This window comes from Paenibacillus sp. y28 (assembly GCF_037137075.1).
Taxonomy (GTDB): Bacteria; Bacillota; Bacilli; order Paenibacillales; family NBRC-103111; genus JBBBNV01.
Genome location: NZ_JBBBNV010000022.1, coordinates 1 through 86,744 on the forward strand (window position 1 = coordinate 1; position 86,744 = coordinate 86,744).

Sequence of the window (86,744 nt, forward strand, 5' to 3'; positions counted from 1 at the left end):
GCACCCTGGCTCGTTTTTTTATTCATTCCCTATTTATGGGTTTTATTCTTGTTATTTGCTTCATGATTTCGCCGTGTCCGGGCCCTACAGCGCGGGTCCTTCACATTGATGTTTCCCAGAGGCTGCAACAGAACAGGACAAGCCGTAATACAATTTAAAATAAGGACAACTGATTCGACTCCGACATTCCCCGGAAGCATCCCATTCCGCCAAGCAGTTCGATGACCGTCTTACTTGCTTTGGAACGCTGCTGGAAATCTTCAATAGACAAGTAGTCTCCGTCTTCTCTGGCCGCGGCGATATTCCGGGCGGCATTGTCCCCAATACCTTGCAGGGCAGAGAATGGCGGCACCAGCGCATCTCCGTCCACTTTGAACCGAACGGCGTCAGACCGGTACAAATCAATCGGCTTGAACCGGAATCCCCTCGCCGTCATTTCCAGCGCCATTTCCAGAATGGAAATCATCGCCTTTTCCTTCGGCAGCGCTTGGAAGCCCTTCTCTTCAATTTCCTTAAGCTTGCGCAAAATCGCGTCATAGCCCTGGCACATCAGCTCGATATCGAAATCCTCAGCCCGCACGGAAAAGTACGTCGCGTAATATTCAATCGGATAATAGAGCTTGAAATACGCCGTACGTACAGCTGAAATAACGTACGCCGCCGCATGCGCCTTGGGGAACATGTACTGGATTTTCAAGCAAGAATCGATATACCACTTCGGTACGCCATGCTTGCTCATGTCTTGAATCCATTCTTCCGTCAGCCCTTTTCCTTTGCGGACGCTTTCGGTGATCTTGAACGCAAGGCCGGCGTCCATTTTGGCTTTGTAAATCAAATACAGCATGATGTCGTCCCGGCAGCCGATAACGGTCTTAATCGTGCAGGTGTTGTTTTTGATCAGCTCCTGCGCATTGCCGAGCCAAACGCCGGTACCGTGAGACAAGCCGGAAATTTGCAGCAAATCCGCAAAGGTCGAAGGCTGTGTTTCTTCCAGCATCTGACGCACGAACTTCGTACCCATCTCCGGTACACCGTAGGTCGCCACCGGGGTTCGGATTTGCTCCGGCGTGACATTCAAGGCCTGCGTGGAATTAAACAAACTCATAACCTTCTGATCGTTCATCGGAATTGTGGTCGGGTCCACGCCCGTCAAGTCCTGAAGCATCCGCATCATCGTCGGATCATCGTGCCCCAGAATATCGAGCTTCAACAAATTTTCGTCAAAGGCGTGGTAGTCAAAATGCGTCGTTTTCCAATCGGCCTTCGTATCATCAGCCGGAAACTGAACCGGGGTTACATCCTCGACCTCAATATAATCCGGCACAACGACGATGCCGCCCGGATGCTGTCCGGTGCTTCGCTTCACCCCGGTGCATCCTGCCGCAAGACGCGACAGCTCGGCATTCCGCCATTTCTTTCCATACTCCTCTTCATACTTCTTGACGAAGCCGAATGCGGTCTTCTCAGCCACCGTACCGATGGTACCCGCCCGAAACACGTTCTTTTCACCAAACAGAACCTTTGTATAGTTGTGGGCTTCCGGCTGATATTCCCCGGAAAAGTTCAAGTCGATATCGGGAACCTTATCCCCTTTAAAGCCAAGGAACGTTTCAAACGGAATATCCTGCCCTTCCCCCTTCAGCTTGGCTCCGCAATGCGGGCAATCCTTATTCGGCAAGTCGAAGCCGCTAGGAATGCTTCCGTCCAGAAACCACTCACTGTGCTTGCAGCCATAACAGATATAATGCGGCGGAAGCGGGTTAACCTCGGAAATTCCCAGCATCATTGCAACGACAGAGGAACCGACCGAGCCCCTTGAACCGACCAGATAGCCGTCTGCATTGGATTTCTTAACCAGACGCTCCGAGATAAGGTACAAGGCCGAGAAGCCTGCTTTAATAATCGGAACCAGCTCCCGCTCCAGCCGTTCAGTAATGACCTCAGGCAGCGGATCTCCGTATATGCTCTTGGCCGTCTCATAGCAGGTTGTCCGTATTTCGTCATCGGCCCCTTCAATAATAGGAAAGAACGCCTTTTTGGGAAAAATATCGAATTCCCCGATTTCATCGGCAACCTTGTTCGTATTGGTGACCACAACCTCATAGGCCAGCTCTTCACCCAAATATTCAAACTCGCGAAGCATCTCTTTTGTCGTCCGGAAGTGAACATCCGGCTTGCGCTGATCCTTGAGCGGACTGAAGCCGGTAATGCCAAAAATCGTAATTTCCCGGTTCAGCTTGTCCCGCGGATGTAAATAATGGACATTGCCTGTAGCAACAATCAGCTTGTTTTGCTTTCGCCCGATTTCACAAATGCGGCGGTTTGCGTCCTCCAGCTGACTCCGTGAGCCGACAAGGCCTTTTTCCACCAAATGCATATTTACATCGATCGGCTGGATTTCCAAAATATCATAGAACTCCGCAACCTGTTCGGCTTCTTCCTGCGATTTGTTCAGCACCGTTTCATAGAACTCGCCCTTCTCGCAGCCGGAAGCCAAAATGAGGCCTTCCCGGTGCTCAATAAGCTTGGTGCGGGGAATACAAGGGACCTTGTTGTAATACTCGGTATGGGATAAGGAAATTAATTTGAATAAGTTCTTTTTGCCTGTCGCATCCTTAGCATAAATCGTGCAGTGAAACGGACGTGTATTAATCAAGCTCTTGCCGACGTTCTCATTCAACTGATCCAAGACAGTCCAATTCCGATCCTTGGCATCCTTGAGCATATGAAACAGAACAAATCCGAGCGCCTTGGAGTCATCTACAGCCCGGTGATGGCTTTCCAGGCTCACCTTGAACCTGTCGGTCAACGTATTCAAGCGGTGATTTTTAAGTGTCGGATACAGCGTGCGCGCCAGTTCAAGCGTATCCAGCACGGGATTCTCCAGCTCGGGATGTCCGAGCCGCCTGCAGCTTGCCTGGATGAAGCCCATATCAAAATTCGCGTTATGCGCTACAAGAATGCTGCCTTTGACGAATTCCAAAAATTGAGGCAGCACCTCTTCCAGCTGGGGCGCACCCTGGACCATTTCATCGGTAATATTCGTTAATTGTGTAATATGATAAGGAATTTTCTCATTCGGATCGACGAAGGTGCCGAACTCTTCAATAATTTTCCCGTCCTGCATTTTGACGCCCGCCAGCTCAATGATCTTGTTGCTGGTTACGGAGAGCCCCGTGGTCTCAATGTCGAACACGACATACACGGCGTCCGCAAGGTCAATCGGCTGTGGACGATACACGACCTGCACCGCATCATTTACGACTGCCGCCTCTACGCCGTAGATAACCTTAATGCCGTGCTTCTTGGCTGCCTTAGCCGCCTCCGGGTAGGCTTGTACATTATAATGATCGGTAATGGCAATGGCCTTGTGCCCCCATTTGGCCGCCATCTTAATGTATTCGTCCACCGGGGTAATCCCGTCCATCGTGCTCATGGTTGTATGAAGATGCAGCTCGACCCGCTTCTCCTCAGCATCATCCTTGCGTTCCGAAGGAGGCAGCACCTCGCACAGATCGGAAGGAATCATCACCAGCTCCGGCACCTGCATAAACCGGTCATACTCGACCCGGCCGCGCACCTTCACCCATTTGCCATTAGCAAGCAGCTGCAAAATTCTCAAGTCCTCTTTCGTCTTCGCGAACATTTTGAGCGACAAGGAGTCGGAGAAATCCGTCAGATTGTAAGTAAAGAGCGTGCTGCCATTACGCAGCTCCTTGCTCTCCAAATTGAAGATGGTCCCTTGAATTGTGACCTTCTTCTCCTCGTCCGTGACAGAGCTGATCGGAACAGGCTGATCCTTAATATCATAGCCGACCACCAGCTTCGTTTCCGCCTCCGGTAAAATCTCCTCTTTCTCCACAGATGCCATCATTTCCTGAATGACAACCCGCTCCTGCTCCGCGACCTGACGGGCAAACTTTTCAAACTCCTCGGTTCTTGCCGCTCCCGCCGTCAGCTTAACATCATACGTCCGCATGAAGCGGTCGGAGAAAAACTGTCTCACCCAGCGGTCAATGCTGCGCTTCTTGGCCAATTCAAGGCCGATGTCATCCAATAGGGAAACCGTAATATTATGCTTCTCAATCGTCATCTGAGATTTGGAGAGCCAGCCGTTCACGGACACTGCTTCCCGCTGTACCCATTCGACGAGCAGGTTCCAGTATTCCTGTACCAGATCTTCATCCGTTACAGAAAGGGGGTACTGAATGACAAAGCTGGTGCTCGCGATATGACTAAACTTCGTTGTAATTTGCTGCGTAACGGAACGGTACAAGTCAGCTGGCAGCAGCCTGTCCAGCACGAAATAAAACGTCCACTGCTTATTCGTGCGGCTGCATTCTACCTTATCTATATAACCGCCTGAAAAAAAAGAACCGACTACGTCGGCCGGAATGTCAGCCTGCTGCAGCAGCAGCATGAAGCGGTCCTTTTTTTCCGCTAAGTTGCTCATGAAGTTTCCTCCTTGAGTGGCTCGTAGCGTATTTTATTCATCTGCATCCTGCTAGTACGATTTCCCGAATACGACTGTGTGCTCGGCTTTCTCCCCGCATACAAGGCACGTATGCTTCGTTTCCTTCGGCTCAAACGGAATGTTACGGCTGGTTGCGCCTGTTTCGTCCTTAACCTGCTTCTCGCACGCGGCGGAACCGCACCATCCTGCGAGAACAAAACCGCGTTCTGCTTCAAGCCGGGCTTTCATTTCATCCAGTGTATCGACAACGGACAAGTGGGATTCCAGGAACGCCTTGGCATTGTCATACATGCGCTGGTGAACCTCCACCAGAAGCTTCTCGATTTCTTCCACAATATTGTCTGCCGCTACGATGCGCTTCTGTCCGTCTACACGGGCTACAAGCACGACCTGACCATTTTCAAGGTCACGAGGCCCAAGCTCGACCCGAATCGGAACGCCGCGCATCTCGTATTCATTGAATTTCCAGCCCGGACTTTGGTCGCGGTCATCCACCTTCACGCGAATGCCGGCTTTTTTAAGCTGACTGAACAGTTCGTCAACCTTGGCAATAACCTGCTCCCGTGTTTTCGGCGGCCCGATTGGAATCATGACCACTTGAGTCGGAGCGACCTTCGGCGGCAAAATAAGTCCGCGATCATCGCCATGGGTCATAATCAGCGCACCGATAAGACGGGTGCTGACGCCCCATGAGGTTGTGTGAACGTATTGCTGCGTATTCTCACGATCCAGGAACTTGATGTCGAAGGCTTGTGCAAAATTCGTCCCCAAATAGTGAGAGGTGCCCGCTTGTACCGCTTTGCCGTCTTTCATCATCGCTTCAATGGAATACGTGTCCACCGCGCCGGCGAATTTCTCGGAAGGGGTCTTCTGACCGACAATGACCGGCAGCGCCAGCACATTCTCTGCGAATTCACGGTACGTTTCCAGCATCAGCATCGTTTCCTTGCGCGCATCCGCTTCGTCCTCGTGGGCTGTGTGGCCCTCCTGCCATAAAAACTCTGTTGTACGCAGGAACGGCATCGTCCGTTTCTCCCAGCGAACTACGTTCGCCCATTGGTTAATCAGTAGCGGCAAATCCCGATAGGATTGAATCCAGTTTTCGTACATGTACCCGATCATGGTTTCGGAGGTCGGACGAATCGCCAGGCGCTCCTCCAGCTTTTCACCAGCCGCTTCGGTTACCCATGGCAGCTCCGGATTAAAGCCCTCCACATGCTCTTTTTCCTTTTGGAAAAAGCTCTCCGGAATAAACAAAGGGAAATAAGCATTCCGATGTCCCGTTTCTTTAAAGCGCGCATCGAGCTGGCGTTGAATCAGCTCCCAAATCTCATAGCCGTCCGGACGAAATACGATGCAGCCCCGGACCGGGGAATAGCTCATCAGCTCGGCCTTGCTAATTACATCGATATACCAACGGGAGAAATCCTCCTGCTGGGGGGTAATTTCCTTAACAAACTGTTTCTCCTTCGACATCTCGGCGAGTTCCTCCTACCCTTACCCTCGAATTAACTGCAATATATCATTATAAGTTACAGCAATCATCAACAGCATCAGCATCGCAAAGCCGATAAAATGAACCATGCTTTCCCGGTTCGGATCAACCGGCTTGCCCCGTATTGCTTCAAAAATCAAAAAGAGTATACGGCTTCCGTCCAGCGCCGGAAACGGCAGCAGGTTAAACATCCCCAGATACAAGCTCATAATAGCCGCCCAGAAAATATATTGCGGCAATCCTGCACTGGCATGCTCGCCGGTGACTTGAATAATCTTAACCGGCCCGCCTAAATCCTCCATCTTGAATTGACCAAGAACAAGCATTTTGAAGCCCTGCAAAATATTTCGAGCGGCGTCCGACATCGTGCTCCAGCCAATGCTGATTGCATCGCCAAACGATGCGCTGCGCTTGTCTGATATCAGTCTGACCCCGACCAGTATCGTACCATTATTGTTGGTCGGTGTAACCTCCAATTTAACTTCCTTACCGGCGCGGTCCACCACCCACTGCATTTTTTTATCCGGCGAAGCTTGAATTAGATTGATCAGCGGTCTGCTGCTCGAGCCTATCGTTGTGTTATCCACCTGCTTGATAATATCTCCTGCAAGCAAGCCGGCTTTCTGTGCAGGTGAATCGGCTTCCACTCCATCGATTTTGACATTCTGAGCCACACCTGTCAAAAAAACGACCGTAACAAACAGCACAAAAGCCAGCACAAAGTTCATAAACGGTCCGGCGAAAATCGCCAGCGCACGCTGTCCTACCGTCTTGCTGCCGAACTGGCGGTCCAACGGGGCAATCTGGTTTTCCTTCTCTCTGGCAACCATCATGGCCTGCGGATGAACAGAATAGTGCTCTACTGCACCGTCATGTTCAATTTCCAGACGCAGCGCTTCTTCAATATCAATAAATTGAACCGTACCGATTACCAGATCCGTCCGGTTTTCCAGCCGATCTAGCACTAAATGCGTCACCGTCCGGCCGTCCAGCCGAATACCGATCGTTTGGCCTGGCTGAATTTGTACGATTTCCGGGTCCTCTCCCGCCATCCGGACAAAGCCGCCTATCGGGAGAAGCCGCAGGGTATAGCGTGTTTCGCCGCGTTTAAACGAGAAGAGCTTGGGACCAAAGCCAATCGCAAATTCCCTTACGAGAATGCCTGCCCGTTTGGCAAAGTAAAAATGCCCCCACTCATGTATCGTCACCAGCACAAAGAAAAACAAGATGATTTGAAAAATCACTTGGGGTGTAAACAAGGTCGGTTCCTCCTAACTGGCTCCGAAAAAGGTTGTGTCCTTAGATTATCACTTTTCATTATTCATTTACAAGCTCGAAAGACACCTCGTTCGTTCGGAAAGCAACCCTGTCTTTTCTATTTCAGCGAAAAAATGCCGAGCGGATTTCACAACGTTCCGCAAGGCATTCAAGCGTTTCTTCCTTACAATGACCAGCTCTGAGCTGCAGCCCGCGCCCATTGGTCCGCTTCGAGAATCGTATGCAGATCTGGATTCGACAGCACCTCATGCCGCTCCAATACCGCTGCTATAACATCCTCGATCTCCAAAAAAGCAATCTCTCCTTTTAAAAAGCGTGCCACAGCAACTTCATTGGCAGCATTGAAAACAGCCGGGGCGGTTCCGCCGAGACGCCCGCTTTCATAGGCCATTCGTATACACGGATAACGCATTTCGTCCATTTCCCTAAATTGTAGTGTTCCGATCCGGGCCAAATTCAGCTTTTCCGCTTCAAACGAAGCACGCCTCGGATACGTAAGCGCATATTGAATAGGAACTCTCATATCCGGCGTGCCCAATTGGGCCATTACACTGCCATCCACGAATTCAACCATGGAATGAACGATGCTCTGCGGATGTATCAGCACTTCGATTTGATCGTAGGAAACATCGAACAGCCAATGGGCTTCAATAACCTCCAGCCCTTTATTGGCCATTGTAGCCGAATCAATGGTGATTTTGGCGCCCATCGCCCAGTTCGGATGCTGCAGCGCTTGCTCAACCGTAACGCAGGCCAACTCCTCCCGGCTGCGATCACGAAATGATCCGCCTGAAGCAGTCAAAATAATTTTGCTCAGTTCGGCACGGTTTTCCCCGTTCAGGCATTGAAATATGGCCGAATGCTCGCTATCAATCGGAAGCAGGCTCACTCCGAATTTTTTGGCTTGCTCCGACACTAGATGCCCTGCACTAACCAAGGTCTCCTTATTCGCAAGACCAATGTGCTTTCCGGCTTCAATCGCCGCAAGCGTCGGTTTAAGCCCTTGACTGCCGACAAGCGCCGTAACGACAAGCTCCGCTTCATTCCCGGCGGCCACAGCAAGCAGCCCTTCCTGTCCATAAAGCACCTTGACGGAATCGGGGGCCTCCGCCTTCACCTTCTCCGCCAGCTCTTTGGTAGCCACGGAAACCAGCTTCGGCCGAAACTGCCGGATCTGCTCCAGCAGCAGTGAAATATTCGTCCCTGCAGAGAGGGCTTCAACTGTGTACTGTTCCGGACAACGGGACAGCACATCAAGTGTTTGTGTACCAATAGAACCGGTCGATCCCAAAATCGAAATCCGTTTCACCCAAACCCTCCTCATGCTTGTAAAGCGACTGGCTTTCTCATCATTTCCTATCCGGCTTATGATCCGGGCAGTAAAAATAACAAATGAAGAAATGGAAATACGACCATCCAGCTGTCACACCGATCCAGTACTCCTCCGTGCCCTGGAAGAAGGGTTCCTGTATCCTTAACATCCCGAATACGTTTGTAGGCCGATTGGATCAAATCTCCAAACTGTCCGACTACCGCAATCACGATGCCTAAAACAACTGCTTTTCCATAAGAAACGATCTCCGGGAAAAAATACGCGAAAAGAAGTGCTGCTACGACGGACCAAACTACGCCGCCGAGAGAGCCTTCGATTGTTTTGTTGGGGCTAATCTCCGGCCAAAGCTTCGTTCTGCCAATCGCTTTACCACTGAAATACGCGCCGGAATCCGAGCTCCATACGCAGACGAACACGAACAGCGTCCAGAACAGCCCGTGCTCCATAGTCCGGGTTGTAATCATGTAGGAAAACCCGAGCCCTATGTAAACGACCCCGGCAAATAACAGCGCTGCGTGATCCAGCGTCGTGCGGTTTTTGGAAATTACAGTCCATCCGAGCAGCAAAAACAAAAGCAGCCATACAAAAGAAAGAAACTGGACCTCGCCAAGTCCCATCAAGGACCACGGAATAACCATCAGCAGCAGTACAACGGCGCCAATCCATACGACAGGATTTTTACGGGACATCCGATTTAATTTGACATATTCCAAGTATCCGATGAAGGCCAGTATGCTCATCATGAACGCAAACGTCCAATTACTAATATACAGTAAAGCTAGAAACACCGCGCCGGCGATCACGCCCGTTATAATTCGTTGTTTCAACGGTCACTCCTCCATGCCACGCAGCCTGCAGACTACACACCGCCATATCGCCGTGCGCGGCGCTGGTACTCCGCAATGGCTTCATAGAAATCATCTGTCGTGAAATCGGGCCAAAACTTGTCCGTAAACCACAGCTCGGAATAGGCCATTTGCCACAGCAAGAAATTACTGATTCGAATCTCACCGCTTGTGCGAATCATCAAATCCGGATCGGGAAGCCCCTTGGTTAGCAAATAGCCGCTGTATACATCCTCATCTATCATATCCGGCGCCAGTGTTCCGTTTTGAACATCGGCGACCAGATTTCGAATACCATCAAGCATTTCGGCCCTGCTCCCATAGTTCAGAGCGAAATTTAGAATCAGGCCAGTATTATTCTCTGTGCGCTTCATCGCAGCTTTAACCGGTTCCAGCGTATGCTCCGGCAAGCCCCGCTCCCAGCCAATCATCCGGATTTGCACATTATTCGCCATTAACTCATCGATTTCCAAGGGAAAAAATTCTTGAGGCAGCTTCATTAGAAACTCAACCTCATCCTTAGGGCGCTTCCAATTTTCAGTGGAAAAAGCATAAAGAGTCAGGACTTCAACACCAAGCTTACTCGCAGCCACAGCAATTTTTCTGACATTCTTCATTCCGCTGTGATGCCCGGCTACCCGGGGAAGCCCCCGCTGCTTGGCCCATCTTCCGTTTCCGTCCATAATGACAGCCACATGCCGCGGAACGTTGACTTTATCCAATTCTGAAGCATTGGTTTTGCTTCCCTTGCTTTGAAACCAATTCAGCATCCGACTTCCCCCATCTAGGTGATTAACTCCGGCCCATAGAAAAAATCCCCCTCCGAACAGGGGGGTGGAATGCCAGCGAGCTTCGCTTACACTTCCATAATTTCTTTTTCTTTTGCGGCCAGTGCCTTGTCAACCTCTTGAATAAACTTGTCGGTGGACTTTTGAATGTCATCCTGATGACGGCGCGACTCATCTTCCGATACGCCGTTTTTCTCAAGCTTTTTGATTTCTTCATTAGCATCGCGGCGGATGTTGCGAACAGCAACCTTCGCTTCTTCGCCATATTTTTTGGTCAGCTTTACCAGCTCTGCACGGCGTTCCTCCGTCAAAGCCGGAATGACAAGGCGAATGATGGTGCCATCGTTGCTTGGAGTTAATCCCAGCTCTGACTTCATGATTGCCTTCTCAATCGCAGCCAAAGAAGATTTGTCCCAAGGCTGGATAATCAGCGTGCGGGAATCGGGCGTATTAATGTTGGCAAGCTGATTTACAGGTGTCATCGACCCGTAGTATTCGACTTGAACCCGATCCAGCAATGCAGGTGTAGCGCGTCCGGCGCGCAGCGAGCCGAGTTCTCTTTTCAAAGAAGCAATTGCTTTATCCATACGATCTTCCGCATTTTTTTTGATGGATTGAGGCATTCCTCATACACTCCCTTTTACAATCGTGCCTATTTTTTCACCAAGAACAACCCGCTTGATGTTCCCTTGTTCCGTAATGGAGAAAACAATAAGCGGAATGTTGTTATCCATACAAAGCGAGGATGCAGTGGAATCCATTACACCTAACCCTTTGTTGAGAACTTCGAGGTAAGTCAAGGTTTCATACTTCTCTGCGGTTTCATCCTTAAACGGATCTGCGCTGTAAACGCCATCCACTTTATTTTTTGCCATCAGGATAACTTCCGCTTCGATTTCGGCCGCACGCAGCGCTGCAGTCGTATCGGTCGAGAAGTACGGATTCCCGGTGCCCGAAGCAAAAATAACAACTCGTCCTTTTTCCAAGTGGCGAATAGCCCGGCGGCGGATATATGGCTCAGCGATTTGCTGCATGGCGATCGATGTTTGTACTCGTGTCGGCACTCCGATTTGCTCTAATGCATCCTGAAGAGCAAGCGAGTTCATGACGGTAGCGAGCATGCCCATATAGTCGGCTGTCGCCCGGTCCATTCCCTTGGAGCTGCCGGAAATGCCGCGCCAAATGTTGCCGCCGCCTACTACAACAGCAACCTCTACCCCCAAATCAACGACATCCTTCACTTGCTCGGCAATGGATGAAATCATGTGCGAATCGATGCCAAAACCGACCTGACCAGCCAGAGCTTCTCCGCTCAGCTTCAAAATTACCCGTTTAAAAACCGGTTGTCCCAACCTCGTTCGCCTCCGTTCCTTAAGTAAAACCACTTCTGTCTAAAAAAGAAGGAACACGGCGGTGTTCCATTCAGGCGTGCTGCATATGAATATTATTGTTGTACTTGTGCCATAACTTCTTCAACGAAGTTGTCTTGTTTTTTCTCCAGGCCTTCACCCAGCTCGTAACGAACAAAACGGCGGATGGAGATGTTCTCACCGATAGAAGCAATTTTCTCATTCAGCAACGTTTCAATCGTTTTGTCTTGGTCTTTAATGAAGGATTGCTCCAGCAAGCAGAATTCTTCATAGTATTTGCTCAAACGGCCTTCAACCATTTTCTCAACGATGTTTGCCGGTTTGCCTTCGTTCAATGCTTGAGCTTTCAGGATTTCACGCTCTTTATCCAGCTCTTCCTGGGAAACTTCTTCGCGACGAATGAATTTCGGATTTGCAGCTGCGATTTGCAGTGCAATGTCCCGTACAAATTCACGGAACGCTTCGTTTTTAGCAACGAAATCCGTTTCACAGTTTACTTCCACCAGAACACCGATACGGCCGTTAGCGTGGATGTAGGATTCAACCAAGCCTTCGGATGCAACGCGGCCCGCTTTTTTTGCGGCAGCAGCCAGACCTTTTTCACGAAGAACTTCAGCAGCGCGAGTGATATCGCCATTTGCTTCTTCCAGTGCTTTTTTGCAATCCAGCATCCCCGCACCTGTTTTTTCACGCAATTCTTTAACCATAGCAGCAGTAACAGCCATTCTCAAAAACCTCCCGATTTTATTTATGTACCCTTGTATTCACTCAAAAAAAGGGCGGTGAGAGGTTATGTAACCTATCAACCACCCTTGCCGTTTTATTTATTAAGCTGTTGTTTGCTCACCTTGATGAGCTTCAATAACTGCATCAGCGATTTTAGCTGTGAGCAGTTTAACAGCGCGGATTGCATCGTCGTTACCAGGGATAACATAGTCGATTTCATCCGGATCGCAGTTTGTATCAACGATACCAACGATTGGAATACCAAGCTTGCGAGCTTCTGCAACAGCAATACGCTCTTTACGCGGGTCGATGATGAACAGCGCGCTTGGCAAGCCTTTCATATTTTTAATGCCGCCGAGGAATTTCTCAAGGCGCTCTTTCTCTTTGCGGAGAATGATAACTTCTTTCTTAGGAAGAACTTCGAAAGTACCGTCTTCTTCCCAACGCTCCAGCAATTTCAAACGGTCGATCCGTTTTTGAATCGTTTGGAAGTTGGTCAATGTACCACCGAGCCAACGTTGGTTGATGTAGTACATGCCGCAGCGCTCAGCTTCTTCTTTAACAGAATCCTGAGCTTGCTTTTTAGTGCCTACGAACAGGATTGTGCCGTTTTCTTCGGACACGGATTTTACAAAGTTGTAAGCTTCCTCAACTTTTTTGACCGTTTTTTGCAGGTCGATGATGTAAATTCCGTTTCTTTCAGTGAAGATGTATCGATCCATTTTTGGATTCCAACGACGGGTTTGATGACCGAAGTGAACCCCTGCTTCAAGCAGCTGTTTCATGGAGATAACTGCCATCTTCACACACCTCCTCTAGTTTTGGTTTTGTAGTGGTCCTCCGCGAAGTTCATCCCCGGCCAAAACTTCCATCCGGAAGCACCCTTGACCGAATTCGTCCGCGTGTGGTTTTTAACACCGTCAATAACTATAACATAAGTAAAAATCGGATGCAACTTCAATTCTTACTGTATTTCATCTTGTAATTTCATCTTGTATTTTCATCTTGTCATCATGTAAGCCCCTTAACGGGTTGTAAGCCTTTTGACTACCTCAGCGACATCCGGCGTTCCTTCAAATGTGTATGTGGTGGCGATAATCTTATCGTTCAGCTGCTGTTGAATAATCAGATTCAAGAAGGACTGCTGGTCCGTAATAATGCCCGCATTCGCCAGAAGCGCGGCCGTGCCTGCCGCAGTGCTTCCGGGGGGCACGGTCACCGATTTCTTCGGCAAAGACACCACAGGCGCCTCTGCCTGAGCAACAGGTGCCGCCGCGGCTGGAGGCAGCGCTTCTTGAGCTGCAGCCGCCGCGGCTGGCACTGCCTCCTTGGGAGGCTGCACCTCCGGAGCCTTGGCGACCGCGGCTGCCTTCTCTGCATCCGGCTGCGCAGGTGTATCAGCCTGATCGGCAGCGGATACTAATTTATATCCCTGTTTGCGAGCAAATTGTTCCAGCGCCTCCTTAGTCAGCTCGGCGGGCTGCTCCTTCGTACGCTGCTCAATTGACTGTGCGGAATGGACAAGCTGAAGCATAATGGTAGCGGCGATAATTCCGATTCCAAGACCGCTAAGAAACGATTTGTTACGAATCACGCGCCTCTTCCTCCTGCTTGGACAGCTGCATAATGAGCATAACTTCACCTTTATTCATATTCAGCGTCTTGGCGATAAGATCAATGGATTTGCCTTCCTGATGTAGTTGAAACAGTTCCGAGTAACGGTCTCTCATTGTATTTCCAAGCGCCGGCTGATCCTCCTGACCGGCTGCTGAGTTGTCCATAGCAAGTTCAGCCTGCTCCTCAGGCCTAGTATCAAACTCCAAAGCAGAGGCGGCCGCTTCCGGCTCGCTTGGAAGCGGTGTAAGCAATTGCTGCTTGCTTCGCTCCTCCACTTGCTGAAGCTGCTGCGCAAATTGCTGGTTCGATTGCTCCAGCATTTGAATTTTATGAAGCAGTTGTTGGGTCTGCTCGCGTTGTTCCTTCTTCATATCCGTTACTAGTTCAACAAGCTGTTTATTTTCTTCTTCCAAATCGGAAGAAAATTGTTCAATCGTTTGTTCAATCTCTTTTATGACATCCTGCTGAGCAGATGCATCCTTTTTCTTCGGAAGCATCCATGCCACAACAAGAACGCCTGCTCCAAGAAGCACTAAATACATCCAAGCGGATTCCAATAGACTCACCTTTTTTTCATCGAAAATAAAATAACTGCCGAATCTGGTTGTACTACGATGAATGCTACACGGTTAGATCAACATGCTTTCCTTTATAAGGATGCACAGAAGGAACGTGAACATTGGTTTCCTCTACAGCGTCAAGATTTGCCGCTGTTTGCTTATTTCTTCCCTTCCGCTGCTTATCCTGCTCGGACTGCTGCTTGCTTTGAATATTCGCCTCCGGCGAAGCGTTCACTTCCATTGGCTTACTTCGCTGCTCTTCACTCGTCTTCATGGAAGCCGATGCCATTGCCGCTTGGTCGTGAATCAGCTTATTGGACTGGTTTTGCTGGATCGTGCCGATCTCCTGCGTTTTAGGTATCGCTATTTGCAGCTCCACAAGTTTTAAACTCACAAACAATCCCTCCCGGCAAGCATTCGCTTCATTTAATTCGAAGACATGGCGATATCCCCGTCCATAAATTTAAAAGTAACCCGTGAAACCGGGTCATTGACGAATCGCGTATAGCGGCCGATTACAATTTTGGTCCCGCCATAAACAACCGACATCGCTTCTACAGCAGCCCGTTCCGTATCTTCCAGCGTCCTTTCGATTTCGAGGATACGGTTTTTAATCAAGCTGATTTCATCCGCTGTTTGCTTTTTGGTATGGCTCAGCTTGATTCGCATGGCAAGCCGGTCTGGATTCAATTGGCCAAGAGCAGCCATTTGGTCCAGAATGACGAGCGCTTTTTCGGTTTTATCCAAATTTTCGGCGAGCGGGCGCAATTGACCGCGCATCTCCGATAGCTCGTTTCGAAGCTCGGGCGAGACGCCGACCTCAATTGTGGTTGGGGTTGACATCGTGTTGCCGATTGTGCGCGCTTTCACTCTTTCTCCCGCCTGCACGGACCCGCCAACAATTAACCCCTTCGGCCCCTGGCAAATTACACTTTGTCCGGCGCGGATTTGGGAGTGCATGATGCTCTGCATGACAACGATATCACCCTGCGCTTCCACATTCCCCTCCTGAATAAAGGATATTTTGATATCCTTTCCAGCCTTGACCAGACCCTTGTGATGGCCAAGTATGCCCGCACTGATCTCAATAGAGCCGCCCGCTTCGAGTTCAGCGCCTTCGACTCCTCCGATGACGCGTATGTCTCCATCTGCCTTCACCTTAAAGCCCGTCAACACGTTGCCTCGAATCACAACTGTACCTGTAAAATCAATGTTCCCCACCCGATAATCGACATCACCGTTCACCTCATATACCGGGAAGACATTAATTTTATTCCGTTCTGTTTTTACAATCAGACCGTCTATCGTGGAATAAACAAAATTTTGCTCCGGATCGGTGACTACATTTTTTCCAAGCTTGAACCGCGCTTCCTTACCTAGTAGAGCAGGGACGGCTTCACCGGTGACCGTCCTGCCCGGCCTGCCCTCCTTGGGTGCGATTCGCTCCGCAATGGGCTGGCCTTTGCGCACATTATCAAGACGGGTTACCTGCTTGTAATCCACCGTGCCGTCATCAAGCTCAACTGGCCCCTTGACTTCGGTTGACGTGTCATTTAAAAATTGGATGTATCCGTCATCACCCGGAGCAGGTTCATCCCCCTGGGCCACAATCGCCGGTTGGGCTACAAATTGCAGCGGGTTTTGGGTAAGCTTAAACAGCATGTCATAGTCAATACCGTAAAGAACCTGATTTTTATTCAGCAATTCCTCCAACTGACCCACTGTACAAGTGAAGTCTTCTGGCACATTGCTGAACTGCATATAAGCCTGAAGCTTGTGCTCCGACAATGAAACGGTAACACAAAGGTCTAAAGGCATGGAAGAGTCTGACATCGATCAACCCTCTTTTCAACGTATTATGCATCTTGGAACAATTGATTTTTATTCCGTGCCAATGAGCCACGCAAACGCAAAATCGCTTTCGAATGCAGCTGAGAAATCCGGGATGGAGACAGTGACATCACTTCTGCAATTTCGCTCAAGGATAACTCCTCATAATAAAACAAAGCGACGACTGTCTTTTCTTTTTCTGTCAAACGCTCAATGGCTTTAGTCAAGCATTCCTTAAGGTAAAATTCATTGACCTTGGATTCGGGATTTTTCGCCTTCTCGTCAACGAGCAAAGAAAGTCTCGTTTCAGCTTCTTCTTCCTTAATCGGATCATCGAATGAGAAAATCGTCGTGATCGAGATATCCTGCAGCATCTGTTGAAAGTCCTTCTCACTAACCTCTAAATAATCACTAATTTCCTTGTCCGTCACGGAACGCAAGTACTTTTGTTCCAAATGCTGATAAGCTTCCTCTACCTTTTTGGCTTTTTCACGAACTGATCGCGGAACCCAATCCCCTTGACGAAGCCCGTCGATGACAGCTCCCCGGATGCGCCATGATGCGTAGGTTTCGAATTGAAGCCCCCGCCGGTAATCGAATTTGTCTATTGCATCAATGAGCCCCATGACACCGTAGCTTGCCAGATCGTCCCTGGAAACATTTTTGGGCAGACCGATGGCAAGACGGTTAGAAACATAATCAACGAGCGGAAGGTATGTTTCAATTAATGTCTTCTTGGCCTCGGCGACACCTTCCTCCCTCCACTGAATCCACAGTTCAACATGCGGCAAGTGGGACTGCTTCTGTTCAATCATAGGTTCACCCTTCCTTCTCATTCAGACATACGGCGGAGAGCATGGGCCATGTTCTCCGGACTATCCGGGAGCTTCGTCGACAGCTTGGTCGGCGCGAGCGGCAGAAACCCCTCTTCTTCTTGCTGGTTCGGCTTAGATTTGAGCAAGTCGTGCAAATCCTCACTCTCCTGAGGCGTTACTGCGTCAAAACGAGTGCCTTTGCCAGCGTCCGAGTCGGTAACGGGCTCACCGGTATTCAGACTCAGTGTCACTTTGAGTGCAAACCGCAAAGCAAACCCCAGTACAAACAAAATGACAAAAGCATACAAGCTATGCAGCAAAGCAGACAGCAGCAAATTGTTGGCAACAGAAAGCAGGAAGGTAACCACTCCGCCAATCGCACCGAGAATGAAATTCCACCGTAAGCTGCCTATCATGATTTATATCTCCTTCATACCGTGTTGTACGCTTCGAATGGTTAGCATTCCTGTCGCTGAATTAAATTCAATGGTTCTTCCGTAATTGGCTCCCGTATCTTCGGCCGCAATCGGAATCCGAAACCGCAGCAAAATTTCTTTGCAGGAGTCAACATTACGCGGACCAATCCGCATCGTATCATTATTACCGCCAAAAGCGAACATTTGTGCTCCGCCTGCCATTTTGGCTTCCATTCTATGTAAAACTGCGCCTAGACGCTGCATTTGCTCAATCATTTCGGGGATAGCGGTATCTGCATATTTGGCAATATTCAGTTTACCTTCACGCGCAATATCCGACGAGGGAAGCATGACATGTGCCATACCCGCAACCCTGCTGACTTTGTCATAGAGCGTTAAGCCAACGCAAGAGCCAAGTCCTGTCGTTTTTAAAATATTGTCCCCGGAAATAACCGCCAAATCGGCCATTCCGACTTTCACCATTTGTTCCTGGGTCATTCTAACGGCACTCCCAAAGCGTGGAATATGATCGGAAAAGACTCAGGATCCGGTATAAAGAAGAAATTCCCCTCCACTGCGTCATTGCCTTCTAAAAACGTAGTATCGATAAAAAGTGCATGATCTCCCATTTGGCCGTACTGGATTAACCCAAACGAGAGGATCGCGCCGGCCATATCCATCGCGAGCGATGGGACCGAAGGCGATAGGCTCAATTTTGTAAAATCAGCCAGCGAGCTTAAGTATGATCCCGCCAGAATATTGCCGATTTCATTTAGAGCGGAGAGCTCGAGCTCTGAAAATTGCTCTTCATCCTGAACGTCGAGCCCGACTAATTTCCGAAGCAGGCTTTTGGCCGATTCGATTTGCACTACAAAAAACATATTGCCCGGCGCATCTCCATCCACCCGCAAAAAGACGGCCATGACGATTTGCTCCGCGCCGCCGACTAAATCCGCGACCTCTTCCAGAGGAAGCAGATTTACTTTGGGCACTTTCATATCCACGGGCTTGTCCAAAAGACGGGAAAGCGCGGTTGCGGCATGGCCCGCGCCGATATTCCCCACTTCTTTCAAGACATCCATTTGAAACTCGGGAAACTTCTCGATAGTCGCCACCGTATTAGTCCTCTAACTGTTCCAATTGAATAATTTCACTCTTGTTCAGTACTTCTTCCAGGTTCAATAAGACAAGCAGCCGATCATCGCCAATCTTGGCAATGCCGCGTAAATATTTTGCCCGGATACCTCCTACCACTTCAGGCGGAATATCAATACCATCGCTATCGACGTCGATCACATCATTGGCGGAGTCAACAATCAGACCCACCTCCAAATCGTTCACTGCGACAATAATGATTCTGGAGTTATCGGTATATTCGCTTTCTTCCAGATTGAAACGGCCTCTTAAATCAATGACCGGAACAACCACGCCTCTTAAATTAATGACGCCTTTAATGAAAGCCGGTGTCTTGGGAACCCGGGTAAGCGGCTGCATTCTCTCAATCGTACGAACCTTGTCCACCTCAACGCCATATTCCTCCTGGCCAAGTGCGAACACGATAACTTTTACTTCTTCACCCATGGATAATCCCTCCTCATAGTAGGTGGTACTGTTATTTAATTAGTGCATTGGTATCAATGATGAGTGCGACTTGTCCGTCGCCCAGAATGGTCGCGCCGGAAACCGCAAATGTTTTGTTCAGGTATCCGCCAAGCGATTTCAGTACAATTTCCTGCTGGCCGATAAAATCATCCACCTGCAGCGCGGCGATTTTGTCGCCTTTGCGGATAACAACAATTTCCTGCTCGTTTTTGTCGGCCTGCTCGTACCCCGGCACGTCCAGCAGCTTGCCCAACGAGATAATAGGGATAACCCCGCCCCGATATTCCACGACCCGCGTTCCGTGCAAGGAGCGAATCGCCGATGTTTTGACAGCCGCCGTCTCCACAATCGAGGAAAGCGGAATCGCATACTTCTCTTGACCGACACGGATTAGCATTGCAGCAATAATCGAAAGCGTGAGCGGAAGCTGAACGGAGAAGTTACTGCCCTTGCCGAGCGTTGAGGTCACCGACACGCTTCCCCCGAGCGACTCTATCTTGGTTCGGACGACATCCAGACCTACGCCCCGTCCGGAAATATCGGAGATTTTCTCCGCTGTGCTGAAACCGGAAGCAAACAGGAGCATATACACTTCTTCATCCGTCATCGTCCTGGCTTGATCCGCCGTTACAATGCCATTCTTCATGGCTTTGTTTAAAATATTGTCGCGATTGATGCCGTTTCCGTCGTCCTGTACCTCAATAAATACATGATTTCCGCTGTGGAAAGCGCGTAAATTAACTGTTCCGACCTCCGGCTTGCCGATTTCAAGCCGTTTTTCGGTAGTTTCAAGCCCATGGTCGACCGAGTTGCGGAGAAGATGGACGAGCGGGTCCCCGATTTCGTCGATAACAGTCCGATCCAGCTCGGTATCCGCTCCGGTAATAACCAGGTCCACTTTTTTATTTAAGCTTTTTGCTACGTCCCGAACCATGCGCGGGAACCGATTGAATACCGTGTCCACAGGAACCATCCGCAGCTTTAGAACAATATTTTGCAAATCGCTGCTGACACGCGCCATATGCTCTACAGTTTCCGTCAGGTCCGTACGTCGCACCTCACTGGCTAGCTGCTCCAGGCGAACCCTGTCTATAAGCAGCTCACTAAACAGATTCATGAGTGTATCCAAACGCTCGATATCGACCCGGATTGTTTTGTTCGCTACAGGAGCGCCGCCGGTGGCCGCTTTTGCGGGAGCGGCTGCAGGAGTGTTTGCAGCAGGCGCTGCCGGTGTTAAAGCAGGTGCCGCTGCCGCTGCTGCTGTTTGAGCAGATGAAGCTTGAACCTCGATTTGGGCATGCCTCATTTGCTCCAGCAATTCAGGTGTAAATAAAGTCGCCTTCGCACTTTCAATTTCACTAATGTTGCCGACTTCTTTTTCGAGTACAGCCTGTTCAACCGTGGTGACAAAGTAAACCGTAAAGGATTTATCAAACTTCTCTTGTTCAATATCCTGAACCGAAGGGCTGGACTTAATAACTTCCCCTTGATTCTCCAGGTAGTTGAATACCATATACGCTCGGGCGGCTTTTAACACACAAGTATCTTCAACGGAGACCTCGAGCTTGTACACAGCCAAACCGGCCTGAATGGATTGTTCAATAATGGAAACTTGAAATTCGTCAAGCTCCCCGGAGCCTCCGCTTTTTGCTGCCGAGGCTGTCGGAGCGGCCGCAGCCTCTCCCTTCAAATAGTCCCCGCTAACAATCGACTTCAAGGAAGCGACAATGCTTGAAACATCCGCTTTTCCTGTGCCGCCTTGAATAATGTCCTCCACCATGCTTTCCAGGGAATCGAGGCTTTTGAAAATGCAGTCAAAAATAAACGCATCCATATCCAGCTTGTGATTCCGTACCAAGTCCAGCACGTTTTCCATTTCGTGAGTGAGGGAAGCCAAGTCCTCAAATCCCATCGTCGCAGACATACCCTTGAGTGTGTGTGCGGAACGAAAAATGACCTGTACGATACTAATGTCCTTCGGACTTGCTTCGAGCTGGAGCAAGCTATCATTCATCGCCTGCAAATGGTCTCGGGATTCATCAATAAACATGCTTAAATATTGACTCATATCCATGTTCCAACACCTCCTTTATGAAGTAGCTCCCAGCATACAGCCAGATGACACATACATCCTGGCAAGACAGTTCTAGATGCACAGCCGGCACTCCGGACGCGTAATCAGCCCTGACTCTTTTACTAGGTTAGCAATTGAACCAGCTTGGCTGGAATTTGATGCAAAGGCTCGACATACATGGCGCCGCCAAGCTCAACCGCGGAACGGGGCATGCCATATACAACACATGTCTCTTCCGCCTCTGCAAGGGTCGAAACCGCTCCCGCCTGACGAAGTCCAAGCATCCCCCGGGCTCCATCGCTTCCCATACCTGTCATTAATACAGCATGCCGTTTCAATCCGGCAACCGGAATCAACGATTCAAAAAGAATATCGACCGAAGGCCTATGGCCGCCTCTCGGATCTTCTTTATTCAGACGAATCCGGTACTGCGACGGACCATGACTTACGATTTTCATATGATATCCGCCAGGCGCAATATAAGCTGTGGATGCGTACAAAATCATATCATCCTCAGCCTCGACAACACGTATCTCACTCAGCATATCCAGCCGCTCTGCCAACGATTTGGTAAATCCCGGCGGCATATGCTGAACGATAACAACCGGCGCAGGAAATGAAGCCGGCAAACGAGTTAGAACCTGCTGAAGTGCCTTCGGTCCGCCAGTAGAGGTCCCGATCGCAACAATTTGGTCAAAGATGGGCGAGGTCATTTTGACCTTCGGCTTGTCCCTTAGTGGGAACGCTATGGCCGCTGCCGGTTTCGTTTCCTTCGGCGGGAGTACGGGTGCTGGCGGAGGCGAAGCCGGCACATACTTAATGCGCGTCTTTGAAGCCGTTCTCAATTTTTCTAGCAATTGGATTTTGACCTTGTACAAGTCCAGCGAAACCGACCCTGAGGGCTTCCGCACAAAATCTACAGCTCCCCATTCCAAAGCAAGAATCGTTTCCTTTGCTCCCGCTTCCGTCAAGCTGCTCAGCATAATGACGGGTGTCGGATTTTGCTGCATAATGAGCTTTAGCGCATCCAACCCGTTCATTTCCGGCATTTCCACGTCCATTGTCACAATGTCGGGCTTCAGACTCGCAACCTTTTCAACGGCTTCCTTACCGTTCTTGGCCGTTGCAATAACTTCAAACTCAGGTGCCTCAGAAATAAGGTCTGATATGATTTTTCTCATAAAAACGGAATCATCGACTACCAGCACTTTAGACCGCGTCATTGGCATCCACCTTTCTATGCTGTCAAAGCTACTTCAAGAGCTTCATCATCTTGTTTAGGAAACTTTTGACCCCTCCGGCTTGCTCACCGGATTCCAATTGTCCCGATAGAAACCGCTCCATAATTCCATGAACCGCTCTGGTAGCAGCACAGCTCGGATACAGGACGGTAAACGGAATTTGTTTCTTTACTGCCTTGGAAACATGAATATCCTCATCGATATAGCCCAAAAGCGGCAGCTCCAGCCCTAGAAACTGACGGGCTACCATGCTGATTTTATCCGCAGTCTGCCTGCCTTCCTTCAAATCGGTTACCCGGTTGACAACAAGCTTAAAAGGGGTTTGCCCATTCATCGAATGAACCATTTTGATCAGAGCATAAGCATCCGTAATCGATGTTGGCTCCGGTGTTGTAACAACAACTGTTTCTTGCGCCGCAACAATAAAACGAAATGCTTCCTTCGATAAGCCCGCGCCTGTATCAAATAAAATAAAGTCCACATGCCCGTTTAATTGGCCGACCTGCTCAACGAAGTAATCAATTTCGGTATCGTCCAGATTCAGAAGGTCATTAAATCCCGACCCCCCGGCAATAAACTGGAGATTGTTATAGCCTGTATGTATAATATCCCAGATGCTCTGCTCCCGCTTCAACAAATGATATAAGCTGTATTTAGGCGATGATCCCATTAACACATCAATGTTGGCCATCCCCACATCTGCGTCAAACAGCAGCACCTTGTACCCTTTGGATTGCAGCATCAAGGCGAAATTAAGGGAAAAATTCGACTTGCCGACGCCGCCTTTTCCGCTCGTTACTGTAATAACACGTGTTTGCTTCTCCTGCCTGGAAGCTTGTGATTGAACTAGATTACGCAGCATTTGGGCTTGATCACTCATACTGATCATCCCCTAAAATGGATTGAATCAGCTTGAGCTCGTTAACCTCCGCAATATCGTCCGGAACGTTTTGTCCCGTTGCAACATAAGAAAGCTGCAGCGGAAAATCATACAGCAGGTTAACCATTGCTCCGTATGAGCTAGTCTCATCCATCTTCGTAAACAAAACTTTGCTCAGGTTAAATCTGGAGAAGTTTTCTGTGATTTCTTTCATATCCCGATACTTGGCCGTTAAGCTGAGTACGAGAAATGTTTCTGTATGTCCTTTGTTTTGCAGCAGGCTGTTTAACTCCGAAACATACATCTGGTTGCGGAAGTTTCGGCCGGCCGTGTCCATAAAGATAATATCGCAGTCAGCAAGCTCCTGAAACGCCTTCGTCAGCTCCTGAGGAGAAAAAACAACCTCCAGAGGCACATTAAGTATTGTCGCATACGTCTTTAATTGCTCTACAGCTGCAATCCGGTATGTATCCGATGTAATAAAACCAACCCGGCGGTGATGCTTGAGCACCTGTTCAGCGGCAAGCTTGGCAATGGTTGTCGTCTTCCCGACACCGGTTGGCCCCACGAAATGGGCCACCTTCGTTTGTGGCGACAGCGTCTTTGCTCCCATTGGTTTTACAATATCGAGCAAATGGCTCCGCAGCGCCTCCATGGCCTGCTCATCCGTCCAAGCCTGCTCTGCGTCCTCACGGCTTTGGAGCGCTTTTTGACATAGCTTCTCGGCTATATCCGGAGCAATATCGTGGTCTAGCATGCGCTGCCGCAGCTTCTCGATCGGTTCCGGATACAAGGAGAAGTCCTTGCTCATTAGCGTCAGCTGCTTAATCATCTGCTTCATCATCCGAATTTCATCCGATAACGAATCTTCCTGTCTCATACTTACCGCCGACGACGAGGAGCTGAAAACCGGCTCCGGTCTAGGCTGAGCTGCCGCAGCTTGTGATTGTATCACCGGCGGCTGCTCAACAGCGACAGTTGCTGCTTGAGCAGGAATATTGGAAGCTGCAGGCTGGTAGCTTCTTGCTGCTGCTTCTCTGCTTGTGAACAATGAGGGTGAGGATACCGCCGCTGCCGATGATTCGATTTTGGGCTGTACCGGTGCTTTTGCAGCCGGCGCCGCACTTGCTCCCCCGGCCGCATCGATAGCTGCAATAACCTCGATTTTTTTCTTTGCGAACATGCCCATAAAGCCGCCGACCCGAATTTCTTTTGTATTAATAATGACTGCATCCTTTCCGAGCTCAGAACGGATTTTGTTCATGGCCTCCGGCATCGAATCAACCACATAGCGCTTCACTCTCATAGATTCACCACCCCTACACTTTGAATTTCAACGTTCGGCTCCAGCTCACTGTAAGACAAAATAGCCACATCCTGCATGCTGCGCTCAAGCAGCTGTCTCAAATACATTCGAATGGTAGGAGATACCAGAATAACCGGCTGTCCTCCTGTTTGCAGCAGTCTGTTGATTTGCTCGCTAACCTTTTGGAAAATCTGCTGGGATGATACCGGATCAAGCGCAACATAAGAGCCTTGATCGGATTGCTGCACATTCTCCGCGATTTTCTTTTCCAGCGCAGGCCCTACAGTAATGACCTTTAACGAATCAATGCCGCCAACATATTGCTGCGTGATTTGCCGTGATAAAGCCTGCCGTACATATTCGGTTAAAATTTCGGGATCTTTCGTAAAGGTTCCGTAATCGGCCAAGGTTTCAAGAATCGTAACCAAATCGCGAACTGAAATTTTCTCCTTCAACAGCTTGGCAAGCACCTTTTGAATATCACCAATGGACAATACCGAAGGAATCAGATCGTCGACCAGCGCCGGGTACGATTCCCGAATGTTATCAATAAGCGCCTTCGTCTCTTGACGCCCAAGCAGTTCATGGGCATAACGCTTAATGATCTCGGTCAAATGTGTGGCAACGACCGAAGGCGGGTCCACGACCGTATAGCCGGACATTTCCGCACGTTCCTTCATGGAGTCATCGATCCAGAGTGCCGGTAGCCCGAACGCCGGCTCCGTCGTCTCTATCCCAAGAACTGAATCGTCATCAATACCTGGACTCATGGCCAAATAGTGATTTAGAAGTAATTCGCCATGAGCCACCATATTTCCTTTTATTTTGATAACATACTCATTCGGTTTTAGTTGAATATTGTCGCGAATCCGGATAACCGGAACGACGAGTCCCAACTCAAGCGCACACTGGCGTCGAATCATGATAATCCGGTCCAGCAAATCCCCGCCCTGCTGCGTGTCCGCCAGCGGAATCAAGCCGTAACCAAACTCAAATTCAATCGGGTCCACCTGCAGCAGGCTGATAACACTTTCAGGACTGCGGACCTCCTCAATCTCCTGCTGCTCCACGAGCTGCTCGTCCTGCTCCTCGCGCTTCATAATGTTCTTTTGCATCTTCCATGCGCCAAAAGCAATAATTGCGGCAATCGGCAGGGTCGCAATAGGACCGATTGGAGTAAAGATCCCGAGCAGGGCAATAGTCACTGCTACTACGTACAGCAATTTAGGATGCTGCAAAATCTGGGATGTCAAATCGTGAGCCAAATTTCCTTCCGATGCTGCACGGGTGACAATAATACCCGCCGCAGTGGAGATGAGCAAAGCCGGGATTTGGCTGACCAGACCGTCACCGATTGTCAGCATGGAGAACGTTTTTGCAGCTTCGGCGATAGGCATATCATGAAACAGCATTCCGATAATAAGCCCGCCGAGCATATTAATAATCAGGATAATAATGGATGCAATCGCGTCCCCTTTGACGAACTTGCTTGCACCGTCCATTGCCCCGTAGAAATCAGCTTCACGCTCGATTTTTGAACGGCGATCTTTAGCCTGCTGCTCGTTAATGAGGCCTGCATTCAGATCGGCATCGATACTCATCTGCTTCCCCGGCATCGCATCGAGTGTAAACCGCGCTGCAACCTCTGCAACACGCTCCGAGCCCTTCGTAATAACAATGAATTGCACGACAACGAGAATCAGGAACACAACAAAACCGACAACGACATTATCTCCGGCCACAAAGGAACCGAACGCAGCAACGACACGTCCGGCCTCCGCTTCCGCCAAAATATTCCTTGTTGTAGATACGTTCAATGCCAGCCGGAACAAGGTTGTAATGAGCAGCAGGGACGGGAAAATCGAGAACTCCAGCGCATCCTGCGTGTTCATAGCCACCAAAATAATCATCAAAGCCAGTGAAATATTAATTACCAAGAGGATGTCAAGTATATGGATGTTGACAGGTACCACCATCATTAACACAATGCCGATAATACCAATAAGAATTGCTAAATCACGCGGCTTCATCAGACATCCTCCTTTCCTCAAATCTATTTGACCTTGCCTTTAAGCTTGTAGACATAAGCGAGTACTTCCGCAACGGCTTGAAACATATCCCCTGGGATCGCTTCGCCGATTTCCACCTGATCGTACAGAGCCCGGGCAAGTGGCTTATTTTCCATTGTAATGATTCCATGCTCCTTAGCCACACTCCTAATTTTGAGAGCAATGTAATCCATTCCTTTTGCAATAACCGTTGGAGCTTCCATCTTGGAAGCATCGTATTGTATAGCTATTGCGAAGTGGGTCGGGTTCGTAATGATGACATCCGCTTTCGGTATTTCCTGCATCATCCGCTGAATAGCCATCCTTCTCTGCTTTTCCCGGATTTTCCCTTTAATTAAAGGATCGCCTTCCGTCTTTTTATATTCGTCCTTAATGTCCTGCTTGGACATACGCAAGTTTTTCTCATATTCGTAGCGCTGGTATAAATAATCGAAAAAAGCCAGGATAAGCATAATAAAGCCAAATTGCAAGCCCAATTTAACAGTCAGGCTGGCTGTAAAGGATAAAATATCAGGAAGCGGAACGTGCCCCAGCTTCATCAGCTGCTCTTTTTCTTTCCACAAGCTTGTGAACGTAAAAATACCGATAATCGACATTTTCAGACACGACTTCAGAAATTCCACAAGAGACCGCATGCCAAAAATTTTCTTGAACCCTTCAATGGGATTCAATTTGGAAAACTTCATTATGAGCGGCTCGCCTGTCAGCAGAAAACCGATTTGAACATAATTGCCCAGGACAGCAAACACCATCCCGACAAGCATCAAAGGAGCCAGCACGATCATGGCGTGATAGGCCATATTCATAAAAATAACTCTTACATTCTCTGGTGTTACGGGCATAAGAATGTAATCCTGAAATGTAACAGTAAATAGACGATAAACATTCTCTTTATAAAAACCGGAAAACAGATTTAAAAACATAAAGGAAAACAAAAGAATCAATGCACTCGGTATTTCTTGGCTTTTGGCAACCTGTCCTTTTTTACGTGATTCCTGTTTTTTCTTTGGTGTAGCGGGCTCTGTCTTCTCCCCGGAGAACAGCTGTAAATTTAGACGGTGCCGGAAACGCTGCACAAGATGTAACCCCCAACTCAAACGTATTCACAACATGCTATGGCTGATTTCCAAATATCGTTGTCAGCTGGTGCATTGACTCGATTGCTGAAGTAAATACCGTTTGAAATAAACTTAAATACTCCGGCATCAGAAATGCCAAAACAATGAGACCGACAAGAATTTTTAACGGAATCCCAATGACAAAAACGTTAAATTGCGGTGCCGTCCTGGCTAGCAGTCCCAGACCGATATCGACCAGAAACAAGGTAACCACCATCGGCGCAGCAATTTGAAAAGCAAGCGAAAACATCGATGCAAAGGAGCGTGATATAAAGGTTGAAACACTCCCGTTGTAAATCTGCGAGAACGCTTCGTTCGTAACAGGAACCCATTGGTAGCTGTCAATTAGTGCCCTGAGCAAATAATGATGGCCGTTCATGGCTAAAAACAAAAGCGTCGACACGATCATTTTCAGGTTACCCAGCAACGGGCTTTGCGTGCCTGTCATGGGATCGATTACATTGGCCATACCAAACCCGATTTGCGTATCGACAAATACCCCTGCGACCTGTACCGCCTGAAAAAACATATACACGACAAACCCAAGCGCCAGTCCGACAATGACTTCACGCAGAACAGACAGAAAAAAGATGCCGTCGATCGGAACAGGATTGGTTACTGGTAAGGTGCTAAATGCGATAAAGCTTACAAATACCGCAAGCCCGATACGAAACTGTGCCGGTGCGTGAGCGTAAGAGAAGATAGGCGATACGACAAAAAAAGCGGTAATTCGACAAAAAACAAGCATAAATGTAGGAAGGTATTGCAGAATAAGGTCCATTTCTTCCACCTAGCCTACGTATTTATATAAGTTGTTCAAAATGTTGTACGTAAAGTCTATCAGTGTCGTCAAAATCCATGGACCGAAAATAAGTACGGATAGCAGTACCGCAACAATTTTGGGAACGAAAGCAAGCGTCTGCTCCTGTATTTGTGTCGTTGCCTGAAAAATACTTACCAGCAGGCCAACCACAAGAGCCAGTACAAGCATAGGGCTGCTCGCTTTCAGCACAGTGTAGACAGCTTCACCTGCAATCTTAATTACAAATTCCGTACTCACCTTTATCCTCCCTACCCAACAACGGCAATTCACAAAGTTGTCATCATGTATTGAAGCTGAGCAGTAATGATCTGACAACCAAATACCAGCCATCGACCAAAATAAACAATAATATTTTGAATGGCAGTGAAATCATGACTGGGGGAAGCATCATCATCCCCATCCCCATCAGCGTGCTGGCGATTACCATATCAATAACCAGGAAAGGGATAAAAATCATGAAGCCAATTTGCATCGCCGTCTTAAGCTCGCTAATCGCATAAGCCGGTACCAGTGTAGTTAATGGAATATCCTCATAACTGGTCGGCTTTGGAGCCTGCGTGTACTCCAGAAACAACAATAAATCCTTCTCGCGTGTATGGCTGGCCATAAACTTCTTCATCGGTATTGCTGCTTTGTTCAAGGCTTCGGTTTGAGTAAGCTCACCCTTTATATATGGCTGAAACGCAGTTTGATTCACTTCACTCAGCGTCGGAGCCATAATGAAGAAGGTCAGAAACAAGGCCAAGCCAATCAATACTTGGTTGGGCGGCATTTGCTGTGTACCAAGAGACGTACGTACAAAGCCAAGCACCACAACAATACGTGTAAAGCTGGTCATTAACACCATGATGGCAGGAGCAATACTGAGCACAGTAAGCAGCAAAATAATCGTGACTGTATTGGCTCCGCTGCCCGCAGCGCCGGATGAACCGATATCGATATTAATTCCCGGTATCGGGTCGGCTGCCAGAAGCTCCGTCTGTCCGGCAAACAAAAGCACAACACTCGCCAAAAAACCAAACAACCATTTATTTATCGTCATGAAGCATTTCCTCAACCATCTTTTTACGACTGCTGACTTTTTTCATTTTTTCATGGAACACTTCATGAAAAGATGAAATCTCTTCATCAGATGGAGTCGTTGTTTGTTTGTCCCGTTTTAAAAGGCGGTTTAATACAGTCATTCCGTTCAACCATTCCCCGCCAAGTCCGATTTCAAAGCGTTCCTGCAAATCGCTAACTTCCTCTTCGTCTTGAACCACACGAAGAAGCCGGATATCGTCTCCGACTCCGAGAATGTAAATGCTTGAACCGATTTCTACAACCTGCACTGATTTGTTTTGTCCGAGCGGCAACCCGCCTAAAGAGCGTATCGCCGAGCTCCTCATCCATTTTTTGTTTTTTTGCGCCAAAATCCGAATCAGCACGACAAAAATACCAATGATGAACAACAGGGAGAATAAAACTTTAGTCAAGGTCCAGCCGAAGGATTCGGTTTGCAGACCGGCCGTTTCCGGGGAACTTTTTAACCCCGGAATCGTGTCACCTTCGGCAGCGGCATGGGGAAGATAAAGCACACATAGAACAAAAATACAGCACAGAAAGATGGAAAACCATGACTTATGTGAGAGCTTCATCTTCCACCCATCCTCCTTGCGTTATCAAAAAAGAAATTAGCCAAGTGTTTTCTTGATTGCTTCAATAACCCGGTCAGCCTGGAACGGTTTAACAATAAAATCTTTTGCACCGGCTTGAATAGCATCAATAACCATGGCTTGTTGCCCCATCGCCGAACACATAATAACTTTTGCGTTGCCATCAAGCTTTTTAATTTCTTTCAATGCAGAAATACCGTCCATTTCCGGCATGGTGATATCCATTGTAATCAGATCCGGTTTGAGCTCTTTGTATTTCTCGATAGCTACAGCGCCGTCTTGCGCTTCTCCAACAACCTCGTATCCGTTTTTCGTCAAAATGTCCTTGATCATCATACGCATAAATGCAGCATCGTCAACAACAAGAATTCGGTTAGCCATGTTAGTATCCTCCTAATTTAAAAAACAGTAATTATTGTAATTTTTGAATACGATCCCACTGATTCACGATATCGGTAACCCGGACCCCAAAGTTTTCATCAATGACCACGACTTCGCCTTTAGCAATCAGCTTGTTGTTGACTAGAATGTCAACGGGCTCGCCGGCAAGCTTGTCCAATTCAATAATAGAGTTTTGGGAAAGCTCTAATATTTCTTTGATTTGTTTCTGTGTTCTGCCTAGCTCCACAGTTACCTTCAGCGGAATATCAAGCAGCAGATTCAAGTTCGTATCATCCGTATTCATCGATGGACCGGAAGACAGGCTGGCAAATTGTGCAGACTGTACATTCACGTTCCGATTATTCAATGCACTTGGACCTCCCATATGAGGGGCTGGCTGCTGATAGTACATTGGCGGTTGAGCATATTGCTGCTGCGGCATCATCGGCGGCTGTGCATACTCCTGGTATGGAGGCTGCATCATCGGCGGCTGCTGCGGCTGCGCTGGCGGCATTTGATGTTGAACCGGAGCCTGGTGCTGTACAGCAGGAGCTGGCTCAGTAAAGGTTTGGCTGACCGGCGGCTCTTCAGCGGCCGCTCCTCCGCCCATCAATGTAGATACCATCTCGCGGGCAAACGAGACCGGGAGCAGCTGCATAATCGACGAATCGATTAAATCTGCAATCAATAACCGGAAGGAAACCTTGATAAACACGTCTTCTGCAGGCAAATTGCTTTCGCCGTCACCGTTGGACAGGTCAAGGATATCAATTCCTGGAGGCGAAATATTCACAAACCGGTTAAAGATGGTTGACATCGAAGTCGCTGACGAACCCATCATCTGGTTCATCGCCTCTTGAACAGCGCTAATATGTATTTCCGTCAATTCTGTTTCCGGTGTAGTACCGTCTCCACCCATCATTAAATCAGCGATGACCTGTGCATCTTTCGTTTTAATAACAAGCAAATTGATTCCATGAAAACCGTCTACATAATTGACATGAACGGCAACATGCGGCTTTGGAAATTCACTTTCCAAATCTTCCTTCGCAATAACCGACACCTTGGGGGTTGTGATGTCTACTTTCTTACCCAGCAATGTCGATAACGCTGTTGCTGCACTCCCAAAAGTAATGTTTCCGATTTCACCCAGAGCATCCTGCTCCAAGGACGATAAATAGCTGTCCACGTGGAGGCCGCCACCCGAGTCGTCTGTATCATCGGAAGATTGCTTGAGCAGCGCGTCAATTTCCTCTTGAGACAAATAATCTTTACTCGTCATGCTCTTCTTCTCCTTCAGAAACAATATCTGTTATTTGGACAGCCATTTTGCCCTTAGATGTTCCCGGACTTCCAATATACTTGAGCTTTTCTCCGATTTTGATTTGAATTCCCTCATCAACCGGCTTCTCAAGCGTAATCACATCGCCTGCAGTGAGACTCAAAAATTCACGAATCGTGATTTGGGATGTTCCCAGTTCAGCAATGATTGGAAGCTTCGCCTTATTTACGCGCGTCTTCAGAATATCCACTTCTTCCGGAGCACGGTTTTTCTTCTGTGTCAGGAACTGGTGGTGTACGGACAGCCGCTGCATAATGGGCTCAATAACCACGTGCGGGATACAAAGGTTAATCATCCCCGTCGTATCGCCAATCTTGGTAGTCAAGGATATCAGAGCGATCGTTTCATTAGGTGAAACTATCTGCATAAACTGCGGATTTGTTTCCAGAGCTTCCATCCGAGGAGTAAGCTCAATGACCGTTCTCCACGCTTCTTGAAGACTGTCAAACGCTTTGCTGAAAATTCGCTCCATCACAATGGTTTCAATTTCAGTTAAGGCGCTGATTTTGGTCGGTGTCGAGCCTGTTCCTCCAAGCATCCGGTCCAGCATGGCATAAGCGACGTTCGGGTGTACCTCTAGAACCATCCTTCCCTCCAAGGGCTCCGCTTCAAAAATGTTCAAAATCGTCATTTTCGGAATGGAGCGAATGAATTCATCGTAAGGAAGCTGTTCTACCTGTACCACATTTATTTGTACGAACGTTCTTAACTGAGCCGAAAAGTATGTAGTTAAGTACCTGGCGAAATTCTCATGAATTCGTGTCAAGCTGCGAATATGATCTTTAGAAAAGCGAACGGCACGCTTGAAATCGTAAGATCGTACCTTCTTCTGTGTGTCTTCCTTTTTAAGCTCCTCTGCATCCATCTCGCCTGAAGATAGGGCGGCTAACAAGGCGTCTATTTCATTCTGAGAAAGTACATCTACCATTTACGTCACCCCCTTCAAGCATCATTGATACACTATTGATGAGTTTTAAAGAAGAAGCCTTAGTTAATGACAATGTTGGTAATATCAATTTGTGCGATTTTACCAGCAGAGAAAATACCGTTCAAATTGTTAATCAGCACCGCTTTTAAATTATCCTGGCCTTTTTTACCGCTGACCTGTTCAGCCGTCATATCAGCTAACGTCTGGATAATAATTGATTTCACCCGGAAATCCAGGTTTTCAAACTCTTCTTTTGCCTTTTTGTTTTCCAGCTCAAAAGCAAAGCTTACTTTTACAAACTGCTTGTTTGACAAATTGGTTAATATTTCCGGCATTTGCACCGTCAATTCCTTAACCTCAGCCGCGCTTTTCTTTGCCGGCGCTTTTACATTTGTCACCGAGCTGGCTGCCTCTGTAGCCGGATCCGCTGATTTGCGGTCCATGTAATCCCACAAGACAAAGCCCGCCAGGACGATAAGTGTAATTGCGATTAAGATCATGATTAACCATTGCAACATTTTGTTTTGCAGCACTTTAAGATTCCTCCGTCACAGTATACTTGGTCGCGACCCTGATGGCACTGATTTGCTGCATATATTTTTGAGTCAAGCTTACCACGTCAGAAACCTTTTCGCGAACAATTATTTTTTTTCCGGTGGTCAGTGTCAATAGTGTATCCGGTGTTGATTCGACCGTCTCAATCAAAAAAGCATTGAGAACGATCGTTTGGCCATTGAGCCGGGTTAGAGGAATCATAACCAGCCTCCCTGTGTGAAGCATGTCATGAAGCATATCGTAAGGGGGAGCTTCTATACTCCCGCCTTACGAAGCAATGAAATTCGCTTAACGTTTTAAGTTGACAACTTCCTCAAGAATCGAGTCAGAGGTCGTAATGATGCGAGAGTTTGCTTGGAAACCGCGCTGGGCAACAATCATCTCCGTAAATTCGTTAGTCAAATCTACGTTGGACATCTCCAATTGTCCGGAAATGATTGCGCCTGTGCCGAGAGTGGTATCATTCGCCTCAGTAATCTCATCCAGCGCCCCGTCAGGGTTCGCGTTTGGCGTTACCCGGTACAGATTGCCGCCAACCTTCTCCAACCCGGAAGGGTTCGCGACCTTGGTAACACCGATATTAACACCGAGTCCGGCTGAAGTGCCGTCGGTGTTGACCGCAATGATCTCCCCGTCTTTGGCAATGGTAAATGCAGTAACCTCTGTAGGATCAATCGTAATGGTTCCACCTCCGGACGCCAAAACAAACATACCGTCCGCATTAACCAGCTGATTTTCCGCATCAAGGTAGAAGTTTCCTGAGCGGGTCAAGTAGGTTTGCTCCCCATCCGGGCTTACTGCAAAAAATCCGTCTCCGTCCACGCGAAGGTCAAGAACACGGTTTGTCGTTTGCGCGCTGCCTTGAGTCTGAAGCGTATCAATGGCCGCCATTGAAACCCCAAGTCCGACCTGCATTGCGTTTGAACCGCCTGACGTTCCTGCTTCAGGTGCAGTTACACCCGAAATAGTCTGGCTCATAATGTCTTTAAACATAACACGTCCTGCTTTGAAGCCTGCAGTGTTGACGTTAGCAATGTTATTACCGATAACATCAAGCTTAGTTTGGAAACCTCTCATACCGGAAACGCCGGAGTAGAGTGAACGCAGCATGGATAAATGCCTCCTCAACATGATTCGTATGGATTGCAAGCGGAGCTGCTTCAATCGTTCCGCAACACTCCAGGGCTTCTTCCTCAGGCCGGCCCGTTTGCTTGCAAATTCAAGACACAATAACAGCACTGTCAATTTGCGTAAATACATTATCCTTCATAGCTGTGCTATCCATGGCCGTAACGATCGTCTTATTTTTCACGCTCACAATCAAAGCCATCCCGTTCATAATGACTAGTGAGTCCTTGGCTCCTTTGGAGGCTGCTTTTTCTACAGCGTTTTGAATTTTCGCCATTTGCTCAGGCTTTATTTCAATTCCACGCTGCTGAAGGCGCTGCTCCGCATGATGACTCAGCTTAAGGACCTGCTCATTGAGAACTTGCTTAAACGATTTGGCATCGTTTCCCGGCGCAACCTGATCATGTGTGGTTCTATGACCTGCTGCAATTGCTGCGGGAAACAGGCGAGCTGCGGTCAGGCGGTCCGTCATTCGGATTCCTCTGCGGCCGAAATTTTCTTAATTTGGTCGAGAGGAACTTCAACTCCTTCCGCTACAGCATATTGGATTCCTTCCTTATAGACGATGGATTCAACAATTCCGGTTTCCGCTGTAATGTTCCCATCATCATCCTTCAATTCCCAATCGATGGATTTTCCGATGAGGTCGGAGGCCATACCGAGACTTTGGCGAAGCGACTTCATTTCGCTGGCCATATTGCTTAGCTGTTCTACGGATGTGAACTGGGCCATCTGGGCGATAAATTCCTTATCCTGCAGCGGCTGGGTCGGATCCTGATTTTGCAGCTGGACCATCAATATCTTAAGGAATTGGTCCTTCCCCATCGTATCGTTGGAATTGGAGTATGGCTTTGTTTTGTCATAGTACGTGCCATGAAATAGTCCTGTCGTCGGTGAAGACAACGGTGAGGATGAAGTCGACATGTTTTCACCTCCATACAATAAAATGGGCAGTTACCGCAAACACACTATGCAGAAACATCAATAGTTCCGCCGGACAGCTCTTTTTTCATTTGAGCAGCCTGTTCGTTCGAGATGGCTTCCATCTCATCCTGAATGCTTCCATCACTCTTCTTGGCCGTTTTGGAGCCCGATTGGTTACCAAATTGCTGCTGGCGCTGCTCTTGGAACATTCCTGAAGACATTCCGCCTTGAGTGACTTCCAACTTGTCGACTTGAAGTCCTAGGTTTTGCAGGTTTGCGCGCAGCTGAGCAAGCTGGCTCTCAATCATTTCCTTGCCATGCACAGTATCTGCGGCAAAGTGTGCGATAAGCTGTCCGTTCTGAAGCGTCAGCTTGATATCGACCTGTCCGAGGGTCTCAGGATGAAGCGTGATTTTGGCTTGTGTCCAGTCGCCTTCCTTAGCAATACGAATATTGCGAAGCATAAGCTCGCTCATTTCCTCTGCAAAGGCTTGTGCATGAACCAAATGAGGCATAGCACGGACCTGCTCGTTTTGGCTGCGCAAGCTGTCAACGGTCTGGCTCGTTATCCCGGTGGCCGTCCCTGAATCCAGAGCGGAATCAACGGCAATCTCATGGTTTGGCATAGACGAAGAGTCCTTCGGGCCATTCAGTAAATCAAGCTGGAACGGCATAACCGATCTCGATGCTAGATGATTGAGACTGGATTTGGCTTGTAACGCCGAGTTCATTTGTGACACAAAAGCTGCGGAGCCGGCAAGCTTCGAATCTGTCTGACTGCTTGAAGCTTGTTCCACTGCAGGCACATGCAGTTCCAGCTTTTTCTCCATGATCGGCTGCATCATTTCCTTAAAGGCTTGTGCAAGCTGCTGTAAACCAGGATGGTTCGGCTGCTGCTGTACAGTCTGCACAAACTGACCCAGCAATTGCTTCCATTGTCCGGCACGGTCTGATGCCGCCTCAAGCGTATCGTTTTCACTCCATCCGCTGATTTGGTTCATTGCTGTCAGCTGTTCCTCTGTCAGTTGTGTATCATCCGACATAATAAACAACAGCTGTTGAAGCTGTGCAAACCAATCTTGAAGCTCCGGCTGGTTCAACAAGTCATTTAATTCATCCTGATCGCCTTCCAGCCACTTCGCCAGCTGATCTGCAATTTGCTCCAGGCCAGCCTCCTGGCCTTGCGGCGCATTTCCGCTTAACTGCAAGGTAAGCAGCTGCAGTGTCGCGGATAGTCCGGCTGCTTGTTCTTCAGCAGATGCTCCGGTTAGCCGCTGGTCCAGTACGTTGGAAAATAGAGCCGTTCCGCCTTCCTTCGCTTGCTTTGTGGAAGCTACCTGTCCGCCGGTCCCTGCAACTGTTGCTGAACTAACCATTACGTCCATATTTTTCACCTCCTTTCAGTTGCGAATCACCTGCCTGCTATTCTCCCAGCTTGGTTGCCAAAACGGCGGCAACATCTTTGTTCGCATCAGCGATAGCGGCCAAAAGCTGTCCTCGTGCGGTATTATCCATGGCATGTAAAATACTCAGGACTTTAGGCTGGTTTGCCGTATTCATTGCAATGAGAATGGCGGCTGCACTTTTGGCATTCATGCCGGAAAAGGTTTGTCCCAAATCGGTTGCAGACATTTTGTCCGCCGTCTTCGTATCGATACCGTTAATAGCCAATCGCTCCTGAAGAGCAGCGATTTCCCGATCCTTGACCGGAACGATGTCCTTCATCAGGATGGAAGCTTCAGCCGCTTTCTTGGCATCCATCTTCTCCAAAATTTTAACCCGTTCATCCGGCTTCATCTCACTGAGAACAAGCACCTGCTCTTTCAAGGTCAGGTTCTCTATGATTGGAGCTGATTTACTTGGAGTCATCTTGGCATAAACCGATGCAAGCGCCTGAACCTGCTTGGTATACTCTTCTTCCGTTTGGATTTTCGTCTTGAGACGCTCCTCCAAATCAGCCACTTGCTTCATCAAATCTGCAATCGTCTGATCCTTTTGCTTCACTTGAACGTCCAGGTCAGCCAGACTTGATTCCTGCTCCGCCGTCTTGGCCTTCAAATCAGCCATTTCCTGGGCAGAGCTCGCGGCTTTTCCCATACTCCCTTTATCTGTAGTGACCGCCGGTGTTTCAGAAACCGGATCCGGAACGATTTTCTCCAGAAAAGGAATTTGATTTCCAATCTTCAGCATGCTTCCCTTGATGTCATAATCAAACAAGGACAGCAGGACGCCAAGTAAAATCGTAACAAAAACCAGGGGGATGAGAAATAAATAAAGCAATCTCTCAAACGTACCGTAGCCTGTTCGCTCGACATCAGATCCAGCCATGACGCCCCCTCCTTTCCAAGCTACTACATAATGTGTGAGTGACGAACCGTAGCGATTTCATCAAGTTCTTCCTGTTCTTGTTTGCGAATTTTGCCAACAAAGCTTTCGTAAGCCCGTTCCTTGGCTTTATTCCATACCTTTTCCTGCAGCATCTTTTCCGACAAAAATACTTGCTTCTGTGAGACTTCGTTTTGTGCGCGATGTACCTCCTGACGCTTTTGTTGAATGCGATGGTCCAAATGCTGCATGTAATGCTGCGCTGCTATCATTTCGGAGATGGTTGCCTTGCGCTCCGCCGTCCCCAGCATACGTTCGTGCGTGCTGGTTTTCTCGGCCTGCAATCCTTGAAGTGAACTTTCTTCCTCATTTAGCTTGCCGATCGCTTTGGAAAGCATCCACTCGGCCTGGCTTTTCTCGTTAGCCTTCAAATCCACCAGCTTTTGAAAGGAATACTTGAATTTCATTCACTCAGCTCCTGTAAAATTGATGCATTAATTGGTCCATCGCCTCTGAATGAGATACCTTCTCGTGCACTGCTTGCCTTGTAAAATCATTAATTGTGTGGATGTAATCCATCGCCAAATCAATTTCATTGTTAGAACCGCGCTGGTACGCCCCAATATTAATTAAGTCTTCCGAATCTTTATAAATGGACAACAACCGTTTTAAATTATTGGCTGCCGTCATTTGCTCCGGCGAAGTAATCTCTTTCATGACCCGGCTTACACTCGCCAGCACGTTAATCGCCGGAAAATGGCCTTTATTGGCGATACTGCGGTCAAGCACAATGTGCCCGTCAAGTATCCCCCGCACCGCATCGGCAATGGGCTCATTCATATCATCACCGTCCACAAGCACCGTGTAGAATGCGGTAATCGAGCCTTTGGGACCCGTCCCTGAGCGCTCCAGCAGCTTAGGAAGCATTGCAAAAACCGACGGCGTATAGCCCCGTGTTGCAGGCGGCTCGCCTACAGCTAGTCCAACCTCACGCTGTGCCATGGCGTAACGGGTAACCGAGTCCATCATGAGCATAACGTTTAATCCGCGGTCGCGAAAATATTCTGCGATAGAGGTTGCGATTTGAGCCCCTTTAATACGAATCAGCGCCGGCTGGTCAGAAGTAGCGACAATGACAACCGAGCGGGCAAGTCCTTCAGGACCCAAATCCCGTTCAATGAAGTCTAGCACTTCCCGGCCGCGTTCGCCTATGAGCGCAATCACATTGACATCCGCCGATGTGTTGCGGGCTATCATGCCGAGCAGTGTACTTTTCCCGACACCGGAGCCTGCAAAGATACCGACACGCTGCCCTTTGCCTATTGTCAGCAGTCCGTCAATGCACCGTACGCCAACGCTAATCGGCTCAAGCACGCGCGGTCTCATTAACGGGTTCGCCGGTGTGTTGTGGGTGGAATATTGCGCCATCCGTGCGGGCAGGAACGTCCCGTCCAGCGGTTGTCCCAGACCGTCCAGCACTTTACCCAGAAGCTCGTGTCCGACTTGAATCGTCAGGGGCTTTCCGGTGCCGACAACGTCGCACCCAGGACCAATTGATTGAAGCTCCCCAAGCGGCATCAGAATAACCTTATTGTTGCGAAAGCCCACCACCTCGGCTTTAAGCGGCACATCCGACTTCATCGGATAAATGTAGCAAACATCGCCTATGCTGGCATCAGGACCTTCGGATTCAACGGTTAAACCAATAACCTGCGTCACTTTTCCATTGACCCGCACCGGGTCAATATGCTGTAAATAATCCATGTATCTCGCAAAGTTGAGCGCTTTACTCATTGGTTAGCCTTCCTCACTTTGTGCAGCGATTTGCTGTAGTGCCTTTTTGATTTCATTGAGCTGTGTGTCCACTCTGGCGTCAATGCTGCCAAAAGAAGAACGTACAACGCAGCCGAAATCCCGAACTGTCGCATCCGGAATAATTTGCAGCTCGGCTTGAGAATCAATGGAAAGCTGCAGCTCATCCCTTGCATTTTGAATAAAGCTGTAGTTGGACGGAGCGACACACAAAGTGATGATTCCTTGTTCTCGGCGCCGCTGCAGCGTGCGTTGGACGAGCTCGATGATCCAGCCTTTTTCGATAGAAAGCTGGTGTCCAATCACCTTCTCAGCAATCGAGCAGCTTAGCTCAATCAAGAAGGGCTCGGATTCCTGAATGACTTGCTGCTTGGTCAATGCTGCCTGCTCAACGATTTGCTTGGCCTCATCCAGCATCGTCTGATAACTCGCCAATACCTCCTGCCGGGCCTGCTCTTCGCCTTCCTGGTAGCCTTGCTCGTAGCCTGAGAGACGGGCGTGTTCCTGGGTTTGTTCATCCAGCTCACGCTTTTCATTCCACCAAGCCTCAATCTCTTCCTGGGCTTGCAGCTTCATCTGCTGTGCTTCATCAAAAGCGGAGCGAACGGTTTCCTCTGCTAATGCTTCGGCATCACGGAGCATTTCTTCTTTCGTTTTTTTCGCTTCCTTCAGTTCTTCCTCAATGGCCCTTTTGAGCTCCGAAACATCTTCTTCAACCGCTTCGTTTTTCATTTGAAGCTGCTTGACAAGAATTTCCTTGGAATCCCCCAGAACTTGGTAGTAGTTGGATTTAATGACATTAGACAATAATATCATCTCCTCCGCCACGAGCAATGATGATTTCACCTGACTCTTCTAAGCGGCGTATCGTAGACACAATCCGGGTTTGTGCTTCTTCAACATCACGAAGCCGCACAGGCCCCATGTATTCCATTTCTTCCTTGAACGTTTCGGCCATCCGCTTGGACATGTTCCGGAAAATGGTTTCACGCACTTCCTCGCTGGCCACTTTAAGCGCGAGCTGCAGGTCGGCATTTTCAATATCCCGGATAATCCTCTGAATCGACCGGTTGTCGATATTCACGATATCCTCGAAGACAAACATACGTTTCTTGATTTCTTCCGCCAGCTCCGGATCTTGAATTTCCAAGGAATCCAGAATGGTACGCTCGGTTCCGCGGTCTACCCCGTTCAAAATTTGAACGATAGCTTCAATACCGCCGGCTGTCGTGTAATCTTGTGTAACTGTAGAGGACAGCTTCTGCTCCAACACACGTTCCACCTGATTGATAACTTCCGGAGAAGTGCTGTCCATCAGCGCGATCCGCTTCGCCACATCCGCCTGCTTGTCCTGCGGCAGCGAAGACAGAATAATGGATGATTGATCCGGCTGCAAATAAGATAAAATCAATGCAATGGTTTGCGGATTCTCATTTTGAATAAAGTTCAAAATTTGTGCCGGATCCGCTTTTCTCGCAAAATCGAATGGTCTTACCTGCAGCGTTGCTGTCAGACGGTTAATAATATCGATGGCCTTCTGAGAGCCTAGCGCCTTCTCCAAAATTTCCTTCGCGTATTGAATACCGCCTTGCGAAATAAATTCTTGCGCCAAACAAATTTGATGGAATTCGGATAAAATGGATTCCTTCTCGGACGTATCTACTTTTCGCACACTTGCAATTTCCAGCGTCAGCTGTTCAATTTCTTCCTCACGCAAGTGTTTAAAAATTTGCGCAGAAACCTCAGGACCCAAGCTGATAAGAAGAATCGCTGCTTTTTGTCGGCCAGTCAGACCTTGCTGCATCATTTTCGCCACGCATCACACCTCTATTCATCAACTAACCATGTACGCAATAGATTCACAAACTCTTCAGGTTTCTTCTTGGCCAGCTGTTCAAGCTGCTTGCGAACTTGACTTTCATTGTTGACACTATCCAAATCAATTGTCGGGTACTCGATTTGAGATTGTTCCGCCAGCTCCTCCTCTTCAATCGCCGCTGATTTCCGTTTGCGGAACGCCAGATAACCGAGACCGCCAATCAACAGCAGCGCTAATGCCCCTGCGCCATACAACCAGTAACTCAATCCGCTTGCAGCCGTTTCCGTATTTCCTGCGAACGTTTGTGAGATCACCGTTACCCGTGATGCGAGCTGTTCATTGGTTAAGGTTTGCCCGCTGTCAGCCAATGAGGTAGAAACGATACTTGTAAGCAACTTTTCGACCGCTTGTCTCGTCTCAGGTGTAAGGGAATCCGGATTGTTGCGATCAGGAGGCTCAATTCCCACACTTAAGGACAAATCGCGTACAACATACGGACTGGAAACAACAGCTTCTTTAATCCGGTTAACTTCACGATTAACCGTACGCTGCACTTCTTCCGAGCTGACCTTGCCGGAGCCGGAGCTTCCCGGATATCCCGGAACGTCGGTTCCGCCTGTGCCCGGCACGCCGCCGGTAGATGATCCGCCGTCGCTCTCAAGCGTTTTTTGAATTTCCTGCACGCTGATGTCAATTCCTTGCTGGTCGACAACCGGAGTAACCAGATTGCGTTCCGTGTTCCGCTGGTCAAAGTTCATCGTTGCCGTCGCTACGGCAATGACCTTGTTTTGACCAAGAACGGCGCCCAGCATGGAAGTGATTTTTTTCTGAATGTCTGCTTCAAACTGCTTTTTGATTTGGAACTGCTCCGCCGCCTGGTTTTTGGCGCTGCCAGCAAAGCCCGTACTTTTGGAGTAAGGCATCTGTTCCCCATTGTGGTCCGAGATCGTAATGTTCTCGTACTTCATCTTGGGAATTGATTTCTGAACCAGGCTGTACATCGTATCAATTTGTGTTTGATCGAACTGGAATCCCGGTGCGATGCTCAAAATAACGGCTGCCGACGATTCCTGCAAATTCTCGTTTCTCACAAACACATTTTCTTTGGGCAGTGTGATCATCACTTTAGAGTTCTGCACGCCGTTTATTTTGTTAAACATTTGCTGCAGTTCGCCTTGAACTGCATTGATATATTTGACATTAAACTCATTGTCGGACATCCCGAACGTGCTTTTACCGCTAAAATCGCCGTACCCGAGCGATCCGCTTTTATTGAGGCCCTGAGATTCAACATCAAGACGGACAGAAGCAACCTTGTCTTTCGGAACTCCGATGGAGCGGCCGTCCGGGCTTAGCTGGTATTCGACCTTGTTGCCGTCCAGGTATGCTTTGATAGCTGCAGCGTCATTCGGCTGCAAATCCGTAAATGCCGTGGCGTATTCCGTTTTGGAAAGACTTAAGGATACGATTAGAATGGCTGCGATTAGCATAACTGCTATACCGCCGATTATGTATTTTTGTGTCTTATTAAACTGATTCCAATATTGAGACGCACGCTCTTTATATTGGATTAACGTGTCATTCACAATGTCACCCCGCTAAAGCATTCGCTAAGTCGTCGTATACGATTAGAGCTGCGTTCTCATGATATCTTGATAGGCTTCGATGACTTTATTGCGAATTTGAACCGTCAATTCCAAACCGAGCGAAGCTTTCTCGGAAGCAATCAATAACTGGTGTACATCCGCCAGCTCGCCGCTCACGAACTGCCCGGATAATTTGTCGACTTGTGCCTGCTGCTCGTTCACCTTGCCCAAAGCATCCGATAAATATTCGCCGAATTGTTTAGAAAGCTCTACAGCACCTGGTTGTTGTGCAGCAGCCGGTTTCGCTGCAGCCATAGGACTCAGGCCCGCGACGCTCTTTATATCCATTATTTTCATCCCCCCTCAGAGTAGTCTTATCTGCCGATTTCGAGCGCCTTAGTTAACATGGATTTGGACGCATTTAAAGCTGTGACGTTCGCCTCATAGGAACGGGTGGCCGACATCATATCAACCATTTCTTTCAGCATATCCACGTTCGGCAGCTGAACGAAGCCATTCTCGTCCGCATCCGGATGAGTCGGATTATAGACTTGCTTAAACGGCGCGGTATCTTCCGTAATCCGGGACACCTTAATCCCTTCTCCGGTTGCATCCCGCACACTGCCCTGAAGCACTTGCTGAAACGGTACCTGAGCCTTGGGCTCCATAACAACCAGCTTACGCTGGTAAGGCACCCATTTCCCATCCACCATCCGGCCGCGTGTCGTATCGGCGTTGGCAATATTCGAGGAGATTACATCCATGCGCAGACGCTGCGCAGTCAAAGCTGAAGAACTGATATCAAACCCATTGTTCAGCCTCAAAATCATCTACCCCCTATCGCTGTACGTATTTTTTTGAATTCATTGTTTTCCTGTTGGATTAGAACGTTATAGCGGAGTTGATTTTTGGCCAGAAGCGACATTTCCGAATCAATATCCACGTTGTTCAAATCATTGTTGATTGTGGTACTGTCGTCTCTCTCTATCGTGGCACTTTGGGGTTGCTGTCTGCCAATGTAAAAATGACGGGGATCAGTCCTGTAACCTTCTAATTTCGGGAGTTGCCCAAGCTCTTTTTGCAAGTATTCTTCGAAGCGGACATCGGAACGCTTGAATCGAGGGGTGTCAACATTAGCGATATTGTTGGATATCACATTTTGTCGAAGCACTGCTGCATCAAGTGTACGTTCCATCAGGCTCATGCTTGGCTTATTCAGTAAAAACATGGTTTTTACCTCTTTCACGTCATTATTTTTTGAGTTACTACTTCAACAGGTGCTATTAAATATCCTTCTTCATTCGACAGAATTCTTAAAAATAATTTGGACCATTGTCTAGATTTGTAAACAGAAAACAATGTCTATGATGAAGAAGTCCCGGGCAAAAGACAATGAGAAAAAAGCCCTATCTTTATTCAAGATAGGACTTTTAGGCAACAAAAAATGTCGAATGTTAAAAAGATCACAGAAATTCAATTCTTCATTCGAGACAATTGTTGTACAAGCTTTTCATTTAAAATTTTAATGTAGGTCCCTTTCATTCCCAGGGAGCGCGTTTCAATAACACTGGCGCTTTCCAGCTTGCGAAGGGCATTGACGATGACCGAACGGGTAATGCCGACGCGATCAGCGATTTTACTGGCGACCAGCAGCCCTTCCTTGCCTTTCAGCTCTTCAAAAATGTGCTCAACGGCCTCCATCTCGCTATATGACAGCGAGTTCACAGCAACCTGAACCACCGTCTGGTTCCGGGCTTCCTGCTCCATTTCTTCTGCCCGTTCCCGTAAAATCTCCATGCCCACAATGGTAGAGCCGTATTCCGCCAAAATCAGATCGTCTTCCACAAACGGATCATCCGATCGGCACAGCACAAGTGTACCGAGCCGGTCACCGCCTCCCATGATCGGGATAATGGTCAAATGCCCGCATTGTAGAAATTGCTGAATCGTTTGGGTATATCCGGCATATGGCCCGCTAGTATCCATATCGTCGGACGTTTCTTCGATTCGCTTCAGCGTATTGTTGTATTCCGAAGGAATCCGCCTGTCGTCACAGATCATATCTTGCAGCTCGCTGTTAGCCAGCGGCCGCACCAAGCTGTATCCCAGGATTTTCCCCTTCCTGCTAACGACATATACATTAGCGCGAATCGTTTCCCGCAGCACCTCCGCCATATCCATGAAGCTTAAAGAGCTGCCTGCTGCCCGCTGCAGCAATTTATTCAAGGTGCGCGTTTTGTTGAGTAAATTCATTTCTGTTCCTCCTGATACCCTTCCTGCCTACATCAACAGCTTATAGAATGTACTGACTTAAGTCACGATTTTGAGCAATGTCAGAAATTTTCTCCCTTACATATTCCGGAGTAATTACAATCCGCTCCAGGGTGATTTCCGGGGCTTCAAAAGATAAGTCTTCCAGCAGCTTTTCCAAAATCGTATGCAGACGGCGGGCGCCGATATTTTCTGTGTTTTGATTTACTTCTGCGGCAATGCGGGCCAACTCGACGATAGCATCATCGGAAAAATCAACGCGGATGCCCTCGGTTTCCAGCAGTGCGGTATATTGCTTGGTAAGCGCATTTTGGGGTTCCTTCAAAATAAGAACGAAATCATCCTGTGTCAGATTGCTAAGCTCGACGCGAATAGGGAATCTGCCCTGCAATTCGGGAATCAAATCCGACGGCTTCGAAATATGAAAAGCACCGGCTGCAATAAAGAGCACATAGTCCGTTTTTACCGGTCCATATTTAGTTACGACCGTAGAGCCCTCCACAATGGGTAAAATGTCCCTTTGCACTCCTTCTCTAGACACATCCGGTCCAGAGCCTCTGCTATGACTTGCAATTTTGTCAATCTCATCAATGAAAATAATACCGGATTGCTCTGCACGGCTGATCGCCTCTTGAATAACCTCATCCATATCCATCAGCTTCTGAGCTTCTTCCTGAATCAAGACCTTGCGCGCTTCTTTGACGGGAAGCTTGCGTCTTTTCGTCCGCTTAGGCAGCAGACTTCCGAACATCTCCTGCATATTCATGCCCATCTGTTCATTGCCCTGTCCCGCGAACATGTCCATCATCGAAGGTGAATTGTCTTCCACCTCGATTTCGACAATCTCATTCTCCAGCTCACCCTTCAAGAGCTGCTGGAAAACCTGCTCGCGACGGGAGGAAATCGCCGGGTCCTCCTCTTCCGCCACTGTATTTTGATTGGACGAGCCAAACAGCATTTCCAGCGGATTTTTCTGCGCTTTGCCGCGGTTAGGAGCAGGAACCAGCAGAGCGACCAGACGATCGTTAGCCATTTTCTCCGCCTTGTCCTTCAGCTTCTCCGCTTTCTCCGCCTTTACCATACGAATCGCTGTTTCCACCAAATCCCTGACCATCGACTCCACGTCCCGGCCTACATAGCCTACCTCCGTGAATTTGGTAGCCTCCAGCTTCACAAAAGGTGCGTTGACCAGCTTGGCAAGACGTCTGGCAATTTCCGTTTTGCCAACCCCCGTTGGGCCAATCATAAGAATATTTTTCGGGACAATTTCATCGCGAATGGATTCATCCAGCAGACTGCGCCGGTAACGATTGCGAAGCGCTACGGCCACCGATTTTTTGGCTTTCTTTTGACCTACAACATATTTATCGAGCTCCGCCACGATCTGCTTCGGCGTCAGCGCTTGTTTATTCATGTCGGCGTCCCCTTTCGGTTACTCTATTTCTTCCAAAATAATGTTGTGGTTCGTAAAGACACAAATATCCGCTGCGGTTTCCAGGGCGGCTTTGGCGATTTGTCCTGCGCTCAAATGGCCGGAATGAACTTTCAGTGCCCGCCCGGCCGCAAGAGCGTAGCCCCCTCCTGATCCGATCGCCAGAATGCCGTCATCAGGTTCAATGATTTCGCCGTTCCCCGAAACAAGCAGCAGGCTCTGAGCGTCCATCACGATCATCATCGCTTCCAGTCGGCGAAGCACGCGATCCGAACGCCAATCCTTGGCAAGCTCCACCGCAGCGCGCTGCAAATTTCCGCTGTGCTCCTCAAGCTTGGCCTCAAACTTCTCAAACAACGTGATGGCATCGGCAACGGACCCGGCAAACCCGGCTACAACCTTGCCCCGGTAAAGCCTGCGCACCTTTCTCGCCGTATGCTTCATGACCATCTGATTGCCGAATGTAACCTGGCCGTCTCCCGCAATCGCCCCTTTGCCTTGATGGCGCACTGCAAAAATTGTTGTCGCATGAAATTGGCTGCTCACAGGCATCCCCCGTTTCCGTAAATCTGCTTGAAATAAAACGAACGAAGCGCTGTTTGCTTGCCCGAGCCGCTTCGTTACGCATGAATTGTAAACATAATGTTCACCCGTTTACCTGTTTGCACTGCCTGAACATAAGGAACGGCAGCTGAGCCGGAACCGCGCCGCTGCCACATGGATCAATGTAAAACATGTATATCGTACCATAGTCATGGTTTTACTTACAAGTTGAATTGTGGATATTTTCTGAAAAATTACGTATGCTTGTTAATGCCCGCTGAGCGAGCTGTTCATTCTTTTCCTTTTTCCCGCGAATTCGTTCAGGAAGCGGCGGGAACAGCCCGAAATTGGCATTCATTGGCTGGAAATGCTTGGAGTCCGCTGTTGTAATATAGTTCGCCATGCTGCCAAGCGTTGTTTCATGCGGAAGCACCAGGCAATCCAGGCCCTTTGCCAGCCTAGCTGCATTGAGTCCTGCAATGAGACCGGAAGCCGCTGATTCCACATAGCCTTCCACGCCTGTCATTTGGCCTGCGAAGAAAAGCTTGCTTCTCCCCTTGAACTGATAGGTCGGCTCAAGCAGGGTCGGCGAGTTAATGAAGGTATTGCGATGCATGACCCCGTACCGGACAAACTCCGCATTTTCCAACCCGGGTATTAAGGAGAAAACCCGTTTCTGCTCGCCCCATTTCAGGTGCGTCTGAAAACCGACCAGATTGAACAAGGTTCCCGCTGCATTGTCCTGCCGCAGCTGAACGACTGCATACGGCAGCTTGCCTGTATGCGGATTTATAAGACCAACCGGCTTCATCGGGCCGTAAAGAGCGGTTTGCTTGCCTCGTGAAGCCATTACCTCAATCGGCATACAGCCCTCAAAATAAATTTCTTTCTCAAATTCTTTTACCGGCGCAGTTTCCGCAGTAATCAGAGCATCATGAAACAGGTTAAACTCTTCCTCTGTCATCGGACAGTTCAAATATGCCGCTTCGCCCTTATCATAACGGGAGGCCAGGTACACCTTGCTCATATCAATCGAATCCCGTTCAACAATCGGAGCCGCCGCATCATAAAAGTATAAATACTCCTGACCGGTCAGCGCCTTGAGATGATCGGAGAGCTCCGGTGATGTGAGAGGTCCGGTCGCTACCACGGTAATCCCGTCTACCGGCAGAGAGGTTAATTCCTCATTGCGCACCTCGATAAGCGGGTGATTTCTCAGCCGCGAGGTCACTTCGCCGGAGAAGCCGTCCCGATCTACCGCCAGTGCCCCGCCAGCCGGAACAGCGTGCTTGTCCGCGCAGCTCATAATAAGGGAATTCATGATCCGCATTTCTTCTTTAAGCACGCCCACAGCATTGGTCAAGCCGTTGGCCCGCAGCGAGTTGCTGCATACCAGCTCTGCGAAGTTATCGCTAATGTGAGCCGGGGTTTTACGTACAGGTCTCATTTCATAAAGCGTGACCGGCACGCCCTGACTGGCAATTTGCCATGCGGCTTCACTGCCGGCCAAACCCGCGCCGATCACGGTTACTCGTTCATTTGCGTTCAAAACAGGTTACTCCTCTTCTTTGTAATCACACTGGGTGCATTGAATCGTCTGTCCACTTTTACTGTTTTTCTCAATCATCATACTGCCGCAGCTAGGGCACGGCTTCGCCACCGGCTTATCCCATGATACGAAGTCACAGCCCGGATATTGATCGCAGCCGTAAAACATCCGTCCCTTTTTACTCCGCCGTTCAATGATTTTCCCTTCCTTGCACTTCGGGCACGTAACCCCCGTATCTTTGACAATCGGTTTTGTGTTCCGGCATTCAGGAAATCCGGTGCAGGCCAGGAATTTACCGAACCGGCCCATCTTGATAGCCATGAAGCGTCCGCATTTCTCGCATTGAATATCTGTAATTTCGTCCTGAAGCTCGACTTCCTTCATTTCTTCCTCAGCGACCTCTAGACGTTTCTCGAAGGAGGTATAAAACTCGTCAAGCACCTTGACCCAGTCCATTGCCCCGTCTTCCACATGGTCAAGTCCTTCTTCCATATGGGCGGTAAACTCCACGTTCAGGATTTCCGGGAAAAACTCCTCCATAAGCTGGATGACAAGCCCTCCAAGCTCAGTAGGGAAAAATTTCTTCTCTTCCATGGCAATATACCCGCGCTTCTGGATCGTATCCAGCGTAGGCGCGTACGTACTCGGTCGGCCGATTCCCCGCTCCTCCAGCTCCCTGACAAGTCTAGCTTCCGTATAACGCGGCGGCGGTTGTGTGAAATGCTGCTTCGGTTCAATTGAAGTCTGGTTCAGCGCGTCTCCTTGCTTGAGCGGCGGCAAAAACTTCTCATCCTCTGTTGCCCCGTCATCGCTGCCTTCAACGTACACCTTCATGAACCCCGGGAATTTCACCTTTGAGCCAACAGCTCTGAACAGGACTTCACCTGCACCGATATCAACGGTCATCGTATCCAAAACCGCCGAAGCCATTTGGCTTGCAACAAACCGCTCCCAGATGAGCTTATACAAACGAAGCTGATCCCGGCTGAGACTTTCCTTTACTTCTTCAGGCACACGCAATACGGATGTTGGACGGATGGCCTCATGCGCATCCTGGGCATTTGCCGTTTTCTTGCTGTAATTGCGAGGTGCTTCGGGAACGTAGGACGCTCCGTATTTTCCGGCTATATACTCCTTCGCCTCTTCCTGGGCAACAGGAGAAATCCGGGTTGAATCGGTACGCATATACGTAATTAAACCGACGGTGCCTTCCTTCCCAAGGTCAACCCCTTCATACAGCTGCTGAGCAATTTGCATCGTCTTGGCCGCGCGGAAATTCAGCTTGCGGGCCGCTTCCTGCTGGAGCGTACTTGTAATGAACGGCGCGGACGGATGACGCTGACGCTCCCGCTCCTTGACTTCCTTTACAATATAAGCTGCGCCTTGAATCGCATCCAGAATTTGCTGTACATCCGCTTCGCTGTGAAGCTCCTTCTTCTCCCCATTGGCACCGTAAAACTTTGCTTCAAATTCCTGCTTCGCCCCGGACAGCTGAATCGTAATGGACCAATACTCCTCCGGTTCGAATGCCTTGATTTCGTTCTCCCGGTCGATAATCAGCTTCACGGCGACTGATTGAACCCGCCCGGCGGATAAGCCCTTTTTCACCTTTTTCCACAGCAAGGGGCTAATCTTATAGCCGACTAGCCGGTCAAGAATACGGCGCGCCTGCTGGGCATTCACCAAATCCATATTAATCCGGCGCGGAGTTTTGAAGGCATCCTTTACCGCCTGCTTCGTAATCTCATTAAATACGACCCGGCATGGCTCTGTTTGTTCCAAATCCAAATAATGCGCCAAATGCCACGCAATCGCTTCCCCTTCGCGATCAGGGTCAGCCGCCAGATAAACGCGTTTTACTTTTTTGCTGGCGTCCTTGAGTTCCTTCAATACGCTTCCTTTGCCCCGAATCGTAATGTATTTCGGTTCGAAATTGTTCTCGACTTCAACACCGATTTGGCTCTTTGGAAGGTCTCGAATATGGCCCATCGAGGCTTTGACAATATATTTGCTGCCTAAGTATTTGCCGATCGTTTTGGCTTTTGCCGGTGATTCTACAATGACTAATGAATCTGCCATTCCCGAGCCTACCTCCCTCTGGCAACATTCTATTTATATTACAGTATACGCCGGACCCGGCTTTTGTTCGATTCTCTTTTTCATTAGCAAGGATAACAGAACTGAATGCAAATGTCCAAAAGAGAATCCGCTGCGCTCCAACAATAGGTCAAAAGTTACAGGATTTAGGCCGATCAAATCAAGCACTGCCTGTTCATCCGGCGGCAGCGCTTCCGGCTTATCACCTCCCGCTTTTCCCTTTGGACTGCGGGGAGCATGCCTGATGTACCTTTGGATTTCTACTAATATATCTTCACTGGTGGCGACCAGTTTCGCCCCTTGCTGAATTAAGCTGTTCGTCCCCCGGCTTTTGGGTGACGTGATCGGTCCGGGCACTGCATACACATCCCCGGATTGCTCCAGACACTGCTCAGCCGTGATGAGCGATCCGCTGCGATCCGCCGCCTCTACAACAAGAGTTCCCAGACTGAGCCCTGCAATAATACGATTACGCAGCGGAAACATTCCGGGATGCAGCGGCGTGTCAAGCGGGTATTCCGACAAAATAAGTCCCCGTTCGGCAATTTGCTCCAAAAGCGCGCGGTTCTCTCTAGGGTAAACCTCCCCTGCTGCACATCCCAGAACAGCAATTGTAGATCCGGCATGGGCAAGCGCTGCCCGGTGGGCCTCGCCGTCAATCCCTCTCGCTAAGCCGCTAACGACCGTCACACCGGCAGCCGACAGCTCCCCCGCCAGCTCGCCGGCCGCCTTGCGGCCATAAGCCGTTGGCATTCTTGTGCCCACAACAGCAATAGCCGGGCACTGCATAAGCTCCTGCCGACCCTGAGTGTACAGCACCCAGGGCGGCTGGGCAATGTGCCGGAGCCGTTCGGGATACTCTTCATCAAATACGGTGATTATCCCGATGTTAAGCCGGTTATAACGCTCCAGCTGCTGCTCCACCCACTGCTCCGTCATAGCGTCCGCAATCGTCCGGGCTTTGGCTGCCGGAACGCCGTGACGGGATATATCCTCCGCGCTCATGAATAGAAGCTGCTTCATGTCCACCAACCCGGCCATCAGTAAACGGATGGTTTTCCAGCCGATGCCGGACAGCTGATGAAGAGCAATTAAAATGCTGCGGTTATCCATTAGTATAAGCACTCCTTTACAAAGAAACAACTTTTGGCAAATACAAGAAAACTGATTCTAGCAAAAATAACGCTTCCGCTTCATCAGAAGCGCATAAACAGACAAAAAACACAGACAAAAAAACCTTTCATCCCCTTTAATAAGGGAATGAAAGGTTGCTTACCTTCCGGTATGTGCTTATTTTTTTGTAATGCATTTCTCCAGCAGGCCTTTTTCCTCAAGAACAGCAACGAGAGTCGAGCCCATTTCTGAAGGCGTCGGGGAAACGCGGATACCGCATGCCTCCAGTGTCGCCACCTTCTCAGCAGCTGTACCTTTACCGCCGGAAATGATCGCGCCCGCGTGGCCCATCCGTTTTCCTGGAGGCGCTGTTTGACCGCCGATGAAGCCGACAACCGGCTTCGTCATGTTGGCTTTAATCCACTCTGCAGCTTCTTCTTCTGCAGTGCCGCCGATTTCACCGATCATGATAACTGCATAGGTGTCCGGATCTTCGTTGAACAGCTTCAGAATATCGATGAACTCCGAGCCCTTAACCGGGTCTCCGCCAATACCTACTGCCGAGGATTGTCCGATACCGCGGGTGGTCAGCTGGTGTACAGCCTCGTAAGTCAGTGTCCCGGAACGGGATACGACCCCAACATGGCCTGGCGTATGGATGTAGCCCGGCATAATGCCGATTTTGCATTCGCCTGGTGTAATAACACCCGGGCAGTTCGGTCCGATCAGACGGGTGCGCTTGCCTTCCATGAAGCGGGCAACCTTAACCATGTCCAGAACAGGAATACCTTCTGTGATACAAATAGCGAGATCCAGATCGGCATCTACGGCTTCCATAATTGCATCCGCAGCAAAAGCCGGCGGAACGTAAATAACAGAAGCTGTCGCGCCTGTAGCCTGCTTCGCTTCAGCAACCGTGTTGAAAACCGGAAGCTGAACGGTTTCTCCGTTCTCCAGTGTAATGTCTACTTTGGTTCCGCCTTTGCCCGGAGTTACACCGCCGACCATTTGCGTACCATAATCCAAAGCCCCTTTGGCATGAAACAAGCCGGTAGCACCGGTGATGCCCTGGGTAATGACTTTTGTATTTTTATTAACCAGAATGCTCATTAGTAATGTGCTCCTCTCCGCTTTATTTTACAAGTGCTACGATTTTTTGCGCGCCGTCTGCCATCGAATCCGCAGCGACGATATTCAGACCGGACTCATTCAAGATTTTCTTGCCGAGCTCTACGTTCGTGCCTTCCAGACGGACTACGAGCGGACGGTTCAGACCCAGATCGCGCGCTGCCGCAACGACGCCCTCAGCAATAATGTCACATTTCATGATGCCGCCGAAAATGTTAACGAAAATCCCTTTGACCGCTTCATCCGACAGGATGATTTTGAACGCTTCCGTAACCTTCTCTTTGGTTGCGCCGCCGCCAACATCAAGGAAGTTCGCTGGCTCGCCGCCGTAATATTTAATAATGTCCATGGTCGCCATAGCCAGACCTGCGCCATTGACCATGCAGCCGATATTGCCGTCGAGGGCGATATAGCTCAGATCGAATTTGGACGCCTGGATTTCTTTTTCATCTTCTTCTTCCAGGTCGCGAAGCTCCAGAATATCTTTGTGGCGGAACAACGCGTTGGAATCGAAGTTCAATTTCGCATCAAGAGCCAGCACATCACCGCTGCCCGTAACAACAAGCGGGTTAATTTCGGCAATCGAACAGTCTTTATCTACGAATGCAGCATACAGAGCCAGCATGAATTTCACTGCTTTTTTCACAGCTTCATTCGGGATGTTGATTGCATAGGCCAGCTTTTGAGCCTGGAACGGCATCAAGCCTACTGCAGGATCAATCACTTCTTTGAAAATTTTCTCCGGCGAGTGTGCAGCGACTTCTTCAATCTCCGTGCCGCCCTCTTCGGATGCCATCATAACGACGCGTCCGGTGCTGCGGTCTACGACAACACCGACATAATATTCTTTCTTAATGTCACAGCCCTGCTCGATAAGAAGGCGCTTTACTTCTTTGCCTTCCGGACCGGTTTGGTGCGTGACCAGCACTTTACCCAAAATTTCCGAAGCGTATGTACGAACTTCGTCCAGGCCCTTGGCAACTTTGACGCCGCCTGCTTTACCGCGTCCACCTGCATGGATTTGCGCTTTTACGACAACTACAGGTGTCCCGAGTTCTTTGGCCGCTTCAACCGCTTCATCCACGGTAAATGCGACTTTGCCCTGAGGAACTGCAACGCCATATTGTCTCAGGACTTCTTTACCTTGATACTCATGGATATTCATTCTCGATTACTCCTCCTAGATCAATATCTGCATCAGCCGAATATACGTATTCGCTAATGGGCACGTTTTTCCTCTATCTCGATTCATGCTTATTTCGGATGAAACCGATGCTTTTTGTGTATTAGTCATCGCTCCCCGAAAGTAAACCTTATCTATTGTACCACATTCGTTCGACATCATCGTCAATTTTTCGCAAAAATTCATCAAACCTGCACAATAAAATAGAAACGGCCTCGATCCGCAGGGAACGACCGTTTCCATAGCCGTAATTTCTGAGTTATCTGTAGGTAGGCTGCACGTTCACCGGTGTTCGCGGTTCCCGCTCGGCCTGCTTGATAAAACGCAGCTCGTTGCCGGTAAAGCCGCATACCTGGCAGCTGATTTGAGCTTCCCCCGGATCGATGAATTCAGCGTCGGCCATTTGTGTGATTTGACCGGTTATCGCATCCTTCATAAACGGCTGGGCATAGCTGGCCACCACCCGAAACTTGGTGCGGTTGGAGCGGCAGTTTGGACAATAATAAGGCTTCGTCTCCATTGTAATTATCACCTCAAGGAAAGTATGTCCAAAATCAGCCAAGGTATGAATAAAAATTTGCAAAGCCTGTCCTTGTCAGAAGACCGCCTTATCCAGACACCGATACTGCAGCGCTTCGGCAATGTGGGCCGTCGTCAGGGCCTGCCCCCCTTCCAGATCGGCTATCGTTCTGGCCAGCTTCAATATCCGGTCATACGCCCGCATGCTCAGGCCAAGCGCTGCCACAGAGCTGTTCAGCAGCTGTCTCCCTTCAGCCGGAAGCTGGCAGTGCTTGCGCAGCAGGGAGCCGGAGAGCTCGCTGTTGAACCGGATCGGCTCGCCCGCATAGCGCTGCTTCTGGATCTCCACCGCCCCGGCAATCATGCCCCGCAGATCGGCCGAGCTGCAGCCCGCTGCCTGCGGGAGAGATGCTGCTTCACCCGGTTCAACCCGGGGAACCTCCACATGCATATCGATCCGATCCAGCAGCGGACCGGACAGCTTGCTTAGATACTGCCCGATTCTCAGCGGCGTGCAGCCGCACGGCTTCGAATCAATATTGGCGCCGTAAAAACCGCAAGGGCATGGATTCATCGAGGCCGCGAGCATAAAGTGAGCCGGGAACGTAAATACAGCCTTGGCCCGGCTCACGGTCACCGAACGGTCCTCCAGAGGCTGACGCAGCACCTCCAGCACATGGCGGGGAAATTCAGGAAGCTCATCGAGGTACAGCACGCCGTGATGGGCCAAGCTGACCTCGCCCGGCTTAGGAATGGCGCCGCCTCCGATAATGCCCCCGGCAGAGGTGGTATGGTGCGGCGCCCGGAACGGCCTCAGCCGGATTAGGCCGGTGCGTGCCGGCATCTTGCCCGCTGCACTATACACCTTCGTCACCTGCAGAGACTCCTCGTCGCTTAATACGGGCAGGATGCCCGGCAGTCGGCGCGCCATCATGGTCTTGCCGGAGCCCGGCGGCCCAATGAGCAGGATATTGTGCATACCAGCAGCGGCAATCAAAAGCGCGCGTTTGGCATGATGCTGGCCGACAACATCCCCGAAATCTTCTGCCCATGGCTGCCGTTCCCCCTCTGCGCCTGCCGAGACCGTGCGCGGCCCAGCGGCTTCTTCTGCAGCGGGGCTTGTCTCCCGCCCGCTGCTTGCCCCCAGCCCCCCTACTCCTTCTGTACCGGCCAGCTGCTGCAAGTGAACAAGCCCAACTGCGGCGACATCCGGGATTAACTCTGCCTCCAAGACATTGTACTGCGGCAAAAGCACAGCCTTCATGCCTTTGTACCTGGCAATGTCGACCATCGGCAGTACACCGGGGACCGGACGGACGGCACCGTCCAGCGCCAGCTCCCCGATAATCAGCGTGCTTCTGACGCTGTGCTCCGGCCACCGCAGCTGTCCGCTGGTCAGCAATATGCCGACAGCAATGGCCAAATCAAAAGCAGCGCCTTCCTTGCGCAGGTCGGCCGGGGCCAGATTCACCGTAATCCGTTCCAGCGGGAACGTAAAGCCGCAGTTTTTGATAGCCGCACGGACCCGCTCCATCGATTCCCGCACCGCCGAATCCGGCAAGCCTACAATTGAAAAATGCGGGAGGCCCCGGCTAATATCTACCTCCACCTCAATCAGCTGCCCGTCCACGCCGTGCAGACAGGCGCTGTACACTTTACCGTACATACGAAAAGCACCTTCCTCGCCAAGTTAATCCGCCTTAATGATGACGACATCTCTCGTCAAAATCCGGCAAATTCTACTGGAGAAAGGTGCTTCCTTATCCATCCGTTACCTATATTGTAGCTGATTTTGCAGGCGGCTGCAATTCGTTTTCCCGTTACATATCGGCTGATTTTTATTTCCAGGAAGGATTCGTTAAAAATCCAGCTCTTCCGACTCATCCGTGTCAAAGCGAGGATGATGGTGCAGCGCAGACAGATTGGACCAGATAATCCTATAGGTCCCTTTCTGGACTCCCCATTTTTAATCGTTGTAAAAGCATGTCACCAGCCCGGCCTCCTCCACGGCGATCGCACCCCTAGGACCCGAATGATAGCCAGCATCCGGCAAAATACCGGGGACTGCAGCGACCCCCGACTGATGGGCGGCTGAATATGATGACTGATGGGCTTCATCAGGGAAATGGCAAAGGGCCCTCTGACCCACAGTCTGGTTCAGAAGGCTTGCGAGGCTGTATTGTATTGTAAGATGTTACTACGGCAATAAGCGGAGGCACTGTTAAAACGCAGATTCATAATGACGCAGCTCAGCTTGCAGAAGCGTCCCTGCAGGGTCAACCTCAACGGTAATCACGTCAAAGCGCACAGCAGCATCCAGCTTGCGATTTTGATACAAATAAATTTCAGCGATGCCTCGAACCTGCTGCTGCTTGAAGGGTTGGACCGATTCGGCTGCGGTTCCGAAATGTCCGGTCGTCCGCCGAGTCCGAACCTCGACGAACACAATCGTTTCTCCAATGGTAGCGACAATGTCAATTTCCCCCGATCTGCAGCGCCAATTGCGGGCCGCGATCGTATACCCCTGCTCCTGCAAAAAGCGAGCGGCCCGCTCCTCCCCTTCTCTGCCCAGCGCTTTCCTGGGATCAGGACGCCTTGTTGGCCTTGTTGAAGGGGTCTGACGCTTGCTCTTGACAGCCCCGTTATATGATTTGCTGTCACATGCAGAGCCGCTGCCCGATGGATTTGGCGCCCGGCTTGAATCAACTGTCCGCCCTTCCGGCTTGCCCGCTTCATCAAGCTTCAAGGAACCTGCTGTCACCGACAGCACCTCCTTCGATGAAGAGGAGGGCTTATCGGCCTGTTTGTGACGATGGCTCACTGCTGTTCCTCTTCTCCTTCGCTTTGGCATCCGATCGGTAAACGAAGCTTAAAATCTCTGCAACAAGCTGATACAGCTCCGGGGGGATTTCCTGATTGATTTCCAGCTTGGACAGCACCTCCACCAGTGAGGGATCTTCCTGAATGGCAACACCGTGCTCGCGGGCTTTTTCCAATATTGATTCCGCCAGATGTCCCTTCCCCTTCGCCACCACGATAGGAGATTGGTTCTGATCCGGATTATAACGAAGTGCGACGGCTTGTTTGGTATGCTGCGGTGTTTGCTTCATACGCGCACATCCATACTTTTATACGGCTTGCCCTGCGCCAGATCGCCCCATACGGCCCCTGCTGCCGTCCCGCTCCAAGCCGAAGCTTGATTTGCCTGTTCCTGCGGAGACGGGAACGGATTGCATTTCAGAGATAGGAACTGATACCCGATACGTGCCAGTCCCTCTGTCATCTCCGGCCGGAAGTTGTCCATCAGCTCCGCCAGCACCGGATGATCGTTATGAATCGACAGGCTAACCATTTTATTCACGACCTGCACATCAACCAAGGTATCGCCAATCGCATTCATCCGTAAATCAAACAGCAAACGACAGTTACCCGCGTCAAGCTCCCCGCGCTTTCCTTTGCGGGATTGAATATGTACAGCCGCTGTCTGAGAGCCGTCAGGCTGCGTGATAGGCAGAAACAACGTTACATGCGAGAACATAGCGCTGCGGTCACCGCCTTGCAAAAGCTGTTGTCCCGTGATTTGCTGAAGCGAAGACTGCACCTGCTCTTTAAAAGAAGTCGGCAAATCATCACTTGCCTGCAGCTGAAGCAGCACGCTTTTGAGAGAATCCGGAAGGACCGGGCGGGTGCTCGCCTCCTCCGTTCTGGAAGCAGCCGCTGCGTGATCGGGCATATTCGCGGTAATCTGATGATCCGGCGTTTGCTTCTGCGCCAGCCCCAGCTTATCCATAGCAGCTGCAATTTGACGCTCGTTATCCATTCCGATCGCGTGGAGCAGCCGGGGAATCCACTGGTTATCTGCTTGCTGCTGCACAGCCGTTCCGGCAGCAGGGCTTTGCGCTGCATTGGCGCCGGCATTCGCCGCCGGGCCGGAGACGGGCTGCTGCTGCCCCGGCCCCGCCGGTGCAGGGTTCGGCTGCACGGCGGCCCCTGCCGTAGTCTGTGCCCCGGCGGAAACCTGAGCCTGACCCGTTACAGGCGAAGCGGTGCCGGACATCGACGGTGCGGCAGGCTGGGCATTCCCGGCCGCGTTCGTACCGGCAGCCGTTTGGGACGGCGGTTGCGCAGATGGAGCTGCTGCTCCCGCAGCCGTAGCGCGTCCGGCCTCCTGGACCCCGGCATTTGCGCCTGTGCCGCCAGTCACAAACTTGCCGGCTGTCTGTACAGCGTCCAGCTGCCGCAAAAGCTGCCCCAGCTGTTCTTTAGTCTGTGCGGGAAGCTTGGGGTCCTGAAGAAGCCCTTCCGCTTGCTGCCGCAAATGGCCGAGCTGCTCATGCATCGGACGGCCAAACAGCTGCTGGTGAAGCCCCGCAACGGTTTCCTGCGTCAACGGAAGATGCTTTTGGGCGGCTGTGGACGCGGCCTGAAGCCACTGTTCAGGAGATGCGCCCTTCGGTACATTTTCCATTAAGGAGGTGAACGCCTGCATATTTTCCTTTGTTAAAGGAACTCCGCTGCGCTGCATATCAAGAACAAGCTGCCGGTTGGTGCCGCTATCCTTCATCCCGAACGCTTTCAATATATCGGCCAGAGATTCGTCTGTGACCGGCACAGTTGAAGAAGACAACGGTTTAAGCATAATTTGGCCGTTGGCCGATTCCGGCTGCACCTGAAGCAGCGTCGCCTGGCCCTGCTGCAGCGGCAGCTCCAGATGCGCTCTGACCGGCGTTCCCCCGATATTGACGATTGCATCCTGGCCCGAAAGCATTTGCAAAACAACCCCGCGTACAATTTGACCGACCTTCAGCTCCACAGCCTTAGCATCCGTAACCTGAGCATCCCCTAGAATATTCCGCATTAACTGGCCGATATTCATGCCCATCCGTCATCCCCTCCCCTTTCTCCGCCAACGATTGGTGCCGCTGCCGGCTTCATGGTGCCTATGCAGATGCTTTAGTTCCAAGCAACATTTCCGTACACTTGCATAAAGAGCATAAAGAGAAAGCACTTCTCATGATTCCGTCCGCTGCAGCTCGGCCCTGCAGGAGCAACGGCAGCACCGATTGGCCTAAATATACAATCTTATGGTATATATCGGCCCTCCAAGCGGCTTCTGTTAGGTCTTCGCCATCCGAAAAGCGTCAGGAAACTAAAAAAGCTCCTGCTGCTCGAATTGAAAATTCCGCAGAAACGTTTTCCGATGCATCGGGCTTGCCCCATATGCCTCAAGCTGCTCCCGATGAAATTTGGTCCCGTATCCTTTATGTACTGCGATGCCATACTCCGGAAACTGCATGTCCCACTCCAAGCATAACCGGTCGCGCGTGACCTTCGCCACGATCGATGCAGCAGCAATCGATTGACTGAGCGCATCTCCATGAATAACTGCCATCTGTGGCAGCTCACTGTCCACCCGCTCGGCATCCACAAGCAAATACTCCGGTGTAATCTCCAAAGCCTCCAGGGCGATTCTCATCGCTAGGCGCGCCGCCTGTTTAATATTTATTTTATCTACCGCCGCCGCATCCACCCGGCCGATGCCGACTGCGACAGCCTCCTGCATAATAAGCTCGTAAAGCGCGTTCCTTTTTTTCTCGCTTAATTTCTTGGAATCGTTAATGCCCTCGTACTGCTTGTCCGGTGGCAGGATGACCGCCGCCGCAATAACATCGCCGAACAAGCATCCTCTTCCGACCTCATCTATCCCCGCAATATGCTGAATGCCTTGCTCCCATAGCTTCATCTCATAATCTAACAAACCGATTTCCCCTTTGCACAGCTTTCCTTCCAGAAGAACAAGCTTTCCCGTTTTCTTATCATAAAATGACCCCGGCAAAGAAGCAATCCCCTTTTATCAAATCAGGTCGGATGATGACGGCTTCAAGCCATAAAAAAACACCATCGGTCCAGGCAAGCGCCTAGTCCTCCGGTGTTTCCATTGTAATTCGCCCGATTGTGCCCGCGCGAAGCTCGCGCAAAATGAGCATCGAAGCCTTCTCCAAATTAACGGAACCGCCGCTTTGAATACAGCCCCTGCGCCGTCCGATCTGTTCCATAATCTGAACGATTTGATCGGCCTCCAGCTCACCCTCCGGCAGCTCCTTCAGGTCATAGCGCGCGGCAAGAAATGCAGGATAGCGGGCAATCAAGTGCTTCATCGCAAAAAAAGCAACATCCTCTGTATATAACAGGTCGTCCTTAATCGCTCCCGTTGCAGCCAGACGGTATCCGACATTCTGGTCCTCAAACTTCGGCCACAAAATGCCCGGTGTATCCAGCAGCTCCAGCTCGCTGCCCATCTTAATCCACTGCTGTCCCTTCGTAACCCCCGGCTTATCCCCGGTAGCCGCGATATTGCGTCCGGCCAGTCGGTTAATGAGGGTCGATTTGCCGACATTCGGAATCCCGACGATTAAGGTGCGAATGGCCCTCGGGTTGACCCCTTTGGCAATTAGCTTCTCTCGTTTCTCCGCCAGCATCTGCTTGAGCCGTACAGGAATCTCTTTGACCCGTGTTCCCGTCGCCGCGTCAATAGGCAAGGCCTGCAGCTCTTGACGGGCAAAATAATCGACCCATTCCTGCGTTACAGCCCCGTCAGCAAGGTCCGTCTTATTGAGGAGCACCAGCCGCGGCTTACTCTTCACAATCTCATCAATCATCGGATTGCGGCTGGACAGCGGGATGCGAGCATCCAGCAGTTCAATGACGACATCAATCAGCTTAAGCTTAGCTTCAATCTCACGGCGGGCCCGGGTCATATGTCCAGGAAACCATTGAATGGTCAAGACGTTTCCCCCTTCCCAGCTCTATACTTTTTATCTTGGTGTCCTCTTCGGAGGATATGCCTTGCAGCACAAGTGCCCTGCTTCAAGCTAAACCACCGCAGCATCAAGCAACTCCGATTAGGCTATGTATCAGTGTATCCATTTCATGTGTCCAAGCGGCCAAAAAACGACCTCCGCCCGGCCTACAATTTTGTCATAAGGCACAAAGCCGACATCGGTAGAGCGGCTATCCGAGCTGTGGGAGCGGTTATCCCCCATGACGAACAACTGCCCTTCGGGCACCTTCTTCTCGGCAAAGTTGGTGTTATTGTAAGGACGGCCTTCCTTATTGGAGGATTCAACCGCGCTCTGGATATATTCCTCCGGAAGCAGCTCGCCATTCACATAAACCTTATCGCCGTCCACCTTGACCGTGTCTCCAGGCAATCCAATCACCCGTTTAATGTAATCCTTTTGGGAAGGAGCCAGAAACACAATGACCTCGCCCCGCTTCGGATCGCGAAGATTATACAAAAGCTTATTGACAACAAGCCGTTCGCCCGTCTCAAAATTGGGAGCCATCGAAATCCCTTCTACGATAAACGGGGCAAACAGAAACTGCCGGATAATGAGCACGAGCACTAATGCGATAAGAAGTGCCTTAATCCATTCCCAGGTTTCATTTTTGACCGATTTTGCTTTTGTCACTTGATTGTCTTGTACTGTCTCGCTCATGGCTCACACCTCATCTCACATGAGAAACGGTCTTAAGAAAAACGAAAGGGGACTTGCCAAAGCCAAGCCCCCACGTTTCATTAACGAATTTCTTGAATTCTTGCAGCTTTACCACGCAGACCACGCAGGTAGTAAAGTTTCGCACGGCGAACGCGACCACGGCGGGCCACTTCGATTTTATCCAGTCTCGGCGAGTGCAGCGGGAAAGTTCTTTCCACACCAACACCGTAGGAGATTTTGCGGACGGTAAACGATTCGCTGATGCCACCGCCACGGCGCTTAATTACAACGCCTTCGAAAATCTGAACCCGTTCACGAGAGCCCTCGATAACTTTTACGTGCACTTTCAAAGTATCTCCCGGACGAAAGCTGGGGATATCCTTGCGCAGCTGTTCCTGCGTCACTTCACGGACTAATTGATTCATTGCAGACTCCCTCCTTCCACCATAGGCGTTCATGCCGTTCATACAAATGCAATTTCCATCTGTACTCAATACGTGCAGCGGACCACCCGAATTAAAAAACCACAACAGAATTAATAGTATCATATCCAAGCTAGAAAGACAATAGCGGAGATAGCTTTTTCCAAATAAACAACCCCGGCATCGACGCTTCCGCCTGTTCCATACGTCTCCTGCAGCACGCCGGACAGCAAATGACGCCAACAGCCCAAAGGGCCGCGCCTCTCGCTTCCCCGGCAGTTAAGGGAGCAGGCCCCGCTCAAACTCATCCAGCCAGACACGGTCCTGCTTGGAAAGCTCCGTTCCGGCAAGCAGGTCCGGCCTGCGCCGCCATGTACGGTATAAGGCTTGTTTTCGGCGCCAAGCCGTCACATTGGCATGATGGCCCGACAATAGAACCTCCGGCACTTCCCAATTCCGGAAGGATGCCGGACGCGTATAGTGCGGATACTCCAGCAGCCCGGTGCTAAACGAGTCCGTTACTGCTGACTGCTCATTGCCAAGCACACCCGGCAGCAGCCTTGCAACGCTGTCAATCACGACCATTGCCGGCAGCTCGCCGCCGGTCAGAACATAATCACCAATAGAGATTTCATCAGTGACCAGGTGCTCGCGGATACGCTCATCATAGCCCTCATAATGGCCGCAGATGAATATCAAGTGCTGCTCCTCCGCCAGCTCCTCCGCCAGCTGCTGGTTGAAGGAGCGGCCCTGCGGGCACATCAGTATGACCCTTGGACGCGGTGCTCCGGGCGCCGTATCGGCCTGCCCTTCTCCTGCCTCCGGCAGCCCCTGATTCGCCTGCGCCTCCGCCAGCACATGTTCTACCGCCTTGAACACCGGCTCGGCCTTGAGGACCATGCCTCCGCCTCCGCCGTACGGATAATCATCTACAGTATTGTGCTTGTTACCTGCGAATTCCCGGAAATTGACCGTTTGCAGCGAAATGATCCCTTTGTCCGCCGCCTTGCCTAAAATGCTGGAGGTAAACACTCCATGGAACATTTCCGGAAACAATGTCAACACGTCGACTCTCATCATTCCAGCAAACCTTCCATTAACCGGACGGTTACCCGTTTCGCGGCAATATCTACAGCCAAAACGACCTCGTCAATGTAAGGCAGCAGCAAATCCTTGCCCTTAGGGCGCTTGACTACCCAGACATCGTTGGCCCCCGGTGATAAAATTTCCTTAATTTCGCCGAGCTCCTCGCCTTCCTCCGTCACAACCGCGCAGCCGATCATATCGCTGTAGTAAAATTCATCCTCTTCCAGCTCGGCGCGGTGCTCCTCGCTCACTTTTAACAGCCAGCCCTTATATGGAAGCACATCATTAATATTGTTATAGCCTTGAAATTTAATAATGTACACATTTTTTTGCGGCCGAGCCGACTCCACGATAACAGCCTGCTCCTGCTGCGGGCCTTCACCGAACAGCGCAAGCCGACTGCCCTTGGCAAAGCGCTCCTCCGGAAAATGCGTCTGTGAAACAACCTTGACCTCACCGCGAATACCATGCGTGTTGACCACTTGCCCGACGGTAAACCATTTTTGCGTCATATGTTCCTCCAAACCGAATTTTTGGGCCAAAATACAAAGGGCTAGGATCTCTCCTAACCCGGGTGTTACGATACGATCTCCACGGAGATGCGCTTATTCTGTTTGACAGCGGCAGACGCCACTACAGTACGGAGCGCCTTGGCGATGCGCCCCTGCTTGCCGATGATTTTGCCCACGTCGGATGAATGAACCGAAAGCTCATACACCGTTTCATGCTCCTTCTCAACAGCCCGCACGGACACACTCTCCGGGACGTCCACGAGCGCTTTGGCAATGACGGTAATCAGGTCTTCCATAAGTGCCTCCTAGCCGTGCAGATTACTTCTGCAGCTTGGACTCATGAAACTTCTTCAGAACGCCAGCTTTGCTAAGCAGATTGCGAACAGTATCGGATGCTTGCGCACCATTGTTCAACCATTTGAGGGCTTTCTCCTCATCGATTTGAACAGCGGCTGGTTGAGCAACCGGATTGTAAGTACCGATCTCCTCGATAAAACGGCCATCACGAGGGGAACGGGAATCGGAAACAACGACGCGGTAAAATGGAGCCTTGTGGGCGCCCATCCGCTTCAGACGAATACGAACTGCCATGGTAACTTTCACCTCCTTCGAAAAATAAAGCCTGCTTATCACACCGGGACAACCCCGGAATACAGCTTGTGGTTCATCGTGTTAGAACGGAAACTTGAAGCCTTTGCCCAGCTTGCCCTTCAGGCCTTTCATGCCCTTCATTCCGCCCGGCCCCATCATCGATGAGAACTGCTTCATCATCTTCCGCATATCATCGAACTGCTTGATGAGCCGGTTGACGTCCTGCAGCGAATTCCCGCTGCCTTCAGCTATACGCTTGCGGCGGCTGGCATTCAGCATTTCCGGACGCTGCTTTTCTTCCTTCGTCATCGAACGCACAATCGCTTCAATGCGGGAAATTTGCTTCTCGTCAATCTTCATGTCCTTCATGCCTTTGAGCTTGCCGGCTCCGGGCAGCATGTCCAAAATCTGGTCAAGCGGCCCCAGGTTCCGCACCTGCGACATCTGCTCCAGAAAATCATCGAAGGTAAACTCGGCGTTGCGCATCTTGCGTTCCATCTCGGCCGCCTTGTCGGCGTCGATGCCAGCCTGCGCTTTCTCGATAAGCGAGAGCATGTCGCCCATGCCGAGAATACGAGAGGCCATCCGTTCCGGGTAAAACGGCTCCAGCGCGTCCATTTTCTCGCCCATTGCGGCGAATTTAATCGGACAGCCGGTAACAGCTTTAACCGATAAGGCGGCGCCGCCCCGGGTATCACTGTCCAGCTTGGTCAGCACCACGCCGGTCAGCTCAAGCTGCTTATGGAAGCTCTCCGCCACATTGACCGCTTCCTGTCCGGTCATCGCATCGACAACAAGCAGGATTTCATCCGGTTTAATGACATCGCGGACGCCCTGCAGCTCCTGCATGAGCGCTTCATCAATATGCAGCCGGCCCGCGGTATCGACGATAACGTAATCGTTGCCGTTCTCCTTCGCCTGCGCAAGTCCGGCCTTGGCGATTTCGATCGGATTGACCTGATCGCCCATTGAGAACACCGGCGCTTTCACCTGTTCCCCGACCACCTGCAGCTGCTTAATCGCAGCCGGTCTGTAAATATCACACGCCACCAGCAGCGGCTTATGATTTTGTTTAATGAGCAGCTTGGCAAGCTTCCCGGTTGTCGTTGTTTTACCGGCACCCTGCAAACCGGCCATCATAATCACAGTCGGCGGCTTGTTCGCTTTCGCCAGCTTGCTTTGCGTGCCGCCCATCAATTCGGTCAGCTCTTTGTTGACGATATCGATGACCACCATGCCAGGCGTAAAGCTCTTGAGCACTTCCTGCCCGACAGCGCGCTCTTTAACCTTGGCGATAAAGTCCTTGACGACTTTAAAGTTGACATCCGCCTCAAGCAGCGCCAGTCGAACCTCGCGCATCGCTTCGTTGACATCATCCTCAGTCAGCTTGCCCTTGCCGCGCAGCTTGTTGAACACGTTCTGCAGCCTTCCCGTTAATCCGTCAAAAGCCATGGTGTCACCTCCCTGAATATATGTATAAGGTACCGCTTTATCCGTTTGAATTCAAGTAAGGCCAAAGCTATGCCATTCTATATTTCAACGATGCGTTTCATGCATTCGCTCATTTGCAGCTTCGTTTGCTCTGGCACGCCATCCAGCAAAGCCTCCAGCTGCTTCATGCAGGCAGCTCGCTCCTCATGCTTGGCCAGCAGCTGCAGCTTCGCTTCGTAATCCTCCAGCGTCTGCTGAGCCCGCTTAATATGCTCGTTGACAGCCTGGCGGCTAATCTGAAACATTTCGGACAGCTCGCCGAGCGAGAAATCCTCGTGAAAATAATGCCGTACGAACGTACGCTGCTTCTCGGTCAGCAGCTGGTCATAGAAATCAATCAGCATGCTGATACGGTACGTCTTGGATAATTCGTCCATGTACGTCCACCCTTTCCGAAGCAACCGCCCCTGCTGTCAAGGTCAAACACCTTACACCTGATTCGCTTTATTATCATAGCCTGAATAAAAAGAGATGTCAAGCATAATTACTTGACATCTCTCAACCCCCGAGCATGTCCCGGGAAAGCTCGCCGTTCTGCGATGATGACCGCTATAAACAAGAACGGCGGCGAGCACAGCCCGCCCCGCAAGCCCTTGACCAACGTGAGGACTTGCCGGGAAGCCGTGGTATATTGTGCTGTAATTAACGAAACTACGTTTCGACGCCACTTGCAGCTTACTTGCTGTTCTACTCGCGCTCCGGAAATGGACGTTACTTCAGGTTCGATCTACGACCGAATGGCTTCCGCGATTGACTCCCATGCCAAGACCTGCATCTCCGGTTCGCTGGCGCGCTTCACCGGCGCGCTTCAATAGAACAGCAGCGGCTTGAAGCATGCCGTCAGCCTGAGCCGATTACTTTTCCTCTTCGCCGTCCTGGACATCCTTGACCCAGCCGGAAAACATGCCGTGCACGAACTGCGCCGAATCAAACGGCTGCAGATCGTCCATTTTCTCTCCGAGGCCGACCAGCTTGACCGGGATATTCATTTCCTGGCGGATGGCGATGACAATGCCGCCTTTGGCCGTGCTGTCCAGCTTCGTCAGCACAAGACCCGTTACGCCCGCCTTTTCCCCGAACAATTGGGCCTGATTGAGCGCATTTTGGCCGGTCGTCGCATCCAGCACCAGCAGCACCTCATGCGGAGCTTCGGGAACCTCACGCTGAATGACCCGGAATATTTTGTTCAGCTCCTCCATCAGGTTAACCTTGTTCTGGAGACGGCCGGCCGTGTCGCACAGCAGCACGTCCACGCCGCGGGTTTTAGCCGCTTGAACCGCATCGAACATGACAGCCGCCGGATCGGAGCCTGCCGATTGCTTGATAACGTCAACGCCCACGCGCTGCCCCCATACCTCAAGCTGCTCGATTGCTCCTGCGCGGAACGTATCTCCCGCCGCCATGAGCACCTTTTTCCCCTGCTGCTTGAAGTGATGCGCCAGCTTCCCGATCGTTGTCGTTTTCCCCACGCCGTTGACGCCGACGAACAAGATGACAGTCATGCCGTTCTTAGCCATTTGAAGGCCCTGGTCTTCCTCCGGTTTAAGCAAAGCGACCAGCTTCTCCATCAGCAGCGGCTGCAAATCGGCGGCATCTTCGATCTTGCGCTTGCGAACCTCGGTGCGCAGCTCGTCAATAAGCTCCATGACCGTATGCACCCCGACATCGGAGCCGATCAAAATTTCCTCAAGCTCCTCATAGAACTCCTCGTCAATTTTCTTGCGACGGAAAATCAGCTCTTCCACCCGCTGGGTAAACGATTCTCTCGTTTTAGCCAGCCCTTCCTTAAACTTGCTTGTGACGTTTTCCGCTGTCGCGGAAATGGTTTCCTTCAGCCTTTTGAAAAAATTCATCGTTACGTATTCCCTCCACTATATAAAATCCGCCATCTATTCTGAAATGACTGTATTTCTCTTCTCATCCCGCCGCATCTGCGGCATGGTCGTCTAAGCGGAAATGACGGCTTCATCATCGAGCCGCACCGAGACCAGCTTCGAGACGCCGCCCTCCTCCATCGTCACGCCGTAGAGCACGTCCGCCTCCTCCATCGTCCCTTTGCGGTGGGTCACAACAATAAACTGCGTCTGCTCCGAGAACTCGCGCAAATATGTAGCGAAGCGCGATACGTTAGCCTCGTCCAATGCCGCTTCGACCTCATCCAGCACGCAAAACGGAACCGGCTTGACATGCAGAATTGAGAAAAGCAGGGCCATAGCTGTCAGCGCCCGCTCACCGCCGGACAGCAGCTGCAGGTTTTGCAGCTTCTTGCCTGGCGGCTGGGCTACAATTTCAATCCCCGTATCCAGCAGGCGATCCGGCTCGGACAAGATGAGATCGGCCCGCCCGCCGCCGAACAGCTTCGCAAATACGACCACAAAATGAGAGCGGATAGCATCAAACGTCGTTTTAAACCGCTTGGACATCTCTTCATTCATCTCGCGAATAACCTGATACAGAGAAGTTTTCGCTTCGATCAGGTCGTTTTTCTGCGTGTTCAAAAACTCATAGCGCTCGCCGACCCGCTGGTATTCCTCAATCGCGCCAAGGTTTACTTCGCCAAGCGCCGAGATTTGACGCTTCAAATCCTTGACTTTGGCCTGTGTGCCCTCAATATCGTCGGGAACCGGATAGCGCGTTTTGGCCAGCTCGTAGCTAAGCTCGTAATCCTCGGACAGCTTCTTGAGCAGGTTGTCCAGCTCCACATCGAGCCGGTTTAACCGCACCTCCGTTTGGTGCAGCTGCTGCTCCACCTCTTTGAGCTCGTTTCGCTGGTCCTTGGTTTTGTTTTCTTCCTGCTCCAGCCGTGCCAGCCATTCCGCTCGTTCCGCTCGTTTCCGTTCCGTCGATTCCACGCACCTTGTTTTCTCGATGCGGAGCTTGTTCAGCTGCTCAATTTGGCCGATCTGCTGCGCCTCGGTTGCTTCAAGCTCGCGGTCCGCGGCAACCAGCTGCTCCTGCAGACCAGCCAGCTCACCCCGAAGCTGCGCCGCGTCGGCATCCATACGCCGCAGCTGCTCCTGCGACGACTGCTTCTCCTGCTGGAGAGCCGCTACCTTGACCTTCAGCTCAGTCAGCTCGCCCAGCAGCTCCTCCTTGGCGGATTCACTCGCCTTGCGGGCCAGCTCCGCCGAACGGAGCGCCTCCTGCAGCTGCTGCTCCTCCCGCTCCAGGTCAAGCAGCACCGCAGCGCTCTGTTCCTTCTGCGACACGGCCGCCGAAGCCTCCTGTTGAAGGGACTGGATTTCCTGCTCAGTAATGGCAAGCTGGTCCGCAAGCATCCGGGCTTCCTTGCTCAGCTGATCTCGAAGCGCAATCATCTGCTGCTCTTCAAGCCGTCGCGCTTCGCCGTCGGCCCGAAGCTGCTCCAGCTTTTTGCCGTGCTCCAAATGCTCGGTTTGCATATCGGCCGCCTTGCGGCGAAGCTGCTCGAGCTGACCGGTTGCCGTTTGAATTTCTTTGGCCAATTCATCAATTTGGCGCTGGCGGCCGAGCAAGCTGCTGTTTTTCCGATGCTGGCTGCCCCCTGTCATCGATCCGCCCGGATTAACGAGGTCGCCTTCCAGCGTCACAACGCGATACCTGTACTGGCAGCGCGCCGCAATGCGGTTCGCCTCCTCCAGGGTCTCGGCAATGACTACATGGCCAAGCAGGCTGGAGAAAATGTTCTCGTACGCCGCATCAAACTTGACCAATTCCGCGGCAACTCCAACAAAGCCTGGAGCCGTCGCGATGCTGCCCCGTTCGCTTGCCCCAATATGCCGCCCTTTAATCACATCCAGCGGCAAGAAGGTTGCCCGGCCAAGCTGCCGCTGCTTCAGAAACGAAATAGCTTCCCGGCCGGCGCTTTCGTTTTCCACGACAATGTTCTGCAGGGCTGCGCCGAGGGCGGTTTCAATCGCCAGCTCCACTTCGGCGGGAACCTTGACCAGCTCTGCTACCGCGCCGTGAATGCCCTTCAAGGCGCGCCCTTTGGCTTTAAGCACTTCCTTTACGCCCTGAGCGAAGCCGTCATAATCGTTCGCCATTTCCTGCATGGTCGATCTGCGGGAGATTAAAGCCTCCACGCGCTGCTCCCACTTGCGAACCGTTGCCTGTGCTTCCTCGCGCAGGGACTGGCTTGACGAGATTTGCCCGCTAATGTCCACATACTCCTGCTTCATCGCCGTGAGCTGGCCTGCTATTTTCTCCAGCCTCAGCTCTTGATCCACACGGCGTTCCGCCAGCGTTTTTTGTTCGCCTGTAAGCCGGGAACGCTCCTCCAGCAGCCGCTCTGTCCGCCGGAGCAGGGACTCCGCTTGCTGTTCGGCGTAACGCACATCATTGCGAACCTGGGCCATCCGGTTCAGCTTGTCGAGCAGATCGCTCTTAATCCGCTCTTCCGTCTCGCTGCTGGTGCCCCCGGCAATCCCAAGCAGCTTGGCCTCCTCAGCCTGCAGCTCTCCCTGCAGCTTGGCAAGCTGTGCGGCGAGCGCTTCCGTCTTGCTTCTAAGCTCAGCGGCCTCTTCATCTCGCTGGCTGCCCCTGCTTTGCTGCTGACCGACGGCTTGCTCCAGCTGGGCTTTAAGCGACAGCACGTTTTTGTGCCGTTCCTTCAGCACTTCGCCCTGTCCTTCCACCTTCTCGACTTCCTCGCTAAGCCTCAGCAGATCGACCTGCAGCTTCTCCAGGTCCGACTCCAGCTGACGGGTCTGCCAGCGGTGCGTCTCCAGCTGCGCATCGTGCTTGCCTACCACCGCAGCCAGCTCCAGCTGCTGCTTCTGCATCCCGGCCAGCCTGCCGCTGGCCTCCGTCCATGCCCCGTGAAGCTGTTCAATCTGGTATACGTACATGGAGATTTCGCTGTTTTTAAGCTCGCCCTTAAGCTCGCGAAACCGCAGCGCCTTCTCGGATTGCTCCTTCAAGGGCCCGATTTGGTCTTCCAGCTCGGTCACCAGGTCGTGGATGCGAAGCAGATTTTGCTCCGTATCATCCAGCTTGCGCTCCGCTTCCTTTTTTCTGGACTTGTATTTGACAATCCCGGATGCTTCTTCGAAAATCCCCCTCCGGTCCTCGGACCGCGTGCTGAGAATCTCTTCAATCCGTCCTTGTCCAATGATGGAATACGCTTCTTTCCCGATGCCTGTATCCATAAACAGCTCTGTAATGTCCTTTAAGCGACAAGGCTGCTTGTTGATTAAATATTCACTTTCTCCGCTGCGGTGCACCCGCCGCGTGACCGTGACCTCCGTAAAATCCATTGGCAATGCCTGATCCGTATTATCAAGCGTCAAGGAGACTTCCCCGAAGTTGACCGCTTTGCGGGCATCACTTCCCGCGAAAATAATGTCTTCCATTTTCCCGCCGCGCAAAGAACGGGCACTTTGCTCACCCAGCACCCAACGGATTGAATCGGAGATGTTGCTTTTGCCGCTCCCGTTCGGACCGACAACTGCGGTAATGCCCGGCACAAACTCAAGCTCCGTCCGATCGGCGAACGACTTGAAGCCGGCCAATTCCAACCGTTTCAAAAACATGCTCTCACCCCATCCGCTATTGTACCACACCGCCAGCCCGGCATGTAGGCCATTTCCCGCGATATGCGGCAAAACCATCACAACTCCCGTAAAATACAACAAACGCCGCCATCAAGAGATGGTGACGTTTAGTTTATGCAGCCCCGCGGCTGCCGCCTGCTGTTCGGATTCTTTTTTGGATTTGCCCACGCCTCTGCCAATCATCTGCTGGTCCATGCACACCTCGGAAACAAACTCCCGGTCGTGCGCTGGCCCCCGTTCATCGACAATGCGGTATTCCAATTGACCCAAATTATGCTGCTGCACATACTCCTGTAAAAATGTTTTGAAATCGCTCACCTGGGAACGCCCCTGATCCGGCAAGTAAGGGAATACATGCTCCCGCAAGAAGGCTTGTACCGCTTCCAGACCTTGGTCCAGATACAGTGCTCCGATAAACGATTCGAACACGTCAGCCAGCAGTGCCGGACGGGTACGGCCACCGGTCATTTCCTCCCCTTTGCCGAGGAAAACATATAACCCGATGTCAAGTCGGTTAGCAAATCCGACAAGAGAGGGCTCGCACACAATCGAGGCCCGAAGCTTTGTCAGTTCCCCTTCGCTGTACGCCGGGTAACGGTGATACAAATATTCGGAAATGGTCAGCTCCAGCACTGCATCGCCCAGAAACTCCAGCCGTTCATTGTCCTTGTGCGTACCCGACTTTTGTTCATTGACATAGGAAGAATGAGTAAACGCCTGACGCAGCAGCGCCTGATTCCGAAACTGAATACCGAGCCGTTCCTGGAGCCGGGTGATGTCCTGCTTCAATCCGAACCACCTCCTGTCCTAGCCCCTTATGTTACGCTTCGAAGCGCTTTAAAATAATGGTTGCGTTGTGTCCGCCAAAGCCGAACGAGTTGGACAACGCCGTGCGTACATCCGCTTTCCTCGCCACATTCGGCACCACATCCAAATCACATTCCGGATCCTGTTCAACCACATTAATCGTCGGCGCAATTACACCGCGATTAATGGTCAAGACAGAAATAATCGCTTCTACCCCGCCTGCTGCGCCAAGCAAGTGTCCGGTCATCGATTTCGTCGAGCTGACAGCAAGCTTGTAGGCATGGTCGCCGAACGCTTTTTTAATGGCCGTCGTTTCGGACTTGTCTCCCGCCGGGGTCGACGTGCCATGAGCGTTGATGTAGTCGATTTCCGTCGGCTCAATTCCCGCATCCTTAAGCGCGCGAACCATACAACGTGCTGCGCCGTCCGGATCCGGATCGGTCATATGGAATGCGTCGCCGCTCATGCCGTAGCCAATCACTTCGGCATAAATTTTGGCTCCGCGCTGCTGCGCATGCTCCAAGGACTCCAGAATAAGCACCCCCGCACCCTCGCCCATAACAAACCCGTCACGGCCGATGTCGAACGGGCGGCTAGCGAGCTCAGGCTCTTCATTACGGGTAGACATGGCGCGAAGCGCACAGAAGCCGGCCATCCCTGTCGGACGAATCGTAGCTTCGGCGCCGCCGCAAATCATCACTTCGGCATCGCCCCGCTGAATAAGCTTAAACGCATCCCCGATGGCATTGGAGCCTGTCGCGCAGGCCGTCACCACGTTGCTGTTCGGACCCTTGGCGCCGGTAATAATCGAGATTTGACCCGTTGCCATATTGGCAATCATCATCGGAATAAAAAACGGGCTGACCCGCTTCGGACCCTTCTCCAGCAAAATCTTGTGCTGCTCTTCCCACGTGCCCAGTCCCCCGATGCCGGAGCCGACATATACGCCGACCCGCTCCGGATCTGCATTAACACCGATCTCCAATGCAGAATCCTGAATCGCAAGCCTCGCTGCCGCAACGCCTAGTTGCACGAAGCGGTCCATCTTGCGGGCATCCTTCTTGTCCATATATAATTCAGGGTCAAAATCTTTGATGGATGCAGCGATTCGAGTAGGATATTCGCTTACGTCGAAGGATTCCACTTCAGACACGCCGGATTTCCCTTCCAGCAGATTGCCCCAGAATGTATCCAAATCGTGACCGAGTGAGGTCATAACCCCCATACCCGTAATAACTACTCTTTGTTTCATAGTGATCCACCTCTATGTAAAATGCATGAATTTAGTTTAGGTAAGGCTTGGCCTGAAACAATCGGAAATGAGGAGAAAGTCCCGTTCTTCATAAAAACGGGACTTGTAGACTCTCTTAAGTATGAGATTCTATGTATTTCACAACTTCTCCCACTGATGTGATTTTTTCTGCATCTTCATCAGAGATTTCCATATCGAATTCATCTTCGAGTTCCATAACCAGTTCAACGACGTCGAGCGAATCAGCACCCAAATCATCCTTGAACGAAGCTTCGAGGGTGACTTCAGACTCTTCGACCCCAAGACGATCGATGACGATTTTCTTCACACGATCCAATACTTCGGACATCCGGTTCACCTCCTCCTTGGTATTATACGAGAATCTCATTCAAATTACCAGTGTTACCTCTCGCAGGCTCGCATAAACCTGATAAACCGCATGGCTGCAAGCTTTTCCGAAAATGAAATACGCTTTCATCCAAGCCGTTCCGCCTGAATACAGGCTGAATCAGGACCCCATATACATGCCGCCATCCACGTGTATGGTTTGGCCTGTCATGTAGGAAGCATCGTCGGACGCTAGGAAGCGGACCGCCTTGGCAATGTCCTCCGGATGCCCCAGGCGCGCAAGCGGGATTTGACCAAGCAGCTTCTCCTGGGTTTCCCCGGCAAGCTGTTCCGTCATATCCGTTGCGATAAAGCCTGGCGCGACACAGTTCACGGTAATTCCCCGCGAAGCCAGCTCCTTGGCCGACGCCTTGGTCAAACCGATTACGCCCGCCTTGGCGGAAACATAATTGGCTTGGCCGGGATTGCCTAAGGAGCCGACAACGGAGGAGATGTTAATAATCCGGCCGCTGCGCTGCTTCATCATCGGGCGGGTCACCGCTTTCAAGCAGTTGAACACGCCCTTCAGGTTCGTATTAATAACTTGATCAAACTCTTCTTCTTTCATGCGCATGATGAGGTTGTCACGGGTAATGCCTGCATTGTTGACCAAAATGTCAATCGAGCCAAGCTCGTCCAGCACCTGCTTGACCATGTCCTCCACTTCCGAGGAGCTGGCTACGTCCGCTTTGATAACGAGGGCCCGGCGGCCGAGGCTTCGGATCTGATCGGCAGCCTCTTGAGCCGCCTTTTCATTCCCGGCATAATTTATCGCCACATCCGCGCCGGCCTCTGCCAGCGTAATCGCTATGGCGCGGCCAATTCCGCGTGATGCGCCGGTAACAAGAGCAATTTTTCCTTGAAGCATGAAGCTATCCCCCCTTTATACGAAGCTTTCAATCGCTTCCATGCTGTTGATGGAGACGACTTTGGCGGATTTATCCACTTTTTTGACCAGTCCCGCCAGCACTGTGCCGGAACCGATCTCGACGAACGTGTCGACCCCTTGCTCCAGCAGCCATACCACAGTGTCTTCCCACAATACCGGAGAGTACACCTGACGGACCAGCAGTTCCCGGATCGATTGCGGATCTTGCTCAGGACGGGCGGTAACGTTCGCTACGACCGGAATAGAAGCCGCTTTCAGCTCAAGCCCGTCCAGCACCTTAGCAAGCTGATCGGCAGCCGGCTTCATCAAGGAAGAATGAAACGGCCCGCTCACTTCAAGCGGGATAACCCGCTTGGCGCCGGCTTCCTTGCCCCGCTCCGCTAATACGGCTACGCCGTCCTTGCTGCCTGAGACGACGATTTGCCCCGGGCAGTTCACATTGGCCATTTCTACGAGGCCGCTCTCGGCAGTCACCGCTTCGCACAGCTTCGCCAGCTGCTCGCGGTCCGCTCCGAGAACCGCCGCCATGGCCCCTTGGCCGCCAGGAACGGCTTGCTCCATAAACGTGCCCCGGGCATGTACAGTCCGTACCGCATCGGTAAAGGAAATGACGCCTGCAGCAACAAGCGCGCTGTATTCCCCGAGACTGTGACCGGCTACGAAGTCCGGCTGAACCCCTTTCGCGCGAAACGCCTCCAAATAGGCCATGCTTGTCGTCAGAAGCGCAGGCTGCGTATTGTAGGTGATTTTCAGACGATCGTCAGGCCCTTCAAAAATAAGGCTGCTCAGCTGAAAGCCAAGGGCCGCATCAGCCTGCTCAAACAAGCTGCGTGCCGCGGGATTCGCTTCATAAGCGTCACGGCCCATACCGACGCTCTGCGCGCCTTGGCCCGGAAAAATAAATGCATATGACATATAAGTCCACATTCCTTTCAATCGCGATGATCGGATTCAATCCCGATTCGGATTCGGCAGGCTACCAGACGAGCGCGCTCGCACCCCAGGTCAAACCGCCGCCAAAGCCGACGAGAATTAGCTTGTCGCCTTCCTTCAGCCGTCCTTCCTCCACCGCTTCCGCCAAAGCGAGAGGGATGGAAGCCGCAGACACATTCCCGTAACGGTCCAGGTTCACCATGCACTTCTCCGGAGGCAGCTCAAGCCGCTCCATGGCCGATTGGATAATCCGCTTGTTGGCCTGATGGGGAACCAGCAGGTCGATATCCGCTTTTTCCCACTTCGCTTTACGGAGAACCTCCTCAGCAGCAGCGCCCATAATCCGTACTGCAAATTTAAACACATCCGCACCGGCCATCTGTATAAAGTGCAGCTTGCTTTCAAGCGATGCCGCAGAGGAAGGATTGCGCGAACCGCCGCCGCATACCTTGAGCAGGTCCCCGCCGGATCCGTCCGCGCCAAGCTCGAACGATTTGAATCCGCGGCCTTCCGGCACCCGGCCGATGACTACCGCGCCTGCGCCGTCCCCGAATAACACGCATGTATTCCGGTCAGTGTAGTCCGTAATTTTGGACAAGCATTCCGCACCGACAACCAGCGCGTATTGATACATCCCTGTTGCAATAAAGTTCGAGGCGTTAGCCAGTCCGTAAATAAACCCGGAGCAGGCTGCCGACAAGTCAAACGCCGCCGCTTTCCTGGCTCCCAGCTTCTCCTGCAAAATGCAGGCCGTTGACGGAAAAGCCATATCCGGTGTAATTGTAGCCACTACAATCAAATCCAGCTGGTCCGCCGTAATGCCCGCACTGTCAAGCGCGCCCTTTGCGGCCTCCAGCGCCAAATCGGACGACGCCTGTTCGTCTGAACTAATCCGGCGCTCACGAATCCCGGTCCGGGTCACAATCCATTCATCGTTCGTATCGACCATTTTTTCCAAATCATGATTGCTTAAAATACGGTCTGGCACATATTTGCCTGTTCCCAAAATACCTACCGGATATAAGTCCATGTTGTCCAACTCACTTTTCACTAATTTCGCTTGCGATCGCTTCAACCAGCTTGTTTTGCACAGCGCTGCGCGCCTGTCGCACCGCATTTTTAATCGTTTCCGCCTTGGAGGAGCCGTGGCTTTTGAGAACGAGCCCGTTCACTCCAAGGAGCGGGGCTGCGCCGTGAGAGTTGTAATCCATCTTGCGGTTCAAGGCCTTCAGCCCGGACATGAGGGGCAGTACGCTTAATTTCGTCAGCCAGCTGCGTTTAAATTCACGCTTCAGCTCGCTGAAAATCACGCCTGCCGCCCCCTCCATCGCCTTCAGCATCACGTTGCCGGTAAAACCGTCGCATACCAGCACGTCGCAGTCTCGTGTAAGCACCCCGCGTGCCTCCACGCTGCCGACAAAATGAATAGGCGCCGATTCCAAAAGCGGATAAACGGCCTTCGTCAGCTCGTTGCCTTTTCCCGCTTCTGTCCCTACGTTCAGCAGGCCGATCCGCGGCTTCGCCATGCCGTCCACTTTACTCCGGTACAGGCTGCCCATAATGGCAAACTGCAGCAGATTTTGCGCACTAGCATCCGGGTTGGCACCCAAATCCAGCGCAAGCGTGCCTACTCCGTCCGCCGTCGGCATCATCGGCGCAAGCGCCGGGCGGTCAATGCCGCTAATCCGTCCGACCACCAGCAGCCCGGTAACGACGAGCGCGCCCGTATTGCCCGCGGAGATCATCGCATCCGCTTCCTTTTCGCGAACCAATTTGCCCGCCACGACCATGGATGAAGCCTTTTTGCGCCGCACAGCCTTGGCCGGCTCGTCCTCCGCCAAAATCTCGTCCTCCGCATGATGGATTCTGAGGTTCGGCAGCTGCTCCGTCAGCAGCGGCCTTAGTTTCGCTTCATGACCAACCAATATAATTTCCGTGTCCGGCCATTCCTTCGCTGCGAGAAGCGCGCCCTGGACATTGCTCTCCGGGGCGTTATCGCCTCCCATGGCGTCAATCACGATCCGCACGCGTGCTACCCCCTTCATTTCTTAGCTGCTTTAGCGTGCAGTAGATTAAAAAATGGCCTTCAAATACCATTTCATCCCCGACATAGGAGAATACATCCACCTTCGCCTTTTCACGCTTCCCGGAAATGGAACGCACATAAGCCTTCGCTATGCATTTCTCGTGCAGCTGCACCTGCCGGATAAACCGGATTTCCGCCGAAGCCGTCAGCGCCACTTCACTGTCGATTACAGCCACCGCCAAGGAATTGGCCTGCGAGAAAATATGATGTCCTCGTGCAATCCCCGTCCTGGAGAACACGTGTTCTTCCTTGATTTCAAATATAGATATACCGCTTTGATCCAATTGCAAATCGATCACGTCTCCGATGACCTCGTGGAGCTGCAGGGAACGCACCTTGTCGTACGTCCGCTCCGCCATCATCTTGATGCGCTCACGAAGCTCTGGAATGCCCAGTTCTAGTCTGTCCAAACGGATCGTTTGAATGCTGACTTTGAACTTGCGGGTCAACTCTTCGTCGGTGACAAACGGGTTTCGCTCAATTTCCTGGGCCAGCTGCTGGAGCCGTTCCCGTTTGGGCATTCGTTCGATGAAAAGCACCACCCTGTCGTCTGAAATCACGATTGTTACCAGGTATTAAGAGTAGTATATAAAATTATGTACGTGTTGTGAAGGGCAAACGGCTCCGCAGCCAAAAAAAAAAGCACTTCACCATAGATGAAGTACTGTGGCTGTGCTTTTTCTTCCCGGTCGATTATTGTTTAATAATCTCTCTGGATTTGTAGTGACCGCAAGTGCCGCAGACACGGTGCGACAATTTCGATTCACCACAATTTTCGCATTTAACCATGCCCGGAACAACAAGCTTGAAATGAGTGCGGCGCTTGTCGCGACGAGATTTCGATGTTTTTCGGAAAGGTACTGCCATCTTTCCCACCTCCTTAACGAAGTAATCCTGTTCTTACGTTTCGTTTTTGAACAAATCGGCCAGCTTGGCAAACCGGGGATCAAGACGTTCCACCGGCGGCTGGTCCGGATACAGGTTCAAGTTTTGTCCGGACTGGCTCAGACCTTTACAGGCTTCGTCGCAAAGCGGCACATACGGCATGCCGAGCGTTACGGCTTGTTCCAAATAAGGGCTGAGGTCCACTTTTTCTTCCGTCGTGAAAAGAATTTCATCCTCATCCTCAGAAGCCTTGTCCTGCTGCTGCGTAAATGCTTCCTCAAACTCAAAAGCAAGCTCCTGACAAAATGGACATAAGCAGCGCGAGCAAGCAAATTCGGCTTTCAGCCTGATTGTCCCCGTTACATACACCACGTCGGCGGCAGGCTTAGCCTCCAGCCGAGCATGCAGCGAGATTAACGTGGACAGGCTGGAAGAATCGGATACCAGCGTGGCCGTTTGAAACGGACCGTCCAGCTGAACCGCCGCCTTCTTGGCGACGATATCACGAAGGTGAAGCTGCATCATAATCACCCCAAACAAACAAAAATAATTATATCGATTGTGATCGTCTTTTGTCAACCACTTCCCTGCCATGATATGATGAATTTACATATTCCGAAAGGCAGGGAACCGAAACATTTTGAAAACCGTCGGCATTATTGTAGAGTACAATCCTCTTCATAACGGTCATGTGTATCATTTCCGTCAAAGCCGGATCGTATCAGGAGCGGATGCCGTTGTCGCCGTGATGAGCGGCTGCTTCCTGCAGCGGGGCGAGCCCGCACTGGCCGGCAAGTGGGCCCGGGCCGAAATGGCTCTGCGCATGGGGGCCGATCTTGTCATTGAGCTGCCCGCCGTTTTCGCATGCCAGCCGGCTGAGTGGTTTGCTTATGGCGCTGTGTCCGCGCTCGATGCATCAGGAGTTGTGGACAGCCTCTGCTTTGGAACCGAAAGCGGTGACATCCGCCGGCTGAAGCTGCTCGCGGAACTTGCAGGCCGTGAGCCTGAAGAACTGACCCGGCTGGTCAAAGCGCGTTTGAAGGAGGGCGCAAGCTATCCGCACGCTTATGCCGCAGCGCTTGCCCATTATGCAGAGTCAGCGCTGCCGGGCCTCACGGAGCCGGAGCAATTAAAAATGCAGCTCGCCCAGCCCAACAATACGCTTGGCCTGCATTATTTGATAGCGCTTCAGCGGCTTGGCAGCTCGATTGTCCCTTTCACCGTCGCCCGTCAAAAAGCAGGCTATTCCCAAGCCCACATCACGGACGATCACATTGCCAGCGCCACGGCCCTCCGGCGCATCCTGCTTGAAGAAGGCGGTAAGCTGGAAGCTATTCAGCAGTATGTCCCTCCTTCAACCTATCGAATCCTCCAGCGCGAGATCGCTGCCGGACAAGCGCCGATGCACTGGGAGCGTCTTGCCCCCCAGCTCATTGGCGCGCTGCTGAGCCGGACTCCGCAGCAATTGGCCGAGCTCTGCGAGGTAAACGAAGGCCTTGAGCATCGGCTGCAAAAGGCGATTTCACTCATCGGCCGAACAGGCCAAAACGATGCTGGCTCTAGTGAAGCAGGCTATGTCGAGCAGCTGCTTGCCGTCCTGAAGACCAAACGCTACACGCGAACGAAGCTGCAGCGGATGCTGCTTCATATTTTACTCGGGCACACGAAGGAACAAATCAACCGGACTACTCTGGAGCAGGGAGTACCTTATTTGCGCATACTCGGCTTCTCGGCCGCCGGACAGCAGCTCCTCAAGCGGATGCGCCGCACCGCCAAGGTGCCTGTTTTAAGCCGGGGGGCAGGATTTGATCATCCGGTGCTCCAATTGGACCTACGCGCAGCAGCCATGTATGAGCTTGGCTGCGGCCTGCCGCGGCCGCTGTACTCGGATTTGCAGCAGGCGCCGCTGCAAACAGAAAGGCTGCCGCCCCTGTAGCCTACGAGGCTTTGGGTGGCAGTGCATGCAAGTAATTCATCGCATCGTCAACGGTCGCCACAGGGATGATTTTCATTGTCGTCCCGAGGCCCTTGGCTTCAGCCGCCGCATCGGTTGCATTCGCCGTCGGCGCAATGGGACCGCACGCTGCGGGGGGCTGCGGCATATCCGCCGGCACAAAAAAGATGTCGGCTTTTTCCTTATGGGCCGCCACAATTTTATGCTGGACTCCGCCAATCGGACAAACAGCTCCCTCCGGCGTTATGGACCCGGTACCCGCGATGCGATAACCCTTGGCAATGTCGTCAGCCTCAAGCCGGTTAATAATCTCCAGCGTAAACATCAGCCCCGCGGAGGGTCCGCCGATTTCTCCCGCCTTGATAGTAACCTGCTTGCTCTCATCCTCCGCCTTCACCTTAAGCACATCCGCCGGCCGAACCCCGATGCCTGCGCGCGGCGCCGCATCCGTCCCCGAGCTGTCCGAGGCCAAAGTGCCGAGCGTCAGCTCCACTTTTCCTGCCACACCCTTGCGCTGGTAGCTCAGCTCTACCGTATCCCCGGCCTTCTTTGCACCCAGCACCTCATAGAGATCCTTGCTGGTATGAATGTCCTTGTCATCCACCTTAACGATATAGTCTCCGCCCTTCAATACGGCCTCTGACGGCATTCCCTTCACCGTTTCCAGCACCATCACGCCGTCCTGATCAATAACGAACGGTATACCGGCATAGGTGTAAGCCGCCTGCAAGGCGTTGCTTTGCGAGCCGAGCATGACGTATTCCTGCGTCTGGGAATATTCTTCCTCACTTTTGCCCCGCAGCACGTCCTGCTTCCGCCGGATCTCCGCATGAGGGTCCGCGAGTGCAATGATCATGCTGAGCAAATTGGACCGGGTCAGCATACTGACCGTCGTCAGCATGAATACGCCCTGATCTTCCGGCGTCTCCACAGGCAAGCTGATCATGGGACGGATGTTCTCCGCCGTTCCGGGCTTATAAATATAGAAGGGCAAATTGACAAACAGCAGCAAATACATGACTGCCAATGTGCCTGCAAACGAAGCAAAAAAACGCATCGCCGTGCGCTGAGGCCGCTTCGTAATGCTCATCCTTAACTTCTCCTTTCCTCCTTGCATTTGCGGTTTGATCCAGCTTGGTCTATTTGCGCCAGACTGCGCGTACACTTGTACCGGAGGTGAATGGAATGGACCGCGTTAGAAAAAAATCCTCCCTGTATACCGCGGCCGCCATGTGGCCGGCGTTTGCCGCTATCATCCTGGCCGTCTGTATCGTGCTGATGCCGGACCAGGCCTTTCAAGCCTCATTGGCCGGACTCACGATCTGGTGGCAGTTCGTCTTCCCCTCGCTGCTGCCGTTTTTTATGCTGTCCGAAATGCTGTATGCCTACGGAGTTGTACACGGCGCGGGCTCTTTGTTGGACCCGTTGATGCGAAGGGTGTTCCGCCTACCGGGCAGCGCGGGACTCGCGCTTTCCGCTTCCCTGGCCGGCGGCTTTCCGGCAGCGGCGGATTTGGCCGCCAAGCTGCACCGGGACGGAGCCATTGGAAGCAATGAAGCCGGGCGGATGGCTTCCCTTTTTCACCTGAGCAGCCCGCTGACCATTGTGATCGTGATCGGTGCCGGATTTTTCTCGCGTCCGGAAATCGGAGGGGCCCTTGCGATCGTCCATTATGCCTCCGGCTTGCTTGCCGCCCTGCTGCTTGCGCATATCCCATTTCGCACGCGTTCGGCCGGCCAGTCATCGAAAGATCAATCGCTCCAAGCACAAAGCGGAAGCCCCTCCACTTGGAGTAAAAGCGTATCCGCCTGCCGCAGCGCAGCACAAAAGGACGGGCGCAGCTTTGGCCGTTTGCTCGGAGATACGGTCACTGTATCCGTGCAGAAGCTGCTTGCTCTGGGAGCATGCATGATTATGTTCTCGGTCATTGCCCATGTATTCGGCAAGCTAGGCGGGACCGCGATCCTATATCCGCTCGGAAAAGTGATCGGCTGGCCCTCCGGCGCAGAATACGGCGGCATTTCCGGCTTGTTTGAAGCCCATCTGGGCGCTTTTTCCTTCAGCCGCTTGACCGTTCCGGATTCCTTCATTCTGCCTCTTGCCTCAGCCTGCCTGGCCTGGGGCGGCTTCTCCGGCCACCTGCAAGCGCTGGGCCTGCTGCACAGCGCCCGGATAAGCTATCTTTGCTTCGCCGGTGTACGTCTGCTTCATGCCGGTCTCGCTTATGCGCTGTATGCAGCATGGGGGCCCGGACTGCAACAATGGCTGAGTCAGCTTCAGCCCGTTTTTGTTCCGGCCGAAAGCGCAGCCGCTCAAGAACGAGCAGTATCCTGGCTCTCTTTATGGCCAAGCTGGCCTCTTGTCCCGCTGCTGTTCTGCTGCAGCATCTGTCTGCTGCTGAGCTTCAGCTTCATCGTGTTCCGCTACCTGCGGCCGCCGCATAAGCAATAGGCTGGTCGCGCCTTGCGCCGGCGAATTATTTTCGAATGGAATCGAATTTATGCCGCAGCGCCTTCTCCACCGCTTCCGGGACCAAATCCCCAACCGGTCCGTTGAACTGCGCAATTTGCTTCACAATGCTGGAGCTGAGATAAGAATAGGTCGTGCTCGACATCATGAAGAACGTTTCAATGTCACTGCTCAGCTTGCGGTTTAATGAAGCCATCTGCAGCTCATATTCGAAATCGGATACTGCCCGGAGCCCTTTAACAATGACATGCGCTTGTTTTTGCTTCATATAGTTGATCAGGAGATCGTCGAAGCTGTCTACCTCTACATTGGGATAGTCCCGCGTAACTTCTATTAGAAGCTCCTTGCGCTCCTCTATAGTGAACAGCGGGCTTTTGCTGGCATTGCGAAGCACCGCTACAATTACCTTATCGAATGTGGCGGCGGCTCGCTGAATAATATCCAAATGGCCGTAGGTCACCGGGTCGAAGCTCCCTGGACAGACGGCAACCATTTCCTGATGTGTCCGATGTATCACTCCTGATTCCCCCATTCATAAATCCAGATTGCAATTTCACCATACTCGGCCCGTTTGCGGCAAACCAGACCGCCGATTTGAGATTCCAGTTCCGTCTCCGCAGCTTGTTCGACAACGAGGACCGCCCGTTCCGATAAAAGCTGCTGCTCCTGCAGCGCGGTCAGAAGCTCTCCCACAATCGTCATCCGGTAAGGCGGATCGAGGAATACCAAATCAAACTGCGCGCCGCGCCGGGCTAAGATCTTCAGCGCCCGGCCCGCTTCGTTGCGGTACACCTCTGCACGGCTCTCCACACGGCTGGCTTTCAAGTTAGCGCGGATCACCTCCACGCTTTTGGCTTCGATATCAATAAACACCGCCTTATCGATGCCCCGGCTCAGTGCTTCAATCCCCAATCCCCCGGTGCCGGCAAACAAATCAAGCGCCTGTCCCCCGTCGAAGTACGGGCCAATCATACTAAAAACCGCTTCCTTCACCTTGTCGGTCGTCGGCCTTGTGGACATGCCCGGTACGGCCTTGAGCGGTGTTCCTTTTGCTGTGCCTGCAATTACTCGCAATGACGTTCTCCCTTTCTCCTCACCGCCGCATAAAGCGGCGTTAACTCGCGTTAATGGTACCACAATTGACGGGAAAAGCAAAAATATTTTACCGCTGATGTATATTTCTCCCGGCATTCGGCCATCATGGTATTATCGACATCAGTGATGTCGTAGACAACCGCGGAGAAGACTTACGTTTCCCCATAAGCTCTTCATCCGGTTTCTCCTCTCCCATGAAGGGGTCCCGAAAGGGGCCCCGATATTTTTGTGTAGAAAAATAAACTCCCCTTATTTCGGGTTTACCGATATCTTCCCCTTTCGGAGACAATCAAAGCTTGGCTGCGCCTATTAGCATGAAACCAGTGCAAACGTATAAAAATAAAAAAGCGCCATACCCGTTAAGGTACGGCGCGCTTCAACGTGAAGAGCGGCTATTCAAGAACTTCGATCGTGGCGCTTCCATTGCAAACGGAGAAGTACCCGTCGCAATACAGGTCGAGGTTGAAGCCGCCGGAGGTCGTCTCAAATTCAGCCTCATACTCGTCACTCCAATTCCATTGGGTGCCTTCCCATAATCTCTGGTTCGGGAAGAGCTGACCCTGCCTCAGCAAGTCACCGTTATAATTGTAAAGATAATAAGTAATGGAGTCCGGGTGCCCGAAAGGATACTCCCCTTCATTGACGACATGAAGTTTAATACGAGTAGCATCGATGTACGTGTTGTCGTAATAGTTGTACGAGTTCACCTGCAGCACTTCCGTTTGGGCAAAAGCCGGCGATACGACTGAGGTTAGCGATATCATGGTGGCCATTACAATGGTGGAAACTTTCTTTTTCATAAATAACATCCCTTTCTATGGTTGGATTGGCACTGCACACTAATTATATGAAATCCACAAATATCCATCATCGGACCAAAATACCATTCACTAAGAGTAATAGCACCTCTTATTCGACAAAATCATCTATTTTTTTGTTATTATTTAAGTTTTTTGTCTGATTGTTCCTTATTCATTAAGCTTGTACAATAAGCATTAACTATCAATCAGTCATTTGATTTGAGAGCGCTTACCAAAAAATGAAATGGGGGATGACTTCACAGACAATTGTGAAACAGATACCGGCGGCTTCCATCTCAGAATCGATTGCAGCCGGATGGCTTGCGACGGGAAAGCAACCAATGAAGTTACGGATTACTCCCGCTGGCTTTTCGTAACCACCACAAACCAGAGTCGGTCAAAGAAGTCTCTCCGGCTTTAAGCTCATACTTTACAAATGAAGGGATGAAACTGATGATGAAGAAAAAACGTTTGGTATCCTCCGTTCTGCTGGCCGCCTCGTTATTCGTAGCGGCTCTGCCTGTACAAGCAAGCTCATGGCAGGGCTTCGATTTGTATCCGACCATCACGGAAAAAGCCAGCCGCTGGCACGTCGGCCAACAGGTCCAAATTACGGTGCACCACAATCAGGGGAATTTGGGGGATACGTACTGGGAGCTCAGGGACGGGTACGGCACGCTGATTGACAGCGGGACCGTCTATTATCAAGGGGATGGCTTCAGCTCGGAGGTATACGATATTGAGCCGACCTTTAATCCAAACCATCAGCAAGCGCAGCTAACGCTGTATTGCCAATATTACGATTTGTGCAACACCTATGGCACCATCGAAACCTGGTAAACGGAAGCTTTTATAGAAAAAGCGCCTGTCTCTCACTGGAGAAGGTGCTTTTTTCATTTTACCATTCAGCTGACGCTATTTTTTCTTTTGCTGCATTTATTGTATCGCGCGCTCCTATAAAAATCCCCCTTGCCAACAGCGGCACTCGGAGACTTTTCCAATGCAGGGAAGTGGGGATGTTTCGACTAGTGCTTAAAATCTCAAATACCTCAACGTTAACAGGTTAATCTTACCAAGCGATGTGATACACTGAAAGCACGAA

At 51.1% G+C, this 86,744-nt stretch carries 90 protein-coding genes; 3 read left to right on the forward strand and 87 right to left on the reverse strand.

All coding sequences use genetic code 11. The features are described from left to right. Nucleotides 1-154: 154 nt before the first annotated feature. The 83 genes from WBG83_RS16380 to WBG83_RS16790 all read right to left on the reverse strand — a co-directional run bounded on the left by WBG83_RS16380 (nt 155) and on the right by WBG83_RS16790 (nt 79,903). Entirely contained in the window at nt 155-4,453 is a 4,299-nt protein-coding gene (locus tag WBG83_RS16380; protein WP_336746272.1) for a PolC-type DNA polymerase III, read from the reverse strand. A 51-nt stretch (nt 4,454-4,504) separates the two neighbouring features. Beyond that, the gene (proS, locus tag WBG83_RS16385; protein WP_336746273.1) at nt 4,505-5,950 is read right to left on the reverse strand and encodes a proline--tRNA ligase; all 1,446 of its coding nucleotides are present in this window, start codon (nt 5,948-5,950) and stop codon (nt 4,505-4,507) included. Nucleotides 5,951-5,971: 21 nt separating this feature from the next. Continuing rightward, a complete protein-coding gene (rseP, locus tag WBG83_RS16390; RefSeq protein ID WP_336746275.1) occupies nt 5,972-7,228 on the reverse strand; it encodes an RIP metalloprotease RseP in 1,257 nt (418 codons plus the stop codon). A 182-nt stretch (nt 7,229-7,410) separates the two neighbouring features. Continuing rightward, the gene (locus WBG83_RS16395) at nt 7,411-8,556 is read right to left on the reverse strand and encodes a 1-deoxy-D-xylulose-5-phosphate reductoisomerase (RefSeq protein WP_336746277.1); all 1,146 of its coding nucleotides are present in this window, start codon (nt 8,554-8,556) and stop codon (nt 7,411-7,413) included. Nucleotides 8,557-8,612: 56 nt separating this feature from the next. Then, entirely contained in the window at nt 8,613-9,407 is a 795-nt protein-coding gene (locus WBG83_RS16400; protein WP_336746278.1) for a phosphatidate cytidylyltransferase, read from the reverse strand. A gap of 32 nt (nt 9,408-9,439) precedes the next feature. Continuing rightward, complete coding sequence (locus tag WBG83_RS16405; RefSeq protein ID WP_336746279.1) at nt 9,440-10,195, reverse strand: isoprenyl transferase; 756 nt, start codon at nt 10,193-10,195, stop codon at nt 9,440-9,442. A gap of 86 nt (nt 10,196-10,281) precedes the next feature. Next, complete coding sequence (frr, locus tag WBG83_RS16410; protein WP_336746281.1) at nt 10,282-10,836, reverse strand: ribosome recycling factor; 555 nt, start codon at nt 10,834-10,836, stop codon at nt 10,282-10,284. A 3-nt stretch (nt 10,837-10,839) separates the two neighbouring features. After that, nucleotides 10,840-11,565, reverse strand: coding sequence for a UMP kinase (gene pyrH / locus WBG83_RS16415; protein ID WP_336746282.1), 726 nt, complete (start codon nt 11,563-11,565; stop codon nt 10,840-10,842). Between the two features lie 92 nt (nt 11,566-11,657). After that, a complete protein-coding gene (tsf, locus tag WBG83_RS16420; RefSeq protein ID WP_336746283.1) occupies nt 11,658-12,308 on the reverse strand; it encodes a translation elongation factor Ts in 651 nt (216 codons plus the stop codon). 102 nt (nt 12,309-12,410) lie between these two features. Further along, nucleotides 12,411-13,109 (reverse strand): 30S ribosomal protein S2, encoded by a 699-nt coding sequence (gene rpsB / locus WBG83_RS16425; RefSeq protein ID WP_336746284.1) that lies wholly within the window; start codon nt 13,107-13,109, stop codon nt 12,411-12,413. A 224-nt stretch (nt 13,110-13,333) separates the two neighbouring features. Beyond that, nucleotides 13,334-13,903: a hypothetical protein gene (locus WBG83_RS16430; protein WP_336746286.1), complete on the reverse strand. Its 570-nt coding sequence runs from the start codon at nt 13,901-13,903 to the stop codon at nt 13,334-13,336. Beyond that, nucleotides 13,893-14,468, reverse strand: a complete 576-nt coding sequence (locus WBG83_RS16435; protein ID WP_336746287.1) for a hypothetical protein — start codon at nt 14,466-14,468, stop codon at nt 13,893-13,895. Before WBG83_RS16435 ends, WBG83_RS16430 begins: the two co-directional genes overlap by 11 nt. A gap of 79 nt (nt 14,469-14,547) precedes the next feature. After that, entirely contained in the window at nt 14,548-14,880 is a 333-nt protein-coding gene (locus WBG83_RS16440) for a hypothetical protein (protein WP_336746288.1), read from the reverse strand. Nucleotides 14,881-14,912: 32 nt separating this feature from the next. Beyond that, nucleotides 14,913-16,319 (reverse strand): DUF342 domain-containing protein, encoded by a 1,407-nt coding sequence (locus WBG83_RS16445; RefSeq protein WP_336746289.1) that lies wholly within the window; start codon nt 16,317-16,319, stop codon nt 14,913-14,915. 23 nt (nt 16,320-16,342) lie between these two features. After that, the gene (locus WBG83_RS16450; protein WP_336746290.1) at nt 16,343-17,131 is read right to left on the reverse strand and encodes a FliA/WhiG family RNA polymerase sigma factor; all 789 of its coding nucleotides are present in this window, start codon (nt 17,129-17,131) and stop codon (nt 16,343-16,345) included. 17 nt (nt 17,132-17,148) lie between these two features. After that, nucleotides 17,149-17,547 (reverse strand): hypothetical protein, encoded by a 399-nt coding sequence (locus tag WBG83_RS16455; protein ID WP_336746291.1) that lies wholly within the window; start codon nt 17,545-17,547, stop codon nt 17,149-17,151. Between the two features lie 3 nt (nt 17,548-17,550). Further along, complete coding sequence (locus WBG83_RS16460; RefSeq protein WP_336746293.1) at nt 17,551-18,045, reverse strand: chemotaxis protein CheD; 495 nt, start codon at nt 18,043-18,045, stop codon at nt 17,551-17,553. Continuing rightward, nucleotides 18,042-18,629, reverse strand: coding sequence for a chemotaxis protein CheC (locus tag WBG83_RS16465; RefSeq protein ID WP_336746385.1), 588 nt, complete (start codon nt 18,627-18,629; stop codon nt 18,042-18,044). The genes WBG83_RS16460 and WBG83_RS16465 overlap by 4 nt, the downstream gene beginning before the upstream one ends. 37 nt (nt 18,630-18,666) lie before the next feature. Beyond that, nucleotides 18,667-19,128 carry a chemotaxis protein CheW gene (locus WBG83_RS16470; protein ID WP_336746294.1) on the reverse strand — a complete coding sequence of 154 codons (462 nt, stop codon included), beginning with the start codon at nt 19,126-19,128 and terminating at the stop codon, nt 18,667-18,669. A 31-nt stretch (nt 19,129-19,159) separates the two neighbouring features. Beyond that, complete coding sequence (locus WBG83_RS16475) at nt 19,160-21,223, reverse strand: chemotaxis protein CheA (RefSeq protein WP_336746296.1); 2,064 nt, start codon at nt 21,221-21,223, stop codon at nt 19,160-19,162. Between the two features lie 122 nt (nt 21,224-21,345). Next, a complete protein-coding gene (locus WBG83_RS16480; protein ID WP_336746297.1) occupies nt 21,346-22,446 on the reverse strand; it encodes a protein-glutamate methylesterase/protein-glutamine glutaminase in 1,101 nt (366 codons plus the stop codon). A 28-nt stretch (nt 22,447-22,474) separates the two neighbouring features. Then, the gene (locus WBG83_RS16485) at nt 22,475-23,344 is read right to left on the reverse strand and encodes a MinD/ParA family protein (protein WP_336746298.1); all 870 of its coding nucleotides are present in this window, start codon (nt 23,342-23,344) and stop codon (nt 22,475-22,477) included. Next, nucleotides 23,337-24,650: a flagellar biosynthesis protein FlhF gene (gene flhF / locus WBG83_RS16490; protein ID WP_336746301.1), complete on the reverse strand. Its 1,314-nt coding sequence runs from the start codon at nt 24,648-24,650 to the stop codon at nt 23,337-23,339. Before flhF ends, WBG83_RS16485 begins: the two co-directional genes overlap by 8 nt. Further along, entirely contained in the window at nt 24,647-26,680 is a 2,034-nt protein-coding gene (gene flhA, locus WBG83_RS16495; protein ID WP_336746303.1) for a flagellar biosynthesis protein FlhA, read from the reverse strand. Before flhA ends, flhF begins: the two co-directional genes overlap by 4 nt. Nucleotides 26,681-26,703: 23 nt before the next feature. Further along, nucleotides 26,704-27,795, reverse strand: coding sequence for a flagellar biosynthesis protein FlhB (gene flhB, locus WBG83_RS16500; RefSeq protein WP_336746304.1), 1,092 nt, complete (start codon nt 27,793-27,795; stop codon nt 26,704-26,706). 37 nt (nt 27,796-27,832) lie between these two features. After that, entirely contained in the window at nt 27,833-28,618 is a 786-nt protein-coding gene (gene fliR, locus WBG83_RS16505) for a flagellar biosynthetic protein FliR (protein WP_336746305.1), read from the reverse strand. Between the two features lie 9 nt (nt 28,619-28,627). Then, on the reverse strand, nt 28,628-28,897 hold the full coding sequence (gene fliQ, locus WBG83_RS16510) for a flagellar biosynthesis protein FliQ (protein ID WP_336746306.1): 270 nt from the start codon (nt 28,895-28,897) through the stop codon (nt 28,628-28,630). A gap of 43 nt (nt 28,898-28,940) precedes the next feature. Continuing rightward, nucleotides 28,941-29,702 (reverse strand): flagellar type III secretion system pore protein FliP, encoded by a 762-nt coding sequence (gene fliP / locus WBG83_RS16515; RefSeq protein WP_336746308.1) that lies wholly within the window; start codon nt 29,700-29,702, stop codon nt 28,941-28,943. After that, complete coding sequence (locus tag WBG83_RS16520; protein WP_336746311.1) at nt 29,689-30,297, reverse strand: flagellar biosynthetic protein FliO; 609 nt, start codon at nt 30,295-30,297, stop codon at nt 29,689-29,691. Before WBG83_RS16520 ends, fliP begins: the two co-directional genes overlap by 14 nt. 36 nt (nt 30,298-30,333) lie before the next feature. Beyond that, nucleotides 30,334-30,696 (reverse strand): response regulator, encoded by a 363-nt coding sequence (locus tag WBG83_RS16525; protein WP_336746313.1) that lies wholly within the window; start codon nt 30,694-30,696, stop codon nt 30,334-30,336. Between the two features lie 31 nt (nt 30,697-30,727). Continuing rightward, nucleotides 30,728-31,978, reverse strand: coding sequence for a flagellar motor switch phosphatase FliY (gene fliY, locus WBG83_RS16530; protein ID WP_336746314.1), 1,251 nt, complete (start codon nt 31,976-31,978; stop codon nt 30,728-30,730). Beyond that, nucleotides 31,968-32,966 carry a flagellar motor switch protein FliM gene (gene fliM, locus WBG83_RS16535; RefSeq protein ID WP_336746315.1) on the reverse strand — a complete coding sequence of 333 codons (999 nt, stop codon included), beginning with the start codon at nt 32,964-32,966 and terminating at the stop codon, nt 31,968-31,970. The genes fliY and fliM overlap by 11 nt, the downstream gene beginning before the upstream one ends. A 59-nt stretch (nt 32,967-33,025) precedes the next feature. Further along, nucleotides 33,026-33,499 (reverse strand): flagellar basal body-associated FliL family protein, encoded by a 474-nt coding sequence (locus tag WBG83_RS16540; RefSeq protein WP_336746316.1) that lies wholly within the window; start codon nt 33,497-33,499, stop codon nt 33,026-33,028. 1 nt (nt 33,500) lies between these two features. Continuing rightward, entirely contained in the window at nt 33,501-33,722 is a 222-nt protein-coding gene (locus WBG83_RS16545) for a flagellar FlbD family protein (protein WP_336746317.1), read from the reverse strand. 87 nt (nt 33,723-33,809) lie between these two features. After that, nucleotides 33,810-34,631 carry a flagellar basal body rod protein FlgG gene (flgG, locus tag WBG83_RS16550; RefSeq protein WP_336746318.1) on the reverse strand — a complete coding sequence of 274 codons (822 nt, stop codon included), beginning with the start codon at nt 34,629-34,631 and terminating at the stop codon, nt 33,810-33,812. A 109-nt stretch (nt 34,632-34,740) separates the two neighbouring features. After that, on the reverse strand, nt 34,741-35,121 hold the full coding sequence (locus WBG83_RS16555) for a TIGR02530 family flagellar biosynthesis protein (protein ID WP_336746319.1): 381 nt from the start codon (nt 35,119-35,121) through the stop codon (nt 34,741-34,743). After that, complete coding sequence (locus tag WBG83_RS16560) at nt 35,118-35,573, reverse strand: flagellar hook capping FlgD N-terminal domain-containing protein (RefSeq protein ID WP_336746320.1); 456 nt, start codon at nt 35,571-35,573, stop codon at nt 35,118-35,120. The genes WBG83_RS16555 and WBG83_RS16560 overlap by 4 nt, the downstream gene beginning before the upstream one ends. A 44-nt stretch (nt 35,574-35,617) precedes the next feature. Then, nucleotides 35,618-36,958, reverse strand: coding sequence for a flagellar hook-length control protein FliK (locus WBG83_RS16565; RefSeq protein WP_336746321.1), 1,341 nt, complete (start codon nt 36,956-36,958; stop codon nt 35,618-35,620). A 37-nt stretch (nt 36,959-36,995) separates the two neighbouring features. Beyond that, nucleotides 36,996-37,901: a MotE family protein gene (locus WBG83_RS16570; protein ID WP_336746322.1), complete on the reverse strand. Its 906-nt coding sequence runs from the start codon at nt 37,899-37,901 to the stop codon at nt 36,996-36,998. A gap of 23 nt (nt 37,902-37,924) precedes the next feature. Continuing rightward, a complete protein-coding gene (fliJ, locus tag WBG83_RS16575) occupies nt 37,925-38,365 on the reverse strand; it encodes a flagellar export protein FliJ (protein WP_336746323.1) in 441 nt (146 codons plus the stop codon). 4 nt (nt 38,366-38,369) lie between these two features. Beyond that, nucleotides 38,370-39,692 carry a flagellar protein export ATPase FliI gene (gene fliI, locus WBG83_RS16580; protein ID WP_336746325.1) on the reverse strand — a complete coding sequence of 441 codons (1,323 nt, stop codon included), beginning with the start codon at nt 39,690-39,692 and terminating at the stop codon, nt 38,370-38,372. A gap of 3 nt (nt 39,693-39,695) precedes the next feature. Next, nucleotides 39,696-40,517, reverse strand: a complete 822-nt coding sequence (fliH, locus tag WBG83_RS16585) for a flagellar assembly protein FliH (RefSeq protein WP_336746327.1) — start codon at nt 40,515-40,517, stop codon at nt 39,696-39,698. Further along, entirely contained in the window at nt 40,510-41,517 is a 1,008-nt protein-coding gene (gene fliG / locus WBG83_RS16590) for a flagellar motor switch protein FliG (RefSeq protein WP_442955848.1), read from the reverse strand. Before fliG ends, fliH begins: the two co-directional genes overlap by 8 nt. Before the next feature lie 20 nt (nt 41,518-41,537). After that, nucleotides 41,538-43,115 carry a flagellar basal-body MS-ring/collar protein FliF gene (gene fliF / locus WBG83_RS16595; protein WP_336746331.1) on the reverse strand — a complete coding sequence of 526 codons (1,578 nt, stop codon included), beginning with the start codon at nt 43,113-43,115 and terminating at the stop codon, nt 41,538-41,540. A 42-nt stretch (nt 43,116-43,157) separates the two neighbouring features. After that, nucleotides 43,158-43,463, reverse strand: a complete 306-nt coding sequence (gene fliE, locus WBG83_RS16600; RefSeq protein WP_336746333.1) for a flagellar hook-basal body complex protein FliE — start codon at nt 43,461-43,463, stop codon at nt 43,158-43,160. Nucleotides 43,464-43,489: 26 nt separating this feature from the next. Next, nucleotides 43,490-43,939 (reverse strand): flagellar basal body rod protein FlgC, encoded by a 450-nt coding sequence (flgC, locus tag WBG83_RS16605; protein ID WP_336746335.1) that lies wholly within the window; start codon nt 43,937-43,939, stop codon nt 43,490-43,492. A 2-nt stretch (nt 43,940-43,941) separates the two neighbouring features. Then, the gene (gene flgB, locus WBG83_RS16610; protein ID WP_336746338.1) at nt 43,942-44,343 is read right to left on the reverse strand and encodes a flagellar basal body rod protein FlgB; all 402 of its coding nucleotides are present in this window, start codon (nt 44,341-44,343) and stop codon (nt 43,942-43,944) included. 245 nt (nt 44,344-44,588) lie between these two features. Then, complete coding sequence (gene codY / locus WBG83_RS16615) at nt 44,589-45,368, reverse strand: GTP-sensing pleiotropic transcriptional regulator CodY (protein ID WP_336746339.1); 780 nt, start codon at nt 45,366-45,368, stop codon at nt 44,589-44,591. Between the two features lie 40 nt (nt 45,369-45,408). After that, nucleotides 45,409-46,800, reverse strand: a complete 1,392-nt coding sequence (gene hslU, locus WBG83_RS16620; protein WP_336746340.1) for an ATP-dependent protease ATPase subunit HslU — start codon at nt 46,798-46,800, stop codon at nt 45,409-45,411. Between the two features lie 18 nt (nt 46,801-46,818). After that, entirely contained in the window at nt 46,819-47,364 is a 546-nt protein-coding gene (hslV, locus tag WBG83_RS16625; protein WP_336746341.1) for an ATP-dependent protease subunit HslV, read from the reverse strand. A gap of 214 nt (nt 47,365-47,578) precedes the next feature. Beyond that, the gene (gene trmFO / locus WBG83_RS16630) at nt 47,579-48,910 is read right to left on the reverse strand and encodes an FADH(2)-oxidizing methylenetetrahydrofolate--tRNA-(uracil(54)-C(5))-methyltransferase TrmFO (protein WP_336746343.1); all 1,332 of its coding nucleotides are present in this window, start codon (nt 48,908-48,910) and stop codon (nt 47,579-47,581) included. 6 nt (nt 48,911-48,916) lie between these two features. Then, nucleotides 48,917-50,989 (reverse strand): type I DNA topoisomerase, encoded by a 2,073-nt coding sequence (topA, locus tag WBG83_RS16635; RefSeq protein ID WP_336746344.1) that lies wholly within the window; start codon nt 50,987-50,989, stop codon nt 48,917-48,919. Nucleotides 50,990-51,022: 33 nt separating this feature from the next. Beyond that, on the reverse strand, nt 51,023-52,120 hold the full coding sequence (dprA, locus tag WBG83_RS16640) for a DNA-processing protein DprA (protein ID WP_336746345.1): 1,098 nt from the start codon (nt 52,118-52,120) through the stop codon (nt 51,023-51,025). A gap of 177 nt (nt 52,121-52,297) precedes the next feature. Continuing rightward, nucleotides 52,298-53,230, reverse strand: a complete 933-nt coding sequence (sucD, locus tag WBG83_RS16645; RefSeq protein ID WP_336746346.1) for a succinate--CoA ligase subunit alpha — start codon at nt 53,228-53,230, stop codon at nt 52,298-52,300. A gap of 22 nt (nt 53,231-53,252) precedes the next feature. Then, a complete protein-coding gene (gene sucC, locus WBG83_RS16650) occupies nt 53,253-54,413 on the reverse strand; it encodes an ADP-forming succinate--CoA ligase subunit beta (RefSeq protein WP_336746347.1) in 1,161 nt (386 codons plus the stop codon). A gap of 277 nt (nt 54,414-54,690) precedes the next feature. Then, nucleotides 54,691-54,951 (reverse strand): hypothetical protein, encoded by a 261-nt coding sequence (locus WBG83_RS16655; protein ID WP_336746348.1) that lies wholly within the window; start codon nt 54,949-54,951, stop codon nt 54,691-54,693. 75 nt (nt 54,952-55,026) lie between these two features. Next, nucleotides 55,027-56,616: a YifB family Mg chelatase-like AAA ATPase gene (locus tag WBG83_RS16660; protein ID WP_336746350.1), complete on the reverse strand. Its 1,590-nt coding sequence runs from the start codon at nt 56,614-56,616 to the stop codon at nt 55,027-55,029. Between the two features lie 555 nt (nt 56,617-57,171). Beyond that, on the reverse strand, nt 57,172-57,771 hold the full coding sequence (locus tag WBG83_RS16665; protein WP_336746352.1) for a YraN family protein: 600 nt from the start codon (nt 57,769-57,771) through the stop codon (nt 57,172-57,174). After that, complete coding sequence (locus WBG83_RS16670) at nt 57,743-58,060, reverse strand: EscU/YscU/HrcU family type III secretion system export apparatus switch protein (RefSeq protein ID WP_336746353.1); 318 nt, start codon at nt 58,058-58,060, stop codon at nt 57,743-57,745. Before WBG83_RS16670 ends, WBG83_RS16665 begins: the two co-directional genes overlap by 29 nt. Further along, nucleotides 58,057-59,832, reverse strand: a complete 1,776-nt coding sequence (locus WBG83_RS16675) for a hypothetical protein (RefSeq protein WP_336746354.1) — start codon at nt 59,830-59,832, stop codon at nt 58,057-58,059. The genes WBG83_RS16670 and WBG83_RS16675 overlap by 4 nt, the downstream gene beginning before the upstream one ends. Before the next feature lie 267 nt (nt 59,833-60,099). After that, entirely contained in the window at nt 60,100-60,708 is a 609-nt protein-coding gene (locus WBG83_RS16680; RefSeq protein ID WP_336746386.1) for a ribonuclease HII, read from the reverse strand. Nucleotides 60,709-60,868: 160 nt separating this feature from the next. Then, nucleotides 60,869-61,735: a ribosome biogenesis GTPase YlqF gene (gene ylqF, locus WBG83_RS16685; RefSeq protein ID WP_336746355.1), complete on the reverse strand. Its 867-nt coding sequence runs from the start codon at nt 61,733-61,735 to the stop codon at nt 60,869-60,871. A gap of 129 nt (nt 61,736-61,864) precedes the next feature. Then, nucleotides 61,865-62,449 (reverse strand): signal peptidase I, encoded by a 585-nt coding sequence (lepB, locus tag WBG83_RS16690; protein WP_336746356.1) that lies wholly within the window; start codon nt 62,447-62,449, stop codon nt 61,865-61,867. An 80-nt stretch (nt 62,450-62,529) separates the two neighbouring features. Then, the gene (gene rplS, locus WBG83_RS16695) at nt 62,530-62,874 is read right to left on the reverse strand and encodes a 50S ribosomal protein L19 (RefSeq protein WP_336746357.1); all 345 of its coding nucleotides are present in this window, start codon (nt 62,872-62,874) and stop codon (nt 62,530-62,532) included. Nucleotides 62,875-62,993: 119 nt separating this feature from the next. Further along, nucleotides 62,994-63,122 carry a hypothetical protein gene (locus WBG83_RS16700; RefSeq protein WP_336746358.1) on the reverse strand — a complete coding sequence of 43 codons (129 nt, stop codon included), beginning with the start codon at nt 63,120-63,122 and terminating at the stop codon, nt 62,994-62,996. Between the two features lie 28 nt (nt 63,123-63,150). Beyond that, nucleotides 63,151-63,948 carry a tRNA (guanosine(37)-N1)-methyltransferase TrmD gene (gene trmD / locus WBG83_RS16705; protein WP_336746387.1) on the reverse strand — a complete coding sequence of 266 codons (798 nt, stop codon included), beginning with the start codon at nt 63,946-63,948 and terminating at the stop codon, nt 63,151-63,153. Beyond that, complete coding sequence (rimM, locus tag WBG83_RS16710; RefSeq protein ID WP_336746360.1) at nt 63,948-64,469, reverse strand: ribosome maturation factor RimM; 522 nt, start codon at nt 64,467-64,469, stop codon at nt 63,948-63,950. The genes trmD and rimM overlap by 1 nt, the downstream gene beginning before the upstream one ends. Nucleotides 64,470-64,534: 65 nt before the next feature. Further along, nucleotides 64,535-64,765 (reverse strand): KH domain-containing protein, encoded by a 231-nt coding sequence (locus WBG83_RS16715; RefSeq protein ID WP_336746361.1) that lies wholly within the window; start codon nt 64,763-64,765, stop codon nt 64,535-64,537. A gap of 22 nt (nt 64,766-64,787) precedes the next feature. Next, nucleotides 64,788-65,060, reverse strand: a complete 273-nt coding sequence (gene rpsP, locus WBG83_RS16720; RefSeq protein WP_336746363.1) for a 30S ribosomal protein S16 — start codon at nt 65,058-65,060, stop codon at nt 64,788-64,790. 81 nt (nt 65,061-65,141) lie between these two features. Next, complete coding sequence (ffh, locus tag WBG83_RS16725) at nt 65,142-66,512, reverse strand: signal recognition particle protein (RefSeq protein WP_336746365.1); 1,371 nt, start codon at nt 66,510-66,512, stop codon at nt 65,142-65,144. 77 nt (nt 66,513-66,589) lie between these two features. Further along, a complete protein-coding gene (gene ylxM / locus WBG83_RS16730) occupies nt 66,590-66,928 on the reverse strand; it encodes a YlxM family DNA-binding protein (protein ID WP_336746366.1) in 339 nt (112 codons plus the stop codon). A gap of 477 nt (nt 66,929-67,405) precedes the next feature. Beyond that, nucleotides 67,406-68,404 carry a signal recognition particle-docking protein FtsY gene (gene ftsY / locus WBG83_RS16735; RefSeq protein WP_336746367.1) on the reverse strand — a complete coding sequence of 333 codons (999 nt, stop codon included), beginning with the start codon at nt 68,402-68,404 and terminating at the stop codon, nt 67,406-67,408. 93 nt (nt 68,405-68,497) lie between these two features. Further along, nucleotides 68,498-72,064 (reverse strand): chromosome segregation protein SMC, encoded by a 3,567-nt coding sequence (gene smc / locus WBG83_RS16740; protein WP_336746368.1) that lies wholly within the window; start codon nt 72,062-72,064, stop codon nt 68,498-68,500. A 111-nt stretch (nt 72,065-72,175) separates the two neighbouring features. Next, nucleotides 72,176-72,874 (reverse strand): ribonuclease III, encoded by a 699-nt coding sequence (rnc, locus tag WBG83_RS16745; protein ID WP_336746369.1) that lies wholly within the window; start codon nt 72,872-72,874, stop codon nt 72,176-72,178. Between the two features lie 31 nt (nt 72,875-72,905). Beyond that, entirely contained in the window at nt 72,906-74,144 is a 1,239-nt protein-coding gene (gene fabF / locus WBG83_RS16750) for a beta-ketoacyl-ACP synthase II (RefSeq protein WP_336746370.1), read from the reverse strand. Nucleotides 74,145-74,259: 115 nt separating this feature from the next. Then, nucleotides 74,260-74,493, reverse strand: a complete 234-nt coding sequence (locus WBG83_RS16755) for an acyl carrier protein (RefSeq protein ID WP_336746371.1) — start codon at nt 74,491-74,493, stop codon at nt 74,260-74,262. A 159-nt stretch (nt 74,494-74,652) separates the two neighbouring features. After that, complete coding sequence (gene fabG / locus WBG83_RS16760; protein ID WP_336746372.1) at nt 74,653-75,399, reverse strand: 3-oxoacyl-[acyl-carrier-protein] reductase; 747 nt, start codon at nt 75,397-75,399, stop codon at nt 74,653-74,655. Between the two features lie 15 nt (nt 75,400-75,414). Further along, on the reverse strand, nt 75,415-76,335 hold the full coding sequence (fabD, locus tag WBG83_RS16765) for an ACP S-malonyltransferase (protein ID WP_336746373.1): 921 nt from the start codon (nt 76,333-76,335) through the stop codon (nt 75,415-75,417). 61 nt (nt 76,336-76,396) lie between these two features. Continuing rightward, complete coding sequence (locus tag WBG83_RS16770) at nt 76,397-77,383, reverse strand: beta-ketoacyl-ACP synthase III (RefSeq protein ID WP_336746374.1); 987 nt, start codon at nt 77,381-77,383, stop codon at nt 76,397-76,399. 10 nt (nt 77,384-77,393) lie between these two features. Further along, the gene (gene plsX / locus WBG83_RS16775) at nt 77,394-78,380 is read right to left on the reverse strand and encodes a phosphate acyltransferase PlsX (protein ID WP_336746375.1); all 987 of its coding nucleotides are present in this window, start codon (nt 78,378-78,380) and stop codon (nt 77,394-77,396) included. After that, the gene (gene fapR, locus WBG83_RS16780) at nt 78,364-78,960 is read right to left on the reverse strand and encodes a transcription factor FapR (protein WP_336746388.1); all 597 of its coding nucleotides are present in this window, start codon (nt 78,958-78,960) and stop codon (nt 78,364-78,366) included. The genes plsX and fapR overlap by 17 nt, the downstream gene beginning before the upstream one ends. A gap of 172 nt (nt 78,961-79,132) precedes the next feature. Beyond that, nucleotides 79,133-79,306: a 50S ribosomal protein L32 gene (gene rpmF / locus WBG83_RS16785; protein WP_336746376.1), complete on the reverse strand. Its 174-nt coding sequence runs from the start codon at nt 79,304-79,306 to the stop codon at nt 79,133-79,135. A gap of 33 nt (nt 79,307-79,339) precedes the next feature. Beyond that, entirely contained in the window at nt 79,340-79,903 is a 564-nt protein-coding gene (locus WBG83_RS16790) for a YceD family protein (protein WP_336746377.1), read from the reverse strand. Nucleotides 79,904-79,964: 61 nt separating this feature from the next. Between WBG83_RS16790 and WBG83_RS16795 the strand changes: the two genes are divergently transcribed. Continuing rightward, entirely contained in the window at nt 79,965-81,260 is a 1,296-nt protein-coding gene (locus WBG83_RS16795; protein WP_336746378.1) for a nucleotidyltransferase, read from the forward strand. A gap of 1 nt (nt 81,261) precedes the next feature. Here the strand turns inward: WBG83_RS16795 and WBG83_RS16800 are convergent, their stop codons facing one another. Beyond that, on the reverse strand, nt 81,262-82,368 hold the full coding sequence (locus tag WBG83_RS16800; protein ID WP_336746379.1) for a SepM family pheromone-processing serine protease: 1,107 nt from the start codon (nt 82,366-82,368) through the stop codon (nt 81,262-81,264). Nucleotides 82,369-82,463: 95 nt separating this feature from the next. Here WBG83_RS16800 and WBG83_RS16805 point away from each other — a divergent pair, with 95 nt between their 5' ends. Then, a complete protein-coding gene (locus WBG83_RS16805) occupies nt 82,464-83,729 on the forward strand; it encodes a nucleoside recognition domain-containing protein (protein WP_336746380.1) in 1,266 nt (421 codons plus the stop codon). Nucleotides 83,730-83,754: 25 nt separating this feature from the next. Here WBG83_RS16805 and coaD read toward each other — a convergent pair whose 3' ends face one another. The 3 genes from coaD to WBG83_RS16820 all read right to left on the reverse strand — a co-directional run bounded on the left by coaD (nt 83,755) and on the right by WBG83_RS16820 (nt 85,642). Further along, nucleotides 83,755-84,240 carry a pantetheine-phosphate adenylyltransferase gene (gene coaD / locus WBG83_RS16810; protein WP_336746390.1) on the reverse strand — a complete coding sequence of 162 codons (486 nt, stop codon included), beginning with the start codon at nt 84,238-84,240 and terminating at the stop codon, nt 83,755-83,757. Nucleotides 84,241-84,260: 20 nt separating this feature from the next. Continuing rightward, on the reverse strand, nt 84,261-84,821 hold the full coding sequence (gene rsmD / locus WBG83_RS16815) for a 16S rRNA (guanine(966)-N(2))-methyltransferase RsmD (protein WP_336746381.1): 561 nt from the start codon (nt 84,819-84,821) through the stop codon (nt 84,261-84,263). A gap of 413 nt (nt 84,822-85,234) precedes the next feature. Further along, complete coding sequence (locus tag WBG83_RS16820) at nt 85,235-85,642, reverse strand: hypothetical protein (RefSeq protein WP_336746383.1); 408 nt, start codon at nt 85,640-85,642, stop codon at nt 85,235-85,237. Between the two features lie 453 nt (nt 85,643-86,095). Here WBG83_RS16820 and WBG83_RS16825 point away from each other — a divergent pair, with 453 nt between their 5' ends. Next, nucleotides 86,096-86,482 (forward strand): hypothetical protein, encoded by a 387-nt coding sequence (locus tag WBG83_RS16825; RefSeq protein WP_336746384.1) that lies wholly within the window; start codon nt 86,096-86,098, stop codon nt 86,480-86,482. Nucleotides 86,483-86,744 lie beyond the last annotated feature (262 nt).

Bases quoted from the DNA above. Each gene is read 5' to 3' on its own strand.
- WBG83_RS16380 (WP_336746272.1), bottom strand. From the start codon at position 4,453: ATGAGCAACTTAGCGGAAAAAAAGGACCGCTTCATGCTGCTGCTGCAG.
- proS (WP_336746273.1), bottom strand. From the start codon at position 5,950: ATGTCGAAGGAGAAACAGTTTGTTAAGGAAATTACCCCCCAGCAGGAG.
- WBG83_RS16405 (WP_336746279.1), bottom strand. From the start codon at position 10,195: ATGCTGAATTGGTTTCAAAGCAAGGGAAGCAAAACCAATGCTTCAGAA.
- frr (WP_336746281.1), bottom strand. From the start codon at position 10,836: ATGCCTCAATCCATCAAAAAAAATGCGGAAGATCGTATGGATAAAGCA.
- tsf (WP_336746283.1), bottom strand. From the start codon at position 12,308: ATGGCTGTTACTGCTGCTATGGTTAAAGAATTGCGTGAAAAAACAGGT.
- rpsB (WP_336746284.1), bottom strand. From the start codon at position 13,109: ATGGCAGTTATCTCCATGAAACAGCTGCTTGAAGCAGGGGTTCACTTC.
- WBG83_RS16435 (WP_336746287.1), bottom strand. From the start codon at position 14,468: ATGTATTTAGTGCTTCTTGGAGCAGGCGTTCTTGTTGTGGCATGGATG.
- WBG83_RS16445 (WP_336746289.1), bottom strand. From the start codon at position 16,319: ATGTCAGACTCTTCCATGCCTTTAGACCTTTGTGTTACCGTTTCATTG.
- WBG83_RS16450 (WP_336746290.1), bottom strand. From the start codon at position 17,131: ATGATTGAACAGAAGCAGTCCCACTTGCCGCATGTTGAACTGTGGATT.
- WBG83_RS16455 (WP_336746291.1), bottom strand. From the start codon at position 17,547: ATGATAGGCAGCTTACGGTGGAATTTCATTCTCGGTGCGATTGGCGGA.
- WBG83_RS16460 (WP_336746293.1), bottom strand. From the start codon at position 18,045: ATGACCCAGGAACAAATGGTGAAAGTCGGAATGGCCGATTTGGCGGTT.
- WBG83_RS16465 (WP_336746385.1), bottom strand. From the start codon at position 18,629: ATGGATGTCTTGAAAGAAGTGGGGAATATCGGCGCGGGCCATGCCGCA.
- WBG83_RS16470 (WP_336746294.1), bottom strand. From the start codon at position 19,128: ATGGGTGAAGAAGTAAAAGTTATCGTGTTCGCACTTGGCCAGGAGGAA.
- WBG83_RS16475 (WP_336746296.1), bottom strand. From the start codon at position 21,223: ATGGATATGAGTCAATATTTAAGCATGTTTATTGATGAATCCCGAGAC.
- WBG83_RS16480 (WP_336746297.1), bottom strand. From the start codon at position 22,446: ATGACGCGGTCTAAAGTGCTGGTAGTCGATGATTCCGTTTTTATGAGA.
- WBG83_RS16485 (WP_336746298.1), bottom strand. From the start codon at position 23,344: ATGAGTGATCAAGCCCAAATGCTGCGTAATCTAGTTCAATCACAAGCT.
- flhF (WP_336746301.1), bottom strand. From the start codon at position 24,650: ATGAGAGTGAAGCGCTATGTGGTTGATTCGATGCCGGAGGCCATGAAC.
- flhA (WP_336746303.1), bottom strand. From the start codon at position 26,680: ATGAAGCCGCGTGATTTAGCAATTCTTATTGGTATTATCGGCATTGTG.
- fliR (WP_336746305.1), bottom strand. From the start codon at position 28,618: ATGGACCTTATTCTGCAATACCTTCCTACATTTATGCTTGTTTTTTGT.
- fliP (WP_336746308.1), bottom strand. From the start codon at position 29,702: ATGACGATAAATAAATGGTTGTTTGGTTTTTTGGCGAGTGTTGTGCTT.
- WBG83_RS16520 (WP_336746311.1), bottom strand. From the start codon at position 30,297: ATGAAGCTCTCACATAAGTCATGGTTTTCCATCTTTCTGTGCTGTATT.
- WBG83_RS16525 (WP_336746313.1), bottom strand. From the start codon at position 30,696: ATGGCTAACCGAATTCTTGTTGTTGACGATGCTGCATTTATGCGTATG.
- fliY (WP_336746314.1), bottom strand. From the start codon at position 31,978: ATGACGAGTAAAGATTATTTGTCTCAAGAGGAAATTGACGCGCTGCTC.
- fliM (WP_336746315.1), bottom strand. From the start codon at position 32,966: ATGGTAGATGTACTTTCTCAGAATGAAATAGACGCCTTGTTAGCCGCC.
- WBG83_RS16545 (WP_336746317.1), bottom strand. From the start codon at position 33,722: ATGATTCCTCTAACCCGGCTCAATGGCCAAACGATCGTTCTCAATGCT.
- flgG (WP_336746318.1), bottom strand. From the start codon at position 34,631: ATGCTGCGTTCACTCTACTCCGGCGTTTCCGGTATGAGAGGTTTCCAA.
- WBG83_RS16555 (WP_336746319.1), bottom strand. From the start codon at position 35,121: ATGACGGACCGCCTGACCGCAGCTCGCCTGTTTCCCGCAGCAATTGCA.
- WBG83_RS16560 (WP_336746320.1), bottom strand. From the start codon at position 35,573: ATGTCGACTTCATCCTCACCGTTGTCTTCACCGACGACAGGACTATTT.
- WBG83_RS16565 (WP_336746321.1), bottom strand. From the start codon at position 36,958: ATGGACGTAATGGTTAGTTCAGCAACAGTTGCAGGGACCGGCGGACAG.
- WBG83_RS16570 (WP_336746322.1), bottom strand. From the start codon at position 37,901: ATGGCTGGATCTGATGTCGAGCGAACAGGCTACGGTACGTTTGAGAGA.
- fliJ (WP_336746323.1), bottom strand. From the start codon at position 38,365: ATGAAATTCAAGTATTCCTTTCAAAAGCTGGTGGATTTGAAGGCTAAC.
- fliI (WP_336746325.1), bottom strand. From the start codon at position 39,692: ATGAGTAAAGCGCTCAACTTTGCGAGATACATGGATTATTTACAGCAT.
- fliG (WP_442955848.1), bottom strand. From the start codon at position 41,517: ATGATGCAGCAAGGTCTGACTGGCCGACAAAAAGCAGCGATTCTTCTT.
- fliE (WP_336746333.1), bottom strand. From the start codon at position 43,463: ATGGATATAAAGAGCGTCGCGGGCCTGAGTCCTATGGCTGCAGCGAAA.
- flgB (WP_336746338.1), bottom strand. From the start codon at position 44,343: ATGTTTTTACTGAATAAGCCAAGCATGAGCCTGATGGAACGTACACTT.
- codY (WP_336746339.1), bottom strand. From the start codon at position 45,368: ATGAATTTACTCAACAAAACGCGCACCTTGAATAAATTGCTGCAGCGG.
- hslU (WP_336746340.1), bottom strand. From the start codon at position 46,800: ATGAATAAACAAGCGCTGACGCCGAAGCAGATCGTGGCGGAGCTCGAT.
- topA (WP_336746344.1), bottom strand. From the start codon at position 50,989: ATGGCAGATTCATTAGTCATTGTAGAATCACCGGCAAAAGCCAAAACG.
- dprA (WP_336746345.1), bottom strand. From the start codon at position 52,120: ATGGATAACCGCAGCATTTTAATTGCTCTTCATCAGCTGTCCGGCATC.
- sucD (WP_336746346.1), bottom strand. From the start codon at position 53,230: ATGAGCATTCTGGTTAATAAAAATACAAAAGTCATTACCCAGGGCATC.
- sucC (WP_336746347.1), bottom strand. From the start codon at position 54,413: ATGAATATCCATGAGTATCAAGGTAAAGAAGTCCTGAGACAATATGGC.
- WBG83_RS16655 (WP_336746348.1), bottom strand. From the start codon at position 54,951: ATGGAGACGAAGCCTTATTATTGTCCAAACTGCCGCTCCAACCGCACC.
- WBG83_RS16660 (WP_336746350.1), bottom strand. From the start codon at position 56,616: ATGTACGGTAAAGTGTACAGCGCCTGTCTGCACGGCGTGGACGGGCAG.
- WBG83_RS16670 (WP_336746353.1), bottom strand. From the start codon at position 58,060: ATGAAGCAAACACCGCAGCATACCAAACAAGCCGTCGCACTTCGTTAT.
- WBG83_RS16675 (WP_336746354.1), bottom strand. From the start codon at position 59,832: ATGGGCATGAATATCGGCCAGTTAATGCGGAATATTCTAGGGGATGCT.
- lepB (WP_336746356.1), bottom strand. From the start codon at position 62,449: ATGAGCGAGACAGTACAAGACAATCAAGTGACAAAAGCAAAATCGGTC.
- rplS (WP_336746357.1), bottom strand. From the start codon at position 62,874: ATGAATCAATTAGTCCGTGAAGTGACGCAGGAACAGCTGCGCAAGGAT.
- trmD (WP_336746387.1), bottom strand. From the start codon at position 63,948: ATGAGAGTCGACGTGTTGACATTGTTTCCGGAAATGTTCCATGGAGTG.
- rimM (WP_336746360.1), bottom strand. From the start codon at position 64,469: ATGACGCAAAAATGGTTTACCGTCGGGCAAGTGGTCAACACGCATGGT.
- WBG83_RS16715 (WP_336746361.1), bottom strand. From the start codon at position 64,765: ATGGAAGACCTGATTACCGTCATTGCCAAAGCGCTCGTGGACGTCCCG.
- rpsP (WP_336746363.1), bottom strand. From the start codon at position 65,060: ATGGCAGTTCGTATTCGTCTGAAGCGGATGGGCGCCCACAAGGCTCCA.
- ffh (WP_336746365.1), bottom strand. From the start codon at position 66,512: ATGGCTTTTGACGGATTAACGGGAAGGCTGCAGAACGTGTTCAACAAG.
- ylxM (WP_336746366.1), bottom strand. From the start codon at position 66,928: ATGGACGAATTATCCAAGACGTACCGTATCAGCATGCTGATTGATTTC.
- ftsY (WP_336746367.1), bottom strand. From the start codon at position 68,404: ATGAATTTTTTCAAAAGGCTGAAGGAAACCATTTCCGCGACAGCGGAA.
- smc (WP_336746368.1), bottom strand. From the start codon at position 72,064: ATGTTTTTGAAACGGTTGGAATTGGCCGGCTTCAAGTCGTTCGCCGAT.
- fabF (WP_336746370.1), bottom strand. From the start codon at position 74,144: ATGAAACAAAGAGTAGTTATTACGGGTATGGGGGTTATGACCTCACTC.
- WBG83_RS16755 (WP_336746371.1), bottom strand. From the start codon at position 74,493: ATGTCCGAAGTATTGGATCGTGTGAAGAAAATCGTCATCGATCGTCTT.
- fabG (WP_336746372.1), bottom strand. From the start codon at position 75,399: ATGCTTCAAGGAAAAATTGCTCTTGTTACCGGCGCATCACGCGGAATT.
- fabD (WP_336746373.1), bottom strand. From the start codon at position 76,335: ATGTCATATGCATTTATTTTTCCGGGCCAAGGCGCGCAGAGCGTCGGT.
- WBG83_RS16770 (WP_336746374.1), bottom strand. From the start codon at position 77,383: ATGGACTTATATCCGGTAGGTATTTTGGGAACAGGCAAATATGTGCCA.
- fapR (WP_336746388.1), bottom strand. From the start codon at position 78,960: ATGCCCAAACGGGAACGGCTCCAGCAGCTGGCCCAGGAAATTGAGCGA.
- rpmF (WP_336746376.1), bottom strand. From the start codon at position 79,306: ATGGCAGTACCTTTCCGAAAAACATCGAAATCTCGTCGCGACAAGCGC.
- WBG83_RS16800 (WP_336746379.1), bottom strand. From the start codon at position 82,368: ATGAGCATTACGAAGCGGCCTCAGCGCACGGCGATGCGTTTTTTTGCT.
- WBG83_RS16805 (WP_336746380.1), top strand. From the start codon at position 82,464: ATGGACCGCGTTAGAAAAAAATCCTCCCTGTATACCGCGGCCGCCATG.
- coaD (WP_336746390.1), bottom strand. From the start codon at position 84,240: ATGGTTGCCGTCTGTCCAGGGAGCTTCGACCCGGTGACCTACGGCCAT.
- WBG83_RS16820 (WP_336746383.1), bottom strand. From the start codon at position 85,642: ATGAAAAAGAAAGTTTCCACCATTGTAATGGCCACCATGATATCGCTA.
- WBG83_RS16825 (WP_336746384.1), top strand. From the start codon at position 86,096: ATGATGAAGAAAAAACGTTTGGTATCCTCCGTTCTGCTGGCCGCCTCG.